Origin of the sequence: Streptomyces asiaticus (assembly GCF_018138715.1) — a bacterium.
Taxonomy (GTDB): Bacteria; Actinomycetota; Actinomycetes; order Streptomycetales; family Streptomycetaceae; genus Streptomyces; species Streptomyces asiaticus.
In genome coordinates this window covers 1-113,111 of the sequence record NZ_JAGSHX010000003.1, presented here as the reverse complement: position 1 = coordinate 113,111, position 113,111 = coordinate 1, and the positions used below count along the sequence as shown (strand labels likewise).

Below are 113,111 nucleotides of genomic sequence, written 5' to 3'. Positions count from 1 at the left end.
AACCGCCAGAACGTCTCCGTCCCACAACTATCTACAACATCACTGGCAAGCTCCTCGAACTACTCCACCGACGGCGCCCTCGACGCATGGCCCCCATACACCGAAATCTCCAGCGTCCGCGTCTACTTCATCCACGTCCGCGTCCTGCCACCCACCATCGCCTCAGGCCGAGTTGCGGGAAGCGGAGGCCGCATTGGAGCGGTTCGCGATCGCTCGTGCTGATTCTCCTCTACGAAGCCTCCCGCCGGCACGCACTCGACGCCGCGGAGTCCAAGGCCAAGGCCATCGCAGCCCGATTTGCCGCGTAAGCTCCTCACTTTCCGCAGCGGGAGCTGCCCTGTCCTCGGCCGGGCGGCTCCCGCCGTCAGAGCTACGGGAACAGTGAAGCGTCCCCGTATGTAGCCACCGCTTCAGCAACACACGCAGACCTGACACGGAAGACGCCTGCTCGCCGGATACGGCCCTGCGCTGCTGAGCCCCGGCAGCCTCGTCTGGCTGCCGTGCGGCCTTCCTCACTGCCTGCTCCACCCCGAACCTGTTCAGTCCGGCCGACTTGGCGTGTTCGGTCGCCGCCGCCTGCATGCGGCCACGCGCCACTGCTCCCAGTGGGCCCGGTGCTCTTCGGCGTCGTGGTGAGTGGCCGCTGAGGCCTGGCTGCTTGGGGAGACGGCGGTGGAACCGATACGTGCGTCAGGCGATCCCGTCCTCAGCGACCTTGACCTGCACTTCTTGGACGGCATACGGCATACGGCATACGGCGCCGGTGTGAGGCGTCGCGCGGCGTTGACCACGTCGGCGCTCGGATGTCTCTCCGGGAGGGGTCCCGGGCCCGGCGGGATAGGAAAGTCGAGCAAGATTCCCCCTTGAACACAGGAGGTCCAACAGATGAGTACCGGTATGCGCCGACGGGCCGCGACGACCGCCGTGACGCTGGCCATGGGGGGCACACTCGCGTTCGGCCTGATGACGCCGGCGGCGTCTGCTGCCAACGGGCCCTGCTACGACGGGCGGTGCAAGACCACCGTGTCGGCGCCCAAGACCATCACGGTCGACAGCCGCACATTCGGGTTCGGGAAGTTGAAGATCACGAGCGTAAGCTCCCGGTCCGTGAAGATGTCGGCCGCCGGCGGCAGCCTCAGCGGCAGCACCAGCCCGGGCGGCACCGTCAAGTTCAACAACCTGAAGATCTGGGTGAAGTCGGTCTCCGGCAATAGGGCCAGCCTCCAGCTGTTCCCCACGCGGTACTGAGCCTGTCGTTGAACCCCGGTGCGTTCGGCTCGCGCCGGGGTTCGCCATCCCCCGGACAGCAGGCACGGCCGCCCTTCGCGCCTCGAGATGTCTCGTAGTTGTCCGTGGCTCTTTGGCAGTTGTTGGTGGGTGCTCAGGGTGGTGCAGGCGGGGGTCTTTGGTGGGGTGACGGGTGGTGCCGCCGGAGAGCGACGACACTGGCTGTCCGGCCGGAGGAGCTTCCCGTCCGGCGGGCACATGGGAAGAGAATCGGGCCGCTGCTCCCGCCTGGCGGGAGGGAACGCTGATCGGTCCATTCGTGCAGGTCAGGTCCGTGTGGTGTGGCCTGCGTGATGGATATCGAGCTGACCACCGCTGGGCAGATGCACCGCTATCACCCGCGTCAGGTCGTCGTCGGCGACGGCCGCCGCCCGGCTCGCATGCGGCTCCGCAAGGCGCAGGAGGAAGCCGGTGTTCCGGCCGGGCGTTGGATGGGCCGGGGACTGCCCCGCCTTGGCCTGGCGCCCGGTCAGGAAGTCACCGAGGCGCAGCGGCGGGCCCCTGGAATGCCTGACCATGCAGGCGCAATTTCCCAGGCAGTGGCGAGCATCTCGGTACGCTCGCCAGCTGCCGATCAATGGTGGCGCCCCGGACACGCAGGGCAGGTCCGAGGACGCTTCGTACGGATCGAAGCGGCCGGTGAGCACACAACGGCACATACGTGGGATTGGACGAGGGCGAATCCGGACTCCGACCGTCTCTGCGGGCTAGATCCATATCAGCACGATCGAGGCCGCGATCGAGGCGACGAGCAGCCCGGCCAATAGCAGATTGACCGCGCCCCATTGCCGGTCGGTACGCAGCAGCCTCGCCAGCGGCAGACCTAGGCCGGGCGGCAGCCCCCGGACTGCCGGAGGCGCCCGCACGAGCGGTGCCCACTCTTCACCATCGTGCTGATACTCGACGGACTCCTACACCGCTGGGAGCTCTCACGCTCGCAGCGACCTTGCCGACGGCCGAGCCGCTGCTCGGCCGCGGCTGACCACGCGTGGGCTGTGGCCGAGGTCAAGGGCGGCGCCGTCGGCGCATGAGTCACCCGATCGGAGAGACACGCCCTGATACTCCAGTGTGACTTCGCGATCTTGTAGGGATTCAGGGAACGGGTACGGCCACCGCGTGATCATAGGAGGTTGTGCGGACTTCTGAAGATCGTGGGTGGCCGCGGGCTTTGGCGTAAAACCCTGTCCGTTGGCGGGCCATGTCAGACCAGGCCATGGCCCGGATCGCGGGCGGGTTCGGGCGGGTGGAACCGTGAGCGACTGCCCGCGCCTATCTGCTCGGACCGCTGTCGAACACTCTCGTCCGGCCAGGTCGGCAAGGCGATCACAGGACGAGTATGAGCTTGCCGCCGGATCGGCGGGACTGGCTGAGCTCGGCGGCCTCCTTGATCTGGTCGAGCGTGTAGGTGCGGGCGACCGATACGGCCAGGACGCCTTCGCCGGCCAGCCGGGCGAACTCATCCATCCGGTCGTAGCGCAGATCGATTTGGGTGATCCGGGTGCCCAGCTCGGCCGCGGCGGCGAAGTCCGAGACGGTGAGAACACGGTCGGGGTCCCCGGTCAGCCCGATCAGGGCCGGCAGCGAGCCGCCGGCCGGGCTGGCCTGGTCGGCGCGGTCGATCCGGCCGCCGGTCGGGGCTGTGTCCAGGGCGCGGTCGACGCGGCCTCCGGCCAGTGCGGCGACGCGTTCGGCCATGCCGTCGCCGTAGCCGGTCACGTGGGCGCCGATCTCTTCCAGGGCGGCGGCCCGGGTCGGCCCGGCGGTGGCGACCACCCGGACGCCCCGGTGCAGCGCGAGGCGCACCGCCGCCTCACCCACGGTGGTGCCCGCGCCGTGGACGAGCAACAGCTCGCCCGGCCGGACGCCGAGGTCGTCGAGGGCGTGCCACGCCGTCTCGGCCGCCACCGGCAGCGCGGCGGCCTGCTCGACGGTGACACCCTCGGGAATGCGCGCCCAGGCCGACATCAGCGCATACTCGGCGGCCCCGGCCGTCGGGCCGTCGAAGGTCGCCGGGCCGAACACACGGTCGCCGATCTCGACGCCGATGGCGCCCTCACCGAGCGCGTCGACGGTGCCCGCGACCTCGACGCCGAGCCCGCGCGGCAGCCGCGGCAGCTGGTCGGCCAAGAGGCCGTCGACCACCGCCCAGTCGGCCGGGGTCAGGCCGCACGCCCGCATAGCGATCCGGATCCGACCGGGCCCCGGCTCCGGCTTCGGGACGTCGCGGAGCACGATCACGTCCGGGGATCCGAATCGGTCGAACTGAAGAGCCTTCATGACGATCTCCTGCCGATGACAGCATCTGTTGTCATTGAAGGTAGCACCGTGACGACAGCGTCTGCTGTCATATCCTGGTCGGCATGCCACGATGGGAGTCCGACGCACAGGGCCGGCTCGAGCGCGCGGCGCTCGACCTGTTCGAGACACAGGGGTTCGAGCGCACCTCGGTCGCACAGATCGCGCGCACCGCCGGTCTGACCGAGCGCTCCTTCTACCGCTACTTCCCCGACAAACGGGAAGTGCTCTTCGCCGACAAAGAGCTCGAGGCCCACCTCGTCGCCCGGGTCGAGGCGGCCGACCCGAGCCTCACGCCGTTCGAGGCGCTGCTGACCGCGCTGGGGACCGCAGATGAGATCTTTCGCCCGCGTGAGTTTCTGCTGCGCCGTATCAAAGTGATCGCCGCCAACCCGGCATTGGCCGAGCGCGATCTGATCAAGCTCGCCGACATCGCCGACGCGCTGGCGCGGGCGCTCGAGCGCCGGGGCGTCGAGCCCGGCGCGGCACGCTTCATCATCGACGTGGCGATTGCGATTTCCCGGCGCGCCACGTCCCGCTGGCTGGCCGAGCCGGAGGCGACGCTCTCCGAGCTCGTCGCCCAGGCGGCCGCTGAGCTGTGCGAGGCGGTCGCGCCGCCAGCCCCGACGGTCCACTGAGTCCGCCGCGCGAAGAGGGCAGCGCCCGACTGGTGTTTCGGTGCGGTTTCGTGATGTTGCGGCCGGGCCGGACCAACTCGGGTGCGGACGGCATGGTCCCGAGGCCGCATGAATCGAGACGAGACATACCGGTTCGCAATCGGGGCTGTGTGTTGGCGGTCGCGGCTCCGATCCGTGCCGCACCAGCCCCTGCCGGCGCCTCCGCGCCGCCCATCGCCCGCGCCGGTCAGTGTCGGCGGCCGCTTGTCCTGCCGGTGTCACGCGGCAGTGCAGACGTGGCTATGCGATTGCCTCGCCGGGGCCGGGCCGTCGGGGGATCCGCGGCAGCCGGTGCCCTTCCTGTCCGGCCTCGATGCGGCCAGGGCTTCGTCGATCTCGCCTTGGGTCACTCTTGACATGTACGAAGCGGGGCAGCAAATTGAATTCACTTCGACTTCCTGTCGCCGCGGTGCCGCACGACGGGGTGGCGATCCGCTTCGCATGAGGAGAGGTCAATGACGACACTCAATCGAAGGCGTTTCTTCGGGGTTGCTTCGACGGCCGGAGTGGCCGTGACGACGTCGCAGGGTGTCGCTGTGGCGAGCGGCGGAGATGAGCGAAACCCGGACCTCATCGGAGTCCAGGCCGACAGCGGTGCGAGCGTGATCGCGCAGAACTTCCTTGACCCGCGCACGGTGGACATCACGATCGATTCGGTTGCGCTCGGCCACACCGCGTCGGTGCGCATCATCCTTCCGAATCGGTTCGGCTCGCGGGCCGGCGCCTCATGGCCGGTGCTCTACCTTCTCCATGGCGGTTACGGCGACTACACGGACTGGGCGCGGCACAGCGACGTCGCGCGCCTGGTCCGCAAGCGCGACGTGCTGGTCGTCATGCCGGATGGCGGAGCGCTCGGCTTCTACACGGACTGGTGGGCCCGCGGTGCGGGTAGCAAGCCGGGCTGGGAGACGTTCCACTTGGTGGAGCTCTCACAGATCCTCGCGCGGGGGCTCCACGCCGCAGACCGGCGCGCGATCGCGGGTCTGTCCATGGGGGGCTTCGGCGCGATGTCGTACGCGGCTCGCCATCCCGGTTTCTTCCGTGCCGCAGCGTCCTTCAGCGGCACGCTGGACACGCTCCACCCGACCGCCGAGCCAGTCTCCTCCGACCCGTTCGCGATGTGGCTATTGCAGACACATCTCGCGCCTAACGGGTACGACGCGCTCAGCCTCTTCGGCGATCCAACGGCACAGCACGCCATCTGGGCGGCGCACAACCCGGCAGATCTCGTAAAGGACCTGCGTGGCACGAAGTTGTTCGTGTCCTGCGGTAACGGGCGGATCGGACCGTTGGATCCGCCCGGAACCGATCCTTCTGACATCTCCGTCCGATACGAAGCTGTCCAATTGCGGCAAAACCAGGAGTTTGTCAAGCGGGCGACCCGCATTGGTCTCGACGTGACCTTCGAGACCTGCGCTGGCTCGCACACGTGGCCCTACTGGGCGCGTGAGCTCGAGAAGGCGTTTCCACTCCTGATGCGGGCGATCGAGGCGGGGTGAGTCCGCGACACATGTGGGCTGCCCCCGCAGGCCACCCGAATAGGGCGTTGCGCGCGAGCGTGACAGGGTGCTGACCATGGACTGCTGCCGACTGTGGCCGCTGCGTGAGGTTCGCGTGACCTGCGGCACGGCCTGTTCGCCTCCTTGAGGGCTGCTCATGACGGCGTTTTTGAAGGACGTCTGCTGGGCCCTCGGCCACGAACTGCTGCCGGAGAACGACGAAGGCACCCGGGCCAAGCGTGGCCGCACCAGGCATTCCGGTGGGGCTGCTCATAGGTGTATCGCGGGTCGCTCCTCGCGCTGCCTGCCCCATACCGGCGACCGGACCGAATATCCCTGTCTGGTCCCGCAGCACGGTCAGGTCCGCGATGGCCTCACCGCCGACCGAAAGGGCGAGGTTAGTTGCGGTGGACCAGTTGCAGGCGATGACGTTCATCGGCCGGTCGTTCTGGCTGTTCGATAGCTGGCACCTGCATGTCGAGGACGCCGAGACTCGTTCATCGCCTACGTTTGCTGAAACTCGGTGCTTCTGGTGCCTGACTTGGCCGGAGATCAGCCGCAGCAACTACCCGACCGTCTGGCCCGACCCTTGGATCACGTCAACGACACGCGTCGGCCAGCCCATCGGCCGCGGATCGTCGGCCCCGGCTGGCCCGGCGGGGAAGTCCCGTCGTGGCCTACGCCTGGAGGGTCTACGTGGGCGGAGAAACATCGTCGAGCGCACTGCGGCAGCGCATTCCTTGGCGCTCTGCAGGTCGAGTTGGGGCAGCCACCCGAGCGCGCAGTGGCCTGATGCTGCCGCACCATCGCATGGGTCACGAAGCGGCTGCCCGCGCGTCACCGGCCTCCAAATCGGCCATGAATGCGTCATGCGTCACTACCGGCCCGCGCCCTCGGCTTTGCGGTGGTCGGCTTCAGCAATGTCGGCTTCCTCCTGCAGGCGCCGCAGTTCCGCGAGTTCGCCGACGGGGATCAGGGCCGCCGCAGGAGCACCGCCGTGGTCGCTGATCACGATGGTCTCGTGGCCGAGGGCTGCGCAACGGGGCGCAGACCCCGGCAGGCGAACGCGACCTCGAGGAACTGATGCGCAGTGCCACGCGCCAATGAGCCACCCGCAGGCGTCGAAACCAGTGCACGTGGGCGAACGCGCGCTCCACGACCCAGCGTTGGGTTCCCAGCCCGGAGCCATGCTCAGTGTCGCGGCGGGCACTCAGGGGCGTACCACCGGCACCAGCGGCGCCGCCGTACCTGACGACCTATTCATGTGGGCGCAGAGAACTGTCCGGGCGCAGCGAACCCTGATCATCGAGGTCGTCCAGCACTGCGGGCAGGCCCTTCGTGAGCATCTTGGTGCGGACGCTGCCGAGAAACTTGGACATGAACAGGCCGCCGACACCGGTGAAGCCCGTGTGGTCGTAGATGAAGCGCGTGCCTTCGCCCCACGCCTGAATCCGGTAGGCGACCTCGGTCACCGCACCTCCGCTCTCATCCTGCCAAGAAAACCGCAATAGTTCCGGCTTGCGCACCTCCAGAACCTCACAGGAGACGACGCCGCTCCATCCGGGCCGAGGCTTGGCCACGAAGGCGAACTTGGTGCCAACGACGGGCGCGAAGCCCTCAGGGCGGGCGCCGGCGCCGGTCGCCGTCCACAGCGGGACCAGCTGAGGGTCGGTGACCGCGCGCCACACCATTTCCGGCCGGTGGGGGTAGTCGCGGACGATGTGGATCTCACTCATGAGGGACCCTTCCGGGTGGGCGACGGGAAACCCATCGCGTAGCGTACTGTACAGTCACTGAAAACTTACTGTAGCAGTATTTTTCCAGGGGCTGGATTACTATCTGAGGCATGAGCATGCGCACTGTGGACTGGTCGACGCTCCGCCCAAGGAGCCAGGAATCCGCGGACGAAGGCCTTCGGGAGCGCAAGAAGCGGCTGATGCGTCAGCAGCTGTCTGATACAGCGACCGCGATGTTCCTGGAGCGCGGCTTCGAGGCTGTGCGCGTGGCGGAGATCGCGCAGGCGTGCGGAGTCTCGGAGAAGACGGTGTTCAACTACTTCCCGACCAAGGAGTCCTTGGTCCTGGATTTGGGCGAGGCCACCATGAACTCGCTGCGCCAGACTCTCGCTGACCCGGGCCTGGCACCGGTCGAGGCGGCGCTGGCGATCCTCGACCAGGAGCTGAAGGACATCACCTCCTGGCTCGCCGCGCAGGCCGACGCTGTCGAGGCGAAGGTCGTGCTCATGCGCTTCGGGAGGCTGGTCAGGTCCACCCCGTCTTTGCGGGCCTATCAGCGGGACATGACTGACCGGCTGGTCGCCGAGGCCGCCGAGATTCTTGCCTCGCGCGCTGGCCTGAGCCAGGACGACCCCGAACCGCAGATCGCCGCGATCGCCCTCCTTGGCCTGTGGTCCGTCCAGTTCCAAGCCCTGCGCCGCCACCTCGGGCGCGACGTCGCTCCCGAGCGGCTTCACCAGGCCGTCACCGCAGATGTCATGCGTGCGGCTCGGCTCATCGACACCGGGCTGCATGTGCTCGGCACGGCCGGTGAAACCGACCGGTCCGAGCAGGCCGGGTGAGGCACCACCGTGCGCTCCGAGCCGTCGCGGGTCAGGCGGCGTTCTCTTGCGGATCGGGAGCCCCACTCGTGACTGTGTGCAGAGTGGGGGACGCCGACCACGTCGGTCAGGTCACCCGCCGTACCGCCAGTGGCAGGGCCTCGTAGCCGGCACAGCTCGCGGGACTGTCGGTCGACTACATCGCCCCCGGCCCGATCGAGCGCCAGGTGCCGGGCAGCATTGCCCGCCTCGCCGAGCGTTTGAGCGGGCTGCCCGTCGGGATCCACTCGGCCGACTGGTGGCAGCCGCGCTGGAACCCGCACGGACCCGAGCTGTTCGACGTACGATGCCGAGATGCACGCTGACAGCCCTCGGGGCGCTCACGCCCTCCTCCTCAATGGCACTGTCGGCGTGGGCAAGACAACCGTTGCCGAGGCCGTGGGCGACCTTCACCGGTCACTATCTCGATGCCGGAGCGACGCGCCCCGTCCTCGCTGGTGTGGTTCAGGACCAGCACGAGCGGAAGCTACTGGCTGATGCCGTAGGTGCTCAACCCACGGTCTGCCGACTCCAGGCTGAGCTGCCGATCAACCACCAGCGACTGGCCCAACGTCACAACAGCGAGCTCGAAGCACTGCGATGGCACCTGAACCGGTCCGGTGAACTGGACAGAACCCTCAGCCGGTCCGCAGTCGACGACTTCACCGTCGATGCCGGCACAGGCTTTGTCACTGACGTCGCCGTATCGGTACTCAGGGCAGCAGGCTGGCCGTGACCATCGGATTGCAGCCGTAGTCGTCGCGGAGGCTCGATCACACCCTCTTTCCGGAAACCCCCATCAACCACGCCAGCCGCACTCACAAGCTCACCCCCGGCCACAACTCGTCCTGACGAATCTCGAAGTCAACCGCTGAGACAACGTCCAGCCCCGCCCTGTACCTGGCCCGCGGGTAGTGGGAAGTCGGAGGGTCTGGGTCGCTCAGGCGGCAGGCCCTCCAACTACAGAGAGGATGGATCATGACCTCGGACCACGACACGCTGTGGCGTCGCTGCGCGTACCTGGGTCGCGTCCTGCTGCCACTGCTGGGCCAGGAGCCATGGCGCCATGGTCGTCGCCGAGAGCGGCTGCACTCCAGGGGCATTGACGTGGTGGTGGAGGAACGACATTGAGGTCTTCGCAGCCATAGCCGCCCATGCTGTCGCGGTGGACACTTCCTTGTCCGTAATCGACAATCCGAGCCGGGCGGCGGAGGCGGATTGCGCCTGGGTAAATTAGTCCTTAACGAGCTTGCACTTGATGTTAAGCGACGAGTTCTCTAGCTTTTCCATATGAATCTCACGATCCTTGCGGCTTCCGGCAGGACCGGAATCGCGCTTACTCGGCGGGCGCTACAGCGTGGTCACACCGTTACCGCGATTGCGCGCGACCCCGAGCGAATTCCGGTACCCAATTCCGACGCTCTGTATAAAGTGGCGGGTGATGTGCATGACCCCGCGAGTATTTCTGCGGCGATCGATGCGGATTCCGTAGTCCTTTCCGCTCTCGGCGCGGACAAGGCGGGAATTCTCCTGGCTGGCGCCAGGACAGTTGTCGCGGCCCGGTCACGGCGCATCATCTGGCTCGGTGCGTACGGCACGGGCAAGTCCGCCGAGGTGGCAGGGGAGGCGGCCGGCGTCATCGTGAAGCTGCTGGGGGGCGATCATCTTGCGGACAAGGTCGAGGCCGACAACACGGTCCTTACGGCCGGTGGCACGGTCTTTCATGCCGGGGTGCTGGCCGACGGACCGGAAAGCCCCACCCGGCGCACGGTCGGTCTGCGGGATGCGCCTCCGTTCGATCTCACCGCGAAGGTCACCCGTGACACCGTAGCGGCGGCCATGCTCGACGAGGCCGAGGAGCCACACTTCCCCGGAACCGTGGCCCTGCCGCTGGCCGGTTAGGCGGTGACGATCTCCGCGAGAGCCGCCCTTACCTGATCGCGGAGCCAGGCGTGCGCGATGTCCGAGTCGTTGCGCTGGTGCCAACTGCAATTGATCGGCGCCGCCGGGAACTCGACCGGTATCGGCCTCGTGATCAAGCTGAACGCTTCGATGAGCGGACGGCCGAGGATCGCCGTGGTGGTGAGCAGCAGGTTGCTGCGGCCGGCTATCTGGAGGGCCGCGGGGAGGGTCGCCACGGCCGCGACGACCCGACGGTGCAGGCCTTCTTGGGCCAGCACGTCGTCGATCGGTGCGGTCAGGCGGCCGCGCCGGGAGACGATCACGTGTGGCTGCGAGGCGTACGCGTGCAGATCGAGGCTGTCGGCGTACGGATGGTCGGGACGCATCGCCACAACGAGGGGGTCGTGGCCGAGGGTCTCGGACCGGAACTCGGGCAGGCTCGGCCGGCCTCCGCCGAGTTCTAGCTCGATGCGGCCGTGCCGCAGGTCGTCGGTGTCGGTGGAGGTCTCGGCCAGCACCCGCAACTGCACGCCGGGAGCCTGCTCCTGGACCTTGCTGACCAACACGGGCACCAGCGACGCGGCAAGCGCATCATGGCACTGGAGCGTGAAGGTGCGCTCCAGCGCCATGAGTTCCAGCTCGCGGCTCGGCGAGAGCACCTCCTCGGCCTGTCTTACCAGCCGACGGACGTCCTCCCGGATCGACACCGCATACGGCGTAGGGGTCATCGCATGGCCCGTACGCACCAGGAGGTCGTCGCCGGTCACCCTCCGGAGCCGACCGAGCGTGCGGCTGACCGCGGGCGACGACAACTGCAGCCGCCTGGCCGCACCCCTCACGCTGCCTTCCTCGAGCAGAGCGTCGAGCACAGTCAGCAGATTCAAATCCACTTGCACACCAGTAAACAATGTCAGATGAGTATTGTGCTCATGTAAATTAACGGAGACGTCATGATGGGTCAACTGTCCACGGCTGCCACAGCTGCTGCCCGCCACGCGGGCACCAGGATGCTGAGGCTCTACTCCACCGAGACGCGTCAAGCCGGGCTCACCGAGCTTCTGGCATCCATCCGCGACAACGAAGCAGCCGTTGTCGACACGCTACGGCCTGCGCTGGCCGAGATCCTGCCGAGCGCAGGCTGGCTGAACGACGAGCATGGATCGGGCCCGCTGGCCGCGGGCGAGTGGTGGCTCATCGACCCCATCGGCGGCAATATCAACGCCGTGCACGGCATGACCGACTGGAACATCGGCGTCAGCCTCGTGCGCGACGGGCGCCCGGTGCTGGCAGTGATCTACTTTCCGCTGCTCGATGAGATGTTCACGGCCACCGCGGGCGGCGGGACGTTCCTCAACGGCGTGCCCCTGCGGGTTTCTACCAAGAAGTCGCTGGACGGAGTGTTGGCCGGCACCGGTCAGGCCAAGCCCGGCCAGGGCGTCGACATCGCCGAGCGAATGGGGTCCTCCTTCGCCGCGATGATGGAGCAAGCCATCTACGTACGGATCTCCGTTCCGGTGACCCACCAGCTCGCCCAGGTTGCCGCGGGCCGGATGGACCTGCACTGGCAGTTCGACAATGTGCGCTCCCACGTGGCCGGTGTGCTGCTGGTCCAGGAGGCCGGCGGCATCGTCACCGACCTCGATGGAAGGCCGTGGGAGCTGACCAGCACCGGCTACGTCGCCGCCACACCTGGCGTGCACGCCGCCGCGCTCAAGATTCTCGCTGCCCGACCTTGACCCGGCTCCCGCACGGCCGGCACGGGGACCAGAACACCTTGGAGCGGGTATGAGAAGTGCGGCTGTGCCACGTCCGGCACGGAGACTGCCGAACCGACGACCACGACGCGAGCGCCGGTGTCGTCGGCGTACTCCGGCGTCAGTTCGGGCAGGGTCTCCAGGTTGCGCTTCTCGATGTTCTCCTCGGCGACTTCGGTCAGCATCGACGCGTCGTGTTCCGCTCCCTGGGCGAAGGGGGATTCCTCCCCATGGCGTAGCAGCAGCCGAGCGGGATCTCCAGACCCATCAGCACGAGCAGTGCCGGCGCCAGGTAGCTCAGCAGCAGGCGGCGGGTCATGACGCGGCCTTGGGAGGCGAGCCGCCGCCGGGCTGCCCGGCGGGAACGGTGAGGCGGAAGCCGACACCGCGTGCGGTGGCGATCCAGGCAGGATCACCAAGTTTGCGGCGCAGGGCGGCGACGTGCGCGTCCAGCGTCTTGGTGGGTCCGAGTGCGGGTCCCATACCGAGGCCATGATCTGCTGCCGGGAGTGCACCGCGCCGGGATCCTGGGCGAGATGGGCGAGCAGGTCGAACTCCCGTGGAGACAGGGCCACTTCACATCCGCCGAGGCGGACTTCCCGGGTGCGCCGGTCGATCTCCAGCCCCCCAGCCGCTGCGGACCGGCTCCGGCCATGGACGACGGAGGCACCTCGGCGGATACCGGGGCGTCCACCGCCAGGCCAGGTGGCCGACGGTGCGACGGGCCACGGCCCGGATGCGGGCGACCAGCTCCCGCACGCCGAACGGCTTGGCGACACAGTCGTCCGCCCCGAGCTCCAATCCGACGACCCGGTCGGCTTCCTCACCCCGGGCAGTGATCATGATGATAGGGATCGCGGACCGGGCGCGCAGACGGCGGCAGACAGCCAGACCGTCCATGTCGGGCAGCCCGAGGTCGAGCAGCACCAGATCGGGCTCCCCAGAGGCCCCCGCGAGCCCGGCGGCACCGTCGGCGCCCTGCGCCGACTGCTGCTGATCTGCGGTCTTCGAGCCACCGGAGTCGGAACCACCACCACAGGCCACCAGGGAGAACGTGAGAACAACAAGCAGGAGCGGCGGCCACGGCACGACGAGGCAATGCACGCATCAGGCGTCTCCAGAACAGTCGAAATACGGGGCCCGAAAGCCGGACTCCCGGGGGATGGCTCTGACGTCGTCATTCGGCCCCGCCCGGACGGCTAGCGCTGGCCCCGATTCGTGAAGATCCGTGACGGCTTCAAGCGGCTCCTCCTGGTGACCACCGCCTGGTCAAGACCAGGCCCCGAATGGGGCCGTTTCAAGCCGTCACCTCATATTTTGGGCACAACTCGGACGTCTTGGTGGGGCCGCTGAACAACGTCGAAGCCAGATGAGGTGATCGAGCCTGGTGCTGACAGCGGCCGCGGGTGGGTCACCGATGTCCGTCAGGACCGCAAGGGATCGCCGCAGGCGGGACTGCGCCGCGGTGGGCCGCAAGCCTCAAGCGTCAGGCGTACGTAGGCGCAGCGCTGCCACAAGGCCCAGCGTGCCCGATCGTGGTACGCACCGCCGACCACCGGAACAATCAAGATACGCCCCAGGTTCTCCCGCTCCCGTTCCAGCACGCTGCCACCACGGCAACCGGACCCACACGAAAGCAGGCACACATGCGCAAGACACGCACCGCCCTCACCGTCCTCGCCCTCTCGGCCGCTGCGCTGACAGGCACGACCACCGGCGCCGCCGCCACCGACAGCTTCTCAACCAGCCGTGCGGCCGCGGCTCCGTGCACCGTGCCCGACGCGTTCTGCGCCACCAGCGGCAGCTGGGCGCTGCGCACCTACTGCTGACACCTGTTCGACGCGCGGCGCGTGCGAGAGCACTGTGTGCCCTGATGTGTGGGCGGGAGAGTTGGACGAGGTGCCGTTGCGGGTCGGCCACCGGTTCGGCCGGGCTGATCTTCGCCGGCGGATGCGGGATTACGTGACCAGCTCGACCACGTCCGCGACACCACTTTCAGCGAGGACGCCTCCAAAATCCGCATCGACGGCCTGCCCGCGTCATGGCCACCCTGCGCAACCTCGCTATCAGCTTGTTCCGTCAGGACAACCACACCAACATCGCTGCCGCTTGCCGCTGCACCGCCCGCGACCCGCAACGGCCCCTGACAGCCCTCGGGATCATCTGACCAACCGGACGAATCAACGACACGCAAAGACCCTGGCCCCCGACCCAAGACGGGATCGCGCCCGCTCCTTCCTCCTTCGCAGCGCACGGCTCGAAACCGGTTACGTCAGTGGTATCGCGTTGTAACAGTCTCGGCGGAGGCTCATGGCGCACCTCCGGTCTCCTCAGTAACTCGCACCCCCCACGTGACCGGGTTGATCGAACGACCGCTCCCCGGCCGGCGCGCGCCCCGGGGTGCGGATGAGGAGGAATTGATGGCTGCAGAGCAGTCCCCAGGATCCCGCCGTGCCTTCCTTAGATCCGTCGGCGTCGCGGGGGGCGCCGGAGTGCTGTACTCGGCGATGGGCGCACTCGGGCTCGCCCCGGTGCCAGACGTGCGGGCGGATGAGTATCGGGCGCCCCAGCGAAGCGACTTCGCGCTCACCGGACGCGGCGGCAAGAAGGTACTCGTGCTCGGCGGCGGCATAGCCGGCCTGGCGACGGCGTACGAGCTGGGCAAAGCCGGTTACGACTGCCAGATCCTGGAGGCGAAGGACCGCCCCGGGGGCCGCAACTGGACGGTTCGCGGCGGCACGGCGCTGACCGACCTCGACGGGCGTACGCAGACGGCGTCGTTCACCAAGGGCCAGTACATGAACGCGGGCCCGGCCCGGCTGCCGCAGTCCCACGTCACCCTCGAGTACTGCCGCGAACTCGGCGTCGAACTCCAGGTGTTCACCAACCAGAACGCCAACGCGTACATCTACCACGAGAGCAGTGCCGCCCTCGCGGGAAAGCCCATGCGCTGGCGCACGGCGAAGGCCGACGTCTACGGCTACATCTCCGAGTTGCTCGCCAAGGCCACCGACCAGGGCGCCCTGGACGCACGGCTCACCGCGCAGGACAAGGAACGACTGATCGCGTTCCTGCAGAGCTTCGGCGCCATCAAGGGCAAAGCCGACGGCTACGCCTACACCGGCACCGACCGGCGAGGCTACTCCGCCGAGCCGGGCGCGGCCTTCGACGACGGCACGGTCCTTGGCCCGGTGCCGACACTGTCGGACGTCATCGCCAGCGGCGTGGGGCAGCGCTTCGCCTTCGAACTCGGCTACGACCAGGCCATGCTGATGTTCCAGCCGGTGGGCGGCATGGACGCGATCCCGTACGCCCTGGCCAAGGCGATCGGCCAGAACCGCATCACCTATGGCGCCAAGGCGCTGGAGGTCAAGGACCTGCCGGACGGTGCCGAGGTCACGTACGAGGACGCCGGCGGCCGTACCCGCACCCAGCGCGCCGACTTCGTTGTCGCGGCCATGCCGCCGATGGTCATGGCCCGCCTCAAGCACAACCTGGGCACCGACATCACCGCGGCGCTGAAGTACGCCGTCCCGACCCCCGTCGGCAAGATCGGGCTCGAGTACCGCAGCCGATGGTGGGAGACGGACGAGCACATCTACGGTGGCATCACGCCGACCGACACCGACCTGGCCACCATCTGGTACCCCTCCTACGGCCACCAGGGCCGCCGCGGCACACTCATCGGCTACTACAACTTCGGTGCCAACGCCGTCGCGTACAGCGATCTGCCGCACGCCCAGCGCCTTGCGCGGGCGGTGAGCCGGGGCGTGAAGATCCACGGCGACAAGTACCGCACCGAACTCGATCACTCCTTCAGCGTGGCCTGGCACCGCACGCCTCATATCGAGGCCGGCTGGGTGGACTGGCCCTCGCAGACCGGTCCCGAGTACAAGCTGCTCAACCAGCCCGCCGGGCACGTCTACTTCGCCGGCGACTGGCTCAGCCATGTCATCGCCTGGCAGCACGGCGCGTTCTCCTCGGCCCGCAAGGTCGTGACCGACATCCACGAAAGGGTGATGGCCGCATGAAGCGACGCACGAAGGTTGCGATCGGTACGGCTCTGACTGCCTCGCTCCTCACCGGCGGCACCGCGCTCGCTGAGGGCAGAGGCTGGTGGCCCGGCCCCAAAGAGGTCCGCGTCAGCCTGCCCGAAGGCCAGTCCAACCCGGCCATCGCCACCGGAGTGGCGACCGGCGGTGAGGTGGCGATCTACCAGAGCAGCGGTCTCGGCCCGACCGCGCTCAACCCGTCCGCTCCGGCCGGCTCACCCGAACTCTACACCGACCCGGCCCTCACTCAGGGCGCCACGGGAGTCACGGTCACCGAGGCCCAGGCACTGGTCGTCCTGCGCAACATCAAGACCAACCTCGAAGCGGCGGGCCTGACCCTGGCCGACGTCATCACCATGAAGTGCTACCTGATGAAACCGCCCGGCGTCGAGACCGCCGACTACGCGGGATGGAACCGCGCGTACCGCCAGTACTTCGCCAACATCGACCTCACCTCGAAGGAGGTCGTCCCGGTCCCGATGGGCACCTCCGCCCCCAAGGCACCGCTGGTCGCCAACAAGGCCCGGCCCGCGCGTGCCACGATGGAGGTGGCGTCGCTGGCCGTCAAGGGCTGGGTGGTGGAGGTCGAGGTCACCGCCGCGTACAAGGCGCGCTGACGGGCACAGACCCGCGGGGCAACCGCAGCGAGGGGCCGGGCCCGTAACCGGGCCCGGCCCCGAAGCGACGCTGCCCCAGCCGGGCGGCGCCCCCAGTCAGTCGTCGAGGGCGCTGCCGGCTGCGCGGGGGCGCCGACAACACCGACGAGGGCGCTATCGCGGCGGCGATCGAGGACCTGCTGATCCGGGCCGGGACAGGACGGGCCGGGGCGGTGTCCAGGACACGGCAGCCGGTAGTGGCGGCCGCGTACCGGGCACACATCTCCGCGATCCGTCACAGCCTTCCGGCACGGTCCGCGTACACCGTCAGGACCACCGGACCGCCACACCGCACCGCCTCCACCACCGGCCGGGCCCCACCCCGCCGTCCAGCGGCGGGGCCGGTGTCGGTGTCGGTGTCGGGGGTGTGCCACGCGCAGTCGGCGGCGCGGCAGGCGCACCACGCCTCGCCATGCGGTCCGTCGCCTGTGCGAATGCGGGTCAGGTGCATGTTGACGTGTTCGACCGTGGCCCTGCGTCCCGTGGCGGCGCCGGGAAAGCGCTGATCGGCGCAGGCCGGGCGGGAGCAGGAGAGCCGGACCGAGCCGGCGGAAGGGTGGCCGCAGGGGGCCAGCCGCACCGTCCATACGGGCCCGCCCAGCGACGCGGTCCTCCTGCCATGCGCCGGCCTCTACCGCCATGTACGTACTCCCAGCATTGCTTGATCCGTTGCCCCGGGGCGGTCCCCATCACCGGTCAAAAGCCGGGGCACGAGCGCCGGGTGAGCACGTCGACGCCATGGCCATCGAGACCCGACAGCGTGGTGAGGAGAGAACACCCCGTGGATTTCCCGGCATTCACCGAGGCCGCGCCGGTGACCGCGCTCGAGATCGAGGCGCTGCGCGCCCTGCACGTTACGCTGTAGGGCCTGCGGCACGAGTACGAATCCGCGCTCGCCGTGACCCACCGCTCCTACCGGCTGGAGGAGAACGCGGAGGTGTACACCCACGGGCGGGCCCTGACCCACCACCCTGATGCCTTGCACGAGCTCAGCCGTCTGGCCGACCACTACGAGCGCGGCGTCGGGCTGCTCACCTGGCGCTACGCGAGCGTGGCCGCGGTGCTCGGCACCAGCATCCTGGACCGTGTCACGGGCGTCCGGCCCGTGCTGACGGCAGCTGTCGTGACGGCACTGTGCGAGGAGCCGACCCTCGGCCAGCTGCGGGATGTCTTGTCGATCCCGTGTGCTGACCTGCTGATCGCGGGCGAGCCGGTGTTCCGGGACCGGCACGAAGAAGAGCGCCAAGCACTGCTTCATGCGGTGGAGGGCGTCATCGAGTGTGCTGCCGAGCTCGGCGACGGTGTGCCGGAGGACGCGGCTGGCTTGTGGGCCGGGCGGCTCACCGCGTTCGACCGCCTGGGCACGGACCCTTTGTACGAGGGCGTCCTGGCACGGCTCCTGCCCTTCGCCGAGCAGTTCCCCAACGAGATCAGCTGGTACCTGAAGCAGACCCGGGCGGGCACACTGCCCCGCCAGATCCGCACCTGACACAGCACAAGGTTGGGCGGCTGGCGCCCGGACGCGCAGGTTCCTGCCATCGCGTTCCGCAGAACCCATGATGGAACTCGCCGGTCAAGCGAACCGGACGGTAGCCCAGCGGCGTCTCAGGCGCATCAGTGACCCACTCAGGATCACCGACACAAAGGATGGTGCACCAGTGAGCGAACCTGGCGAAGGAGGAGTCCATGGGGTCCTCTTCGACTTCGCGGGCACACTGTTCGACGACACGGGCGTGCTCACGGCGCCACGGCTGGTGGCGAAGGCGAGCGACCGCGCTCAAGTATGGATGAAGAGCCGCCCGGTGATCGATCTGGCCCGGGGGCGCTAAGGGCCAGCTTCGGCTGCACTGCCGAGGACGCGTGGGAGATCCTGGTGGAGGTGTCCCAGAACAGCAACGTCAAGCTGCGGACGGTTGCCGAGCAGGTGATGACGGCGGTGACCGGGCAGGAGCCGGCCGAGGCCGTGCGGTGGAGGGACCGGCTGCCCGAGCTCGCCGCCGGCCCCTCGATGGCGACCCGGCCGGGGCAGTGTTCGCATGACCACCGAGCTGAGCGGCGTCAACCTCGCACGTCAGGCGCTGGTCGCCGCCCGCGAGCAGGCGAAGAAGAACGGCGCCACCCGTAAGAGGAAGCCGAAGCGGCGTACCGGCCAGGCCGTACGGCGGGACGGCCGCGAGCCGCTCGGACTCGGCACCGCGGTCACCTGGATGATGGCCGAGCGCGGCATGGTCTGGTCGCCCCGGCCGTAGGGAGAGCCCGCAGCCCGTCCACCAGCGAACCGCGCGACGGCCCGCGTAGCGGAGCCCTTGGTAGAGATACCGAACGTCCTCAGCTGACACGATTCGGCTGGCTGCCTGGCTGTGCTCCCCGCATGTTCACTGCGAGTCGGTGACGACTTGGTCGGTCAGGAAGAGGAAACCCAGCGCATCACCGAGACCGCACAGCTTGGGAGAAGGCCGGAGGCGATCTCAGGTCGCCCGCGTAACTCCTCTGACGACTCGCGATCTCGACTCATATTCGACCGGATCACGAGTTCAGTCATTTCCGGATATCAGCCGGAGATGTCGTCGTCACCCACCACGTGTGTATCCCGCGATCGGGACACTCCCGCCTCACAATGCCTGTGGCACTGGAGCCGACAAGCGTCTGCGTCAACCCCCCAAAGTTTGGGATTCCCGAGGGACCCGCGCCAGACGATTCTCGATTACGTGCCCGGCAGCGGACTGGCAGCCTTCAGCGGCTCGGGCCCTTGCCCAGCACGTCCAAGCACCGAAGCTATGCGAAGGAGATCGGCCCAGAAGAAAACGCGGACATCAAGCCCATTACTCGACACGAAAGGAACAATCATGCGACTCATCAAACCGATCACCGCTGTGACAGCGACCGCGGCCAGCGCCTTTTCTTTCGGGCTGTTCTCGCCCCAGCCGGCCAACGCGATGCCGACAGCGGACCAGTACTACGAGATCCGGGCCCAGCACAGTAACAAGTGCCTGGATGTGAAGGACGCAAGTGTCGCCCACGGCGCGGATGTCATTCAGGGAGATTGCTGGGGCGGAGCCAACCAGCACTGGCGGCTGGTCAATCTCGGTACCGGCTACTACGAGATCCGGGCCCAGCACAGTAACAAGTGCCTGGATGTGAAGGACGCAAGTGTCGCCCACGGCGCGGATGTCATTCAGGGAGATTGCTGGGGCGGAGCCAACCAGCACTGGCGGCTGGTCAATCTCGGTACCGGCTACTACGAGATCCGGGCCCAGCACAGTAACAAGTGCCTGGATGTGAAGGACGCAAGCGTCGCCCACGGCGCGGACGTCATTCAGGGAGATTGCTGGGGCGGAGCCAACCAGCACTGGAGCTTCCGCGCGGTGTGAACCGACCTACCGGAGGACTCCGCGGCCGCTCGTACCGCGCAGCGGCGAGCGGCCGCGGCCTCACCAACCCCGGTTCCTCCGGCCCGCTCCTACTGGAGGGCCAAGAAACTCCGCGGCAAGGCCGCCACCCTGGAGCGCCTGCGTGTCGACCGGCCATTCGAAGAGGCCTGTGCCGGGTGTTTCGGGGGCTCGCGTTCGTCCAGCCAGGTGTCGAGTGTCAGCGCCAGGCGCCGGAGGATCTCGCTGCGCGTTTCTCCGGTGGCGGAGTCGGCTCCGGGCACGTTATGGCGGCGATCCGCTCTGTCGGCCTCAACGCTCTCTCGAGCAGCAGGCGCGAAGGTATCCCCAGGTCTTGGGGGTTGTCACGGCTGCGAAGTCTGAGGCATGGCAGTGAGCAATGGCAGTATGTTTCCGCCGGACTGCGTTGCGTAGCTGATACTTGGTCGGGTGAGCACTGCAGAGAGGGCTTCCCGCGCCACGGCGATCGGGGCTGCGGCGGAGGTCGGCTCCACCACCGAGTTGGGCACGGTGATCTCGCGGTGGATCGGGCGTGTGATACCGCACGAGGGATACATGCTCGCTGCGGTGGACCCGGTCACCGGCGCTGGCTGCTTCCTGGCAAGACAGCACGGCTACAGCCCCGCGGCCGCCCGCCGACTGACCCTGGGCGACCACCTGGATGGCGATCACCCCTTTGCCTTCGAGCAGTTGGTCGAGGGTCCGTGCCGGGTGGGTGTCCTCAACACCGACGCTCCCGGCCCGCGCCGCAACGCCGCGATGCGCGCGGTGATGGCCGGCCAAGGTGTCGGTAGCGAGCTGCGTATCGCGCTGGTCGATGCGGGAAGAGCCTGGGGCGGGCTGGTCCTGCTTCGCCCCCAGGGAGCCCGGCCGTTCTCAGCGGCCGAGGCGGCCAGCGCCCAGCGGCTCGGCCGGGACGTCGTCGCCGCGATGAGACGCTACGCGACGGGCGCACCGCCGGAGCCCAGCAGGCTCGACCAGCCGCCGGGTGTGCTCATCGTCGGAGCCGATGAGACGGTCGTGACGGCCACACCATCGGCGCGCGAGTGGATCGGTGAGCTGGAGACTTTGCCCGCCCACGCACTCGCTGGGCCGCAAATGCCGATGGAAAGCACCGTCTGGAACCTCACCCAGGCCGCGCGCCGCCGGGATACGCCAGCGCTCACCCGCATCCCCACCCGGCGTGGCTGGATCCTCTTGCGCGCCCAGCCCATGACCGGCAAGGAAAACAGCGCGGTGGCTGTGACGATCCAACCAGCCACCGGCACCGAACTACTGCCAGCGATGGCGCTCTGGCACGGCCTGACCCCCAAGGAACGCGCGGTCATCAGGCAGGTCCTTGAGGGGCAGGCCACCAAACAAATCGCCCGGCGTCTGAGAATGTCGCCCCACACCGTCAATGACCACTTCAAATCGATCTACCGCAAGCTCGGTGTGTCCGCACGCGAGGAACTCATCGTCAGACTCCTCGACTAGGGCCCGCCTTCAAAGATCGTCGTATGGTGGATCACGGTCGCGTGATACGTCGCCATGAACTCAGCGATCAGGAGTGGGAGTTACTCGCTCCGCTGATACCGCGGGCCGCCTCCGGGCGGCCGCGCGTGGCGGACCGACAGGTCATCAACGGGATGGTCTACAAGATCCGTACCGGGATCTCGTGACGTGACCTGCCGGAACGCTACGGTCCGTGGAAGACGGTCAACGGCCGCAGTCGCTCCCACTCCGCATCCGTCAAATCACCCCGCCCCATGCCATATCAACGATCCAGACACCCGGGAACGAACCAAGATCAGCAGGTCAGTGATCGGCCGGCTCAAACACCAAGCTCAGCCATAGGTGTAGCTGATCAGGCCGTACTGCGGATGCCTGATCTCTGCCGTGTTGATCAGCTTCTCTGCCGTCATGGTCTTCCACGGCCCGAACAGGTCCCGGTATCCGAGGATGTCACCGGTTCCCTGCACCGGCAGATACGGGGCCGCGTCCGGGTGCTCGCGACGCTGTTTGGCCTGCCAGTCCGCCCAGACCTTGTCAACGAAGCTGTGCAGGAACCAGAACGCCGGGTCGTTGGGCGAGGCCATGCCGCCCAGGGCTCCGCCCAGCTCGGCGTGGACAGCGCCGTGTTGGTCGTCCTCGAAGCGCTGGGCGAACACGTCGTAAACCGACAGGTCCAGCATGTCCATCAGGCCGATTCCGTAGTCCCGGTAGAACTCGCCCTCATACTTTCGACGAGCCTGCTTCTCCGCGTCGGTCTCCCGGCGCCCGAACGGCAGTGTCTCCGACAGCGGTCGGTCGAAGTCACGTATCAGGAAGGCTCTGCTGTCCACGGTGCGATCGATCACCCAGCGACCCGCGAGTGAGTCCGGACGCTCGGCCAGGTTCTGCACGACCTCCCGCCAGACCGCCTCCTGCTCCTCCCATGTCACTTTCTTGATCCCGCCCGCGGCGCGCAGCAGGGAGAGCGTCGACTCCGAGAGCACCTTGGCCAGCTCGGCATCCGGGACGCCGAACCGGCTGCGCTGGACCTGCCCGAGCAGGCCGGAGCTGTTCTCGCCGAGCCAGGCATCGGTCCACGGAGAAGCATTCTCCTCCCGGTCGGTGGTCCAGTCCCAGTACGCCAGGGCAATGCGCGGTTTACCGCGGGCCGTCTCGGTCCGGTTCAGCGCTTGCTCGAACTCGATGAGGTACTGGCGGTGCCACGGCAGGAAGATAGGCGATCCGTGGCCGGGTCCTATCACCATGGCGTCGACATGGGTGGCCACGAAGTCCCCGTAAACAGTGCCGTTGGTGTTGCCCGGATGTGGTGCGGCCGAGGGGGTGGTGTTCAGTTCGACGATGGCGTCGAGAAGAAGCTGCCGCTCCTCGTCGCCGAGGGCACTGTGGTTCTTGCGGACATAGGGGGTCACCGGTCAGCTCCCGTGGTGGTGGCCGACGGGGATGAGTACGGCGCCCTGGAGCGCGTCCACCGAGTTGCGTGCGGCTTCGCGCAGTGAGCGCACCGGGCGGAAGTGCTCGACTGCGGTGGTGAAGCCGTTGCGTTTCTTGCTCACATGGAGGGACACACCGTCGATCAATACGGTCTCCATAGGCAGACGGCCGACGGGAGCGTCGGCTGAAGGCTCGGTGATGCGTATGTCGCGGCCCTTGTAGGTCTCCTGGAATTGCCCGGTGATACCGGCCGCCTGCCCTGGGCGGCCACTCGCGGCTTCCCGCCCGTTGCCGGCCCAGGCCACCCCAGCGGTGACCGAGACGGCTGTGCAGGCCGCTGCCAAGCTCAAAAACGCCGACGACTCGTCAGAGACACGCTCGTTCCTCCATCTGTAAGGGGAATGCGATGACCTGCCCAGCATCCTGAGACCATGTGAGGAAGTTGTCAGAAACTCTTTCGAGTCTCTCTCCTGCTGAGATGGTGGCGGTCAGGCCGGGTGGTCCTTGTGGCGGTAGAGGTCGCTGCGGACGTGCTCACCGTGGCCCATGCCAGGGAGGAGCCCGAGGGGCAGGAGCCGGCGACGGGGAGCTGAGTCCGCCGGTTCGGCGGGTGTGATCGTCTGCGGGTGGTGTGGGCCGGAGGCCGGGGCCGGGGGCCCCGGCCTTCGTGCTGCCGGCTTCTGATCGGCCTCGGGGTGACCCGGCCCGTCAATTCACCTCACCAAGAACACTCGATAGTGAGTGAGATTTCAAAAGAGTGACTTTTCTGATTGAGTGAGTGGATTCTGTTATGGCAGTGGGGAGTTGAGTGTTCTGGTACTCCAGCCGTAGATCGTGATCTTCATGTCTGATTCGCGGCTTGTCGGTGGTAATGACTGTCCTGGGCTCGGGCCTGGTGACGGCGTCGCCAGGCGGACCAGCATGGTCAGGGGCACCGGGGCGGGCGACCAGCAGCGGTAGTAGGCGAGTTCACCGGTGGTGCGGTTGCGGCGGATCTGCAGCCGGTGACAGTCGGGCCGGGGTTCGGCCAGGTCGATGACGGCCCAGTCGTAGAAGCGGTGACCCTTGGCACCGGCCCCGGCCGACAGCTTCTGCCAGGCTCGCTTCGCACCCTCGCGGCCAGGGCGTCCGCGCGGAACTTCCCGGCACCGGTGGTCACTTCGGCCGAGCAGGCGACGGCGAGCACGTAGCCCACCTGGCGTTCTTCCAGCGCGGACCCCAGCTTCGGGTTGCCGCCGTAGACCTCGTCTCCCGCGACCCAGCTCACGCGGTGCCCGGCGTCCAGGAACCGGCCGATCATGCGGGCGGCCAGCTCCGGCTTGGTAGCGAAGACGGTGTCATCGGCCAGTCCCGCGGCCCGGCAGCGGTCCGGGCCGCACGTCCACGAGCGCGGGATGTACAGCTCCCGGTCCACCGCCGCGTGCCCGCGGCGGCTGGCGTAGACGAGGTAGACGGCGACCTGCGCGTTTTCGATCCTCCCTGCGGTTCCGGTGTACTGGCGCTGGACCCCCACGGTGTGCGTGCCCTTCTTCACGTCCCCGGTCTCGTCGACAACCAGCACCGCATCCTCGTCGTGCAGATGCTCCAGCACGTACTCACGCACGTCATCACGCACGCGGTCGGCATCCCACTGGGCCCGGCCGAGCAGGTGCTGCATGCCCTCCGGACTCGCCTCCCCGGCCCACTCGGCGATCGACCAGCAGTTCTTGCGCGGCAGGTCCGACAGCAGCCCCGGCACCAAGTCCCTCACCCGGCGCCCTCAACCCGCGCGAACCGGCCCGCTATCCGGCCCAGCAGGGCCTCGAACGCCTCCTGCCAACGGGCAGGATCTACGCTGTGACCGGCGGCCACCTCATGATCTTCAGTCTTCACACACCGATGATCAGCGGTGGCCGCGACCTTCCCACAGTCGGTCCACCAGCAAGATCAATGTCTACGGCTGGAGTACTAAGAACGCGTCCGGCACAGTTCCTGACCCACGAGTGTGGTCATGGCCTGCTGGGTGTCCTGGCCGCCGTCACGGGTGACGTACACTACGGCGGTCCGGGTCCCGTCTCGGGTGGCGCCGCCCCAGGAGACATAGCCGAGGAGCTCGCCCCGGTGGCCGAAGTAGCTGCCGCCGCAGGGCAACGGGATCTCGGCCAGACCGAGTCCATACCTCACGCCCAGCTCGGACGCGGGCATGGTGGTCGTCATCTCGTCGAGCTGCGCCGGAGCCAGCAGACGGCCGCCGAGCAGCGCGGCGTAGAACCGGTTCAGGTCGTGCGCGGTGCTGATGATCGAGCCGGAGCCGACGGCCATACTCGAATTGAGCTCCGTGACGTCGATGTCGGTGTCGGTGCCGAACGCGGCGTAGCCCTGGGCGTGCGGGCCCAGGATGGACGGGAAGACGCCGGGCGTACTGGTGTCCCTCAGGTTCAGGGGGCGGATGATCAGGTCCTTCACCTCCCGTGCCCAACTCCGGCCGGTGACCTTGTGGATGATCATCGCGGCGAGAATGTAATTGGTGTTGGAGTAGGACCAGCCAGCGCCCGGGGAGAACCTGGGAGGGTGCCGCATCGCCAGACCCACCAGCTCCTCGGGGGTGTACGTGCGAAACCGCTCGGCCCGATAGCCGTCCGCGCTGTTCAACGCGGATATCTCCGGCCCGACATCAGGGATGCCGCTGGTGTGCTGCAGCAGCTGCCGCACGGTGATCTGGCCGCCGTCGTTGCCGTTACCCCGGACCACTCCAGGCAGCCACTGCTCGACGGTGTCCTCCAGGGACATTCGCCCCTCGCCGACGAGGTGCAGCACAACCGTGGCGGTGAAGGTCTTGGTGGCACTGCCGATCCGGAACCTGCCGTCCCGCGGCATCGGCCTCCTTGTGTTCATCGCGGCCGTCCCGGCGTACGCGCTGTCGCGTGCGTCTGGTGACGTCACCTCGGCGTGCACACCGACCGCCCCGGTGTCGTGGATCGCCTCCACCTGCCGTTGGAGCGGATAGGCCGGACGCGGCTTCACCGCCGCCGTGGGCGCGGTCGATGCGGCGAGGACGGCTGTAGCCAGGCTGGTCAGGACGAGCATGCCTCGCCGACGCCTTCTTAACCCATGCATGACGACCCCTTCTCTGTTCAGGTTGCACGCCTTCACAGACTGCTCAGGCTGTGGCCCGCGACTGTGTCGCCCCCGGAGCCAACGGTCGGCAACCATCCCACCAGCAGAGGGAGGATCGCCCCATCCGGCTTTCCCCCTGACGTACCGATGCGCTGTCCTCAGGGCGGTGCCGGGGGCTACCACCATGATCGCGCGACGCGCCGACGGCTACTCCGTTAGGGACAGGGCCCGGCTCGGGCAGATCTCGACGGCGCCCCGGGCCCGCTTCAGCGCCTCGTCGTCCGCCGGGGTGTCCTGGAGGACGACGACCGTGCCGTCCTCCTCGCTCTGATCGAACCCTTCGGGGTCGGTCAGGACGCACTGGCCCGCTCCGACGCACCGGTCGAGATCCGCCACGATTTTGGTCATGCCGACTCCTCCCACGTCACGGGTACCTCGTGGATGCCGTAGATGAGGGCGTCGTCCTTGTAGCGCAGCTTGTCGGCGGGCGTGGCCAGCCGCAGCGTCGGAATCCGGCGGAAGAGCGTGTCGAAGACGATCTGCAGCTCCATCCGGGCCAGGTTCTGGCCGAGGCACTGGTGGATGCCGAAGCCGAAGGCGACGTGGTTGCGGGCGCCCCGGTCGAGCTTGATCTCGTCCGCCTCGTCGAAGGCCGAGGGGTCGTGGTTCGCCGCGGTGCTCAGCGCCAGTACGGGGTCGCCGGCCCGGATGGTCACGCCGCCGATCTCCACGTCCGCGACGGCGACGCGGGCGTTGGCGAACTCGGCGATGGTGTAGACCCGCAGCAACTCCTCGATCGCGGGCAGAGTACGCGCCGGGTCCTCGCGCAGCGCCGCCAGTTCCTCCGGGCGCTCCAGCAGCGTCACCACGCCGAGCGAGATCATGTTGGCGGTGGTCTCGTGCCCGGCGAACAGCAGCAGGAAGGCCAGCGACAGGACGTCCTCGGGGTCGTTGCCCTGGGCGAGCTGACGGCCCAGCAGATCGTCGGTCGGCTCGGCGGCCTTCTTGGCGATCAGATCCCTGAGGTAGTCGCGCAGTCCCGTGAGCGCCTGCTGCCTGTCCTGGGCCGTGAGGGCGCGGCTGAGCAGGGTCGCACTGCGGGTCTGGAAGAAGTCGTGATCGTGGTAGGGCACGCCGAGTTGCTCGCAGATGACCAGGGACGGCACCGGCAGGGAGAGGGCCTGCACGAGGTCGGCGGGGCGCGGCCCGGCCAGCATCGCGTCGATCTGTTCGTCGACGATCTCCTGGATGCGCGGGCGCAGGCCGGCCATGCGGCGCACGGTGAACTCGCCGACCACGGCCTTGCGTGCGGGGCCGTGCTCGGGCGGGTCCAACTGGATCATCGTCTGGAGGAGTGGTTGACGGCCGGGTCGCTCGCGGGTGAACCGGGGGAAGTTCGGATTCCGGCGGTCGGAGCTGAACCGTGGGTCCGTGAGCATGGCTCGGATGTGCTCGAGTCGGCTCAGGGCCCAGGCGACCTGGCCGCCGGGCAGGGTGACTTGGGAGATCCCGGGATCGGTGTCCCGGATGCGGGTGTGCTGCTCCGGGGGCGCGTACGGGCAGCGGCGGGTGGTCTGCAGGGCGGGAGCGGTCATTGAGGAGCCTCCATCGTTCAAGATCGAATCCGAGCGGAACAGCGTCATCGGTCGTGAGTGGCGCTGCGTTACTCGTTCCTGGCTTCGGTGGGGTCTGCGGATGGGCTGGGCAGAGGGTGGCCTTGGGATTCGGGGATCGGTGCGGTGGCGAGGCGCTGGCCGTTGCGAGCGGCGGCGGCCTTGGCCCAGCTGCTGGTGGAGATGACGCCGAGCGCGAGCGCGACGAGTCCGCAGCCTCCGAGGACGGCCCAGGCGGCGTGGCTTGAGTTGATGAAGCCGGTGCCGGTGCTGGCCACGATCGAGCCGGTGACGGCGACGCCGATGGAGGCGCCGAACTGGCGTGCGCTGGCGGCGAGCGCGCCGGCGACACCGACCTGGTCGGGCGGCAGTCCGGAGACGGCGGTGTTGGTGATCGGCGGGGTGAACATGCCCGCTCCGAGGCCGAAGGTGGCGTAGGCGGCCAGCAGGTAGACGCTCTCGGTGTGCGCGGTCAGGGGGACGAGAAGGAAGGCGCCGATGGCGAGTAGCGCGCCGCCCAGCGTGAGGGGGAGGCGGGCGCCCTGGGAAGCGAGAAGCCGCCCGGAGAGGTTGGCGGCGACGGCTTGGCCCACGGCCAGCGGGATGATCATCAGTCCGGCGTGCCGGGGGCTGAAGTGGCGGATGTCCTGGAGGTAGAGGGTGTTGAGGAACAGGAACCCGCCGAGACCGGCCGACATCAGGACGGCGATCGTGTTCGCGCCGGAGAACGGAGGGCTGCGGAAGAATCGCAGGTCGATCAGTGGCTCGGATCGCCGGGGCTCGACGATGAGTATCCCGATGAGGGCCAGGACGGCGAGTACGATCAGCCCGACGATCCAGGGGTCTGCCCATCCGTGGCGGGGGCCCTCGATCGTCGCGGCGATGATCGACGCGAACAGGACGATGATCAGCGCCTGGCCGGGCGGGTCGAACGCGCGGCCCCGGGCGGCCTTGGACTCGGGGATGAATCTCCGGGTGAGCAGGATGGCGGCGATCCCGACCGGGACATTGACCCAGAACACCGATCGCCAGTCGATGCCGCTGACCAGAAGGCCTCCGAGCACGGGCCCGGCCGCGATGGTGATCCCGATCGCCGATCCCCACATGCCGAGCGCTCTTGCTCGTTCCCGGCGGTCGGTGAACACGCTGACGATGATCGACATCGCGACCGGGTTGAGCATCGAGCCGCCCACCGCTTGCAGGCCACGGAAGGCGATCAGCCACCCGACGCCGGGCGCCAGGCCGCAAAGGAGGGAACTGAGGGAGAACAGCGCCAGCCCGAGCTGGAAGATCCGCTTGCGGCCGAAGCGGTCGGCCATGGAGCCGGACAGCACGAGCAGGCAGGCCAAGACCAGGGAGTAGGCGTCGACCGTCCACTGCAGGCTGCCGACCGAGGCGTGCAGGTCCTTGGCTATCGACGGGAGCGCCACGTTGACGATGCTGAGGTCGATGCCGGTCACGCCGACGCTGAGACAGCAGATCGCCAGCACCATCCGGCGGTGAACGGGACGTGAGGGGCCGGTCATCACCGTCGGCCCGGGGGTGTTCACTGTGCTCATGGCGGATCCTTGAACAGATTCGATAGAGTCTCCGATGGAAACGGAGAGGGTGTCCAGATAATGCGGAGACCCTATCCACTTATGCAAGGACACTCGAATGACTGACCATCCGCCCTCCAAAAGGGCCGACGCGGCCCGCAACCGCCAGCGGATCCTCGAAGCGGCACGCATCGCGTTCGCCGCCACCGGAGCCGAGACGTCAATGGCCGAGATCGCCCGGAGATCCGGGGTCGGCCCGGCAACCCTGTACCGCAACTTCGCGACCCGCCACGCACTCCTGGAGGCGCTACTCGTCGATGAGGTCGATGAGGTCTGCGCCGCCGCCGCGACAGTCGAGGGTGACAGCCCGGGGGACCGGCTCACGACCTGGCTGCGCCGGTTCTTTCAGTACGTCACCACCAAGCGGCCGGTCGTCCTCGGGCTGCTTGAGCACACCAACACAACCGATCCCGTCTTCCAAACCCGGGGCCGGATGCTCGCAGCCGGCCAGCCACTGCTCTCCGCCGCCCAGGACGCACAACAGATCGCCGGCGACCTTGACCTCGACCAGATCCTCGATCTCGTGGTAGCCATCGCGAAGATCCCCGGTACCCCGGAATACCGACAGCCGATCCTTGACGCGGCACTCGCCGGACTGCACAGGCGCGGCACCTGATGTCCACTCCGTGCGGCGTACGGTGCCGAATTCGCTCCTTGCGCAGGTTCGCCGCACTGACCGAGGCCGGAGCCTCGGACTGGCTGCACGGGCGGGAGTGGCGGATCCGGGTCCTGCCGCAGTTAGCCGGCTTGCAGGTGCTGCCGGGTGGCATCGCCGCGATCCTCGTCGAGGACCCGGAATGGGCACCGTGGCGCGAGGTTGCCGTCCGAACCGGATACCTGCTCGACTCCGACGGCTACCCGGCATGGACGGTGTGGCGGAGGAGATCCGCAGCGAACAGCAGCTGCCGAACCTGTGGGCGGGTGTGCCCCGGATTCTCCGGAACCGCACCACTCGGCAGCCCCTGGATTCCGCGGTTGTCGCCGGGGTCCCTGCAGGCCCGGTTGCGCGTGCAGGACTTCAGTCCAATGGCTGCTCGTTACTGCCGGGCCTCCTTCGGGCCCGGCGTCCCGGCCTGCCTGGGCGGTTGCGGCGAGCCGCCGCGCGGCGCCTCCGCCTGCCCTTCGGCCTGCGCCTCGGCCTCCGTGGGCACCTCGGTCTGGGCGTGTGGCAGTCGGCGGACGGACGGATAGGCCAGGGGGAGCAGGGCCGCGGCTGCGTAGCAGAGGGCGGCGCTGGTCGCCACGTGGAAGCCACCGAAGGCGTGCGCGAGCGGGCCGACGGAGAGCTGGCCGATGGGATTGGAGATGGAGGAGAGCAGGGCGTCGTAGGCCGCGACGCGGGAGAGGACACGGGGTCGGATGTGCTCCTGCAGGGAGGTCTCCCAGGCGGTCCCCGTCAGCGAGGTGCCGAGCCCTGCCACGAAGGCGGCGGTGATCAGCCATGGCGTAGGCAACTGCGCGCCGATCGCGAGTAGCGGGAGAGCGCCGAGGGCGCAGGCGAGCTGGCCGGCGCGGAGCAGGTGCCGGACCGTGAGCCGGTAGATCAACGTGCTCATCAGCAGCATGCCGAGACCTCGGGCGCTGAGCAGGAAGCCCCACGTTGCCTCGCCGCTGAGCTGTTTGGTGAGTTCCGGGCCGAGGACCTGCCAGGTACCGGTCTGCACGAGGTTGATCGCGCAGAAGGAGAGAGTGACAGACCAGACCCAGGGGGTTCCTCGGAACTGCGCCCATCCCTCGCGCAGGTCGCGCCGGAGCGTGACTCGGCATGCCGCGGGGACGGTGGCCCCCACGGCGGCGGGGAGCCGGGCGAGGCAGCCGGCAGCCAGCAGGTACGTCAGCGCGTCGAAGCCGATGGCCGGTCCGCCGCCGACCGTGACAACCAGCAGCCCTGAGATGCTCGGCCCGAAGACCTTGGTGCCGTTGCGCACGGAGGCCAGCAGCGAGTTGGCCTGCCGCAGTTCGCCCTTGGCGACCAGCTCCGGGACCAGTCCGCGCAGCGCGGGCGTGGTGAATGCGGCGAGCACGCCGTTGAGGAACTCCAGCCCGGCCACCACGGGCCGTGAGTAGTGATCGGTCAGCAGGACTGCGGCGACACAGCCCTGGGTGAGCGCGGAGCCGAAGTTGGCGGTTACCAGGACGGTCCGCCGTGGCAGGCGGTCGGCGGTGGCGCCCCCGATAAGGAGGAAGACGAGCAGCGGCACCATGCGCGCGGCTACCACTACACCGAGGTCGTCAGCCCGGCCCGACGCGTTGAGCACCGCGAGGGACAGCGCGACGGGGGCCATGGAACTGCCGAGCAGCGACACAAGCTGTCCGGTGAAGAACCAGCGGAAGTCTGTCTGCCGAAGAAGAGGAGGAAGCACCGCTGGAGTCTGCGGGACCGGTGCAGGCGGGCACTATCGTTTCGGCAGAGGGCGAAAGATGAGCCATGGGGAAGGGGCCGACGGACCGATGGTGCTGCTGCGCTTGGACTCGGTGGCCCTGTCCCGATCTCGCTTCGCCCTGTCGCCGCTCGCGGAGACGCTGGGCTCGATGATCGTCCTCAGCCGGCCGGGTACGGACCCGTGGCTGTCCGCCTGGCACGGCCGCCACCAGGCGGTGTTCCGTGCCCGGCTGAACGCGGACCCCTTCGCCAAGGGCCTGGTCCGGCTCATCGGCTCGACGAAGTACCTCCCCGACCACCTCACGCTGCCGCCGATGGGTGGCATGGGCACCACACTGGAGTCCGAACTCGCCGGAGTCGTGCTGATACCGGACGAGACGGTACGACACGGCCTGGAGCAGGCGGTGGCTCACAGCTGGAAGGACCACGATCTGACCTGGCTCTCCGGGCGCGACTGGTCGACCCGCACGGCCGAACTGTTCCACGACGTCTGGCGTGACCACCTCGCCGCCGACTGGCCGCGGCGCCGGGCGCTGCTCGAACGCGACGTCACCTACCGCGCGGGCCTCCTCGCTGCCTACGGTTGGCCACGCGCCCTGCAGCAGATGAGCCGTCGTAGCGCCTGGGTGGGCACAGACGCGATCCGCTTCAGTGACCGCCCAGGGCCGGACCGCATCGTCGGCGCCGACGGCATGCTCTTCGTCCCGGTCACCAAACAACGCGGGAGCTGGCTGTGCAAAGGGCCGACAGGCCCACACGCCCTCGTCTATCCGGCACGCGGTGCCGGTGAGATGGCCAGCCGGGGCCGTACTGCCCGCGCGCTCGCCCGCTTGCTCGGCCCAGGCCGCGCCACGATTCTGCGGGAACTGGAACACCCGGCGACCAGCACCGAACTCGCCGCGCAACTGGATCAGTCGCTCGGCACGATCGGCGGTCACCTGGCCGTGCTGCGTGAGGCGGAACTGGTAGTCGGTACACGAGTCGGCCGCCGCGTGGTCTACCGTCGCACTGAACTCGGCGACCAACTGGCCGGGGGCGTGAACGGCGCAACACAGGCAGCCATAACCCTTAGTAAGGACCGTCACGCTTCGCGCTCGCAGAACTGAGGATGCGTGCGAACACGATCATCTCGCGGGTCACCTTCGAGAGGTGGTCGACCGATCCCGCCTTCAGCGTCGGCTGCGCCGGATACAGCTTGTCGCCATAGCGCAGACAGAACTTCGAAGAAGTTGACCGCCTCGTACCTGGTCAGCGCGATCTGCTGGCCTTGGTGCTGGTGGAGCCGGCTGTCGGCCAGAGGCACCAGGGCGTTGAACTGCTTCCGCCAGGCGCGGATGGTGCTGGTCTGGTTCCGCAAAGGCGAGGACAAGACCCTGCTCGGCACTGGCTTCGCCGTATCGAGGGCCGCCGCCTACCGCTACATCGCCGAAGCCATCGCAGTCCTCTCTGCCCAGGCCCCGGACCTACACACCGCGCTGCAGCGGGTGGCCGCCGACGGCTGGTCTCACGTGATCCTGGACGGAAAACTGTTCGCCATCGACCGCCTCGCGGAGGCGACCGGCAGCGTCAAAGGCGAGCAGATCGACGCCTGGTACTCCGGCAAGCACCGCGACTTCGGCGCGAACATCCAGGCGATCATGCGCCCCGACGGGCTATCCATCTGGACTTCCGATGCCGCTCCCGGGCATCTGCACGATTTCACCTGCGCCCAGCTGCACGACATCATCGGCGCGCTGTACTGGGCCGCCTCGCAACTGGACCTGCCGACCCTGGCCGACTCCATCGGGTGTGGGGGAGGATGCGGAGCAGGCACGGGTCCACGTGATCATGGAGTCTCTACGGTCAGTGATCACGAAGGACGGCCGTGCCCGCGCTGCCGTCTTGCTGCTCGAAACCGCTCAGCGTCGGAGGACGACGAACACGACCGCCGTGCTCCGGGTCGGCCTACCGTGCCGGGCGGAACGGCTGCAGGAAGCGGATCCCGTCCTCGACGCTGCCGTCCATCAGTTCCAGCAGTTGGGGCACCAGGTCCTGCATGCGGGGTGCCTGCAGGTGGCCTTCGAGGGCCTCGCGGCTCTGCCAGCGCTCGAAGATGACGAACGCGCCCGGTTCTCCCTCGACCTGGTGAGCCTCATAGTCGATGTTGCCCGCGTCGTAGCGCGACGCGGTGACGGCGGCTGTCATGAACGCCTTCATCGCGGCTTCCTTCCCGGGATTGGCCCGGGCTTCCCACAGCACGGTGACGTAGTGGTTCGACGTGGTGGTCACGCTTGCTCCTCCTGACTCCGAACAGCATCGTTGTGCGCCGTTCACGAATCGACACTGAGCCCCCGGGGAGCGTCGGCGGGAGCTACGGGACTTCGTGGTACAGCGCGTACCACCCAGCGGGGCGGGGTGTGCGGGAGGATGGTGTGCATGGATCAACTCGGTGCCGCGCTGCGGGCGTGGCGGGACCGGCTGGACCCCGCCACGGCGGGCTTCGCACACGGCTCACCCCGTCGGGTCCCCGGTCTGCGACGCGCGGAGCTGGCGACGCTGGCCGGCATCTCGGTCGAGTACGTGGTCCGGCTGGAGCAGGGACGGGTGGCGACACCCTCGGCGCAGGTCTGCTCGGCCCTGGCTCGCGCCCTGCACCTGTCCGACGACGAGCACGCTCACCTTTTGCGCATGGCCGGTCATGCAGCGGATCCGAGCCGGGTTCCACGGATGATCCCAGGGAGCCTGTACCGGATCGTGGACCAGCTCGCCGGCAACCCGTTGGCGATCTACGACGCCACCTGGCAGTTGCTGCACTGGAATCCGCTGTTCGCGGCCACGTTCGGCGATCCCACGGTCCGCGATGTGGGAGGCCGCAACGTCCTGGTCTGGCAGTTCCTGGGTGAGCTGCCCCGGGTCCGGCAGACGGCGGCCGAGCGGGTGGCGTTCGAGGAGTCCCTCGTCGCCGACCTGCGCGCGACGACGAGCCGGTACCCCGACGACCCCGACCTCGCGGCGTTGGTATTGAGGCTGAACCTCAGCCCACGGTTCTGCGAGTTGTGGAGCCGTCGAGCGGTGGGCGGTCATCAGAGTGCGCACAAACTCGTCCAGCACCCGGATGTCGGAGACATCGCCATGAACTCCGACATCCTCAATACCCAGGACACGAACCTTCGCCTCGTGGTGTACACGCCGCAGCCAGGCACCGACGCGCGCGGCAAACTCGAATTCCTTGCGGCCATTGGGGTCCAGAGGATGTCTCCTCAGGGATGAAGGCCCGCGTTCTGTCTCGTCCGGTGGACCGGGCTGCTGGGTGGTACGCGCGGTACCAGGAAGTCCCGTAGCTCCCGCCAGCCCTCCCGGGGACCAAGCATGGAGTGCGTGAACAGCGCACGACCGTGCTGTTCGGACCAGGAGGAGCCAGCATGACCACCACATTCATCACCGGGGCCAACAAGTCCCTCGGTTTTGAAACCGCTCGTCGCCTCGTCGAGGCGGGGCACACCGTCCTCCTCGGTGCCCGCCACCGTGAGCGCGGCCGGGCCGCGGCCGAGTCGCTCGGCGCCCGGTTCGTCTCGATCGACGTGACCGACGACGCCTCGGTCCAGGCCGCGGCCGCGGATGTCGCCGCGCATGAGGGAACGATCGACGTCCTGGTCAACAACGCCGGCGTCCTCGGCAAGGTCGGCCCTGTCGAGGAGTACACCGCGGCGGACGTGAGCGCCGTGCTCGACGTGAACGTCGTCGGGATCGTGCGCGTCACGCACGCCTTCCTCCCGCTGCTGCGCACGTCGCCGAACCCCGTCATCGTCAACGTGTCCAGCGGGATGGGCTCCTTCAGCATGACCCAGGACCCGGCGCGGATCGAGTCGCAGTATGCCCTGCCCCTCTACTGCGCCTCGAAGGCCGCGGTCACGATGCTCACGACGCAGTACGCCAAGGAACTGGAGGACGTGAAGGTCAATGCCGCAGACCCCGGGCAGACCGCGACCGACTTCACCGGCGGCCTCGGGCACAGCGTCGCCGACGGCGCGGAGTCCATCGTGACCCTCGCGACGATCGGCCCGGACGGGCCGACGGGACAGTTCATCGACCGATCCGGGAACCTCCCGTGGTGAACCTGCCCTGAGCTCAGGGTCGGTCGACCCGCCGCTCTGCGCGTACCTCATGCATCTCTATGGCGAGTGATCACGAAGGACGGCCGCGCCCGCGCTGCCGGCTTGCCTGCTCGAACCCGTGTGGGGCCAGTTCGCCGCGCTCCTCCCCGTCCGGGAGGAGTTCGTCGTCGGCCATCCGCTGGGCTGACACCGCCGCCGGATCCCCGACCGAACCGTCTTCGAGCATGTCGTGCTCGCGCTGGTCCATGGCTCCGGCTACGAGCGGAACTCCACGCCCGGGTGGTCGGACCGCACCATCCGCCGACGCCTCAAAGGGTGGTCCCGGCAAGGGATTTCCGAAGCGCTGTACGCTCTCGCCCTGGACGCCTACGACCGGATGATCGGCCTCGACCTTGGCGAGATCTCGGTGGACGGCTGCATCACCAAGGCCCCGTCCGGCGGGGAGAAGACCGGCCGTTCGCCGGTCGACCGGGGCAAGCAGGGGCTGAAGCGCTCCGCCGCCTGCGACGTCCGCGCCATCCCGCTGGGGCACGCAGCTGCTACCGCTGGGATGGCCGACCCACCAGCCGCCGCCTCAAGTGATCCATTTGCCGGTCGGTCTTAATCCCGACAGTAGAGGTCAATGCCGTGTCAGATGGTGACCGCGTTGGTCAGGGCTTGGGGCTCGGAGAGTGGGTCGTTGTCCGTCCAGGCTCGCCACCACCGGTTGAGGGTGATGGCGGGAGTGAGCCAGGAACGGGTGGCGCGTAAGGCCTTGGGCCAGCAGGGCAATTGGGGCTGGTGGGGTGCGGCTGGGCCCCTCTGTGGCCCCTCATCGGGGCATGGGCCAGCCGCGGCGGCATCCAGAGGTCCGGGGACGGACAACTGGTCCCAACACAAGGAGAAGGCGCAGCTGACCAGGATCTGGTGGCGGATGGCGCGGTCGGAGCGGACTTGGAAGTCGGCCCAGCCGAGTTCGTCCTTGACCTGCTTGCAGCTCTGCTCGATCCACGGCGGCAGGCCGTAGAGACGGACGATCTCGGCGAGGTCGGCCGGCGGATGCGGGCCGGTGAGGGCGTGGGGGGCGTCGGGATGGGGCAGGTTGGTGGCCAGGTACCAGGTGGCCTTCTCCGGCAGGGCGGCCGCCTCGGTGGTGGCCACGATCAGGCGGCAGGGCGAATCGGGGCCGTATCTGCCCAGGTGGGCATCAGCGGCCCACCAGGTCTCGGTGTGCCCATCGCGGAAGTAACGCTCCACGGCCGTCCACCCTCCTGGACGCTTGACATCCTTCCAGGCCTGGGCGACGTAGGCGTGGGCGACCACACCCTGAACCTCTCCGCGGCCGACAGGGCGAACATCGACCAGGTCTGCTCCGCCATCAAGACCTGCGTCGTCCTCGACGTGGCCGGCCGCCCCCAGATCGTCACTGCCCAACTGCCCAACTGCCCAACGTGGACACCTTCGTGATGTCCTGGCTCCCCGGCAGCGAAGGCGAAGGAGTCGCCGAGGTCCTCTTCGGTAAGCGCCCCTTTACCGGCAAACTCCCCGTCACCTGGTCCCACAGCCAGTCCCAGGAACCGATCAACATCGGCGACAAGAACTACAACCCCCTCTTGCTCTGCGGTACGGCCTGACGGCATGGCGCCAGAGGCGCGCCAGACCGTCGGGAGGGCCGGCGTCCAGCTCCGGAGCTGGACGCCGGCTGCCATCACGTGTGGTTTTGCCGCTCTGGAATGGAGATCCCGTGGCGAAACTGCGGACTCCCCAGGCCGCTTAAGCCGTTGGCCGAAAGTCGACCGATGCGCGCCCGCCTCTTTTCATTCCTTTATGTGTAAAGTATGGCATTAATGCACTTTTCGGACGCATATGAAGAGCTGTTGTTGCAACTCTTGACCCCAGAATTTTTCCCGGCTTAACGTACCCGCGGTGGTAGAGACCGGTGGAACGGAAGGGAGTCCGCGTTCATGCCGGGGGGGGCTGCCGCACCGAGGCCGTTATTGCACATGGCCCGAGTTCCGGCGCAGGGCATTGCCGCTCCCACGGCGCTGAAGACGTCGGCGGGCGTTTCCCCCGCCCAGGTCCCGGCATCGCCACCGACATGGTCTCGGTCATGAACGGCGCCGAGTGGCCATTCGTCAACTACGGACTGCTCGGCCATCGTTCTTTGCCGCAATCCGCGAGCCCACGGCCCTTGGTCCCACATGACAGCCGAGGGATACCGATCGCTCCCCAGGGAGAGACATGTGCAGCTCACCACTCCGCAGAAACTGGCCCATCGGCCCCCGACGAGCTGAGGCAGCGGCGAAATCCGCACTTTCGGCCGCCTTGGCAGTCGCCTTTGTGTTCACAACTCAGTCGTCCGCAGCAGCAATCCCGCGCTCCACTGGCGCGGCAGAGTGGGGAAAGGTCGCCACGGACGGCAGCGGCGGTTGGGTGCTCTCCACCGACGACGCACAGCGGGATTGCCACCCGACGTTCGTCGGCAACGGCTACCTCGGCGCGCGGATTCCAGCGGCCGGCCAGGGCTGGGCGGACAAGCCCATACCCACTCAGTTCGAGCTCGCGGGCCTTTACTCGACGCCGCCGGACACAACCGCCGTCAAGCCCAGCCTGCCCGCCTGGTCCAGTTTGGACATCAGTGAAGGGGAGAGCGGCGCCTCTGCCGCCCTCGGCGCGGGCAAGGTCTCGAAGTACCGGCAGAGTCTCGACCTTCGTACCGGCACCCTGACCACCACGGCGCGATGGACCTCTCCCTCTGGCCGCACCGCTGATCTTCGCTACCGTCTGGTCGCCGACCGCGCACGCAAGCATGTGGCCGTTGTCCACCTTGAGATGGTGCCTCGATGGACAGGCACCGCAACGGTGACCGACTTGATCGACGACCGTGCGGCTGAGCACCTGAAGAGTCCCGTACGCGGCAGCAGTGAGGACAAACACCAGGTATGGGAAACACGTCGTGCCGAGGGCAACAGCACTCAGGTCGCCATCGCTTCCCAACTCGACGCACCTGGGCGCATCACGCCTATGGGCGGTGACGTAACCGGACAGCGGGCAACTGTGCGGGTCACCGCAGGGGTCCCCGTGAACGTCACGAAGTTTGTCGGCATCGCCAGCACCCAGGACTCGACGGATGCGCTGGCTACCGCCCGGCAGCAGTCCGCCGACGCCACCAGGGTGGGCTGGGCCCGGCTCACCGCAGAGAACGCCGCCGCATGGCGGAAGCTCTGGAGGGCGCGAGTTGAGGTGCAAGGCGACAGTCGGCTCCGGCGCCAGGTGCTCGCCAGCCAGTTCTACCTGCTGGCCAGCGTCCGCGCCGGATCACCGTGGAGCCCCTCGCCCGCCGGGCTGTCCAGCGACGGCTACAACGGGCATGTCTTCTGGGACACCGAAACGTGGATGTACCCGAGCGTGCTCGCACAGCATCCGGACATCGCGAAATCCATGCTTCAGTACCGCATAAACAGAATCGACGCTGCCCGCAAGTACGCCAAGGACGGAGGCTACTCAGGAACGCGATTCCCCTGGGAGAGCGCACTATCGGGCTTGGAAGACACTCCTTCCTGGGCCTCGACCGGACGCTATGAACAACACATCAGTTCCGACATCTCCCTCGCGGTATGGCAGTACTGGCTTGCCACCGGTGACCGGACCTGGCTGCGAGACAAGGGTGCGGAGATACTCCGGGGAGTCGCAGACTTCTGGGTCAGCCGGGTCACGCGCAATGCCGATGGTTCCTCGAGCATCAACGGGGTGACACCTCCGGACGAGTACGTCGAGAACATCGACGACAGTGCCTATACCAATATGGCTGCCCGAGACTCGCTGCACTTCGCAGTACAGGCCGCCAAGATCTTCGGCCAACCCGCAAACCCCCAATGGTCGCGTGTGGCGGACAGCCTTCGAATCCCGTTCGACGCGAAGACCGGAACCCACCCGGAGTACGACGGCTACGCAGGTAAGAGGATCAAACAGGCCGACGTGGTACTGATGCGCTACCCGTGGGAAAACCCGCAGTCGGCGGAAGTCACCCGTGCCGACATGGCTCGCTACGTGCCACGCACCGATCCGGACGGGCCCAGCATGACCGACAGCGTGCATTCGATCATCTCCAGCGAGCTGGGCGACCCGGGCTGCGCGGCGATGACCTACACCAAGCGGAGCGTCGATCCTTTCATCCGGGCCCCGTTCGAGCAGTTCGCCGAAGCGCGCTCCGGCGGAGCGTTCACCTTCATGACCGGAACGGGCGGCTTCCTCCAGGAGTTCCTCTACGGCTATTCGGGAATGCGCTGGCGGGACGATCGCGTGTACCTCGACCCAACCCTACCGCCGCAGCTGACCGGCATATCGATGCGCGAACTCTCCTGGCAGGGAAGGAAGTTCACCATGGAGATCGGCCCGCACCAGACCACGGTGCGACTACTCAACGGTGCTGCCATGCCGGTTGAGGTACGCGGACACTCGAAGAACCTCCGACCCGGCCAGCAGCTCAAGGTGCCGACCCGCCGCCCGGATCTCGCGCCCACGATCGACCTTGCCCGATGCGCGGCCATCAGCGCCGACTCATCCGATCCGAGTTCCCCGGCAGTTGCGGCAGTCGACGGCGATGCACAGACGTTCTGGCAGGCCAAGACCCCTGACCCTGCCCTCACCGTGAACCTCGAACGTCCCCGCCGGCTCCGGACTCTGACCGCCGACTGGGGCGACGAACGTCCCAAGCAGTACACCGTTGAACTGTCCCGCGACGGCCACCACTGGACTCCGGCCGCCACAGTCGAAGGCGGGCAGACGAAGGACACAGTCGACCTCGAAGAACGCACCGCTGCCCTTGTGCGGCTGAAGATCGGCGGCGAAGGCGACGACGGACCCCAGTTGCATTCCCTCACACTTCGCTGAACTGCACCGTGCGGAATAGCATCGTCAGATCATAGACGGTCTTCCACGGCCGAGCCGTTCGGGCAGATCACACCACTGCACCCCGGTTCGCACGCGGTGCAGGATCCCGTCGATCACCTGCCTATGATCCCGCCACCTGCCACAACACCCATTGCTGACCGACAGGAGCGGCCGCGGCCGTTCCACTCCGCATCCGTCAGATCACCCCGCCCCATGCCACGTCAAAGACCCGGACACGAGGCAGTCACATGATCGGCCGGACAAGTCCTCACACTAGTCCGGGTTGGTGTGTGTGGGGGTGAAGGTGACGGGGAGGCTGGATGGGGCTCGGCACCACAGGGAGTCAATCCACTCGAGTTCTTCGGGCTCGACGGCCAGGGTGAGATCTGGAACTCGGTCGAGCAGTACTTCGATCGCTGTCTCGGCGATGATTCTGGCGAGTTCGGGTGCGCCGGCGGGGCATCCGTAGTCGCCGCCGGTGAAGGAGAGATACGCGTTGTTCCCGGCGAAGCCCGCGGTGGTGTCGGGCCACAGCAGTGGGTCCATGTTTGCGGCGGCGAGGCCGAGGACGAGGAGGTCACCGGTGCGGATGCGCTGGCCTGCGAGCATGGTGTCCCGAATGGCGAAGCGTCCGATGGCGTTGGGGACGGGGGAGTCCGCCCAGAGCACCTCGGTCATGGCTTCGCCGATACTCCTTCGGCCGCCTGCGAGGGTTACGGCGAACCGGGTGTCGGTGAGCATCAGCCGGATGGTGGAGCCGATCCAGTAGGAGGTGGCGGGAAAGCCTGCGACCATCATGACCATGATGTCTCCGACCAGCTGTTCGTCGGTGAGGTTCGGGGAGGTCTGGATGAACCGGGTGGTGATGTCCGGGCCCGGCGTGTCACGTTTGGCTGTTACCAGCCGTGTCACTATCTCGGCGGCCCGCTGCTGGGCCGGGATGGCGTCTCCGCTGGCGTCAAGGCTTGCAGTGAGGGCGTGTGCCATGTCCTGGAGCTGGTCCTGGGGGAGGCCGAACATCATGCCTATGGCGAGGGCGGGTACTGAGTAGACGTAGTCGAAGACCAGGTCGGCCTTGCCGCTGCCGGCGAACTGGTCGATCAGTCCGTCGGCGAAGCGCTCGCAGTGTGCACGCAGTTCGAAGGGGTCGACGGTGGAGAGGGCGTCGCTGACGGCGGCTGAGCGGTGCCGGTGTTCGTCTCCTTCTGTGAAGTGGATCATGGGGCTGTAGGCGACCCAGGGCATGAGGGACCAGTCGGGCGGTACCTCGTTCCAGCGGTTCCAGCGGCGGGGGTCGCGGCCGTAGGTCTGGGTGTCGCCGAGGACCTGGCGCATTTCGCGGTAGCCGAGGACGAGCCAGGCGGGGATGTCGGCTTCGAGCAGGACCGGGGCGACCTGGCCGTGGTCGTGCCTCATCCGCTGGTAGCTCTCGGTCGGATTCCGCAGGAACTGCCGTCCGTACAGTGGTGAGGCGCCGCGGTGGGCGGGGCAGGTGGGAGGCGGCACTACCGAGCCCGTGTCGTCGGGCGCGTTCTGAGGGTCCGGAATATCCTGTGGGTCCTGGAGATTGGTCACGAAGTCTTCCTTGGAGCGGTGGATCAGCGCGGCCGCTGGTACAGCGAGAGGCACAGGCTAACCGTGGGACCCGATCGGACCAACCGCCAGAACGTCTCCGTCCCACAACTATGCGAGATTGCCGCCTCAGCGCGCGGGCAAGCGCCGCCGCGCCGCCGCCACGCGACGGGCACTGTTTCCTGGGCGGCGGGGGTGGACGGTGCTCGCCACAAGTGCCAAACAGCGGCCCGAGGCGCGGTCGACCACCAGGCCGGTGCCCGTGAACCCGGTATGCCCCGCCGCTCCCCGCCCCGCCAACTCTCCCATGAGCCACGCCTGGTCGACATGTACAACATCACCGGCAAGCTCCGCGAACTACCCACGGCGGCGGAGCGCGCGCCTGCACGCGGAGAAGGCATACGATCGCCCGGACCCTTGCGGTTCCCGCGACCGGTGCCTTCACAGCGTAGGCAGGAGTCGACGCCTCGGCAGTCGGCGCACGTCAGTCCAGCATGGCGCGCAGTCGCTCGACGGCGTGGAGACGTTCCGCGTGAGTGGCGGCCAGCGGCCTCACGCACAGTGTCGTCACTCCGGCGGCAGCGAACGCATCGAGTTGTCCGGCGACCTCTTCCTTCGTCCCCACGAGGGAGATGGCCCTCAACAGGCTTTCGGGGACGGCGGCCTCGGCTTCCTGCTTCTTTCCTGCCAGATACAGGTCCTGGACGAGTGCCGCTTCCCGCTCGTATCCGTACCGGCCGGCAAGCTGGGCGTAGAAGTTCTTGGTCCTGGCTCCCATTCCCCCGATGTAGAGGGCCAGCTGAGGCCGGGCGCGGTCCAGCAGGTGTGCCACGTCGTCGCCGATGGCCAAAGGCGTGGTCACCGTGATGTCTAGCGAACCCAGTGCCGGATCACGTCGGGCCTGCCCTGCGGCCAGTGCAGCTCCCCACACGTCGGCCGCTTTCCCGGGGTGGAAGAACACGGGCAGCCAGCCCTCGGCGAGTTCGGCGGTCAGCTCGACGTTCTTCGGTCCGATCGCCGCCAGGACGATGGGAATGCGGGAGCGAACCGGCCGATCGATGAGTTTCAGGGGTTTACCGAGCCCGGTGCCCCGCTCGGCAGGAAGTGGGAGCGGGTACTTCGGGCCTGGATACACCACCTCTTCACGCCGCCACACCCGGCGGCAGATCTCCACCACCTCGCGGGTGCGGCCGAGCGGCGCGTCATACGGCACCCCGTGGAACCCTTCGATCACCTGTGGTCCCGACGCTCCGAGACCCAGCGTGAACCGGCCGTCGGAGAGGTGGTCCAGTCCGGCGGCGGTCATCGCCAGCAGTGATGGCGTACGGGTGAAGATCGGGAGGATCCCGGAGGCGATCTCCAGGCGTTCGGTCCGGGCTGCCAGGTATCCCAACTTGCTTACGGCGTCAAACGAGTAGGCCTCCGGCACGAAGGCGACCTCGACACCTGCCGCCTGGAAGTCCGGTATCGCACGAACGGACTCGATGAAGTCGTTGCCGTAACCCAGTGTCATGCCGATACGCATGCGCATGGCCCTCATTCTCAGGTCGTCTCCGATTTTATCGAACGATCGTTTAGCTACCGTAGCGCCGTTCATCCCCGAGTGGAACCGGCTACTTCGCCATAGTTTTCCGTTGCGAACGATCACGTGTACGCATCCCGACCGAGTGACGTGGGTCACTCTAAGCTCGTGCCGTCCTTAACGAACGATCGATGAGTGGCGTTGGCTTTGCCCCAGGGCGGTAAGGGAGGCCAAGGTGCTCGAAATCGAGGGACTCGTTGTCCGGTACGGTGCGCGCGCACCCGTTCTGCGGGGGTGTCCCTGGAGGTCGGCGACAGCGGCGTCGTGGCGCTCCTCGGCAGCAACTGCGTTGGCAAGACAACGCTCACGCGTGCTGTCTCCGGCACGCTCGGTCTGTACGGAGGCAGCGTCACCGAGGGTTCCGTGCGGTTCCAGGGCGAGAGGATCGAACGGTGCGGACACCGCCCGTACCGTGGCACGCGGGCTCGTGCAGGTACCGAAAGGACAGCACATTTTCGCGGGCCTGACGGTGGAGGAGAATCTGGACGCCGGTGCACTCACGGTGCGATCGCCGACGGTCCGCGAGCGCACACGCCGCCCGATGCACGAACTCTTCCCGCTGCTGGCTGAGCGGCGACGAGCCCGCGGCGGGACGCTGTCCGGCGGTGAGCAGCAGATGCTCGCCATCGCCCGGGCGCTGTTGGCGCAGCCGAAGCTCCTGCTCCTCGACGAGCCGTCATCATCTTCAAGGCGACCCGCACGGTGAACTTCGCGCATGCCTCGTTTCTGCTCTTCGGCGTGTGGGGGGTGGCTCTGACCAGCTCTCACGTCGGCTTCGCTGCTGCCATGGCGCTCGGTCTGGTCGCGGCCGGGGCGCTGGGACTGCTGGTGGAGCGCCCGCTGCTGTCGCGGATCGACGGCCGCAGGCATGATCCGCTGGCGATCCTGACCATCGGGGTCAATGTGGTACTCACCGCGGAACTCAGCTGGCGCATCGGGGAGAAGGTGCTGCCGTTCGGCGCTCCCCGGGACGGGCATGTGATCCACTTAGGCGGGGTCGTGCTGCCGCTGTCCGTGATTGTCACGATCATCACCGTGCCCGTGCTGATCACCGGGCTCGCCGCGGTCCTCCGCCACACCGGCCGGGGCCCGGCCATGCGTGCGTCGATCGAGGACCGGGGGAGGACCCCACCCGTCCGGGCCTGCTCATGGCCCCGCGGTGCTGTCACCGCCACCCGGCCTGCTCCCGCCCCAGGACTTCTCCGATCCCGCTGAGCCCAGCTCGCGCGAGGCGCAGGTGCCGGCCGTGGACAAGGGCGTCTTCGCCGGAGTCACAGCGCTCGGTGACTTCTTCGCATCGGACCTGGCGAAGGGGTACAAGGTTCATTCGGCCGGATGACACCGGGGACCGTGCCCGGCGGGCGGCGGTGGCGGTGCGCCGGCCCTCGGCTCCGGACGGCACGGGAGCTTTGTCGATCGTTCGTTCTGGGAAGCTGGGACCATGGATGCGATGAGCGGCAAAACAGCGGGCAAGAGCGGCAAGGCGGCGGACAACGGGCCCTCCGGCCCCCGGGGAAACGGCCGGGACGCCATCATGGACGCCGCACGAGACGTCTTCGCGGAGCGCGGCTACTTCGGCGCCTCCATCCGTGACATCGCCAAGCGGGCCGACATGAGTCTGTCCGCCCTGTATTACTACTACTCCGGCAAGGCAGAGCTCTTCCACGCCCTGATCGAGGACTCGCTCCACGACTACTTCCGTCACTGCGAGAAGGAACTGGCCCAGGCCGGAGACGACCCCGCCGCGCGGCTGGCCGCCCTGGTCAGGGTGACGGTCGACTACCGGGTCCGGCGGCGGGTCGAGAGCCTGCTGACTCTCCAGGAACTCCGTTACCTCGAACCCGAGTACCGCAATCCCATCATCGAGAAGCGGCACGCCGTATCGGGACTCTTCCAGAAGGCCATCGACGACGGCATGGCCGGCGGAGTCTTCCGGACCCCGCACCCGGATGACGCCCGCCGGGCGGTCATGGCCATGTGCAATGCCGTCGCCCAGTGGTACGACCCGTCCGGCGACCTCGGGATGACGGAGCTGTGTGACCGCTACGTGCGGCTGGCGTTCGCACTGGTCGGGCACGACGAGGCGCCGGCTCGGTAGGTCGTCCCGCTTTTCGTCGCGGTCATTGACAGTGGTGTGACAGGCAGCCTAACTTAACGATCGTTCGACAAGTTCTGGTTTCTCTCCATCGACCCCGGGTTCCGATTCCGACCGCAACGGCCGGAGCCCGTGGCTCGGCGTACGACGGCGGTCGCCGAGCCTTCGCGGCGCGGGCGGCGGCAGATCCGACACCGACTCGACCGACTGGAGCGTCCATGCAGACCAGCGGAATATCCGCGGTGGTGACCGGCGGCGCGTCGGGGCTCGGCCTGGCGACGGCACGGCGGCTGCTCAAGGCCGGCGCCCGCGTCACCATCGCGGACCTGCCCTCCTCGGACGCCGACCGAGCCGTCCGCGGCCTCGGCCCCGAGGCCGTCTTCGTCCCCGCTGATGTGACGAGCACCGAGGACATGACCGCCGTCCTCGACCTCGCCGAGCGGACAGGAGCGCTGCGCACGGTCGTCCACTGCGCGGGCCGCGGCGGTCCGCTCCGCGTGGTCGGCAAGGACGGCACCCCTGGCGATCTCGACCATTTCCGCGCCGTGGTCGACGTCAACCTGATCGGCACCTTCAACGTGCTCCGGCTCGCCGCCGCCCGCATGGCCGGCAACGAACCACTCGACGGCGACCGCGGGGTGGTTGTCATGACAGCGTCGGTCGCGGCGTTCGAGGGACAGATCGGACAGACTCCGTACGCGGCGTCGAAGGCCGGAGTGGTCGGCCTCACTGTGTGTGCGGCCCGAGATCTGGCGAGCAAGAGCATCCGGGTCGTCACCATCGCGCCCGGCTTGTTCGACACACCGATGCTCGGCAGAAGGCCGAAGGAGAAGCTCGACGCGCTCGCTGCCGCGGTGCCGCACCCGCCGCGCCTCGGCGCGGCGGACGAGTACGCACAACTCGCCCTGCACATCATCGAGAACCCGATGCTCAACGGGGAAACCATCCGCCTCGACGGCGCGATCCGCCTGGCCCCACGCTGAAGGCCGGCGCTCAACCGCTGCTGCCCAACCGCCACCCCCGCTTGGCCACCGAGCCGTATAAGGAGCTGCCGTGGCAGACGAAGTACTGGTCGAGTACGGCGACGGCATCGCCGTCATCACCATCAACCGGCCCGAGTCCCGCAACGCGGTCAACCGCGCGGTTGCCGGGGGGATCGCATCCGCGCTGGATGAGCTGGACGAGCGTGACGACCTCGCGGTCGGCATCATCACCGGCGCGGGCGGCACCTTCTGCGCGGGCATGGACCTCAAGGCGTTCCTGCGGGACGAGCGCCCCCACGTGCCGGGGCGCGGTTTCGCCGGGCTCACCGAGGCCCCGCCGCGCAAGCCGCTGATCGCCGCCGTCGAGGGCTACGCCGTGGCGGGCGGATGCGAGATCGCACTCGCGAGTGATCTGGTCGTCGCCGCCGAGGATGCGAAGTTCGGGCTGCCCGAGGTCAAACGCGGTCTGGTGGCGGTGGGCGGAGGGCTGCTGCGGCTGCCGGGCCGTATCCCGTACCAGATCGCGATGGAACTCGCCCTCACCGGTGATCTCCTCACCGCGGAGCGGGCGCACCACTACGGGCTGGTCAACCGGCTCACCCCGCCCGGCGGCGCGGTCAAGGAGGCGAGGCTGCTGGCCTCCGCCATCGCCGCCAACGGTCCGCTCGCCGTACGGACCACCAAACGTGTCCTCGTCGAGTCCCCCGGCTGGCCGCGCGACGAGATGTTCGACCGCCAGCGGCCGATCACCACACTGGTGTTCAACTCGCATGACGCCCGGGAAGGTGCGTCGGCCTTCGCCGAGAAGCGCGCTCCCATCTGGCGGGGACGGTGAGCGGCCGGTGAACGACGAACAGGACCGGGGCCGTGCGAACGACGGCGTCGCCACCGAGGCGGCCGCGGGGCCACTCGCCGGGCTGCGGGTCGTCGAGCTCGGGGGCATCGGGCCGGGGCCGTTTGGTGCGATGCTCCTGGCCGATGCCGGTGCGGACGTGATCCGTGTCGAGCGCCCGTCGGACGTGGGGGGCAGGCCCGATCCCGTCCTGCACCGGGGCCGGCGCTTGGCCGCCATCGATCTCAAGCACCCGGAAGGCGTCGGCGCCGTCCTGGACCTGGTGGCGGATGCCGATGTCCTCCTGGAGGGCTTCCGGCCGGGGGTGGCCGAACGGCTCGGCGTGGGCCCCGGGCCGTGCCTCGCCCGCAACCCGCGCCTGGTCTACGGGCGGATGACGGGATTCGGACAGGACGGGCCGCTCGCGCCGCGGGCCGGGCACGACATCAACTACATCGCCCTGTCCGGGGCCCTGGGGACCATCGGACCGGCCGACGGTCCACCGGTCCTGCCGCTCAACCTGCTCGGTGACTTCGGCGGCGGTGGCGCACTGCTCGCCTTCGGTGTGCTGTGCGTGGTCCTGCAGGCACGCGCCACGGGGAAGGGCCAGGTCGTGGACGCCGCCATGGTGGACGGATCGGCCCAGCTGCTGGCCATGATCTACAGCCGTCTGCACCAGGGGCGGTGGACCGACCGCCGGGGCGTCAACTACCTGGACGGCACAGCGCCGTTCTACGGCGTCTACCGCTGCCGCGACGGCCAGTACGTCGCGGTCGGCGCGATCGAGGCGCCCTTCTTCGCCGCACTCCTGGAGCGGCTGGGCCTGGCCGCGGATGCCGACTTCGTCCACCAGTGGGACCGTTCCCGCTGGCCGGTCATGCGGCGGCGCCTGGCGGAGGTCTTCGCCGCCCGGACCCGCGACGACTGGGCGGCCGTGTTCGCCGACGCCGACGCGTGCGTCACCCCCGTGCTGTCCCTGCGGGAGGCACCGCGCCATCCTCACAACGCTGCACGCGGCACCTTCCTCACCGACGACACGGGAGTCCTCCAGCCCGCCCCGGCCCCCCGGTTCGGCTCCTCCGTCCCTCGCCGGCCCGCCCGGCCCGCCCCCCTGCCAGGCGAGCACACAGCGCAGGTCCTCGCCGAGACGGGCCGTAACCCCGAGCAGATCAAGCAGCTTTTCGACGCGGAGGTCGTGCGATGAGCCGGCGCGCCGTGCGAAAGCCCCGCATGACCGGCCGCAGGCCGGGGCGGGAAGGGAGCGGCACATGACCGACTACTGGCCCGCGGGACTGCCTCGTCACCTCGACTACCCCGATGTCCCCATCGGCGCGGTACTCGCCGGCTCGGCCCGCCGCTACCGCGACCGGGCGGCCGTGCGCGACGGCGACCAGGTTCTCACCTTCACCGGCCTGTACGAACAGGCTGCCGCGTTCGCCGGCGGCCTCAGAGCGCGCGGCATACGGCAGGGTGACGTGGTCGCCCTTCACCTGCCGAACACCCTGTGGTTCGCCGTCGCCTACTACGGCATCACACTCGTCGGCGCGACAGCCTGCCCGGCCAACCCCGCCCAGCCGGCCAGGGCCCTGCGCGCCCAGCTGGCCGACTGCTCCGCGGCGGCCGTGGTGACCCATCCGCAGCCGGCGCCGGTGCTGGCCGAGGCGATCGAGGGGCTGCCGGTCCGGCTTGTCGTCATCGTGCCGCCCAGCGAGTCGGCCCCGGCCGACAGGCCGGATGACCGCGCAAAGCTCTTCGGGAGGGCAGGCACCACCCTGGAGGCCCTCGTCGCAGGCCAGAGCACCCACCCGCCAGATGTGCTGGTCCCCACCGACTCCGTCGCCCAGTACGGGTACACCGGCGGAACCACCGGAGCACCCAAGGGAGTGCGCATACTGCACCGCAACATCGTCGGCAACACCATCCAGGTCGCCTGCTGGCGCTCCGGGGCGCTCCCCGGACTCGACAGCGAAGGCGGTGTGGTGCTGAACCCCTTGGAGACCTCCGCGGACTACGCTCTGCCCTTGGGCAGCTGCACGGCGCTGTGCGTCTCGCCGTTGTTCCACGCCCTTGGCCTGATCAGCCTCAACTTCTTCCTCCTGTGCGGCGCCACCACCATCCTGAACGGCCGCTTCGATGCGCAGTCGTACCTGGAGCAGGTGGAACGGCACCGGATCACGTACATCCCAGGCGCCCCGGCTCTCTGGCACGCCCTGCTGGCGACGCCGGGCATCCGCACGCGGGACCTCGGCTCGGTCAAGGCCGTGGTGTCGGGCGGCGCCCCCATAGACACGTATTCGTTGGAGAAGCTGACAGAGGTCTTCCCCAACGCCGCCGTCATCGAGGGTTACGGCCTGACGGAGGCGACGGCAACCGTGTCCAGCGGCCCGAGCGCGAAGGCCGGACTGCACAAGCCGGGCAGCCAGGGAGTCCCCCTGTTCGACACCGAGTTGGAGATCCGGGATCCGCTGCGTCCCGGCCGGAAGGTGCCGCGGGGCGAGCGCGGCGAGATCTGGGCGCGGGGCCCTCAGGTGGCCTCGGGCTACCTCGGCCGCCCGGAGGAGACCGCCGCGCAGTTCGTCGACGGCTGGCTGTGCACCGGCGACATCGGCCACCTCGACGAGGACGGCTTTCTGTACGTCTCCGGCAGGTCGAAGGACATGCTCATCTACAAGGGCTACAACGTGTACCCGCGCGAGCTGGAGGACATCCTCGGCGGGCACCCGGCAGTGCTCCAGGCGTCGGTCGTCGGGAGGGAGGTGCCTGCCGTCGGCGAGATCCCCGTCGCCTTCGTGGTCCCCGCCTCCGAGCGGGGCACGAGTGCCGAGGAGCTGATGGAGTACGTCGCGGAGCGCGTGACGCCGTACAAGCGAATCAAAGAGATCCGGTTCGTCGCCGCACTTCCCCTGTCCCCGGCCGGAAAGGTGCTGAAGTCCGAGCTCCGCCGCCTGGCCCGGACGACTGGCGACCCGGGCACACCCCCTTCGGGCACACAGGAAACCGGCACGCCGGATGCGGCGGGAAAGCAGGTCCGGCATGCGTGACGCGGTGATCGTGGACGCCGTCCGTACCCCCATGGGCAAGCGGAACGGCTCGCTCAGCGACGTGCACCCGGTGGACCTGTCCGCCGTGGTGCTGCGCGCCCTGGCGACACGCAACGACCTTGACCCGGCGACGGTCGAGGACGTGTTGTGGGGCTGCGTCTCGCAGACCGGCGAACAGGGCGGCTGCGTCGGCCGCTTCGCCGTCCTGGCCGCCGGATGGCCGCAGGAGGTGCCGGGCGTCACCATCGACCGGCAGTGCGGATCCTCGCAGCAGGCGGCGCAGTTCGCGGCCGCGGGAGTGATGAGCGGCCAGTACGACATCGTGGTCGCGGGCGGCGTGGAGTCGATGAGCCGCGTTCCGCTGGGATCGGGCCGGGAACGGGGCCCCGGCGAGCCCTTCGGTCCGGCCGTACGGGCCCGGTACGGCGTGTCGCGGTTCAGCCAGGGACTGGGCGCGGAGGAACTCGCGCGGCGTTGGCGGCTGAGCCGGGAGCGGCTCGACGAGTACAGCCTCCGCTCGCATGCCAACGCGGCGGCCGCCATCGACGAGGGGCGGTTCACAGCCCAGATCGTGCCGGTGGACGTGGCCGGTGCCGAGGGCACCGTATGTAGCGTCGACACCGACGAGGGCGTACGGCGCGGCGGCACGCCCGCCACGATGGCGGGTCTCAGGCCCGCGTTCACCGACGACGGCGTGATCACGGCCGGCAATTCCTCGCAGATATCGGACGGCGCATCGGCCCTGCTGATCATGAGCGGTGACAAGGCCCGAGAACTCGGCCTCCGCCCGATCGCCCGCTTCCACTCCTTCGCAGTCGTCGGAGTCGACCCCGTGACGATGCTGACCGGCCCCATCCCGGCCACCGAGAAGGTGCTGGGGCGCGCCGGGCTGCGCCTGAAGGACATCGGGGCCTTCGAGATCAACGAGGCGTTCGCCAGCGTGACCTGCGCGTGGCTCGCCGAGACCGGCGCCGACCCGGACCGGCTCAATCCCGACGGCGGCGCGATCGCACTCGGTCACCCCCTGGGGGCTTCCGGCGCCCGGCTGACCACCACGCTGGTCCACCACATGCGAGCAGGCGGCATCCGCTACGGCCTGCAGTCGATGTGCGAGGGCGGTGGCATGGCCAACGCCACCGTCTTCGAACTCCTTTCCCGCTGAGCCGTCGAGGAGTCCCAAGAGGCCATGGAACCAGACGAGTTCGACGCTGTCGTAGCGGCGGTGCGCACCTTCGTGCGCGAGCAGGTCGTCCCGCGCGAAAACGAGATCGAGGAGAAGGACGAGATCCCGGCGGCCCTCCGTGACAAGGCCGCCGCCATGGGCCTGTTCGGCTACGCGTTGCCCCAAGAGTACGGGGGACTGGGCTTCTCCATGACCCAGGACGTACGCCTGTCCCTGGAAATCGGCTACACCACACCCTCGTTCCGGTCGATGTTCAGCATCAACAACGGGGTGGCCGGCCAGCTTCTGGCGAGTACCGGCACCGAGGAGCAGAAACGGCGCTATCTGCCGCGCATGGCCAGCGGGGAACTGATCGCGGCATTCACGCTCACGGAGGCAGAGGCCGGATCCGACCCCAGCGGAATCAGGACCCGCGCCGTACGCGACGGGGACGTCTACGTCCTGGGCGGCAGCAAGCGGTTCATCACCAACGCGCCGCTCGCCGGTGTCTTCATCGTGTTCGCCCGCACCGGGCCGCAGAGCACGGGCCCCGGAGGCATCTCCGTATTCGCCGTGGACGCGGACACCCCGGGCGTCACCGTGGGTCCCCCGGACCACAAGATGGGCCAGTCGGGGGCCCTGAGCGCCGAGGTCTTCTTCGACGGTGTGCGCGTTCCCGCCAGTGCCCTGGTCGGCGAGCGCGAGGAAGAGGGCTTCCGCGTCGCCATGCAGTCGTTGGCGAGGGGACGTCTGAGCGTCGCGGCGATGTGCGTCGGGCTGGCCCGCCGCATGCTGGACGAAAGCGTCGCGCATGCCTCGATCACCCGGCAGGGCGGGCGTCCCATCGGTGAGTACCAGCTCGTCCAGGCCATGCTCGCCGAGTCGCACGCCGAGATGTACGCGGCCCGAGCCATGGTGCTGGAGGCGGCCCGAGCCTATGACTCGGGCGAGGACCGCAGGCTGGCGCCGTCCTCCACGAAGCTGTTCTGCAGCGAAATGGCGGGCCGGGTGGCCGACCGGGCCGTCCAGATACACGGCGGCATGGGATACATGCGCCATGTACCCGTCGAGCGTTTCTACCGGGACGTGCGGCTGTTCCGCATCTACGAAGGGACGAGCGAGATCCAAAAGCTCATCATCGGCCGGCACTTGCTGCGGGAGCACACGTGAAAGACACCGCCGTGCGCGACCGGCCGCAGGAGCGGGCGTGCTCATGGAGGACCACGGGCCGGTGCGTGCTCTGGACCCCACGGGCCGGCGGGAACTCCTCGCCGCCCGTCGGCCACGCGGCTGGCAGTGGTCGCGAACATCGTGCGGAGCGGTCCGGTGACCCAGGCGCGTGCTCGCGGCGGTCGAGGGCGTGACCTTCGGGCTTGGCATGTCGCTCGGGGCGGCCTGCGACTACGTGGTGGCCGCCCGTGAACGCCCGGTTCGGCTGCGCCTTCGGCAGGATAGGACTTCGCGGACGCCGGACTGCTCTGGACACTGCCGGCGAGGGTCGGGCCGGCCACAGCGAAGCGCCTGTTGCTGTTCGGCGACGTGCTGGATGGGGACAGACGGCCGCTCTCGGTCTCGCCGAGGCCTTCTGCGAGCCCGGATCCGCCCGGCAGAAAGCGGTACGGCTGGCTGGGCTGCTCACCGAAGGCGCTCCGTCGGCGATGGAGGAGACCACGCGGATCCTCGCCCCCTGGCCCACAGGCCTCGAAGCGGTTCTCACCGAGGAAGCACGGACACAGCCGCGGCTGCCGCCCGGCGCGGATTTCGCGAAGAAGCAGATACGACAAGGGCGGAGAAGAAACCATGGTGACGCGCGGCTTTCCGCACCGGATCCCGGCAGGTGATGGGGGGAACATGGCGCCCACCGAACCGGCGAAGCCCTCCGAACCGGCATCTATCGGTCGTGATGCCGGCCCGCCGACCGGACCGCTGGCGGGAATCACGGTCGTGTCCCTGGAACAGGCGGTCGCGGCTCCCATCTGCACCCGCACCCTCGGCGACTTCGGGGCTCGAGTGATCAAGGTGGAGCACCCGGAAGGCGGTGACTTCGCCCGGTACATCGACGACGTGGTGGGCGGCTTGGCAGCGCACTTCGTATGGGTCAACCGGGGCAAGGAGTCGGTGACGCTCAACCTCAAGGAACCGGCCGGCATGGCGGTGCTCCACCGGCTGCTCGACCGCGCCGACGTGATGGTCTCCAATCTCGCGCCGGGGGCCACATCACAGCTCGGCATCGCGCCCGCCGACCTGGCGGTCAGCCACCCCGACCTCATCGCGGTCGAGATCGACGGCTACGGGGCAGGCGGTCCGCTTTCCCACAAGCGTGCCTACGATCTCCTCGCCCAGGCGGAGGCCGGAGCATGCTCGATCACGGGCCTTCCCGGGGCACCCGCCAAGCCTGGCCCGCCGATGGCCGACGTATGCACCGGCCTGTATGCCGCGTTGTCGATCCTGGCGCTGCTCTGCGGCAACGAGCGTGGCCGCAGTGGTGGCCACACCGCGGTCGCGGTGAGTCTCTTCGACACCATGACCGAGCTGATGGGGTATTCGCTGAACCACGCTCAGCACACGGGAGTGGATCAGCAACCGGCCGGCATGGGCTCGCCCGCGGTGGCCCCGTACGGCGCGTACCGCACAGCAGACGGCCAGACCGTCGTACTCGGCACAACGAACGACCGCGAATGGCAGCGATTCGCACGCGACCTTCTCGGCCGGCCCGACCTTGCCGACGACGAACGCTTCCTGACCAACTCCGGCCGGACCAAGCACCGTGAATTCCTGGACACGCAGATCACCCAGTGGGCCGCACGCCATGACCTGGAACAGGTGCAGCGCAGCGCCGACGCCGCCGGAATCGGGAACGCCCGGTTCAACAAGCCGAGCGAAGTCATAGCCCACCCGCATCTGACCGCCCGCGACCGGTGGCGACAGATCGACACACCTCACGGTCCCGTACCTGCTCTGCTCCCGCCCCCGGTCATCTCCGGCTACGACCCGCCGATGGGCGCAATCCCCGCGCTCGGGCAACACACCGAATCCGTACTCACCGAACTCGGTATCCGCAAGGACGAGATCACCGCGCTGCGCGCACAAGGCGCCGTGGCTCCCGCTCATCGCTGATGGGGTCTGTCCAGCCAGCGGCCCCGTCTCACATTCGGTGGTGACGGAGAGAGGTGAGGGTCGTTGACATTCGTGTTTGGGATGTCAAGGAGCTTGTGCAGACGGTGTTGTGGGGTCTGTCCCCGTTGGTCATAGAGGATGTGGTCGACGAGGGCGAGCGGATCGTGGTGCAGGCACGGACCCCGCAGGGCACCGTGGTCTGCCCGGTGTGCGGGGCGTCGTCGGGGCGGGTGCACGGATATCACTCGCGGACGGTGGCCGACGTGCCGGTCGACGGACGGCGGGTGGTGGTCCGTGTGTGGGCGCGGCACTTGGCGTGTCCCACACGCGGCCGTCGGCAGACCTTCCGCGGGCAGATGCCCGGGGTGCTGGAGCGCTACCAGCGGCGCACGGCCCGCCTGACCCAAGCAAGTCAAGGCTGTGGTCAAGGAGTTAGCGGACCGGGCGGGATCACGTTTGCCGGCGGTACTCGCGGCGGGCCTCTCTCGCCACACAGCCCGCGCGCCCTGCCGCGCATCCCGTTGCCCACCGGGCGGACGCCCCGCGTGATCGGCGTCGACGACTTCGCTCCGCGCCGACGGCACCGCTATGCCACCGTGGTGATCGACGCCGAGCCCCATGAGCGGGCCGACGCGCTGCCCGATCGCACCGTCGACACCCTGGAAGCTCGGCCGCGCGAGCATCCAGGCGTCGAGGCCGCGGGACCCGCGTGATTCGCGTTCCTGCCCGAGGGGCGAGCAGCGGGCGTATCCGATGCGGATGTCCGCGCTCGGCAGGTGCAAGTCGATCGGCGCCGGTGGCCGGGTGCCGGGCAGCCACGGCCGGCCCGGGCCGCGGTCGGCCGGGGTCGGCACTGCCCGAAGTGGCCCCCTCAGCCAGTGGCCGGCGGACGCGGGTTTCCTTTCATGGGCCGGGCGGCAGAACGCGAAGGCGAGCGAGCCCACCGGCCCACCTGCGCAGGCTGGTGTGCGTTGGTCACTCAGGGTGTATCGCGGTGCCGGGCCGGTCGGCCTGAGACGCGCCGCCGCTGCGCACGGCGGCAGGGGCATCGACGGGGCGAGCTTCCCGGGTGCCCCTAGCAGAACCCGGCACAGCACCCAACTACCCGGAATTCGGCACACCGAGCCGAACCGCCACAACCACCGCAAGGAGTACCACGTGACCTTCACCCCCACAGCCGGCACCCGCGCGGCCGAGATACTCGACCGCCCGGTCACCGTCAACGGCCTGACCGTCCCCAACCGGATCGCGATGGCGCCGATGACCCGCCAGTTCTCACCCGACGGCATCCCGGGCGAGGACGTGGCGTCGTACTACGCGCGACGGGCCGCAGCCGGCGTCGGCCTGATCATCACCGAGGGCACCTCCCCCGGCCACCCCTCCGCAGGGGACAACGACCGCGTCCCGCGCTTCCACGGCAAGGAGCAGCCGGCGGGCTGGGCGAAGGTGCCGTCGATGCGCAGGCCGGACGGGCCCACGGCGGGGGGCGTCGGGGAACGGGGGCAGTCCCTGCTCGCGGGCCATGCCGATGTGCCACAGCTGCGGCACGATCGTGCCGCCCGCCGCGTGCACGGCGTCGGCGGGGCCTCAACGTCGGCGGTCTCCTCCGCCCGGCGGCTCAGCTTCGACTTAACGCTGATCAGCCCACTCTTGACGCGCGGCGCGGCCTTCACCGCAGCAGCCCCCACCACGACGCCCGCGCCGAGGATCCCCAGGACCGCCTTGTTCCCGGCGAGCAGGACGACCTGCGTGACGAGCGTGTTGTCGTCGTCCCGCGCCAGCGGGCTCTTTCCCCCCCGGAGTACTCGACTGCGAGAGGCGTGTGGGGGAGGGGCGCTGCACCAGCATCAGTTCCCGGATCGAGTCGCCCCAGTTGAAATCCATGACGCAACTGTGGCCAGCACCGACACCCGTCCAACGATCTTTCCGCGAACCTCAGCGGAGCCCCCGGCTGGTGTGCTACCCGACCATGATCGTTCTCACCGATAACCGCGTGGTCGGCACAAGCATGGCTTCAGCCGCAGGCACCTTTAGCGCAGTGGCCGCTGTGAGGCCGTTGCACCGGCCGACAGCAGTCTCTCCGCCAGCGCGCGACAGCGCCTTCCGAGCTCCGGAGGGTCGAGTACCTCGAAGTCGTGCCCCAGCAGGAGTACGTGCATGAGCACGAAGTCGAGGCTGGCGGCGCCACTGAGCACCTCGCAGAGCTCGCTCCCTCGCCGTCGCACGACGGCCGCCGACGCTGGAATCTGCGCGCGCACCGTGTCGGCCGACGCGTGCACGAGGAAGCGCGCCTGGTGCGGGTAGACCCGGCTCGCCACACCCTCCTGCACGTACGTCGCTGCGTCGGGCGCCTCGCGCGGGCAAAAGCGCCAGGTACGTGCGGACGCGTCGGTCATCCGGTCGACACGGAAGCTGCGCCAGTCGTCGCGATCGAGGTCGTAGGCGAAGAGGTACCAGCGCCGGTCGGAGGCGACCAGGCGGTAGGGCTCGACCCGCCGCCGTCGCACCTCGCTCCCGGACGGGTAGTCGAAGCCGACCTCGACCTCGTCGCGGCAGGCTCTGGCCAGCGTCATGAGCACCTCGGGGTCGACCGGTGTGCGGCCTCCGCCGAAGGACTCCACCGAGCCGGAGAGCGCGCGCACCTCGTGCCGAAGCCGGGTGGGCAGTACCTGGTCGAGCTTGGTCAGTGCCCGGAGCGCGGCGTCGCCGGCGCCGGCAACCGCACCACCCGCGCCGGCGAGCAGCGAGACCGCGGTGGCGATCGCCTCCTGGTCGTCGAGAAGCAGCGGCGGCAGGTCCTGCCCCGGGCCGAGTCGGTAGCCGCCGCCGACACCTTGGCTGGCGTACACCGGATAGCCGAGCGTGCGCAGCCGCTCGACATCACGCCGTACCGTGCGCGGCGTGACCCCGAGCCGGTCGGCGAGCTCGGGGCCGGTCCAGACCTGGCGCTGCTGCAGCAGCCCGAGCAGGGTGAGCACCCGCTCCGTCGTACCCCGCTCATCCCCGCTCGCCACGTCCATGCCGCCCACCCTGCCAGAGATAGCGGACCGATCCTGTCCGCCAGAGGTGTCACGGTGGCTCCATGGACGCAGACGAACTCGACTGGAACCGGACGCTGCGCGAGCAGTGGGAGGTCCATTGGAAACATCAGCTCCGAGCCCGGCTCGAGGGCCTCACCGACGACGAGTACTTCTGGTCGCCGGTGCCGGACGCCTGGACCGTGCGGCCGCGCGGCAGCTCGACGGCGCCCATACAGGCCGGCGCAGGGGACTTCACGATCGACTTCGCCTTCCCGCAGCCGGTCCCGGCGGCCTTCACCACGATCGCCTGGCGACTCGGTCACGTCATCGTCGGCGTGCTCGCCGCGCGCAACGCGGCGCACTTCGGCGCGCCGGCGGCGTCGTACGAGACCTGGGAGTACGCCGGCAGTGCGGCCACCGCGCTCGACCAGCTCGAGACCCAGCTCGACATCTGGCTGGCCGGGGTGCGCGGCGTCGGCGACGCCGGGCTCCGGGTACCGGTCGGTGCGAAGGAGCCCTTCCCCGAGGTGCCCATGGCCGATCTGGTGCTGCACATTCACCGCGAGCTGATCCACCACCTGTCCGAGGTCTGCCTGCTGCGCGACCTCTACCTGCACACGAAACCCGCTACGAACGGAGCAACCCGATGAGCCGCCACATCCAGGTCACCTTCGACGCCCACGACCCGCGGGCGCTGTCGTCCTTCTGGCGCGACGTACTGGGCTACGTCCACCCCGGCCCGCCCGGAGTCGACCTGCCCGAGGGCGCCGAACCGCTGGCCGCGTGGGATGACTTCCTCGCGCGGGTCGGCGTACCGGAGGAGCAGCGCAACACGAGATCGGCCATCGAGGACCCGGACGGGCACGGCCCACGGCTGTTCTTCCAGCAGGTGCCGGAGGACAAGGTCGCCAAGAACCGCGTCCACCTCGACGTCCGTGCGGCTCCCGGACTGCAGGGAGAGGAGCGGATGGCGGCACTGGAGGCCGAGTGCGACCGGCTCGTCGCGCTGGGAGCGACGCGGGTACGTCGCCACGAGCCCGCTCCCCCGATGAGCGCCGGCTTCATCGTGATGACCGACCCCGAGGGCAACGAGTTCTGCCTGGACTGACGCAGCTCAGCTGTAGTCGCCGAGCCGCGGCCGGTCTTGACCGCTGCACCGATGTTTCCCGAGGCCGATCGAGGCCGCAGTCGTGCTGGCCGACGACCCCGGCGGACCCCGGCAGGCCGCCAGCCCTGAGCCTGCGGCGACATCAGCGCCGAGGCAGGGGGATGACGCCCATGGCGTTGTACCCCTGCCCTTGATCAGGGCCCGGAGCGCCCCGGTTCTTACGTAGCCACGTCACCGCGTGGTTGAACAGCGCCACCGGCCCCTCGGCGTGCGTCCACGCCCGCCCGTACAGGAAGCCACGGAACTCCCGTCCCCCGCTTCCGGTCGGTGAAGTCTCGGTACCTGAACCGCTGCTGGATCTCCGGTGCGTGCTCGTACGGTGTCCCGCGGCGCTCCGGGTACTGCTTCACGCACGAGGCGTCCTCAATGTCGAGTTGCTCGGCCAGGTACTCCACGACCTCCCACGCCACCGCGAGCGGCTCCTCACCGAGGAAGCGGCCGATATAGCGGACCGTGCAGATCTGCACGGCCATGCCCAGCCGGTGCACGTCCGTACGACGCAGCGCGATCAGATCCCGGTCGTGATCGTCGGACTCTTCGCGGATGTACTCGCGCTCGGACTCGGCCATGTCGGCGAAGAACGCGAAGAGGGCGGCGCCGTGCCCGGACGGGTCGTACACCCCTTGGAGGGGCCGGTGAGGAGTTCGAGCTGGATGTCGTGGTGGCGCAGGTCCTCGGCGATGGTCAGCAGTGCGGCGGCGCCGCGGCCGAGACGCTTCATCTCGTGCACGGTGAAGACCACCCGCTGGTGGGGGACGGCCTTCTTGATGGTGCGGGCGAAGTCCATCGCCTTGACGAACTCGGGCCGGATCTTGACCCGGGCGCTGATCTTCTCCCGAGAACACCGGGTCACATCCCGCCGGGGTGTGGTACTTCGGGGCGACCTTGCCGCCGCGGGTGCGGCAGGTGCTTCCGGCGGGCACCTCACAGGGCGGGGCAATCGAACTGTTCGACGGCGGTGGCCGGACCGGCGGACTCTGGCAAGTCGCAGAACCTATCGCGAAGGGCTTTGTGCGAAAGCTGTTGTGCGAGAGGTTATGAGAACGAAGATCGGGGATAAAACGGACACGGTTCGCCGGGGTCCGCGATCTCTCAGAGCTCATTTCTGCGAACGCGAAGCGTGATGGTTTCCGTGTGGGCCGGGTCAGTCGCGCCGATCACAGGGGCCTGTCATCGCTCGGTTTCCGCAGTCGCCGGCAAGGGTTGCGATCGCCGCCTGAGACCCGCCTGATTCCTCCAACTTGACGTATACCGATATCGGCATACGATGAGTCCATGGCACGAGCGGCGACGACGTCGGACGTCTTCAACGCGATCGCCGAACCGCAGCGCCGGGAGATTCTGGTGCTGCTGCGGGCGGGTGAGCGGTCGGTGACCGAGTTGGCCCAGGAGTTGGGGATGACCCAGCCGGGGGCGTCCAAACACCTGCGGGTGCTCCGGGAGGTCGGGCTGGTGCGGGACCGCAAGGCAGGCAAGCAGCGCCTGTACGGCCTTGACGCCAGCGGGCTGCGACCGGTCCACGAGTGGACCGGCGGGTTCGAGCGGTTCTGGAACGAGAGCTTCGACCGGCTGGACGAGTACGTGCAGGAACTCAAGCAGGCAAAACAGGAGGAGTGACCGATGGCAGCGACAGGACGGGACGAGTCGGCGCAGTCAGCGACGGCCGACCGCGAAATCGTGATCTCCCGGACCATCAGCGCCCCACGGGAGCTGGTGTTCGAAGCGTTCACCGAGGTGCGGCACCTGTCGCGGTGGTGGGGACCGGAGGGGTTCACCACCACCACGCGGTCCTTCGAGTTCCGCGTCGGCGGAGAGTGGGACTTCGTGATGCACGGACCGGACGGGACGGACTACCAAGAGTGGATCACCTGGACCGAGCTCGCCCCGCCGGAACGGATCGCGATGCTCCACGGTGAGACCCGCGACGACCCGAACGCCTTCGAGTCGGTCCTCACGTTCGAGCCCGACGGTGCGGCGACCCGGATCGAGATGCGCACGCTGTTCCCCACCAAGGAGCTGCGCGACGAGGCGGTCGAGAAGTACCACGCGATCGAGGGCGGCCAGCAGACCCTGAGCAACCTGGCTGCGTACGTCACCGAGATCGTTCGGAAGGGAGCGGAGAGCTGATGGCCGGGAAGGTGTTCTTCAGCGTGTCGATGTCGCTGGACGGTTTCATCGCGCCCGAGTCCCCCGAGGAATTGATGGGGCAGCTATGGATGGAACTGCAGCAGTGGATCTTCCCGCAGCGGTTCTTCCGGGAGAACCTGAAGCTCGGCGAGGGCGGCGAGGAAGGGCGCGACAACGACATCGTGCGGGAGACGTTCGAGCGCACCGGCGCGAGCGTGATGGGTAAGCGCATGTTCGACGCCGGCGAGCAGATGTGGCCGGAGGAGGCGCCGTTTCACACGCCGGTGTTCGTCGTCACGCACGAGAAGCGTGACCCCTGGGAGCGGCCGGGCGGGACCACCTTCCACTTCGTCAACGACGGCATCGAGTCCGCCCTCGACCAGGCCCGCGAGGCCGCCGGCGACCGCGACGTCCGCATCGCGGGCGGCGGCGCGACGATCCTGGAGTACGTGAACGCGGGCCTGATCGACGAGTTCTCGATCGCGCTGTCACCCGTGCTGTTCGGCTCCGGAATCCGCCTGTTCGAGGGCGTGGACGCGGGCCGCGTGGCCCTGGAGCCGGTCCACGCGGAGCCCTCCCCAAGGGTGACGCACCTGACCTACACCGTCCGGGAGCGGTAACTGTCCCGAGCTCAGCGCTCTCCAGCCGAGGTCAGCTGCCCGCGGACGGCCCGGCCCGCCCTGGCGGCGACGGCGGATGGCGATACGTACTCACCTATGGGGACGGGGAGCTGGCCATGCACGCCGACACGGTGTCCGAACCGCTGTCCGCAGTGATCCCCGGCCACGACGAACCTCCCAGCAACGAGGACGGCGACGAAGCAGCGTTCGTGGCTTGCTACGAGGCGGCGATCGAGCTGGCCACACCTGGTGCAGACCGGGCTGGTGATCGACGCCACCGAGAACGACGGCTGGTCACCGGAGCAGGTCACCGCCAGGCCCTGGCGGGGAGAGTGACGGCCTTCGTCCGGGTGTGACTACCAGGTCCGCCGCCCGGCCGGACTGTTTCGCGGATATCTGCCCGCGCGGTACACCGGCGCCTCTACCGTCCAGCCCGAACGCTGATCATGGGGGTGGCGGAAGGGGCTGGTGTGGGGCGGAGTCCAGACAGGCTCTCGCCCACCAACTGGGTCTCAGTGAGACCGTGTTCATCGACCGGCGTTGCCGGGATCGTCCGGCCGTCCTGCCCCGGCTGCCACAGAGTCGTACGCATCGACAAACCCCTGGCCGGACAGCGGGTCTGCCGCACCTGCATCGCCCACTCCCGCATCGAGGAGTGCTCAGACTGCGGAGCCCGCCGAGAGCCGGCCACCCGCGACCACCATGGTCGGCCGCTGTGTCCCAATTGCCTGGTTCAACGACCCGGCGAACCTGGAGACCTGCATCAACTGCGGCCGACGCAAGGTCGTGAACACCCGCACGCCCGACGGCCCGCTCTGCTCCAGCTGCCCCTCCCTGCCCACCGTGACTTGCAGCATCTGCGGCGAGGAGAAGCCCTGCGGCACCGCCCGCACCACGGGTCGGCCGTGGTGCCCGGACTGCCAGCGGCGCTCAGCACCGTGCTCGGTCTGCGGATGTGTCGCGGCGGTCGCGTCCGGCACCCTTGACCAGCCCCTTTGCACGGACTGCACTGCCCCGGAGGTCTGGCACACCTGTCCCACCTGCAGCGATCCTGACTACCCGCCCCCGGCCAGTGCGCCCGTTGTCTCATCAACAGGCGCCTCAACGAGCTGCTGGGGTCCCCCGTCCGATGCCCTCCACCCCGGCCTCGAAGCCCTCCGGCACAACATCGCCACCGCCGAGCACCCCATCACCGCCAGGCGGTGGCTGAACAAGCCGTCCGTCTCCCCGGTCCTGTCCGACCTCGCGGCTGGCCGACGAGCACTGACCCACGAAGCCCTCGACGAACTGCCCGACAGCCCGCCCCTCGCTCACCTGCGCCAAGTCCTCGTCGGCGTCGGTGCCCTGTCCGAGCGGGACGAGTACATGGTCCGCCTCGAACTCTTCCTCACCGACCTCCTCACATCCCAGCCAGACCCCGAACAACGCAAAGTTCTGCACCGGTACGCGATCTGGCACCTGATCCGGCGGCTTCGCCGACGCAACAACGGCCGCCCCCTTACCCCGCAGCAGTTCAACTCCGCACGTCAACGCACCCACGCGGCCAACGCCTTCCTGAACTGGCTGACAGCCCACGACCTCACCCTGGCCACCTGCCGGCAAACCGACCTCGACCGCTGGCTCACCGACGACTCCGCCACCTATCGCCACACGGCCGGGCACTTCATCCGCTGGGCCCGCACCAACAAGCTCACCACCATCCACGTCCCCGCCGTCCGCTGGAACGGCCCCACTCAGCCACTCGACGACGAGCAGCGCTGGCACGTCGCCCGCCGGCTCCTGCACGACGACACCCTCAAGCCCGAAGACCGCCTCGCCGGGCCGCATCCACACCGGCGTCGCCGTCGCCTGGCAACGTCTCTCCGCGGGCGACTGGGCCAACTACGCCGCGGAAGTCAGCCACCGCTACTCACCCGGGAGGCAACACGATGCACAGTGACAACCAGCCAGCGAGTCAGCGACCTGTGATCTCACCGGAACGGGCTGCCGAAACGAAAGAGATCATCGACTGCGTCACGCGGTGGGCCGCAGGCCGCCCCGACGTCGTCGGTCTCCTACTTGTCGGATCGTGCGCTCGCAATGCCGCACGGCCTGACTCCGACATCGACCTCGTCCTTCTCACGACTGACGAGTCCCAGTACTCCGACAACGCATGGGCCGTCGAGCTCGCCCTCGGCAAGCTGGTCAGAACCCAGTCGTGGGGACCGATCAGCGAACGACGCTTTGCCACAGCGTCAGGGCTGGAGGCCGAGATCAACATCGGGTCTCCCGACTGGGCACAGACGGACCCGGTGGATCCTGGCACCCGCCGAGTTGTCACCGACGGCGCCCGTCCCCTGCACGACCCGGGCACTGTCCTTGCGTCTCTGATCCGGGCCTGCCAATCGTGACGACCCCGGCGGCAACGGCCGGCTCAAGGGGCATTCGGACAATTCCAATACCCGACGTCACCATTAGCCCCGGTCGCGGACCTGCAGCTGCGCTCGCTGCTGGCCGACTACGTGCCGGCAGGTGGTCCGGTGTCGGAGCAGGAGCTGACCGCGCTCTTCGCTCGGCTGACCCGGGAGAGCGAGGGCATCCAGGACCTCGACGAGCAGTTGGTGACCCGGTGACCCGCCGCGGCCGCGCGGCTGCCCTTCCCAGAGGGCCGCACCAGCGGCCGACGGTGTTGGAGGAGGGCGGCCTGGTGGTGACCCACCGGGACGTGCAGGGAAGGGTGCGGGTCTACGACTTCGGGACGTTCCCGGTGCCGGAGCCGTTGCAGCACTCGCTGGCCACGCTGTTCGCCGCCAAGTGTGCCCCGGGCGGCGGCTGGGACAGTGTCGAATCCAGCGAGGGCAGCTGGTACCTGGTGCGCCCGTTCGCGGAGTTCCTCAGCCAGCTGGACGACGTGCCCGTGGACGTGGATCGGCTCACGCCCGGGCACTGGCAGGCGTGGCGCCTGAGCCTGCCACCATCCTCGAACGGGTACTCCAAATACGGCACGGTGGCCTTACTGCTGCTGCTTTGGACGGCTATTGAAAGGCTGGGTGTTGGTGTGGAGATGCGGGCCTTACATGGCGACGACGGCGGACTTGCCGCCATCGACGGTGAGGGAGACCCCGTAAATGTAGGACGCGCGCGGCGAGACCAAAAAGCGGATGGCTTCGGCGATCTCCTCGGGCGCTGCGCCACGACCTGCGGGCAGTGAGGCAACGAAACCGCCGTAACCTTCTCGGTAGGCTTCATTAGCCGGGGTGATCACGAAGCCGGGATCGACGGAGTTGACCCGTACACCGCGCGGGCCGTACTCCGCGGTCCAGGACTTCGTCAGCATGCTGATAGCGCCCTTCGAGGCCTGGAAGGCGCTGGTGCCGTTGGGCGCCATGTTGGTGCTCATGCTGCCGATGTTGATGATCACGCCGCGGCCTCGTGTGGCCATCGCCGGCGCGAACGCCCCGACCAGCATGTAGGGCGCCTTCACGTGGGTGTTGAACGCCGCGTCGAACATTGCCTCGCTTGTGGCCTCAGTGGGCGCGAACCCGCCTCCACCAGCGTTGTTGACCAGTACCTCAAGAGCCGCGTCACCGATGGTGTCACCGACCTGTGCGATGAGTGTGCGGACCGCGCTCGGGTCGCTCAGGTCGGCGAGGAGATCGACCGCATGCCCGCCCCTGGCCTCGATCGACTCACGGACCTCGGCCGCGCGCTCCTTGCTACGGCCGGTCACGATCACCGAGTAGCCATCCTGGGCGAGGCCGATAGCGGTCTCGCGGCCGATGCCGCTGGTGGAGCCCGTGATCAGGGCCCACTCACTTCTCGCGGCCGGGTTCTGGGACATGGCACTCATGCAGATGCCTCCTGCTCGTAGTCGACGTCAACTCCGAAGAACATCTTGACTGTAGGTCATCAGCTCGCGGTGCTGCGACGGCAGATCAACCATCCTGCCCTCCAGCCGGCTGACCGGTTCCTGCTGGCCGCGTTGTCGCGGATGCTGCCCCAGACGCGCTGGAACACCTTCATGGTGACGCCCGCGACGTTGCTGTGTGTGCTCACCTGCGGTGAGCCGCTTCTCGCCCGCTCGCGAACACCATGAGACTCACGCGCCGCCGCCGCGCCGGATACCACGCGATCAGAGCAGCCAGCACCAGAGGCAGAGGTTGATTCCATCAGGACCCTAAGCACCCGCCCCAGACCAGAACGCCGACCCATTCAGACACTTCCAATATCCGACGGTGCCGTTAGACAGGACAAGAACTACGCGGCCTACGTCGCCGAGTACGGCGAGCCCCGCCGATAGCGTCACGGATAGGCGTCACCGCGTGACGCCCACTGAACGCGAACGTTTTGCTCATCCGTCAGAAAAAGGACGGATCTTCCGCCTCGGAGACCGCGTCCTGCAGATCCGCAACCAGCCCCACCGCGGAACAGGCGGCGTCTTCAACGGATCCACCGGCACCATCACCGCCATCGACACCCACTTCCACCAACTCGCCGTCACCTTCACCGACGGCGAATCCATCCCCTACCTCTTCACCGGCCTCGACGAACTCATCCACGCCTACGCCCTGACCGTCCACCGCTCCCAAGGCAGCGAATACCCCTACGTCGTCATCCCCCTGACCACCTCCGCTGGCCAACTCCTCCAACACAACCTGCTCTACACCGCCGTCACCCGAGCCAGACGCGGCATGGCACTCGTCGGTCAAGCCACCGCTGTGCACCACGCCCCGGCCAACACTCACACCCGACGCCGCTTCACCGCACTCGAGCATCGCATCCACCAAAGAACCGCAGTCACGCCCCAGTTGCCCGTCATTCACACCGTTGGACAACTCGCCTTGAGCTCGTGCCTTGGCCGGCAGGAAGGCGGAGACCGTACTGGACCGTTCCCTGATCGACGACGGGACCATATGCCGCGCGTCGTGCCCGGCGAAGGGGGAGTGTCAGGGCTGTGCGCTGGCGCTTTACCAGATGACGGGCAGTGCCATCAGGCCGCGCCGGTGGAATGACGGCGCCCAAGCCAGGTTGCCCGGAGGTACTGCCAGTTGCAGATCGGGGAAGCGTTTCAGGAGGCTGGTCAGGGCGATCTCGCTCTCCAGACGCGCGAGGGGTGCACCGAGGCAGTAGTGGATGCCGTGGCCGAAGCCGAGGTGGGCGGGAGTGCGCTCGGGACGGAAGCGGTCCGGCTCTTCGAACTGGCCGTCGCGGTTGGCTGAGATGAGAGAGACCCAGACCCGTCCGCCCGCCGGAATGTCGACTCCGCCGATCGTGAGGTTCTCAAGGGCAAAGCGTCGCACGCCCAGTGTGGAAGGCGGATTCCAGCGCAATGTCTCTTCCAGGACGGCGCGGACAGGTGTGTGCCCGTCGCGGACCGCAGCCATCACTTCCGGGTGGAGCAGCAACGCCAGGGTGGCGTTGCCGATGAGGTTAACCGTGTTGTCGTAGCCCGCGAACAGGATCAGGAACGCCATCGCAACCAGCTCGGATTCGCTGAGGCTGTCGCGCTCGTCGTGCGCCTCGATCATGGCGGTGAGCAGGTCGTCGGTCGGGCGGGCCCGTTTAGCGGCGATGATTCCGAGGAGGTAGTGGTGCATTTCCCGCATCGCGGTTCGGGACTCCACGGCTGCGTCGGGGGCAGGACCGAGCAGGCTGTTGGTCCACGTGCGGAAGTCTCGGCGGTCCTGGGCTGGGATGCCGAGCAGTTCGCAGATGACAACCATGGGCAGTGGATTCGCCAGGGCCTGCATCAGGTCCGCCGGCTGGTCGGTGGTGGCGTTGAGGAGTTCGTCGGTGCTGGCCTGAATGCGCAGCCGGCGGTTTTCGACGTGGCGGGCGGTGAACGCCTTGGCGACCAGGCGGCGCAGCCGTGTGTGGTCGGGCGGGTCCATGTTGAGCAGATGTGCGTCCAACTCTGGCGGCATGGACGACTGGTAGCGGCCGACGGTGCGGGCGTTGGCCTTGTCCAGCGAGAGGCGCGGGTCGGTGAGAGCAGCGCGCACGTCCTGGTACCGGGTGATGACCCACACCGGAGCGCCGTCGGGGGTGGTGGTGCAGTGCACAGGGCTGGCTTGACGCAGACGGTCGTATACGCCATGAGGGTCGGACATGAGGTCGCTGTCGAACAGGGTTGTTGGTGGCGATGTGGGGCTCATGCTTCGTTCACTCCCGCAGCTACGGTCCTCGGGCCTACAGCGGCTTCCTCGGCCAGGTTTGAGCGCTGGTACGCCTTTGCCACACGGATGAGCCCATCCCGCTCAACGCGCATGTCGCCAGCTGCTGGGCCGTGTGGCACGTCAGCGGTGTCTCTTTGGCTGTCTCCGGCTTCCCGCGCTTGAAGCGCGGCCTTGATCTGTGCTGCCTCCGCGACCGCCGAAGATGGCACCAGTAGCCACAACCTTCAAGCCCCGCGCTCCCAGAAGCAAGCACGCCGTATCGCTGAACTGGAGCAGGAACAGGAATCTCTCCACGCGAGCACCGACGCTTCCCGGCACAGCAACCCTGCTGTCCAAGAACGATCGCGGAAACTCGACGCAGCTGTCCAGGAACGGTCTTTCTGATCGGTGGTGGGTGGTCTGGCCTGCGTTGATCAGTTTGTGGTGTGTTGAGCTGCCCCGAGTTTCGTAGAGTCCGGTGATCTTGTTTCAGGCGGACTGCGGGGTGGCTTCCTGTTGTCGCCACCACTCGCGTTCGTACTCGGCGGGCGGTGCGTAGTCGAGGGCGGAGTGGAGCCGTTCCTCGTTGTACCACGTGACCCACTGGAAGATCGCCCGCTCGACCTGGTCAACGTCCCGCCACGGTCCTTGCATCTCGATCAGCTCGGCCTTGAAGGTGCCGTTCAGCGCCTCGGCCATCGCGTTGTCGTAGCTGTCCGCGACCGAGCCGACCGAGGCTGAAGCCCCGATCTCGGACAGCCTCTCGGTATACCGAATTGATACGTATTGCGACCTGCGGTCGCTGTGATGAATGAGGCCGGAGTCCTTCTTGATCCGGCGTCTCCACAACGCCATCTCCAGTGCGTCCAACGGCAGTTCGGTCCGCATGTGGCTCGCGACCTGCCAGCCGACAATCATCCGCGAGTACACGTCCAGGACGAACGCCACGTACGCCCAGCCGGACCAGGTGCGCACCTACGTCATGTCCGCCACCCACAGCTGATCCGGCCGCGAGGCCGTGAAGTCGCGGTCGACCAGGTCCGGCGGCCTGGGTGCCGACGGCTCCGGCACCGTGGTGCGGCGACGCTGCCCGCGGATCACGCCCTCCAGGCCCAGCTCACGCATCAGCCGCTCGACGGTGCAGCGTGCCACAAGAACGCCCTTGCGTCGCAGCGCGCGGGTGATCCGGCGGACACCATAGGTGCCGCCGGACTCAGCATGGACCTGCAGCATGGACCTGTTCGATCAGCGGCATCAGCTGCTCGTCGCGCAGTCGGCGGGTCGACTTCGGCCGCTTCTTGCGCGCGTAGTACGCCGACTCCGACAGCCCCAGCACCCGGCAGGCGAACCCGACCCCGAGACCCTTGTCCTTGAGGTGCTCGATCACCTGGTCGGCCTCGTCCGGGGACGGTCGAGTTCGGCCGCAAAAATGCGCTCGCGGCTTTGAGGATCTCATTCGCCCGCCTCAACTCCGCTACTTCTTCGCGGAGTTGCTTCAGTTCCTCGTGCTCGGCGGTGGTCAGCCGGTCGTCGCGTTCGTCGGCGTCCGCCTCGGCCTGGCGACCCCAGCCACGCAGGGCTTCCTTGTGGATGCCCAGGTCTTTGGCGACATGCGCGATCGGCCGGCCCGTGGTGCGGACCTCGCGGACGGCCCGCTCGCGGAGCTCGTCCGGGTATTTACGTGGTGCTGGCACTGCTCGTGGTTCTCCCTCGGCCCAGGATCATAAGCCTGGCTTCAGGGACTCCACGAATCCGAGGTCGGCTCACACACAACACCAAGATCAAGACAGACCTAACGGAGTCCTACTAGCGAGTTGCCATCTGGCGGCAGTCGGCCTGGCTACTTTGCGCCACTTTCTTTGTTTGGGCCTAGTAGATTGTCGCAGCTAATTTTTGGGATAGAGGTGGCGCAGTTTGATGCGTGCGTCGTGGGTGGTGAACTGCCAGTTCACTTGACGTTGGTCGGTGTTGGTGGCGTTCTGCCAGGCTGAGAGTTCGGTGTTGAGGATGCCGAGGTCGCTGATCCGGCGGTCGAGGCATTGCCGGGTCAGCGCGGAGAGTTCGATCTCGGCGATGTTGAGCCATGACCCGTGCCTGGGCGTGTGGTGGATCTCGAGGCGTTGGGCCAGGGCGAATGCCTCTTGTGGTTCGAATGCCTCGTACAGCGAGGCGATGCTGTGGGTGTTGAGGTTGTCCATCACCAGCACCACGGTCTCGGTGTCGGGGTAGTCCACGCTCAGTAACTGCTTGACCTGGCCGGCCCAGTCGGTCCGGGTCCGCTGGGACAGTGCCTGAACACGGCGCCACCCGCGCAGGGGTTCGGTCCACACGAAGATGGAGCACGTGCCGCAGCGGATGTACTCGCTGTCCTGGCGGGCGTCGTGACCGGGGTGTGCCGGGAGCGGGTCGCGGACATGATCGAGGAGCTGGTAGGGCTTCTCGTCCATGCACACCACCGGACGTGCCGGGTCGTAGGGCCGGGCATAGACGGCCAGCACGTCTTCCATCCGGGCCGCGAACTCCGCGTTCGCTCGTGGCGGGATGGTCCAGCACTTTCTCAGGTGAGGGCGCAGTTCCGTTTTTTTAAGACCCGCCCGATGGTGGAGTGGTCCAGATCGGGGATGTCCTCGGCCAGCGCGACGTGCTTCTCCAGCAGCCGCAGCGACCACCGGGTATGGCCCTGGGGTGGCTGTGAGCACGCCATCGCGATCAGCCTGGCTTCGACCTCGCCGGTCACCGGCGAGGGCACCGGTGGCAGGTCGCGCTTCTTCCGCGCGATCGTGGCGTGCACATCGCCACCGGTCTCGGCGAAACGCTTGGCGACCAGCCGTAACGTCTCACCGGAAACGCCGAGCCGGGCCGCGATTACCTCCTTGGAATCCACCTCACCCACCGAGGTGTCCAGCGCGAGCAGCACCCGGGCCCGCATGATCATCGAGGCCCCACGAACGCCCGTCGTGGTCACCCGGACCAGCTCCTCGCGATCCTGCGGTGTCAACCTGACCGGTCGCTTCTTCTGTGAACCCATGACAACAGTCCTGTCCGGCAAAAGAGAAGGCGGAACCCACCAGACGCCAGCCTCCCACCAGACACACCACAATTAAGCAGCGACGCGCTACTAGCGGTGGTTTGTTGACATCGGGTCGGGACCGCAGTAGAAGGACGAGGAGGGGTGTGTGATGACCGCTCGTCGTCCGTGTCCGCCGGCTCCGGGACCGCTGGAGCAGTACGCCGTCGGCTTCGATGATCTGTTTGACTCCCTGGCTCAGCGTCGGGGTTTTCGTCAGTACCTCACGGGGTTGCTGGCGCCGCGCGAACGGAACAAAACGCTGACATGCCTGGCCGGGGCCGAGCCGGTAGCGGGAGCCCAGCACCCCGCAGTGCAGCGGCTGCAGTTCTTCCTCTCCGAATCCCCCTGGGAGCACGAGCGGATCAACGCCCGTCGTCTTGAGCGGTTACTGGATGATCCGCGCACCGCTCCGCATGCCGGTGGAGTGCTGGTCATCGACGACTCCGGCGACCGGAAGGACGGGACCGCGACCGCGAACGTGGGCCGGCAGTGGCTGGGCCGATACGGCAAGACCGACAACGGTGTCGTCACCGTCACCACATTGTGGGCGGACGAGCGACTGTACTACCCGCTGCACGCCGTGCCCTACACCCCCGCCCGCCACTTCCCCAAGGGCCGCAGCGATCCGGGCTTCGCCACGAAACTGCAGATCGCTGCCGCTCTCGCCCGCCGGGCCACGGAGGCCGGAGTGGACTTCCGCGCGGTGGCGGCCGACTGCGCCTACGGCGACCAGGACGGCTTCCGCGGCGAACTGGCCACCGCCGGGCTGCCGTTCGTGATGGCCCTCAAACGGCGCCGCGGCACCTGGGCCTACGGCCCCGATGCCCACACCCCGGTCGACGCCGCCCGGGAACTGGCCTGGCACGGCCCCGACCGGCCGGGCGACTGGACGACGGTGACCCGCACCTTCCGTGACGGCCACACCACCACCTGGTGGGCCGCCGACGCCTCCCTGGGCTGGTGGGGACCGGACGGCACCACCCGGCTGGTGGTGGCCACTACCCACCCGGACACCCTGCCGGAGAAATCCACCTGGTACCTGGCCACCAACCTGCCCCGCCCCAACTCGACACGCCAGGCCGACAGCCCCCACCCGGCCGCCGACCTCGCCGAGATCGTGCGGATCTACGGCATCCGCAACTGGATCGAGCAGAGCTACAAACAGGTCAAGGACGAACTGGGCTGGGCCGACTTCCAGGTCCGCACCGACCGCGCCATCCGCCGCCACCAGACCCTGGTCAACTGCGCGTTCTCCTTCTGCTGGGAAGCCGGACTGCCACCGACTCCCGCCAACCGGCTGGCCCGGCCAGAGAGGGGGCACCCGATCGCACCACCCGGCACGCTGGCCCCAGGCCCTACGTGCCGTCCGCAGCTGGCTGACCCCCACCATCATGCTGCAACGCTGGTGGAAAGCCTGGTCCAGCACGCCCCCACCAGCAGAGTTACAAAACCTGATCAACGCAGTCAGCACCGGCCGACCACTCAGCCACCACCTCCCACTCCCGCCTTAACAAACCACCGATAGTCTCCCGGGTGATCTCCAAACGGGACAGCACCGCCTCCTGCTCGGCGAGGCGTCCGGTCAACTCCTCAAGCTGAGCGCGCAGTTCCCCGATCTTCTCCCGCGCGGCAGCCTCCCGCCGCTCGATCTCCTCCAGCCACGACACCATCGCCGCCACCCCCGGAACCCGGCCACCCGAGACCACGACGATCGAGCAACCAACCCCCGGTCAGCAACCACACAGGTCAAAGCTCCCTACAGAAGAGCCGCACCCATCTCACTTTCCCCTCCCGTATCCGCACCGGTCCCCGCAAGGGCGAACTGGTCTGGGGCCCGCTCAAGCACTGGCAGGTCCTCAACGTCCTCCACAACCCGCTCTATGCAGGGGCGTTCTGTTACGGACGGCGCAAAGTCGAGCGCAGTGCCGACGGCAGGACCCACATCCGGCTGCTGCCCCGCGAGCAGTGGGACACCCTCATCCAAGATCACCACGAGGGCTATGTGACCTTCGCCCGGTGGGAGTCGAACCAGACCGCGCTCGCCGCGCAGGCCGCCTCCCGCGGCCTGGAGCGGACCGCGACCGCACCGCGCGAGGGGCCCGCGCTGCTGCAGGGCCTGGTGATCTGGGGACGCTGCGGGAGGCGCATGACCATCGCCTATCACCTGCGGCAAGGCCGCGAGGTCTCCGACTACCGGTGCATGACCCACGCCATCCAAAACGGCGGCACAGTCTGCCAGCGCATCCCCGGCCCCGGCATCGAACAGGCCATCGCCACCCTGCTCCTGAAAGAACTGACCCCGCTCGCCGTCGAAGCCGCCCTGAAAGTCACCGACCGCCTCGCCGCCCAGGCCGCCGAGGCCGACCGGCTGCGTTCCACCCATCTCCAACGCGCCCAGCACCGCGCCGACTTGGCCAAACGCCGCAATCTCGCGGTCGATCCGGACAACCGTCTGGTCGCCGACAGCCTGGAAGCGGACTGGAACACGGCCCTGCGCGAGGTCGCCGCAGCCTGCAAAGACATCGAACGCGCCCGCACCGAGGCCGAACCCGTCAACGAGGCCCTGCGGGAGAAACTTGCCCACCTCGCCGGCGACGTGCACCGCCTCTGGCACGATCCGGGCACCCCGATGCGGGAACGCAAACGCATCGCCCGCCTGCTGATCACGGACGTCACCCTCACCAAGGCCGAACGGATCACCGCCCAGGTCCGGTTGTCCGGCGGCCGGCACCACACCCTCGACCTGCCTCTCCCGCTGGGCGGCGGGAAACTGTGGCAGACCCCGAAGCCCATCGTCGCCGCCATCGACACCCTCCTCGAGGACCACACCGACGCGGAGATCGCCGACATCCTCAACCAGCGCGGCCTGACCAGCGGCAAGGGGCTGCCCTTCCATCGCCTCCTGGTCCGCGACATCCGCCAGGACTACCAGCTCACCAGCCGTTTCGACCGGCTGCGGGACCGTGGCCTGCTGACCGCCCACGAACTGGCCGAACTCCTCGGCGTCAGCGTCCCCACCGTCTGGAAATGGCACCGAGCCGGACTGCTCGAGGGCGAGAAGTACAACGACAAGAACGCCTGTCTCTACCCCCACCCGGGACCCAACCCGCCCCGCGTCCAGCAAGGCGTACGCCTCAACCACCGCCGACCAGCAACAACGACCTCAAAGTGAACCCGATAGGAGAAGAGGAGCAGTGTGATGACAAGTGCTTGTCCACGCAGTCCCCGACCGAGCCCATGGAGGGCAGCAGCCCAGAGGCGCGGGCCCGTTCCGTGAAGGCCCAGGAGCCGAACTGTGGACGCCGTGATCGGAATGGATGATGGTGCTGCCCGGCTGCGGGCGGCGGTTGCTGATGGCCATGCTCAGCGCGTTGGTGACCAAGGCCGCGTTCGGTGACGCGTCGATGGACCAGCCGACTACCCGGCGGGAGGTGTCCAGGACGACGGCGCAGTACACCTCGCCCTCCAGCGTGGCGTGTTCGGTGATGTCGGTGACCCACAACTGATCCCGGGCCTGACGGGTGAAGTTGCGGTTGACCGGGTCGGCCACCGAGGGGGTTTCGGGCCGGGGTCGGCGGGTGCGGTTTCCGGGCAGGCCGTGCAGTCCGGCCCGTCGCATGAGCATCGGTACGGCGCCATGGTGCACGTGAATGCCTGATCCCAGCGCGAGTTCGGCGTGCACGCGGCGGAAGCCGTAGGTGCCGCGGGAGGCGGCGTGGATGCCGAGGATGGCCTCGGTCAGCCAGGCGTGCCGCACCGTGCGGGCCGAGGGCGCTCGCTCTCTCCAAGCGTAATAGCCCGACTCCGCCACGTGCAGCACCCGACAGGCCCGCTCCACCGAATGTCCCTCGCCGGCCATCACCCGGATGGCTTCGAACCGCCTTTTGGAGAGGTCGCCTCGCCAAGCAGCTCCGTGGCCCGGCGGTTGATGGCCAACTCCGCCCTGAATGTGAGACAGGGCCGGTCGGTTTACAGTCCCGACGGAGGGAGTTCCGGGGCGCGGCGTTCGACGGCGCGCGAGCACCCCGCCCCGGCTCGCTCACGACGCCGACGGCTCGGTCACACGGGTCACCCAGCGTCGGTTCTCGTCGAGGGCCAGGGGCCTGCCCTCGATGGCCCGGTCGAGCACAAGGGTGTCGACGTACTGATGCACCGCTGCCAGTCGGCCGTCACGGACCCGGTTGACGTGGGCAAAGGGCGACGAGAACTCGGTGTTGCTGGCACGAGTGGTACCGACGTAACGACCGAGCGAGATCACGGTATCGCCGAACTCAAGGAACTCGTCGACCTCGACCTCGATGTGGGACCACGCCTCGAATGAGGCCGGGTAAAAACCTTCGAAGAGGTCGACATGTCCGTGGTAGCGGCCTCCGGCCGGAAAACCGGGAGCGATGTTGAAGTCGATCTCCGGGTCGGTGAGGGTGCGTGCGGCCTCGAAGTCACCGGTGGCGAGGGCGGCGTAGTAAGCACGTACGACGTCGGCGTTGGACATGGTGCGCTCCTTATTCGTTCGGATCGGACGGATGGCGATAAAGGGTCTGGGCGGGTCCTGGCGTCACCAGGAGCGAGGGGCAGCGTGTCGTGATGAACGGTTCCGGCCCCGATCCCGCCGTCGAGCTGCCCCATGAGGGGTTCAAATTTTGTACCGCTCGGTTGCGTCGTCACGCTAGCAGACCGCATACCGATCGGTAAAGAATTGTCGTACCGGGCGGTAAGGTGGAGTTCATGAGTGTTGACGAGCGGCGCGGCAGGGGACGGCCGCGGAGCTTCGACGAGGGCGACGCCCTAGACCGGGCGATCCATGTCTTCTGGGCGCACGGCTATGAGGGCGCCTCTCTGAGCGAGCTCACCGGCGCCATGGGCATCAACAAGCCGAGTCTCTACGCCGTCTTCGGCAGCAAGGAAGAACTGTTCCGGCGCGCCGTCGCCCGCTACGGGGAGACCTACGCGGCGCGCGCACTGGCCACTCTGGAGCAGCCCACCGCGTACGCCGTCATCGAGAGCTACTTGCGCGTCGCCGTCGACGCCTCCACCAGCGGCGGCCACCCGCCCGGTTGCCTCTCCATCCAGGGCGGCCTGTCCAACTCACCGGCGAACAGCGACATCTCCGAGATTCTGACCGACTACCGGGCGGCCATAGAGGGCGCGCTCGCGAAGCGCCTGGCCCGGGCGGCAGAGGAGGACGACCTCGCGCCCGGCACCGACATCGCGGCCCTGGCCCGCTTCGCCGCGACCCTCAGCCAGGGCCTGGCCGTCCACGCCGCGGCCAGCGCCGACCGCGAGGATTTGCACGCCTCGGTGGACATCGCAATGCAGGCCGTCGCCGCGTACACATCCCGCAGGCGTTCAACATCTGGCAGGTGCGCAGAGCCCCATAGTTGGTGACGTTGCGTGAGCATAGGTACTCGGGCAGGGCATGACTGTGCTGGGTGGCAGCGCAGCAGGTCGTGGATGTTCTGGTCGGTGCCGTCATCGCGCCACTTGGTGAAGTAGTACATCACCGCACCGCGCGGCGGCAGGTCGTGCGGAAGCAGGTCCCACTGGCAGCCGGTACGGCCCTGGTAGAGGAGCGCGTTGACGATCTCCCGCATCTCGTACCGGCCCTGGTGAACGCTGACCGAGCGGTGTGCGGCCTTCCATGCGGCGATCATCGGCTCGACAAGCGCCCACTGCTCGTCCGACAGGTCGGTCTTGTAGGGCTTGCGCTCGCTCACGGTGTCCAGCACGGCACACCCGAGCCCGCCGACCGGCCGGGATACCGTGCTGCCACACATGCAGGTGACGGCAAATCAGCTATGCACTTACATACCGCCCTCTCAGGTGTATTGCCCTTTGAGGTTGGGGACGCGGTTGGCGGGTGGTTGGCTGTTCAGTGCCGTGTGGCGGCGGTGGTGATTGTAGGTGTGCGGCCATTCGCTGAACGCCTGGCGTCGTTCGTCTGCCTGGAGGCGGCTGCGGCGGGGTGGGTGGTCTGTCAACGCACTGAGCGGAGCGAGTAACTCTCATCGCTGGCGGGTGAGTTCATGGTGGTGCCTCACCCACCATGTTCCACCATCCCGCGATCTCCGAGGAGTGGTCGGTCGGGCGGCCGCTCCTCGGCGTCCGGTCAGACGGCGGCTTCGGGCGGCAGGTGATCGAGCGGTCGCTGGTAGATGGACCGGATCTCGTCCTGGGAGAGATCGTCCTGGCCGGTCAGGTCCACCTCGGGGTACTGGTAGCGGAAGGCGTAGCCGCCGGGCGGCAGATGGCAGATCTCCCACCAGTTGCCGTCCAGGTCCTGCAGGTAGAACGAGAACGTGCCGTGCTGGTTGACCGGCTTGGTGAGTTTCTTGATCCCGTACTCCGCCTTGACCTTCAGGAGTGCCGCGTGCGCCTGGCGCACTTCTTCCTCGCTGGCCAGGTCGATGCCGTTGTGGTTCATCAAGGGCATCTCCTGGTCGCTGCCCGGGGTCTCGACCACGGCGTAGCAGTGGTCGCTGCCCAGGCGCGCGAACAGTGCCATGGGCGCCTGCTGTGCGACGTCGAGGCCGAGCACCTCCTCGTAGAAGCGGCGGGTAGCCGCGATGTCACGGCATTCGAGGGTGCCGTGCGACAGGAAGCGCGTGTTCAACAGGGGCGGCTTGGTGGATCGGTGGGTTATGCCGGGCATGAGGTGTCACTCCTCGATTCGGAGGGGTAGTGGGAGGGGGTCGTCAGAACGCGTTGGGCAGAGCGGGGTCCGGTGACGGGCGAGGGCCGGCCACGGGGGTGGCGGCCGTGACGGCTTCCCGGTAGGCCCGCAGCCGGTGCGGACTGTTGACCAGCAGTGCGGCGGTCATCCGGCCCGCCCGGCTGTAGACCACGACGCATCGCCGTCGGGTCAGATCGCCCTCGGTCACGCTCACCAGGTCGCCGGGGCGCGGGTGACCGACCAGCTGGAGCTTGCAGTCGTACTGGTCGGACCAGAACATGGTGGTCTGGGTGAAGGCCGGTGGCGTGCCGTTCTCGGCGAGTAGCGTGGCGGCGGAGGTGTCCCCCTGGCGCATGGCGTTGTCCCAGTGCTCCAGGCGGACCCGGGCGCCGTCATGGTGATGCGGCCAGCGCGCCACGTCCCCGGCGGCCACGATCCGGTCGGCTACGGCCAGGTCTGGCCCGCACAGCACGCCGTCCCGCAGCGCCAGCCCGCTGCCGAGCAGCCAGTCGGTGGCCGGCCGGGCACCGACACCGACCACCACGACATCTGCCGGCACCACCTCACCGTCGGCCAGGCGCACGCCGGTGACCCGGTCGCGCCCGGTGAACCCGGCCACCTGGGTACGCAGGCGCAGCAGAGTGCCGTGATCGCGGTGCAGGCCGACCAGGGCCGTGCCCACCTCCGGACCGAGAACCGGTTCCATCGGCGCGGCGGAGGCCTCGATCAGCGTGACGTCCAACCCCAGGGTCCGGCAGGAGGAGGCGACCTCGCTGCCCACGAAACCGGCCCCCACGATCACCACGCGCGGCTTGTGGGCCAGATCCGCGCGAAGGGCGATGGCATCGGCGACCGTTCGCAGGACGTGGACCCCGGGCGGCGTGCGCATCGGCAGTGTTCGGGGGATCGCTCCCGTGGCGATGACCAGACCGTCCACCGCATGGGTGCGGTCGCGACCGCCGTCGCTCAGACGCAGCCGCCGCGAAGCGAGATCGAGGCCGGTCGCCCGCACCCCGAGCTCGACGCGAACATCCTCGGCTGTCGCGGCCAGGCGGATGTCGTCCGGCTGGAGGGCGGCAGAGGTCAGGAAGCTTTTGGACAGGGCGGGTCGTTGGTAGGCCGCCTCCGGCTCGGCACCGAAGACCGTGATCGGCCCTTCGAAGCCGCGCCTGCGCAGCGCGCGAGCGGCGCTCAGGCCGGCCGCTGAGGCGCCGACGACCGAGACGTGACGCAGTCGTTGCCTGGCCATGGAGTTCAGTCGTCCGTGACGGACAAGGCCTGCAACGGGCAGCTGTGTACTGCCTGCAGGACGTCGTCGAGCTGATCGGGCGACGGTGTCTCGACGAGCACGACCAGCCGGCCTTGTTCGTTGAGTTCGAAGACCTCGGGGGCGAGCCCTGTACACAACGCGGTGTCCCGGCAGGCCTCGCGATTGACACTAACTTTCATCCCTTTTCTCCCTTTGTGCTCTCACGGGCGATGACCGGGTTGTGGAGCCGGCCCAGGCCGCCGACGGTGATCTCCACCAGGTCGCCCGGTCGTAGAAACCTGCCGCGGGGCAGGCCCACCCCCGCGGGAGTACCAGTGGCGACCAGGTCGCCCGGCTGAAGCGTGACCAGGGCGCTCGCTGCCGCGACGAGTTCCTGCACCCTCTGGATCATCTCTTTGGTATTGCTCGTCTGTTCCCGACGGCCGTTCACCGTCAGGACGATGGGAAGGTCGTGCGGGTCGGGTACCAGCCACTCCGGTGTGACACCGGGGCCGGTCGGACAGAAAGTGTCCTGCCCTTTGGACGCCAGCCAGTCCCAGGCGAACGCATCGTGGAAGGCATCGGTCCGGCGGTGCGGTCCACGGGCCGAGACGTCGTTGACGATGGTGTAGCCGGCGATGTGGGCGTCCGCCCGCTCCGGCGGGATGTCGCGCCCGGCCCGGCCGATCACCACACCGAGTTCGGCTTCCCAGTCCACCTGCTGGGACTCGTCGGCCGGGATGACGATGGCGTCGCCGGGGCCGATCACTGTGGTGGTGGGGGGCTTGAGGAAGAAGAACGGGGTGACTTCGCCCGACGCGTCGCCCGCCATTTCCTCCAAATGATCACGGTAGTTGGAGCCGGAGCACAGGACGGCCCGCGGGTAACGGACCGGCGCGAGGATGCGTGCGCCGAAGATCGGGGTGGCCTTGCCGGGCTCGTAGGAACGCAACTTCGGCGCCAGTACGTTCCAGTCCTGCAGGACCTCGAACAGCCCGGGGTAGCCCCACAGTGCGGGAACCTCCCACAGGCTGTCCCCGCTCAGTGCGGCGCAGAAGGTGTTCCGTCCAGCGGTGTCGGCGGTGACCAGCGACCATGCCGCTGGACCGTGGTGCTCGTGTGCGGCCATGGCTCCATTCGAAGCCGGACGCCGAGTCGGCGTCCAACACCCTTGAGCGGCCGGTAACAGTCATCTACTGTTACCGGATGGTGGACCTCGATCTACGATTGGTGCGCTACGCGGTCGTACTTGCCGACGAGCTGCACTTCACCCGCGCCGCCGATCGCCTGATGATCGCCCAGCAGACGCTGTCGGCGCAGATCAGCAGCTTGGAGAACCGGCTGGGTGTCACGCTGTTCGTCCGGGATCGGCGGCATGTGGAACTCACCCCGCAGGGGGAGCTGTTCGTCCGCCGGGGACGGGAGTTGCTGGCTGAGTCCCACGATCTGCTGGCGGAGGTACGCGAGAGCGCCCCGCCGCTGCGCCTCGATGTGATTACGGAAGGTCTCACCTCGGGCATCGTCGCCCGGGAACTGCTCCCGCGACTCACCGGTGTCACGTTGCAGGTCGTTCAGGGACAGGGGTTCGCCGCGACGGTGACGGCCGTGTCCGAGGGCCGGGTGGATCTGGCGTTCGGGCGGGTGCATGGGATGGGCAAGCCACTTCCCGCGAACTTGCGGTCCCAGCTGGTGCGGTGGGAGCCCGTGGGCATCGTTCTGCCCGCCGACCATCCACTGGCCGAACGGGCGCAGGTACCGATGGGCGAACTGGCCGGGCATCGCCTCGTGCTGCACACGGCTGAGGAGGCGACCGAATGGCAGAACTGGAATGAGGAACTGGCCGCCGAATTCGGTCTGACCTTCGGCTGGCGCCTGCACGGCCACGGGCGGGGGGCGGCCAACGCAGCGGTCCTGACCTACCAGGCGCCGTCCTTCGGGCCGTTGGAGGCGCCGGTCCCCGAAGGCGTTGTGGTCCGACCTGTGGTCGAGCCCGTGCCCTTGTACCGCCTGTCGGTCTTCTGGCGATCGGGCCGCACGTCCGTCGCGCTGCGCAGGGCCGTCACGGTGATCCAGGAGATCGCCGGCGGGCACGGCTGGCTGAACCCGCCGCAGACGGACTGGTGGCTACCGGCCGTCGACCGGCCCTGACCTCGTCGCACGGCCCAGTCCCGCCATCTGGCCTGATTCCGCGCGCGGACGGCCCGGGCCCCTATGACAGTCCTCGGCTGTCAGCCCGCACCCGACGCCTGTTGGACGCGCGCAGACGCCAGACCGGACACTGCTGGGGACGAACGGATCCTCCACGAGGGACGATCCCGGTCGGTCGTGGCATGTCGATCGCGCGCGGCCCCAGGCAGAGGCAGGTGGCCGAACCCAGGGCCTTGAGGAGGGTCGGCAACTCGCCGAGGAGGCCGGGTGTGCCTCGCCGCCGGAGTGAACGCCGACGTGCTCGCCCTGCTCGATTCCGGCGACCGGCGGTTGCATGCCTTGCTCCTGTACCTGGCCGCCGGCCTCGATGCCCGGTGGAACGCGAGCGTAACAAGAGGAGAACATGACTGACAGGGGAGTTACGTCCGGCAAGCGGGCGGTGGTCACCGATGCCATCCGTGGTCTCGGCAGTGCCGAGGCCGTCGTCAGCTTCAGCCGTGGTGAGGACGCCATGCTCGATGTCGTTGACGTGCTGAGGACGCGGGGCGGGCGTGCATGGGCGATCGACGCCGACATGGCGGATGCGGTGGGGAAGCCGGTGATGGTCAGTTGCCTGGCGCCGGATCGTGCCGCACTGGAGATGACCATCAACGCGTTCGCGCCCGGTGGCACGGTCTCCGACAGGCCCGCCGCCCACCAGCACCACAACCAGACCGATCCGGCGACCTACCGGCTGCCGTTCGGCCGGACGGGCCGGCCTGACGATATCGCGAAGGTCGTGCGGTTCCCGGTGTACGAGGACAGCGCCTGGATCACCGGCCGGACGATTCGTGTGCCGGGAGAACAGTGATGTCGTCGTCGAACACCGGGCCTTTTCTCCGCCCGGAAACTCCGGGCGTCGAGGTCACCCGGGACGTGGAGATCGTCGCCCGGGACGGGGTGCGCCTGAGCGTGGACATCTACCACCCGGCCGACTGGGCACAGACGAACTACCCGGCGCTGTTGGCCGTTTCCGGGTACCAGAAGGCGCTCGCCGGGCTGCCCGTGACCGCGAGCTTCCCGTTCCGGGAGACCGGACCGATCGAGTGGTACGTGCGGCGCGGCTACGTCTACGTGCTGGCCGACGCGCGGGGAACCGGCCATTCGGGCGGAGAGTGGGACTTTCTCGGTCCCGAGGAGCAGACCGACCTGTACGACATGATCGAGTGGATCGCCGCACAGAGCTGGTGCACCGGCAAGGTCGGGATGATCGGGCAGTCCTACTTCGGCATGATCCAGTGGCTGGCCGCGTTGCAGAAGCCGCCGCACCTCACCTGCATTGCTCCTTACGACGCGCTCGTCGACAACTACCGTGACAACGTGTTCCACGGCGGCATCCCCTGCACCTTCGCCGCGTCGTGGGACCTCGTGCTGCGCGCGAACCACGTGTGGGGACCCGATTCCGACCGCGGGCTGCGCTTCCGGACCTCGCCGCTCGAGGCGATGCTGCGGCACCCGACCGATGACGACTTCTGGCGGGCGCGGGCGGCGTACCCCCGTCTTGGGGAGATCGACATTCCCGTCCTGTCAGTGGGCAACTGGGGCAAGAACTCCTTGCACACCAGGGGAAACGTCGTCGGTTACGAGCAGGTGCGCGGCGTCAGGCGGCTGCGGATGGAAGCCGGTGCGCGGCCGCCTTCGCTCAACGTGGCCAAGGCATTGCTCGACTTCGACTCCGTCGAGTTCCACGAGGAGATCCTCGCGCCCTGGTACGACTACTGGTTGCGCGGTGTCGACAACGGCGTACTCGACACGGCGCCGGTGTCGGTCCACGTGTCCGGCGCCGACGAGCACCAGGAGTTCGAACAGTGGCCGCCAGCGGCGGCGCGCGACCGGTCGCTTTACCTTGCGGCAGGCACGGGAAGCCCAGCCTATTCGCTCAACGACGGCGCCCTCGTGCCGGTGGCCTCCGAAACGGGCAGCACCAGCTACAGCTATCCTGATCCGGGCTGGCATCTGGGGACCGCGACCGTCACGTCGCTCGGCGTGCCCAACCCGGTCGCCCGGATCCTCACGTTCAGCACACCGCCGCTGCCCGAAGACGTCACCAGTATCGGAGCTGGTCGGCTGGAGATCTACCTGTCGTCCGACCAGCTCGACACCAACGTGATCGTGCGCGTGTGTGACGAGTCCTCGCGGCCGCAAGACCTGCACCCCGAGCTGGCTACGCCCTTCACGATCGTGTCGCGCGGCTGGCTGCGCGCCTCTCACCGCGCGCTCGATCCGGTGCGGAGCACGGAAGAGCGGCCGTATCACACGCACAGTGACCCGCGGCCGCTCGAACCGGGCCGGGTGTACAGGCTGGACGTCGAACTGATGCCGATGGCGCACCTCTTCAAGGCCGGCCACCGGATCCGCCTCGACATAGCCAACGGTGACTCACCGGTCACCGAGGCCATCTTCGCGCACTACTACGCGCCGCAGGCAGGCACCGACACGATTCACCACGACCACGAGCACCAGTCGCGGCTGGTCCTGCCCGTTCTGGGCGACACCGACGACTGACGCGTATTGAAGGCCGGTGCGGAGATCACGAGATCTCCGCAGCGGCCCTTTTCACCACCACCACCACAACCGGCACGCCCTCATCCGCTGCGCCTGCACACGACTGCTTCCGGAGCATGAATTGACGCCTGATCTACGACATCCCGCCAAGGAGCGGTCCGACGCGGCCCGAAACCGGATCCGGCTGCTGGAAGCGGCTGCTCGACTGGTCGCTGTCTTGGAGATGATGTGGTTGGTGTTCTTGACGTGCCGCTGTTCGCGACGGGAGCGCTCCTTGAGCCGGCGCTTGGCGGACTTGGTGCGCTTCTTCTGGAGCTTGGCCCGCAGGGCAAGCTGCCTCTTGCGATACCGGTTCAGGGCACGTCCGCCGGCCTGGTAGCCGGTGGATGTGGTGGCGATGTTGACGATGCCCAGGTCCACGCCGATGAAGCCGTCCGGCTCGTACGTCTCGGCCTCGGGAACCTCGCACGTGGCGATCAGACAGAAGGCGCCGTCACGCTCCGGCGCCGCAGACGCCAGGCGCGCAGCAGCCCAAGGGGAAGCAGACCCAGCGGTGCTCGCCGGCCCATGTCCGCCTGGTCCTCGCGGTCGAACGCCCGTGCGTAATGCTCGGCGTCCTGGGCCGTCAGATATCGCTCTCAGAGGCTACGAGATCTTCCGGTTCGACCACGACGAACTCAGGGCTGCGGAACATCGCCAGAACCCTCCTACAGGAGTTCCTGCCGGCCCTGTTCCAACGCTTCGAAGTGAACGGCCACGCCAGCTAACACCGGAGGGTCCGGAGCACCGCTCGGATGAACGCGGGTACCCCTCTGGCGTCAGGCACGAAGGCTGAACCCGCACGACCGCCCCCGGATACAGGGAACTGGCGTCCGGGTTCGACGTACTTCGGATCCGGGATTCCGGGAACCCGCGCGCTTCCGACCGGGCCATGGCAAAGGTCCGCGCCGATGAAGCGGGCCATTGTGGGGTCGAGCGCCGCCTCATGGCGTTCGGCGCCCGGCCCCGCGACCCGGGCGAGCCCGGCCGGGCATGGCTGGAGGAAGCGCTGCGCGCGAGCGTCCTGTGCCATCTGGAAGGCGGCATTGTTACGAGGACGTCGATCGAGCCGAAGGCAGATAAGATAAACCGAATGCCCTGGGTGCCCGATGGCGGCACGCACAAACCATCCGCCATGGAGCCAAAGGCTTCCCTTCCGGCCCAGCGGGGCTTGACGATCTCCGGTCCGGATCGGTAGCCGACCAGTTCGCGCGTACCGTAGCGAAGCTGCGGCCCAGAAACTTCGACACCAGATCCCTGAATCGGGTGTCGCCATAGCGCGTCAGCGGCTCTGTTCGAAACGCCCGGCGAGACACAGTTTCCTCACCTGATGATCGGGAACGCGCTTGTTGAGCGGCCATACCGCGGCAGTTGCCACCAGGGCTTCGCTGCGGCGGCCCAATGGAGGTTCGTACTTATGTTCAGGGCGATTGCAGATGTCATCCGGGCCATAGGTGGGGCCATTGCCACCGTCGTCACGCTGCCCTTCCGGGCTGTGGCTCGGCTCTTCGGCGGGGCATCGGACACCGCGCACGGCCGTCACTGAACCCGCACGCAATTGTCGCCAGCCGTACCTGGCCGTGAGGAGGTCATCGACGTTGCCGGTAAAGGCCGGGCGGCGGCGCGGTGGGCGGAAAACGCGGCCTTTTGGGCGGTCGGCATCGTCACGATTACTCCGCTGGGGAGCGTGGTGCCTCCGGGGCCCGTGAGACGCATCAGCGAGTAGTGCCAGACGATTTCTTGGATGCCGGGACCCTCGGAAATTCGACGCAGTGGGGGAGTTTCCGTCAGGGATTTTCTGTCAGGGAGTGGGGCCCGGCCCGTTGGCCATGAGGCTGCTCGGGGGCAATAGTGGAAGTGAGGCATCCCTGAAGGAGCGGAGGGCTCCATGATCACCTTGGGGATCATTCTCCTCGTCGTCGGATTTGTGACCGGCATCAGCGTTCTCTGGACCATTGGGATCGTCCTCCTCGTCATCGGAGCGATCCTGTGGGCCTTGGGTGCCCTCGGCCACGCGATCGGCGGTCGTCGACACTACTGGTAGAGCCGTCGCTGAAGGCTGGGCTGTACGTGTGGACTGGCCTTCGTAGGCTCGTCGAACGGGACTGGGAAAGCCCGATACGACCGGCGGTCACCGATGCTGGTCGCCGGTCGGGGTGGCCGACGGCTTCTCGGTCCGAGCGGACGCGGACCGCGTGGCCGACGGCTCTTCTGCCCACGTGGAGCGCCGCCCTGGCCTCTGGTCGCCCGGTCCGGCCGCGCGCTGTGGTCTTATCTCGCCGCGATGAGCCTGCGATGCCAGGTGAACAGTGTGGCGGCGTGACCGGGAAGACCTCACGCCACCGGCAGCGGGGTATCAGGCCCGACAGCGCAGCCAGCCAGAACCGGTCAACGGGCTCATACCGACCCTGCCGTTCATCTGACGACGCAGCACTGCGGTCTGCGGACCTGTGCCGTGCCGGGTCAGACGGTGAACTGGCCGGGGTTGGCGGCGGCCCAGTCCTCGGCCCACGTCGCCGGGGGCTCGGTGAGCAGCTGCCCCGGAGCCAGCCACTCGTACAGCTCCGCGTGGGAGCGGACGGTGAAGGGGGCGACCCGCGTCCGCAGCATGTGCGGACGCAGCTCGGTGGGGTCATGGACGCCCATGGACGCCATGATCTGCATCGCCCCGTACACCGTGGCCCGCTGGAACCGCTCCACGCGCGCCGACTTGTCACCCACGTCCAGTGCGCGGGCGCGCCGGGGTCCTGCGTGGCCACCCCGACGGGGCAGGTGTTGATGTGGCAGCGCTGGGCCTGGATGCACCCGGTGGCGAACATCATCGCCCGCGCCGCGTTGGTGTAATCCGCCCCCTGTGCCATCCGCTTGACCATGTCGCTCCCGGTGGCCACCTTGCCGCTGGCGCCGACCCTGACCCGGTCCCGCAACCCCGTGCCGACCAGCGCGTTGTGCACCGTGATCAGGCCCTCGGCCAGCGGCGTGCCAACATGGTCGGCGAACTCCAGCGGGGCCGCGCCGGTGCCCCCTTCGGCGCCGTCCACCACGATGAAGTCCGGAGTGACGCCTTCGCTCAGCATGGCCTTGCACACGGCCAGAAACTGCCGCCGCGAGGTGAGGCACAGCTTGAAGCCGGTGGGCTTGCCACCCGCCAGCTCCCGCATCCGGCCGATGAACCGCACCAGCTCGCGGGGTGTGGAGAACACCCGATGGTACGGCGGCGACACCACCGTCTGCCCCTGCGGCACCTCGCGCACCTTCGCGATCTCCGCGTTGACCTTGCTGCCCGGAAGCACTCCGCCCATGCCCGGCTTCGCGCCCTGCGACAGCTTCAGGGAAACACACTTCACCTGGTCATGGGCCGCCTTCTCGGCGAACATGGCCGCATCGAAGTCACCGTCGTCCGTCCGGCACCCGAAATACCCGGTTCCGATCTCCCAGATCAGATCGCCACCGTGGCGCAGATGGTATTCGAAAGACCGCCCTCACCCGTGTCCTGCGCGAACCCGCCCTGGGCCGCACCACGGTTGAGCGCGAGGATCGCGTTGGCCGACAGAGATCCGAAGCTCATCGCCGAGATGTTCAACAGCGCCATGTCGTACGGCTTGGCACAGTCCGGCCCGCCCATCCGGACCCTGGGCGGCTGGTCCGGCGTGGCCTTGGGCGCCAGCGAAGGGACCAGGAACTCGTACCCCGCCGCTCCGACGTCCCGCTCCGTCCCGAACGGCTCCTCGGCGTCCACACCCTTCGCCGGTTCGTACACGATGCTGCGCACATCACGGTCGTACGGGCGACCGTCGTAGTCGCGCTCGATGAAGTACTGCTGTAGCTCCGGCCGTAGCGCCTCCAGCAGGAACCGCAGACGGCCCAGTAGCGGATAGTTGCGCAGGACGGAGTGCTCGCGCTGCACCCCATCCCGGACCGCCACGGCCGTCAGTCATGGCCGCCGCCACCACGACCAGAAGCCACCACCACGGCGATACCCACCACGCGAGCGCCGCGTCGAGCGCCACCGTCAGGGCAGGACCAGGCATCAATACGAGTTTCAGCACGTCGCACGGCTACCCCACTCGCACCAGTCGATGCGGTTACCTCCGCCGGGTCGAACCGGACCGTGTGCGAAGTGTGCGCACGGCTTGCCGGATGACCGCCACGGCGGACACCCCATGGGGACCTCGGCCGAGCCGGGACGGGGTGCCGGTCGGGCGCTTCCTCCGGGACAACCCGATGAGGCGCAGTCCCCGGTCCAGGCGGTGCAGTGCGGAAGTCATGGCAAATATCCCATCGTCAGAATGGCGGAAATGGCGGGGCACCCAACTATCGGCTTCCCTTCAGCTGACGCGCTATGCGCGGTGGATATGTCGGCCCGCCACACCGCTGATCTTGCAGCGGGTGTGGAGGGGGCGTACCGGGGCAGTCGGCAGTGACGATCTTGATGTCACCACACGAGGGGACCGCCATCCATGGCCACTTCCGGCCGTCGGCCGCGTATCGGGCGTCAGTACGCCTTCAGCCTGCGGAATCTCTCAGTCTGCTTCGGGCTGATCGCCATCGTTGTCTTCGGGGTGGGGGTCACCGTAAGAGCCGCCGGCGGCGCGACCGATGCCCAACCTGTCGCCGCCGTGGCCGTGGGACTGCTCACTCTTCTGGCCGCCGTCGTGATGCGCCACCGCCGTACGGCCCTCGCTTCTCCCGAGGAGGATTCCCTCGGAGCAGCCGACTTCGAGGCGATGACGGCCAGTGAGTTTGAGCAGGCGGTGGCGGACCTGTGTGAACGGGGCGGCTGCCGGGTCAGCCAGGTGGAGGGCGGCGGGGGTGACCTGGGCGCGGACGTCCTCGCCACCGCCCCCGACGGCCGGCGCATTGTCATCCAGTGCAAGCGATACGGCTCGGCTCACAAGGTCGGCTCGCAGGATGTTCAGCGCTTCGGCGGAACGTGCTTCGCCGTCCACGACGCCCAGATCGCCGCGGTGGTCACGACCAGCGAGTTCACCGAGCCCGCCGCCGAGTACGCCATGCAGTGCGGAATCCTGTGCGTCGACGGGCAGGAGCTCGCCATGTGGGCAAGCACGGGCTCGGCTCCGTGGGCGGAGTAACGCAACGGCGCCACCCCGTGAGCCTCTGTAGTCGATGTCGCCTCGCTCGCAGATCTGCCGGGCGATGTCCCGCAGCTCGATGTTGCGTTCCTGGGACACGCACCGCAGTAGGGCAACGCGGCTCGCGGACTCGGGCCAGACCTCCTGGCGGCTCGGCGAAGTCCTGGATCCGGTAGACCGGAGCCGTGCTTCTTGGGTGCCACCGGGCGGGGCGCGGTCACTGCTGAGCTATGAGATCCACATCGCGGCCGACGCCCGGTGCCGACCACTCGCGTTCGTCCTCACCGCCGGACAGGCCGGCGACGCACCCGCCTTCACCGACGTCATGGCCCGCCTACGCGTACCCCGCCGCCGTGGACGCCCCCGCACCAGGCCGGACATGGTCCTGGCCGACAGGGCGTACTCCTCCGCGAGATCCGCGACCACCTACGCAGACGCGGTATCCGCGCGGTGATCCCGGAACGGGCCGACCAGCGAGCCAGCCGGTCCCGGCGCGGACAAGGCGGCGGCAGACCACCTGCCTTCGCCCGGGCGGCATACAAACAGCGCGACACGGTCGAGCGGTGCATGTGCGCCACGAGGCGCCTTGTTGTATCCCCGGCTCAGCCGGGAGGAATTTGGAGGGATATTTCTGGGCCCAATGGCTTACCTGGAGCCGAAAGGCGAAGGGGACAGCAGCATGCCAGGAAAGCAGCGGTCACATTCAGGCGTATGAAGTGACGCGCTGCGGGGCCCGTGCGATATGACGAAGCCTGGATTGGTTGAATCCCAATCTCCAGAAGGTGAAAGGACGCACCCACCGGAAAGACGCCTGAAACCGGTGCCAGCCCTGTGACGGCATGGTAGTACGGCCGGCACAACCTCCAGGTGCGCCGATTCGAGAGCGGCACAGACACAGCGGGGGAGCGAGAGTGGCTGGTGGTGTACGCCTCCATGGCCGGAGTGCGTCACCCGGACTTCAAGTTCGCGATCAACCGGTGGCTCGCCGAGTGGGGGGAAGCCCGGCGTCCGTGGTGATGACGTACATCGAGTGCGGCTCGAGGCACTCGAAAATGGCCTGGCGCCGATGAGTATCTGGCGCTGGCGCATCCTGCACAGCCCGCCCGAAGCCCCGCGCTTCACACTCAACGACCGCGCCTGGAGCTACCTCCCGCAGCTGCGCCGTCAGGCACGCGGGCGGCGTGCCCTGTATTTGCCGCTCAACTCCCGGGTCGCCACGGTGGCCTGGCTGGGTGAGAGCACCGGAGGGTTCGACCACCAGGTGCTGCGCCCGAACTGGGTCCGCTGGCTGAACACCGTGACGTGGACCATCGCGCCGACGTTCGTCGTCGGGCACCGGGACGAAGCCGCGGCCCTGAGTGCTGAGCGGACCATGGGCGAGGTGGAGAAGGCGATCACGCTGCGCGACGGTTCCTTCCAAGGCGCCACCGGCAAGTATCTCTTCGATGAGGTCTGAACAGGTGAGAGGCTTTGTCACGCGGATCCATGGGGCTCTTCCGTGCGCTCTCCGCAGACCGGGCGGGTTCTAGACGTTGTGGAACGGCTCCGGCTGCTGTCGACCAGATGGAGGGCCGGACCGGTGCCGGACGGAAAATCCTGCCCGGATGTCAGTGGCGGTGGCGACACTTGATCCATGACGCTTGACCGTGCTGTTTCGGCACCGCCACTGCTGGTCCCTTCCGGATCGGCGTTCAACCCGATGGTGCTGGACCGGCGGATGCTGCTGCCGGTCCTGGACACCAACGCGCTGCTGACACATGCCTGCTGGCTGGTCCAGAACGGGTACCAGCACGACAAGGTGATGGCGCTGGCCGGTACCGGTCGCGCGACTCCGTACATCGCGGCACACGTTCCCGGCGAGATCGAGGAGCACCTGCCCCGGCTGGCAGCTGACTACCAGGTGGCAGAACGCGACGTACGCCGTCTCCTCGGGGCACAGATCCTCCCTGCCCTGCGTGTGGTCGATCTGGAGATTCGCGATCACCTGTCCCCGCAGACCCGGCGCATCCTGCACGTCGACCCGGAGTTGCCGAAGAAGTACCAGGGCGACCCGGACGACGCACCCACCATGGCACTCGCGGAGTTCCTGGGGCCGTGTGTCATCGTCACCGAGGACAGCGTCTTCTCCCGCTTCGGGTTCGCCGTCATCGAGTGGATCCCTGTCGTCCAGAGCGTGATGCGCATGGCTGGCCTGGAGGCCACCGCCGCGAACGCGCTGGTGGTCCTCGACTGGACCCTGCGGCTGTTCGGCGGGGGTGTTCACCGCCTGGCGGTCCTCGCGCGACGCAACCCGCTGGCCGCGACGGTCGTGGTGGGCGGGCTGCTGTGGTGGTGCTACACGAACGGCTGGCTGGCCCGGGACAACTGGCGGCGGCGCCTGTCGCGGCTGGGGGACGTGGCGAAGCCGCTGCTGGAGTTGGCCGAAGCCGGGATGACCGAGCATCAGACGCTCAGCGACTCGCTTGTGGTGGTGGAGCCCCCGGCCTGTCCCACCACCGAGCAGGTCGCGGCCCGCTACCTCGCGCGGTGCGGCCAGCCCCTGACACCCGGCGAACTGCGTGACGCGCTCGCCCGGCGTGGGCACATGGTCTCCGCCGCGCAGCTGAGGCGGAACATGACGGCGCACGCCGCGTTCGGCCGTGCCCCGGGTGACCTGTGGACGGTCGGCCGCCCCGTACAGAGGTAGCCGGTCCGCGTCAGGTGGCGGCGCCTGGAAGGCCTGCCCGCTGTAATGGTTGGGGACAGGCATGTGCGGCAGCGCTCCAACTGGCTGTGCGCGCCGGGCAACCGCAGTGAACCCGTGCGGACCAGGCGTGGTCGGGCTCCATGGCTGCGTTCCACGGTGTCGCCCGGACGATCGCATCATGTCAACACGCCGTCCGGTGCGAGGTCTTGCCCGGGCGGGGCCGGCGACCGTCTTGGCCGGACGACCTGCGCTGGTGGAGGCAGCGGAAACCGCCGGTGCACCGCACGTCAGAACAGGTCGCGGACGGGGTCGTGTGTGCCGAAGGCGCGGGCACTGGCGTCCTCGATGAAGCTGCAGAAGGCTTCTTCGTGGTCGTGCAGGGTGCCGGGGGGACGGTTGTTGTCTCTGTTCCAGCGGGGCAGGCCTGAGCCGTCGATGGCGGGCCGGGGGATCGGGGTGAGCCAGTATTCGCTGGTGATGACGCGGGCGGTGCCGTCATCGCGGTCATGCGCGAGGGCCTGAGGGCAGTCGTCGCTGCTGTCTCCCGCCCCAAGAAGCACGGTGGGTGACTGCAGCGCGTCGGCGATCGAGCGGACCTTACCCACCTCGCCCTCGGTCAGCTGGCGGCCGTGCCGTTTCACCTCGGCGGGAATGACGGTGCCGTCTGCCAGAAGCAGGACGATGTCGGCCTCGCCGATCTGCTGCTTCCCGCGGTAGAACTCGACTCCGGGGTGCGCGCCCACCAGGAAGCCTGGCCGGTTCGCCAACGCCGCGATCAGCCAGCGCATGATCAAGGCATGGTAGACGGAATCGTCGTCGATGGACCGTCGCAGGGGCTCGGCCAGACGGTAACGGAACGTCAGCGACGTCAGGGCGAACGGGTCCACCATGGTGCGGCCGCATCGTGGACAGCCGGCGTTGCCGGTCTGCTCCACCGGGCGCAGGACTTTGAAGCCGCAGTGATCACAGATGAGCTGGACGACACGCAGGACGAGGCGCCGCTGCAGTGCCCACCGCAGCCAGGCTTCCGCGACCGAGCGTTTCCCGCCCAGCGCTTTGCTGAGGGAGCTGAGATCGAATGCGCCCGAGGTCTCGGCATCATGGCTGACGTTGATGTCCGCGAGCAGTTCGGAGAACTGCGCCATCGCGGCGTCGGGATCTTCCTGAGCTGCGGCTACTTCCCTGGCCAGACGATCCGCCCGCGCCTTGAACCAGCTCATGGATGTGCTTGCCGCAGTGGAGTACAGCAGTGAGAGCAGGCCGCGATGAGCCAGCCAGCGAACCCCGTGCGCACCGCCGGCGAGTTCGGCCAGCGCGACGGCATGCTGGCCGGGAACGGACTCTCGCACCGTCAGACCGTGTTCACGCGCGGCCGCCTCCAGCAGGGTCCACGTCTGCGGCCACTGCACTTCGGCAACGCCCGCCCCTGACGCACTGACGATCGCGCCGCCCCCGCCGTACGCCGGGTACACCGACCAGCGCCCACCGCGTAGCGGTACCAACGAAGGCAGCGGCTGCCGGTCGACCTCGACCGTGACACGGACCGACTGGTCCGTGTTCACCAGAGCCAGTACCTCCCGGTCGTCCTCGGTCAGTGTCGGCGCCAGCGCGCGGCCGGCGGCGAAGGTCAGCGGCATGCTGGAACTCCGGGCCAGGGGCGCGGGAGTGGGGACCAGTACATCGGAAGGGCTGAGGGCGTAAACCGGACGGTGGGGCAGACGACGCCCTACAGCCTCAAGGTCCTCGTGCGGCAGTGTGGTCGAGGTGAGCACCATCATGGGCGCGGCGCCGGTCACCCAGAACGGCTGACGAGCGACGGTTTCGATCCTTGCTTCCGCTTCGGCGATGTCCAGTTCCCCAGCCGGGGTACGCGACACCGGCAGGCCGATCGGCACGATGTGGGACCAGCCGTGCAGGGCCCGCAGGTTCCACAACAGGGCGGCGTCCGCGACGCTCTTGTGCTCGCAGAGGACGTAGACGTTGCGGCCCAGGTCGCGGGCTGCCGCACCGGCTTCCTGCAGCCAGTCGTCGACACCGTTGGTGCCCACCCACACGGGACGGGGTGTCAGGGACATCCGGCTCAGTCCCACGGGCGTGACCTGCCGGCACCGCGTCAGCAGGTCATCCACCCCCAAGCTCTCGGGTGTCTGCCGCTCGAGGGTCAAGACATCGGAGAACTGCAGATCATCGCGGGCTCTTGAGTACGCCAGCAGGTCCTTGTGGCGTAGCTGTTGAGCCTGCTTATTGATCTTTGTTGTGACCTGCTGTTGCTCAGTTGTACTGGGCGGTATTTCTGTTCCGGCGGGGAGCACTGTGCGGCGTCGGGGCGTGGGCGACCGGTGGTGCGTGGGCTGAGCTGGCTGTTTGTGTTGCGCAGTCAGCTGAGTGTGGTGCCGATCTTTGCGCAGTGTGGTTGGCGCGCCTATAGGTACGGGAGTCGTTGGCCGTTGTGCTGGGGCCGGGGCGGCGACGGAGCGTGCGATTCAGCGGGCGTGCAGGCGTTGCCAGAGCAGGTCGTGGTCGGCGGGTGCGAAGCGGGGCAGTTGGAGGCGGCCCGCGAGGTGGTGGAGGAAGGCGGTCTGCTGCGCGCGTGTCAGGGGGTGCGGGGGTAGGCGGTCAAGGGCCGCGGCGAGGGTGAGGGTTTCGGGGTAGGTGATCAGGTTCCGGCAGGTCAGAGCTGGGGAGGCCGGGCCTTGGGGGATGTGGGGGTTGGCATCGGTGAGGCGGTTCAGGCGTGTGTGCCAACGCGCGTGCAGGTGCTGATGGTGGTCGTACCAGCGCGTCGTGATCGTCGATGCCCAGCTCAGGGAGGCCGTGGTCGCACGGTGGCGGGCGCCTGGGCGGGTTCGGGTGAGCTCGGGGAGGGGGTGGATGTTGAGGGGGGCGGGGTGCCGGGGATCGCTGGAGGCCTGCTGGTGGCGGGTGCAGATGATGGCCCGGGGCAGGTCGGGCGCCGGGTGGATCCACGCGGGGACGGCCTTGTGCGGGCTGCGGTGCGCGGTGCAGGCGGTGCACGCCGCCAGCGGCTGGACCGCGGGCTGGAGGGGCTGCCAGCGGGCGAGGGCGGCGTGGGCCATGCCGATACTGGCGGGCGGGGGCTGGCGGGGCAGTGCGCGGTTGAGGTGTGCGGGCGGGATACGGGTGAAGGCGGACAGGCGGCGGGTGGCTTCGGCGCTGAGGTGGATGTCGGTGGCGGGCGGGGCCGCAAAGGTGCCGGTGGCGGCGATGTGCAGGCCGTCGAGGAGCTGGTCGACGGTCAGCTGATAGGTGGCTGCGAGGCGGGTGAGGTATGAGGCTGTTGACTCGCGGGGCAGCGGCTGTACGCGCAGCGCGCCGGGCGGGGACGGCCACATCGTGCGGGCTCGCACCGCAGGGCTGCTCGGGGCGTGGGCGGTCACCGGCTGCTGGGCCGGGTACGGCGGCTCGCTGGGGCGCGGGGCCGGTAGTGCTCCTCGGCCAGGTGGTCCAGCGCGATGGTGTCCAGCAGCGGTTTGGTGATGCGCTCGCTGCCGTCCAGGATGGCCTCGATCGCGGCCTGGCGGAGCAGGCGGGACAGGCTGCCGATCCGTCCGGCGGTCCGCTCGTGCAGGTACGGCGCCAGTTTCGGCAGGCTGCCCGCCCGGTGTGCGTGCAGGTCGAGGGCCTGTTCCAGAGCGGCGATCAGCTCGCGGAAGGGCTCACGGCCGCCGGCGCGGGCGGGCAGCGCCCCGCAGTCGATCAGAGAGGCCCGCCCGGCCAGCTGCGCCCCGCGCACCCCGGTGAACACCGTGCTGGCGGTGACGTCGATGCCCGCGTACACGAACGTCGCGGCGACGCGTTCGGTGAGGTCCTTGAGCCAGTCGGCCGCCTCCGCGCCGGTGGACGTGCGGGGGTTGAGCCGGTGGATCTCGTCGATCAGCACCAGCTTTACCCCGGCCGCGGTGTAGGTGTGGCAGACGGCGGTCGTGATCTGCGCGGTGGTCATGCGGGTGGTGACGGGGATGCCGAGGTAGCGGGCGAACTCGCCGGCCAGGGTCTTGGCCGTGGCGCCCGGCGGAACCAGTACGTAGGCGACGGGCACGCTGTGGTCGCGGGGGTGGGCGCGGCGGGTGTGGGCCAGGTGGCAGGTCCGGCCGACCTCGAGCAGGGCGGTGGTTTTGCCGGTGGTGGCCGGGCCGGTGACGATCAGGGACGGGCGGGCGGTGACGTGCTGGTGGCGGCCGAGGATCATCAGGGTGCGCACGCTGCGCGAGAGGTTCTCGATGGCGGGGGTGCGCACGGTGACGAACTGGGAGTGGTAGGCCAGGCGTTCCTCCAGCGAGCATGGTGGCTGGCCCGGCTGCGGGGGTGCGGGCGGGGCGGCGTGGGCGAAGTGGGCGAAGGCGTCGAAGGTGGTGACCGTTGCCGGGGATGTCTGTTCGGCGGCGGGTGTGGTGGTGTCGGGGCTGGTCACCAGTGTTCGGCCTCCTTGAAGGCGTCGTACAGCGCGAATCGGCCTGTCGGCAAGGAGAGTTCATCGCTGTCGGCGGGCCTGCCGTCAGCGTCAGGGGCGTGCGCTTCGATGGCGTCGAGACTGTCCTGGGCCTGCGCGTGGTCATCCGCCGTCTGCGGTCCCGTCGCTCCCGCCGCTGCTGCTGCGACGGGAGCGGCGGGAGCGGGCTGGGGGCGAGCATGGCGCAGGACCTGGTCGGCGGCTTCGGCCAGGTCGGCTTCGTGCCGCTCGCGGCCTGCGCGCCGGTTGACGGCTGCGCGGATGTGGCGCCAGGCGGTCTCGCCCATCGGGGCGTGGACGTGGTCGCGGTGGATCCACGGGACCTCGTGCAGGCAGCCGTCGGGCAGACGGATGTAGATCTGCCGCACATCGTGCGGGTTGAGGTGGACCTCCCACCTGCCGCCGGGCCCGGTGGGGGAGGGGCGGCCGCGGTGCTCATTCAGGCAGGCGTGGTCGTAGGTGCGGTAGTTGATGCGGATGCCGCGGCCGGTGACGGGGTGGAAGCGCACGGGCAGCAGTTCCAGGTAGTCGGCGCCGGTCAGCGGCAGCGGCACGTACCCGGACGCGCCCAGCAGCGCGCCCCACATCTCGTTCGGGGCCAGCGCCTTCTTCGGCAGGACCGGGTGGCGCAGCCCGTCGTGGGGGCGGTGCTGCCAGCACGCGGTGACCCACTCGTCCAGCAGCTCCTGCAACTGGGCCACGGTGAAGCGTGCTTCGTCCTCCACCGACCCGCCGCGCTGCAGGACGTGGGAGCCGGTGTAGCCGGCGACGTGCTGTGCGAACAGCGTGTTGATACTTCCGAACGTCCGCTCGACGGCGCCCTTGGCGGCCGGGGAACGCGGCGGGGCGGGCTGCACGCTCACCCCGAGGGTTTCGCAGGCGGCCAGGAACGCGGCGGAGACGAAGACCCTGCCGCGGTCGATGACGATCGTCTCGGGCACCACCACAGGGCGTGCCGCCGCCTGCTCAAGCCGCGAGTCCAGGGCCAGCAGCCGGGTGTAGGGGACGGCGGCGTGGGCCAGGCGCAGCTGGCCGGGCCAGCCGGGCCTTGCGGGGTGGGGCACGGCCATCTCGGCGAGCAGCAGGGCCGCGTCCACGGCCCTCGTGCTCTCCTCGCGCAGCACGGCCGCCACCACCGACCGCGTGGCCACATCCAGGGCGATGGTCAGCTCCGGGCGTACCGGGCGGCCGTCCTCGCCGACAGCCATCACGTCCAGGCGGGTGGTGTCGACCTGGACCAGCTCGCCCGGCCGCAGCGCCACCGTCGGCCTGAGGGGCCGCGTCGGCGTAGTGGTGGCGGTGCGGGCCGGGCGGCCGGGATGCTCCAGCGGGTCGGCCAGTACCCGCGCCAGCCGGTTGAACGTCGACGGCGTCGGCAGCGCCACCGCGCCCGGCCCGTGGGTGTCGGCCAGGATCTGTCCGGTCAGCTCCCTAAGCCCCTTCAGCGTGCCCCTGGAGCGGCCGCGCTGGCGGCGCAGCGCCTCCAGCACGGCGGCCACCACCCGCTCATCGGCCCGGCCCGTCGCGCGGGTCGGTTTGCGGCGGGGGACCAGTCCCATGAGGCCGCCCGCGTGGTAGCGGGCGCGCATGCGGCGCACGGTGGCGCGGCTGACCCGCGGCCAGCCCAACGCCGCGAGTTCGTCGGCCTTGGCCTGCTCCCGCTCGGCCATCGACCGCCGTTCAGGGTCGTATTCGGGCCGGGGTATCCCGCCGCTGCCCGGGCCGCCGGGCAGCCCGGTCTCGATCTCGCGGATGTGCCGCTGCCAGGCCAGAGCCCGCTCCCGCTCACGGTCGGGCACCGCCTCCAGCAGCCCCCACGGCGGTACCCCGGCGGTAGGGGAGTCGACTACCGCGAACGTGGGGTCGGCGAACAGGAACGAGGCGAGCACCGAGGCGGTCTGCCCGTGCTCGTCGACCAGCCGCACCGACGCCCCGGCCACGGCGGTCACCTGCCAGGCGCGGCCCTCGAACGTCACATACGCACCCAGCTTCACCTGCCGGACTGCGGGGGCGGCCACGGCCCGTGCCGTACGGCCGGGTGTGCTCACCACTGCTCGGCCTCCGCCCCGGCGTCATACACCCCGAACCCGCTGGACTTTGGGGTCACTTGGCCACGGGCGTCGTCCCCCCCGGCATCGTGCACCACGTCACCGACGATCCCGTGCACAGCCATGAAGTCTCCAACGCGCCCTGCCTCACCGAAACAGCTGGCCCTCTCGCTGCCCGGCTGCGCGCCCGCGCCGCGGCGCGCGAGGACGCTGCCGGTTCGGCGCCGGACCGTCTCGTCGAACGGGCGCAGGGTGTGCTCGCCCTGCGTCCACGGGACCGCATGGAGCAGGCCGTCGGGCAGCCGGATGAAGACCTGCCGCAGATCGTAGGGGTGGTGGTGGACCTCCCACCGCTGGCCGCGGCCGCGGTGTTCGTCCAGGCACGCATCGTCGTAGCGGCGCCCGCCCAGCCGGATGCCCGATTCGGTGAGCGCGCACCGGCGTGCCGGGAGCAGTTCGCCGTAGTGCTGTCCGCCCAGCGGCAGCGGCACGTTCCCGGCCGCGCCCAGCAGCACCTCCCACATCTCCTGCGGGGCCAGTGACGCCCGGGGCAGCAGCGGATGGCGCAGCTGCTCCTGGGGGCGGTGGTGCCAGCAGGCGGTGATCCATTCGTCCAGCAGGTCCTGCAGCTGCAGGAGGCTCCAGTACGCCCCGTCCTCTTCGGTGTCTTCGTTCTCTTCTGTTACGGCGGCAGGCGGCCGGGCCGCGGCGGCGTGCCGTGCGAACAGTCCGGCGAGAACCCCCAGCGTGCGCGCCGCGCCGCCCCGGGCGTCCGCCGCCCGGGGCGGCACCGTCTCCAGGCTGACGCCCAGGCTCTCGCACACGGCCAGCACAGCGGAGGTGACGGCGGCCGGGGACCGGTCGACGACGAGCGTCTCGGGCACGGCCGCCGGATGCGCCGCGGCGGCTTCGATCCGTGCGGGCAGGGACATCAGCCGCCCGGGCGGCCCGCCCGCATAGGCCTGCTCCAGCAGGGCCGGCCAGCCCGGGCGCAGCGGCCTGGGCACGGCCATCTCGGCCAGCAGCACCGACAACTGAACCGGCTGGGCCTGTAACGGGTGTAGCACGGCGGCCAGCACACAGCCGCTCGCCCCGTCCAGCGCGGCCGTCACCGCCACCTCCACCACACCCCCGTCCTCGCCCACCGCCTCAAGACCCAGGCGGGCGGTGGCGATGTGGACCCGCTCGGCGGGCCGCAACACAGCAGGCGGGCCACCGCAACGGGCCGGGCCGGTGGCGGTGCGCGCCGCACTGCCCGGCGGCTCGGCCGGATCCGCCAGCGCTTTCACCAGCCGGTACAGCGACGAGCGGGCGGGCAGCTTCACCCGGTGCGGCCCGTAGGTGTCCGCCACGATCTGCTCAGCCAACTCGATGACCTGCCGGGTGGTGGTCTTCCTGCGGCCGCGGCGTCGGCGCAGGGCCTCCAGCACAGCGGCCACCACCCGCTCGTCAGTACGCCCGGTAGTGGACGGGGCGCGCAGGTGGCGCTTGTCGACCAGCCCCCACAGCCCCTGCCGCCGGTAGACCAGCCGCATCCGCTGCACCGTGGTCCGGCTGACCCGGGCCCAGCCCAGCGCCGTGAGCTCACGCGCCTTGGCCCCTTCCCGCTCGGCAAGCGTGAAGCGCTGCGGGTCGTACTCCGGCCGGGGCACACCGCACTTTTCCGGGGCGTCAGGCAGTCCGGTTTCGACCTCGCGGATGTGCCGCTGCCAGGCCAGGGCACGCTCCTGAGCGGCCAGCGGCACCGCTTCCCACAGGGCCGGGGCAGGAGGCGCCACGGCGGCCATGCCGATCACCGAGAAGCCAGGCGCGGCCACCAGATAGGCAGCCACGACGCAGGCGGTGGCCCCGTCGTCGGCAACCAGGTGCACCCGGCCGCCGACCAGGGCGGCCACCTGCCAGGTGCGGTCTTCGAACGTGACCTGTGCGCCCACCTCAAGATGCCGCCCACCGGGGGCGGTTGCACCGTTCCTGCTCACCTCGCGTGCTGCTCCTGCCGCTTGTCGCCTGCGGCCGGGGCGGGGGAGACACGGGTGTGCTCGCCCAACGGCCGCATCAGGTCTGCGGTCAGCCGCCCACTCCACAGCGCGTGGTAGACCACCGGCAGCGCCGTGAGGACCTCGCCCGCCGCCGCGGCCCCGGCCATCAGCGGCCGCGGGGCGGCGAACGCCTCGAGCACCGCCTGCTCCAGACCGCCTGCGTCACGGTGGCGGGGGTGGCGGTAGCCGGCCAGCCACCGCACATTCGCCGCCACCACCTTCTCCGGCGGCACCAGGCGCCGGTAGGTGAACCCCACCGCCTCACACGCCGCAGCAAGCACCGCGGCCGCCCGCGCGGCACGCTCCCCGGCGGGCTCGGACGTGGCGGGACAGTCGGCGAGCAGGGCGCGCCCGTCGGCGTAACGGGCGAACAGCTGGGGCACCCACGTCAAAACCCGCCCGCTGTCCGGATCACGCCAGATCAGCCGCACCGGCCGCGCCGACAGCCCCACCACCTGCGGATCGCGGTCCAGGACCATCAGCTGCGTGCACATCGCCTGCGAGCCGTGCATCACATGCCCGGCCGTGGTGGCCGACCACCACCAGCCCGGCCCCCACCTGCGCCCGGGCACCACTGGGAAGGCCGTCACCGGCTGGAGCTGCTCGAACCGGACGGCCACGGCGGCTTCGACCCAGCGGCGTTGTACGAGTGTGCCGTCCGCCCCGGCGAACTCCGCCTCCACCGCCCCTGATTCCGGCACTCGGCACGCCCTGCCCGCGACGGCAGATAAGCCGTCCTGGCTGCTGTCGATGATCACGCACTCCACACAACGCCATACCGGCCATGGCGCGCAGGCGAACCGACCGGTAACCGCAACTGCCATTCCACACAGGCCGGTTGCTTTGCGCGGGGGACAGGATGCCGCCTGGGGCGTCCCGGTGTCAGTGCAGATCTCTGCACTTTCCCACCCAATCGCCCGCCGTGTCGCGGCGGGCGGACCGTGGCGCGGGTCCACCCGGGCCGCAGGAGTGGGCGGGCGCCCGGACCGGTTCCGCCGCTACCCCAGAGACGACAGTACCCATCCCGAGTCGTCCTCGCCGGAACCGAACCTGATCAAGGCGCCGGACGGCATCGCCGCACCGCGCGCGAGCGTGTCGACGAAGGCATCCGCGAGCGCGTTGACCTGCTCGCGCCCAGCACCCTGGCCGTCGTCGCAGACACCGGAGTCGAGCCACAGATGGTCGCGGTGTCCCGTGACCTTCAGCATGATCTTGAACGTCTCCCAGTCGTAGGGCGGATCGCTCACGGCGACGCCCACGATGGTGTCGCCGCGCACCAGGTCGTCCCCGACGCGTACCCACACATCGCGTTTGGCCACTGCCCCCACCTCCCCCGCCCGGCCACATCAGCAGCCGAGCGTAGCCGTCTTGAACCCCCTCCGGCTCGAGCCGGAGAGCCGGACTTGCGAGAAGGGCTCAGCCTGCGGCCTTCCTGCCGGCCCTCTGCGGCCCGGGGCCTGGCGGCGGCGGCCGGGGTCAGGGATGGCGGAAGCCGCGGTCGGGGTCGCGGGCCTGGCCCGGGCGGAAGGGATCGAACCAGTCCGCGGCGGCCAGGTTGGCGAGTCCGAGGGCCTGGTTGATCTCGTTGCCGCTGTCCTCGATCCCGTCCAGGGAGGCGTCGAAGAGCATCAGTACGTCGTGGTCCTCGAACAGGACGGTCGAGCACCAGTCCCAGTCGAAGTCGCGGCGGTCCTCACCCAGACCCTCCACTGCTTCCGCCACCAGGCGCGGCCGGTTCCGCGTCAGCGCTCTGGCCCGGTCGATGCCCAGGTGCAGGGCCATCTCCTCGCCGGTGCAGCCCGGGCGGACGGTGCCATTCTTGGCGAGGTCGGCGGCCAGGTCGTCGAAACAGCGGGCCATCTGCCGCCGCCACTGCTGGTCCTGGTGAAAGGTGATCGGCGGCAGCGAGCCAAGGACACGGCCCTCGCCGCGCCCAAGAGGCGCATCGCCCACGGCGGCGATGTCCAGCCAGATCTGCTCAGACAGCTCCTCGAGCGCCACCCGCAGCACCGCAGCCGTCCGCGCGGTGAGTTCCTCGTCCTCCTCGCCGTCCTCGTCCCAGCCGTCACCCTCGCTGTCTTCTTCGTCCCACGCCGTCGGCTGGCCGTGGCGGGCGAGGGAAAGCAGACGGCTGCGCACGCGCTGCGCGGCCTCTTCGGGAGCAGCCGGGGCGTTGTCGATGATCTGAAGTTCGTCGGAGAACTCCTGGGCGCTCAGCAGCGCGCCGGCCTCGGCAAGCAGGGCGGAACCCGCACCCAGGCAGGCGTTCTGGGCGGGCAGGACCACGGCGAAGTAGTTGTCCGTCAGCCGGTCGATGACGGCGGCCACCACCCCGGCGACGATCAGCGGGTCAGCGAAGGCCTCCTCCAGCTGCAGCCCGTCGACGACGAGGACGCTGGAGGCCGACTCGATGAACTCCTCGAACTCGTAGGTGAACCGGCCCTCCTCGTCCAGGAGCTGGGTGGCCACCAGAGCCGGGAAGGACTGTTCGTCGGCCATCCGCTCGCGCAGGTTGTCGGACTTCCAGTACAGGCCGCGTACGGCCGTGAGGCTGCCCACCTGCGTGTCGGCCACGGTGATGCGCACCTCCCAGGTCTGCACCCCCTGCGCGGCAGGGTCCAGCAGCTGGTGAGTGTGGTGGAAGGTGAGCGCCAGCCGGGCAAGGTCCGCCCCCGCTGACGCCGGGCCCGGTCGACTGCTCAACGTGCTCCCTCGGTGCCTGTCCTCGCCCCGCCGCCTGCCGAGGCTCCGCAACAGCGTAGTGGCCAGGCGCCGCCGGTCTTCCCGAAACGGCGCCGTACGCGCATCCGGGCCCGGGAGGCGAAAAACAGCCCGAGCCCCTGCGGGCCGGGCTGCGCCGTGCAGTGGGCAGAGCCCGCCACACCTGCCGCCGAGCACGTCAGCCGTGGTCCTTGCCCACGGCCACGATCTCCGCCAGCTCGTGGGCGGACAGGCGGGCCCATCCGGCGACCTCCTCCAGCGCCACCCCGGCGGTGACGGCCGCGGTGGCGGTGTGCACAAGGGCCTTCTCGATCAGGGCGGCACTTTCACTGAGGTGCTCCAGCAGGGTGCGGGCCACTTCGGCGGTGGTGCCGCTGTGCACGCCGCGCAGCTCCACCAGCTGCTCGCCGGCCTCCTTGACCAACTGGGTGATGTGGAGACGGTGTTCGGCGGACACGGCGGCCCGCCACCGGGTCGCCGAGCCACCCGAATGCGCCTCGGCGGTCATGACGCGCAAGCCTCCGGCCATGGTGGCGGGCTGCTGTTCGCGCCGCAGCCGCCACGGATCGTCCCTCCACCCGGGCGGCCCGCCTTCACCGCGCCGCCGGCGGATGACAGCGCCCATCCAGGCGAGTAGAGGCCCGCCGTAGTCCACTGCCGACAGCGGCCCCAGCCAGTTGCGTCCCACCCGCTCGCCCAGCCGGCGGCAGAACGCCCCGTCAGCGGACAGCGGCCGCGGCCGCCCGGCACCGCTGTCCCTCCACACCAGCTCGGCCATGGCCGGATCCAGCAGAGCGTCGGCCACGGCCACCACCTCCGGGAAGACGACCGCGTCCCGGCCCACGATCCGCCACCGCTTAAGATCCGTTCCCGCGTTGCCGCCCGCTACCCGGTGCAGGCGCTGCGGCCAGATCTCCTCCTGATGCCAGTGCAGGGCTTCCTCCCACCACCGGGCCACGACCGCGTGCGCTAGGGCGAAGACCTCCCCGGGGTCCGCCGCGGCCCGCACCGCACGCCGCGCCACGCCCGTCCACCGCCGCTGTGCGGCCACCACCTCGGGGACACCGCGCAGGTCGAGGTGTTCCAGCGGCTGGTCGGCGTCCGCGTCCAGCAGCCACCGCCCGTGCCGCCCGCACACCCGCTGCCGGCGCGGCACATACCGCACCGCCCGCAGCGCCTGCCCGGTGCGCCGCGCGGTGCACGACCGGCAGGCGAACGCCGCTTCTCCCGCCACCGCGCTCGCCGCCTGCCAGCGCCCCTGCGCCAGGCCGGCCTCCCGGCCCTTGCTGATCTTGGGGTCGTCCACGGTGAAGGCGGGCAGAGCCCGCGCCAGCACCGCCGGTTCCACCCCGCACAGCTCGGCGAGCACAGCCCGCCCGGCCTCGTTGAGGACGACCTCCGCGTCGGCCCGCATGCCGCCGCCGTCCATCCGGGCGGGGGAGTTGCGGCAGGTCCACAGCCGCAGCACACCGGCGGCAGGCAGACCGTAGCGGGCTGCGGCCCGGTTGATCAGTGACGAGGTCAGCTCCCCGGCCAGTGGCGCTGTCCGTAACACCCCTGCTGCCACAGCTCTCCCCGGCATCTGTTCCTGGTCTCCTGCTACTCCCGGCGCCTCTGACCGGGTTACAGCTCGAACTCGAGGGCGACGAGGTCTTTGAGTTCGACTTCGAGGCCGTGGGCGCGGCGGCCGTTGTCGCGGAAGTAGACCTCGCCCAGTGCCTCGGCCGCGACCTGACGGAGGTCATCCTCGTCGAGACCGGCTTCCTGTGCTTCGAGGAGGCGGGCGGCGTGGCGGGGCGGCAGGGCGAGGGTGAGGTGGCGCACGCGGGCCTGGTCGGTGCTGCCGGGGGCGGCGGTGTAGCCGAACCGGGCCTGGACATCGATCATGATGCCGTTCGTGGTGGCCGCGGCCTGCTTCGCCCTGGCCCTGATCTGCGGCTGCCAGCGGGCGCGGACCTCGCGTTCGAGGCGGTCGGCGAGCTCCGGCCGGGGGGTTTTGATCTGGTTCTTCACGTACCGCTCGACGGTGCGCTGACTGATACCGAGCAGTTCGGCGACGCGCCGGGTGCTGCGCTGGTGCTGCTTGACCAGGTACCGCATCCGCGCCCCGGCGGACTTGGGAACGGGACGCGTGAACGCGCCCTGCACCGCCTTGTCGAGTTCTTCTGCGACCGTGACCATCGACCCGTGTCCTCTTATTCCCCGGTGTCCTTGGCGGTGACCTCGCCGGTCTTGATGTAGCGGGCGAGGTTGGCGGTCTTGCCGTCGGTGCCGAGCTGCTCGAGCACGTCCGCGCCCCACAGGACGCTCTGGGTGCCCTCGTGCTTGACCATCCCGGGCGAGACCCCCAGCCGGAACGAGCCCGGCACGGTCTTGCCGTCGGCTCCGTAGGGCAGGACGTCCAGCGGGCTGGGCCCGTTGGCGGCGTACACGGCGCAGTCCGACAGGACCGCGACCGGGTAGCGGCCGGTGGCCGCCGCCAGGTTGAGCATCTTGCGGTGCATGTTGATCCGGGCCCGGGAGATGACGGTCGCGCGGATGTCCGGGCGCCAGGTGGGGCGGGCGAGGGCGGGCCAGGGCTGCCCTGGCTTCCAGCCGCCGCCGCGGGCCTTCTCCTGCAGCTTGCCGATGCTGCCCTTGACGGTCATCTTGATGGCGTCCACCACGATGGCCAGCTCCGCATCCCGCTGCCTGTAGCCGTCCATCGCTTCCAGGAACTGGTGCGGGGCGAGCTTCTCGCCCACGGCGAGGTCCGCCATGGTGTCCACGTAGGCGTTGCGCAGCCGCTTGTACCAGCCGTCCAGGAACCGGCCGCACTCCGGGCGCACCCATGCCTCAAGCGGGGCGACGTCGTAACCGAGCTCGACGGCGTACGCCACGGTGGGGGTGGCGTACCAGGCCGGACCCTCCGGGCGTTCGCCGGTCGGCGTGAAGGGGCTGGGCAGCAGATCGCCGTCGAGCTGGTGCCACTGCTTGCCGACCTTCACCCGGGACAGGTCGACGTGGGAGAGGTCGACCAGCCAGGAACCGGGCACCGCTGGGTCGAAGACCGGGCTGGCGGTGTGCGCGGGGGGCGATGCCAGGCCGACGACCGCGCCGTTGGCGGCAGCACCGAACGCCAGGTTCACGTCGATGCCGACCAGGTAGCGCTGCATGCACTCGGCGTCGGTCAGATCCCGCGCCCAGTCGTAGGCCTCCTCGAACAGCCTCTCGCCGGGGCCGCGCACGTGGAACCGGGGCAGGTCGGCCAGGACGGGGTGTCCGTCGGTCGCCTCGCACGGCGCCGGGTCCATCGGCTGCGTGCCCAGCGAGCCGGACCGGTGCTCGGAATGCCGCCTGCCCTCCTCGTCCGGCTCGCTCGCGCGGGTCGGCGGGTTGAGCGCGGTCATCAGCTCCAGCCCTGTCACGGCCGTGGAACCGACCGGCGTCATCACCCGCATCGCGTACACGCCCAGCACCCGGGCCAGCTCCGCGGGCTCGAGCTGAGCTGCGTGGCCCCAGGCGCGGTCGTCGAGGGCGTGCCAGGAAGGGATGCACAGCTGCACGCACTGCCGACGGCCGTCCTGGGCAGGGCGGTAGATCCGCGCCCACGGCCCCAGCCCCCGCTTGGTCAGCTGCCAGTCGGCGCGCTGGAGCTGCTTGAGGACCTTGTGCCCCTCCGGGAGCCGCCCGGCGAGCCGCTCGGACTCCGACAGCGCGGCGGGCAGGCTGTAGCGCTCGCACGCCGCCTTGGTGAGCACCAGCAGCGGGTCGGCGTCCTTTCCCGAGCCGTGCAGCTTCTCCGCCCCCAGCCGTGCCTCCGCCAGCGTCCACTCCACCAGCGCGGGGAGTGACTTGGCGGGCACGTCCAGGATCAGGCCGCCGATGCCGTAGCCGGTCACCTGCCGGTCGGCGTCGGCGTCGAGGACGAGCAGCGGACCGTGCGCGTACGGGCTGCCGGGCGCGGGCGTGCGGGCCGCAGCGGTCTTCGGCGCGCCCGGGCGGGGTGATCCTTGCGGCGGCCGGGCGGCCCGCGCTGGACGCGGCGCGGCGGCTGGTGCGTGAGCGGCGGCGGGCACAGCGGATGGGGCGGTGCCGGGCGTGGGGGCGGCCGCGGCCTCAACAGCCCCGGCCGCGGGCCTGGTTCGCGCCGTGGACGCCGGGCCGCTGGACGTCTTCGGTGTCGGGGCGTCCTTCTGCGGGGCGGCGGTGCTCTCGGCGGCGGGGTAGAGCTGTGCGAGCTGCCGCAGCAGGCGCGCGTACGGCTCCCGCTGCGGCGGCCGCGGCTCGGTCTTGCCCGACTCCCAGCCGCTGACCGTCGCCCGCCGCACGTTAAGGGCGGCGGCCACCTCGTCCAGGGTGAGCGCGTGCGTCTGGCGCAGGCGCTTGCGCTCGGCCGGCGGCGGCAGCGGGGACCGGGACGCGACCAGCGCGTCGACCGCATCGAACAGCTCGGACATGGAACACCTCCACCCCCACCCTACCCCATGAATCGTACATAGCCCGTACGAAATCCGTACATTGCGCGTACGATTCGCGTACGTTGGTGGTAGGGTGCCGGATTGAAGGTGTTCTCTTCAGCGGCCTTGCCGCCCTTCCGGCCCGGCCGCCGCTCGCTTTGGACCGATCGAGGAAGAGCTTCATGACTGTGGTCGAACTGCCGCGGCCCGGCCGTCCCGAGAAGGCGCGGCTCTTCCCCGATCAGGTCAAGGCCGTCAAGCGGCTGGTACGGCACCTGCGCCGCGCCGGGACGCGGGGACTGTTCGTGTCGGCGACGGGGACCGGCAAGACACTGGTCTCGATCCGGGTGGCGGACGCACTCGGCGCGCGGCTGGTGCTGTTCGTGGTGCCCTCTCTGGACCTGGCGGCACAGACGGCACTGGCCTGGCGCCGGGACGGCCACGGCGAGCACATGGTGATCGTCTCCTCCCTGGACGCCAGAGGCCGGGACGACCTGGTCGGGGCGCGCGTCACGTCGACCACTGACCCGCACGCACTGGGCGGGCTGATGTCGGCGGTGGGGGAGGGCGAGGACCAGATTCCGGCGCTGACGGTGATCTGCACCTACGACTCCCTGAACAAGATCGAACAAACCCAGAACACGAAGTACGCGGTCCCGCCGTTCGACCTCGCGGTCATGGACGAGGCGCACCGGATCGCAGGCCGCGCGGACAAGAAGTGGGCCATCGTCAACGACGCGAAGCGCATCCACGCGGACCGCCGCCTCTACATGACCGCCACTCCGAGGATTTTCGCTGCGCCGGAGCTGGCCGAGTCCGCCGACACCACCCGCCCGCGCCGCCGCCACCGCGGCGGCGCGGAGGCGGACGCGTTCGCCAACTCCATGGACAACGAGGCCGTGTACGGCAAGAAGGTCTTCGAGTACCCGCTCGCGCAGGCAGTCGCTGACGGCCGGGCTGCGGACTACCGCATCGTGATCCCCACCCTCACCGACGCCGACCTGCGCCGCCGCCTGAACCTGCCCGCCCCCGGCACAACCCGGCCCGGCGAGGATCAGGACACCGCGCTGCGCACCACCGCCCTGCACCTCGCAGTCCTGCGCGCCATGACCGAACACCGTCTGAAGAAGGTGCTGGTCTACTTCAACCTCGTCTCCGACGCCCGCCGCTTCGCCCGCGAACTCCCCCACACCTTGCGCCAACTGGCCCGGACCGACCCCGGCCTGTGCCCGGACATCACCCCCGAGCTGTTCTTCGCCCACGGCGAGCACACCCCCGCCCAGCGCGCCGACACCTTCGCCGCCTTCGCCGCCGCCGACTGCGCGATCCTCGCCAACTCCCGCCTCATCGCCGAAGGCGTCGACATCCCCAGCGTGGACGCCATCGTCTTCGCCGACCCCACCCGCAGCGTCATCCGCTGCGTCCAGGCCCTCGGCCGCGCCCTGCGCCTGGACGTCTCCGGCAAGACCGCCAGCCTCATCGTCCCCGTCTACGTCCCGCCCGGCGCCGACGCCAAGAACATCCTCGGCACCGCCTACGAACCCGTCTGGGCGATCGCCTGCGCACTGGCCAGCCACGACCACCGCATCCTCGAACGCCTCCCCGACAAGGCCAACCGCCTCCCACGCGAGACCAGCGACGTCATCGAACGCCGCTGGCACTTCGACTTCACCGTCCACCCCGAGCGCATCGCCCAAGCGATGGACCTGGCCTCCTTCGACCCCCGCGACCCGGCCGTCTCCCGCTCCCGCCGCCTCGGACTAGCCGCCGCCCAGGCCTACCACGACGAATATGGTCACCTCGACGTCCCCGCCGACCACGTGGACCCCACCGGCTACACCCTGGGCACCTTCATCACCACCATGCGCGACGCCCGGAGGGCCGGCCGCCTGGAAGCCGCCTGGATCGCCGAACTCGACGCGCTCGGCATGATCTGGGACAAGCACGACGCCGCCTGGCGCTCCCGCCTCGCCGCCGCATCCGACTACCACCGCACCCACGGCCACCTCGCCGCCCCCGCCACCACCCCCGTCGGCGCCTGGCTCGCCGAACAACGCCACCTCGCCGCCAAGAACCAGCTCGACCCCGCCCGCGACGACGCCCTGACCGCCCTCGCCCCCGACTGGCGCCTGCCCCACGGCGCGGACTGGCACCGCAAATACCACCTGCTGCGCACCCATCTCGCCGACGGCGCCGACCCAGCCACGCTCACCCCCGACACCCAGCTCGGCAGCGTGAAGATCGGCTCCTGGCTGCACCGCCAGCTCACCACCTGGCACACCCTCCACCCCGGCCAGCAGCACCTGATGACCTCCCTCGGTCTGACCCCCGACAGCAAACCCGCTCACCCCCGCCCGCCGCACCCGCCGCACCTTCACACAGACCGTCCAGCTCCTGGAACTCTTTCTCCACCGCGAAGGCCGCGCCCCTGCCGCCCGCGAGACGATCCGCGTTGACGGCGACACGGTCAGGATCGGCGCCTGGCTCGCCAAGGCCCGCACCAAGCACCGCGCCGGCCAGCTCCCCGACGACGAGGCACGCCTGGTCGCCGCCCTTTTCGACGGTGACTGGACAACCGAAAACGCCATCCCGGCCGCCCTGGCGTAGATGCCGCTCCAGAACCACACACCTGGGCCCCACGCTGCGCCCGTCGCCGCCGTCGGGCCGCCTGTTCCCCCTCAACCCGGCCACCGTGGACCTGTAGGCGGTCGGCGTGCACTGGGCCCTCGGCGACGCCGGCGCCGCGTTGGAGGCCGGGAAGGACCTGCGGCCCGCTCAGTTCCCGACCGTTGAGTCTGAGCGCAGGGCGCGGCTGGGCACGGACATGGCGCGGGCCTGGTGGGTCTGGAGGCGGCCCGAGCAGACCGCCCGCGCCCTGCTGGGCGCATACCGGGCCCGTCCCGGCGAGGTCCGAGACCCGCAGCGTCGTCACCGAACTGGCCGACCGGCGTCCGCTCACCACCGCGTTTATCCAGGGGTAGAGGGTACTGTGCGCAGGTCAGACCGAGTGCACCGACGTCAGGCAAGTTAGGTAAGTACGGCTTCGGGAAGGCTGTTCGAGGCGGCCGAAGCCACCCGGCCTTGATCTGTCGCGCGAGAGCGACGGTCGCTTGGTATCGACTGCCTCCACCGACTCCGGCGCGGCCCCGTGTCTCTCCCCGGCGGTCGTCACTCGGCGACCTCCGCCTCAGTCTCGGTCTTGGCGATCCAGATGAGGCTGCCGATCAGCACCACGTCGGCGGCGATGCTGCCCAGGTGCACGGGCCCGTGGTGGCACGCGTAGACGGCCGTGCCGACCTCGCAGCCGAGCGGTACGGCCCGGCCTTCGTGCTCTTGGTGGACGGCGCACGCCAGGGCGACCAGGGAGCCGGTAACCCCGGGGACCGTGAGTGCTTCGATCGCCGCTTCATCGGTCTCCGGGTGGTCGACCGCGAGGAGTTGCAAGGCGCGCACTGCGGTGGTGTCGGTCAGGGCCTCCCGGGCGCCGCTCGGCAGCGATTCCTTGCCGGGCTGGACATTCCGCGAGGCGCCGAACAGGCACCAGCCCACGGTCAGCGTCGGGAGGCGGCTGACCCCGGTGTAGAGCACCAGGCGGGGGTCCTCGAACCCGCCCGTCTGGTACAGGTCGACATCGCCGTAGACGTCGAACGGCCCGGCCGGCATCGCCGTCGGCCACCCGGCGAACGCCTGCTCCATCGACGGGAGCTGTCGCTTGACGGCGTCGATGGCAGCGTCGTGATTGCCGCTCACTGGGCTGATCCCTCCTTCTCGATGGCGGCCCGCGTCCAGCTTCGCCGCCACCCACTTGGCCGCCGAGGCGACGGTCCCGAAACGGCTTCGGGCCCCCAAGCATCCACCCCTGAACGAACCGCCGTTTTCGTTGACTCCGGGGTTTGTTCAGGGTCGCACAGATGGTCTGAACGAACCGCCGGTTCCTGGCATCATGCGGTTCGTTCAGAGCGGCGGCTGGAGGTTCACCGTGTCCGAGGCTCCGTACGGGTTCAACTGCCTGCGCCTGCGAGCCGCGCGGAAGGAGGGTGGCCTGACGGTGGCTGAGATCGCCAGGGCGGCCAGCGCGAGCGACAGGACGGTGAGCTTCTACCTGAGCGGGCAGCGGCACCCGCGAGCCGAGGTGTTGCCTCGCCTGGCCCGTGCGGTCGGGGTGGCCGATCCGCTCGACCTATGCGACCTCCTGAAGGACGGTGAGCGGATCGTCCACCTGCGGGTGCGGGTCGGGAAGAGCCGGGCAACGGTGGCTGCTGACCTCGGCTGGCACCCGGATACCTACCGGGAGTGGGAGACCCGCGGGCACGCGCCGGACAAGATGACCGGTCCACGCGGCGGCTGGGAAGACGACCCCGGCGGCCCGGCTGGGGCTGGCGGGTGAACACCCCGTTCTTCATCAGGCCCGTGGTCGAGAAGGGCGTGAGCATCGACGGCACGTGGCGGCCACCGGTGTACGGGCCGCACGAGTACAGAAAGCCCGAGCACGAAGGCGTCTTCGAGATACCGGCCGAACGCCTACACCAGGCGCTCCAGCGGACCCGGGCCGACTGGGAGGTCGCGTGCCGGTGCTGGAACCGAGGGAACCCGGACTTCGCGGCAGACCTCGCCCAGGCCGCCGAGCACGGCCGCCGCTGACGTGCCGTACGTGCATGACGAATGCCCGAACTATCTGTAAGGCACGAGCGATGAGGCCCACTTACCTCACGTGGCTTACGGCTCCTGAGCACCCCAGATAACGGGCGTGCGCGAGCTGCATGCCGTCGTGGGGTGACGCGTCCGCTCTGATCGCTCCGCTCGGCGTGATGTCATGTAGTGCAGCCGGTGAAGCAGCTCACTGGGCGATCAGGCGGGGCAGGGGCGGGCCCATGTCCCATGCGCGGTGACAGCCGGTCCGGTCATTCGGGTTTGGCGGTGTCTGCCATGTCGCAGGGATGGGAGGGGAGCGCATCCGGGCTTAGGCGTTCGGGGCGCTGGGAGGCCGCATCGGAGGGGCGCTATGAGTTGGATTCGTCCGGTCGCCAATGGGCTGCGTACCGATCATCCGGTTCCGGGGCTGCCGTTCATCAACGACGAGCGGCTGCCCTTGGACAATCCCGACGCGATTGAGCGGACCGGCCGCAACCAGGGTGAAGGGCTGTGGGGGCGCACGGATTCCTTACGTGGTGGGGGATGGGTGGCCTTCACGACCGAACCGAAGAACCGCGCCTACGCGTGGGCTGTCCACCAGCACCCCACGTACGGCCGCACCGTTTTGCTGATCCGCGACCAGGACATGAGCGATCTGCACCACGACTGGATGTTCGGGCGCAACGGGTTCCTCTACCGGCACGGCGGCTACTGGTGGGACGGAGCCGCATGGCACCGGCCCGGTCAGGTCGTGGACCGCGCCTATGAGGGGTATGACGCCCGCCCGGTGGAGGACGCCGTCACCGTCACCGCAGCGGACCTCCTGGCCCGCCCGGGAGAGCCGGGTAACGCCCGGATCATGAAGATCGCGGACTTCACCGCGCCGGAGGAACCGCTGCCCCACTGGCACGACCACCTCGCCTTGTGGGCCGCGTCCCGCCGGCCCGGCTCCCTGCCACTCGACCGATGCGTCATCGACCTGCGGGCACCAGAACTCGAACCCGCCCGCCTCGTCGACCGGACGGGACTGGCACAGATCGCGGGACTGGCACCTGACGACCTGCCCCACCCGAAATACGGGCGCCGCAATCTCCCCGTCCCCCAGACCGAAACCGCCGAGG

At 69.0% G+C, this 113,111-nt stretch carries 105 protein-coding genes and 17 pseudogenes; 68 read left to right on the top strand and 54 right to left on the bottom strand.

All coding sequences use genetic code 11. The features are described 5' to 3' along the window. The first annotated feature begins 897 nt into the window (after nt 1-897). The gene (locus KHP12_RS07320) at nt 898-1,248 is read left to right on the top strand and encodes a hypothetical protein (RefSeq protein ID WP_244203109.1); all 351 of its coding nucleotides are present in this window, start codon (nt 898-900) and stop codon (nt 1,246-1,248) included. A gap of 305 nt (nt 1,249-1,553) precedes the next feature. On the opposite strand, the gene KHP12_RS07315 is transcribed toward KHP12_RS07320, so the two are convergent. Both KHP12_RS07315 and KHP12_RS07310 read right to left on the bottom strand, forming a co-directional pair. After that, nucleotides 1,554-1,805 carry a hypothetical protein gene (locus KHP12_RS07315; RefSeq protein WP_086883972.1) on the bottom strand — a complete coding sequence of 84 codons (252 nt, stop codon included), beginning with the start codon at nt 1,803-1,805 and terminating at the stop codon, nt 1,554-1,556. A gap of 805 nt (nt 1,806-2,610) precedes the next feature. Beyond that, nucleotides 2,611-3,564 (bottom strand): NADP-dependent oxidoreductase, encoded by a 954-nt coding sequence (locus KHP12_RS07310; RefSeq protein ID WP_211832011.1) that lies wholly within the window; start codon nt 3,562-3,564, stop codon nt 2,611-2,613. An 83-nt stretch (nt 3,565-3,647) separates the two neighbouring features. Between KHP12_RS07310 and KHP12_RS07305 the strand changes: the two genes are divergently transcribed. After that, nucleotides 3,648-4,220, top strand: a complete 573-nt coding sequence (locus KHP12_RS07305; RefSeq protein WP_086883974.1) for a TetR/AcrR family transcriptional regulator — start codon at nt 3,648-3,650, stop codon at nt 4,218-4,220. Between the two features lie 494 nt (nt 4,221-4,714). Next, nucleotides 4,715-5,758 (top strand): alpha/beta hydrolase, encoded by a 1,044-nt coding sequence (locus KHP12_RS07300; protein WP_086883975.1) that lies wholly within the window; start codon nt 4,715-4,717, stop codon nt 5,756-5,758. Between the two features lie 877 nt (nt 5,759-6,635). On the opposite strand, the gene KHP12_RS52300 is transcribed toward KHP12_RS07300, so the two are convergent. From KHP12_RS52300 to KHP12_RS07295, 3 genes and pseudogenes are all read right to left on the bottom strand, one after another. Continuing rightward, nucleotides 6,636-6,770, bottom strand: a complete 135-nt coding sequence (locus KHP12_RS52300; RefSeq protein WP_276328659.1) for a hypothetical protein — start codon at nt 6,768-6,770, stop codon at nt 6,636-6,638. Between the two features lie 79 nt (nt 6,771-6,849). Beyond that, nucleotides 6,850-6,984, bottom strand: a pseudogene (locus KHP12_RS50770) (IS5/IS1182 family transposase); the annotation flags it as partial. A gap of 30 nt (nt 6,985-7,014) precedes the next feature. Next, nucleotides 7,015-7,494, bottom strand: coding sequence for an SRPBCC family protein (locus KHP12_RS07295; RefSeq protein WP_037964215.1), 480 nt, complete (start codon nt 7,492-7,494; stop codon nt 7,015-7,017). Between the two features lie 116 nt (nt 7,495-7,610). Between KHP12_RS07295 and KHP12_RS07290 the strand changes: the two genes are divergently transcribed. The 4 genes from KHP12_RS07290 (at nt 7,611) to KHP12_RS07275 (ending at nt 10,256) form a co-directional block, all read left to right on the top strand. Then, nucleotides 7,611-8,336: a TetR/AcrR family transcriptional regulator gene (locus KHP12_RS07290; RefSeq protein ID WP_086884003.1), complete on the top strand. Its 726-nt coding sequence runs from the start codon at nt 7,611-7,613 to the stop codon at nt 8,334-8,336. Between the two features lie 376 nt (nt 8,337-8,712). Next, complete coding sequence (locus KHP12_RS07285) at nt 8,713-9,090, top strand: hypothetical protein (protein WP_143678242.1); 378 nt, start codon at nt 8,713-8,715, stop codon at nt 9,088-9,090. 242 nt (nt 9,091-9,332) lie between these two features. Further along, entirely contained in the window at nt 9,333-9,485 is a 153-nt protein-coding gene (locus KHP12_RS07280; protein WP_167442648.1) for a hypothetical protein, read from the top strand. 159 nt (nt 9,486-9,644) lie between these two features. Continuing rightward, entirely contained in the window at nt 9,645-10,256 is a 612-nt protein-coding gene (locus tag KHP12_RS07275; RefSeq protein ID WP_086883977.1) for an NAD(P)-dependent oxidoreductase, read from the top strand. On the opposite strand, the gene KHP12_RS07270 is transcribed toward KHP12_RS07275, so the two are convergent. Further along, a complete protein-coding gene (locus tag KHP12_RS07270; protein WP_086883978.1) occupies nt 10,253-11,152 on the bottom strand; it encodes a LysR family transcriptional regulator in 900 nt (299 codons plus the stop codon). The two genes, KHP12_RS07275 and KHP12_RS07270, sit on opposite strands and share 4 nt — an antisense overlap. Before the next feature lie 54 nt (nt 11,153-11,206). Between KHP12_RS07270 and KHP12_RS07265 the strand changes: the two genes are divergently transcribed. After that, on the top strand, nt 11,207-11,992 hold the full coding sequence (locus tag KHP12_RS07265) for an inositol monophosphatase family protein (RefSeq protein ID WP_211832010.1): 786 nt from the start codon (nt 11,207-11,209) through the stop codon (nt 11,990-11,992). A gap of 333 nt (nt 11,993-12,325) precedes the next feature. On the opposite strand, the pseudogene KHP12_RS50765 reads toward KHP12_RS07265, so the two are convergent. Further along, nucleotides 12,326-12,979, bottom strand: a pseudogene (locus KHP12_RS50765) (response regulator transcription factor); the annotation flags it as partial. Nucleotides 12,980-13,656: 677 nt separating this feature from the next. Here KHP12_RS50765 and KHP12_RS07250 point away from each other — a divergent pair. The 3 genes from KHP12_RS07250 to KHP12_RS07240 all read left to right on the top strand — a co-directional run bounded on the left by KHP12_RS07250 (nt 13,657) and on the right by KHP12_RS07240 (nt 16,679). Continuing rightward, on the top strand, nt 13,657-13,839 hold the full coding sequence (locus KHP12_RS07250) for a hypothetical protein (RefSeq protein WP_086883981.1): 183 nt from the start codon (nt 13,657-13,659) through the stop codon (nt 13,837-13,839). A 591-nt stretch (nt 13,840-14,430) separates the two neighbouring features. Next, nucleotides 14,431-16,041: a flavin monoamine oxidase family protein gene (locus KHP12_RS07245; protein WP_086883982.1), complete on the top strand. Its 1,611-nt coding sequence runs from the start codon at nt 14,431-14,433 to the stop codon at nt 16,039-16,041. Further along, nucleotides 16,038-16,679, top strand: coding sequence for a Rid family hydrolase (locus KHP12_RS07240; protein WP_086883983.1), 642 nt, complete (start codon nt 16,038-16,040; stop codon nt 16,677-16,679). Before KHP12_RS07245 ends, KHP12_RS07240 begins: the two co-directional genes overlap by 4 nt. Before the next feature lie 274 nt (nt 16,680-16,953). Here KHP12_RS07240 and KHP12_RS07235 read toward each other — a convergent pair whose 3' ends face one another. Further along, on the bottom strand, nt 16,954-17,298 hold the full coding sequence (locus tag KHP12_RS07235) for a hypothetical protein (RefSeq protein WP_246643319.1): 345 nt from the start codon (nt 17,296-17,298) through the stop codon (nt 16,954-16,956). Between the two features lie 141 nt (nt 17,299-17,439). Here KHP12_RS07235 and KHP12_RS07230 point away from each other — a divergent pair, with 141 nt between their 5' ends. The 8 genes from KHP12_RS07230 to KHP12_RS07195 all read left to right on the top strand — a co-directional run bounded on the left by KHP12_RS07230 (nt 17,440) and on the right by KHP12_RS07195 (nt 21,768). Then, nucleotides 17,440-17,583, top strand: a complete 144-nt coding sequence (locus KHP12_RS07230; protein WP_211832009.1) for a hypothetical protein — start codon at nt 17,440-17,442, stop codon at nt 17,581-17,583. 33 nt (nt 17,584-17,616) lie between these two features. After that, nucleotides 17,617-18,207 carry a hypothetical protein gene (locus KHP12_RS07225; RefSeq protein ID WP_086883984.1) on the top strand — a complete coding sequence of 197 codons (591 nt, stop codon included), beginning with the start codon at nt 17,617-17,619 and terminating at the stop codon, nt 18,205-18,207. A gap of 169 nt (nt 18,208-18,376) precedes the next feature. Then, nucleotides 18,377-18,547, top strand: a complete 171-nt coding sequence (locus KHP12_RS07220; protein ID WP_167442649.1) for a hypothetical protein — start codon at nt 18,377-18,379, stop codon at nt 18,545-18,547. Next, a complete protein-coding gene (locus tag KHP12_RS53310; RefSeq protein WP_086883985.1) occupies nt 18,502-18,843 on the top strand; it encodes an ANTAR domain-containing protein in 342 nt (113 codons plus the stop codon). Before KHP12_RS07220 ends, KHP12_RS53310 begins: the two co-directional genes overlap by 46 nt. Further along, the gene (locus tag KHP12_RS07210) at nt 18,755-18,967 is read left to right on the top strand and encodes a DciA family protein (protein ID WP_244203113.1); all 213 of its coding nucleotides are present in this window, start codon (nt 18,755-18,757) and stop codon (nt 18,965-18,967) included. Before KHP12_RS53310 ends, KHP12_RS07210 begins: the two co-directional genes overlap by 89 nt. 597 nt (nt 18,968-19,564) lie before the next feature. Then, nucleotides 19,565-20,089, top strand: a complete 525-nt coding sequence (locus KHP12_RS07205; protein ID WP_210608850.1) for an RICIN domain-containing protein — start codon at nt 19,565-19,567, stop codon at nt 20,087-20,089. Nucleotides 20,090-20,536: 447 nt separating this feature from the next. After that, entirely contained in the window at nt 20,537-21,583 is a 1,047-nt protein-coding gene (locus KHP12_RS52820) for a helix-turn-helix transcriptional regulator (protein WP_086883987.1), read from the top strand. 23 nt (nt 21,584-21,606) lie between these two features. Next, nucleotides 21,607-21,768, top strand: coding sequence for a transposase (locus tag KHP12_RS07195; protein ID WP_086883988.1), 162 nt, complete (start codon nt 21,607-21,609; stop codon nt 21,766-21,768). 165 nt (nt 21,769-21,933) lie between these two features. Here the strand turns inward: KHP12_RS07195 and KHP12_RS07190 are convergent, their stop codons facing one another. The 7 genes and pseudogenes from KHP12_RS07190 to KHP12_RS07160 all read right to left on the bottom strand — a co-directional run bounded on the left by KHP12_RS07190 (nt 21,934) and on the right by KHP12_RS07160 (nt 29,300). After that, nucleotides 21,934-23,010, bottom strand: coding sequence for a tyrosinase family protein (locus KHP12_RS07190; protein ID WP_086883989.1), 1,077 nt, complete (start codon nt 23,008-23,010; stop codon nt 21,934-21,936). A gap of 3 nt (nt 23,011-23,013) precedes the next feature. Further along, nucleotides 23,014-23,454 (bottom strand): tyrosinase family oxidase copper chaperone, encoded by a 441-nt coding sequence (locus tag KHP12_RS07185; protein ID WP_086883990.1) that lies wholly within the window; start codon nt 23,452-23,454, stop codon nt 23,014-23,016. 483 nt (nt 23,455-23,937) lie between these two features. Beyond that, nucleotides 23,938-24,826: pseudogene (locus tag KHP12_RS07180) on the bottom strand (IS701 family transposase); the annotation flags it as partial. A 153-nt stretch (nt 24,827-24,979) separates the two neighbouring features. Further along, nucleotides 24,980-26,098 (bottom strand): serine hydrolase domain-containing protein, encoded by a 1,119-nt coding sequence (locus KHP12_RS07175; protein ID WP_244203115.1) that lies wholly within the window; start codon nt 26,096-26,098, stop codon nt 24,980-24,982. 237 nt (nt 26,099-26,335) lie between these two features. After that, entirely contained in the window at nt 26,336-26,536 is a 201-nt protein-coding gene (locus KHP12_RS07170; protein WP_086883991.1) for a ferredoxin, read from the bottom strand. Further along, on the bottom strand, nt 26,533-27,723 hold the full coding sequence (locus tag KHP12_RS07165) for a cytochrome P450 (RefSeq protein ID WP_086883992.1): 1,191 nt from the start codon (nt 27,721-27,723) through the stop codon (nt 26,533-26,535). Before KHP12_RS07165 ends, KHP12_RS07170 begins: the two co-directional genes overlap by 4 nt. 68 nt (nt 27,724-27,791) lie before the next feature. Continuing rightward, nucleotides 27,792-29,300 (bottom strand): MFS transporter, encoded by a 1,509-nt coding sequence (locus KHP12_RS07160; protein WP_244203116.1) that lies wholly within the window; start codon nt 29,298-29,300, stop codon nt 27,792-27,794. A 97-nt stretch (nt 29,301-29,397) separates the two neighbouring features. Here KHP12_RS07160 and KHP12_RS07155 point away from each other — a divergent pair, with 97 nt between their 5' ends. Then, a complete protein-coding gene (locus tag KHP12_RS07155) occupies nt 29,398-29,955 on the top strand; it encodes a TetR/AcrR family transcriptional regulator (RefSeq protein ID WP_086883993.1) in 558 nt (185 codons plus the stop codon). Between the two features lie 421 nt (nt 29,956-30,376). Here the strand turns inward: KHP12_RS07155 and KHP12_RS07150 are convergent, their stop codons facing one another. Then, nucleotides 30,377-31,702, bottom strand: a complete 1,326-nt coding sequence (locus KHP12_RS07150; RefSeq protein ID WP_086883994.1) for an MFS transporter — start codon at nt 31,700-31,702, stop codon at nt 30,377-30,379. A gap of 88 nt (nt 31,703-31,790) precedes the next feature. Here KHP12_RS07150 and KHP12_RS07145 point away from each other — a divergent pair, with 88 nt between their 5' ends. Together KHP12_RS07145 and KHP12_RS53305 are read left to right on the top strand one after the other, a co-directional pair. Then, nucleotides 31,791-32,828, top strand: coding sequence for an ArsR/SmtB family transcription factor (locus KHP12_RS07145; RefSeq protein WP_086883995.1), 1,038 nt, complete (start codon nt 31,791-31,793; stop codon nt 32,826-32,828). Nucleotides 32,829-33,056: 228 nt separating this feature from the next. Next, nucleotides 33,057-33,449 (top strand): annotated as a pseudogene (locus KHP12_RS53305) (transposase family protein); the annotation flags it as partial. 217 nt (nt 33,450-33,666) lie between these two features. On the opposite strand, the gene KHP12_RS07140 reads toward KHP12_RS53305, so the two are convergent. Next, the gene (locus KHP12_RS07140; RefSeq protein ID WP_086883997.1) at nt 33,667-33,990 is read right to left on the bottom strand and encodes a putative quinol monooxygenase; all 324 of its coding nucleotides are present in this window, start codon (nt 33,988-33,990) and stop codon (nt 33,667-33,669) included. A gap of 147 nt (nt 33,991-34,137) precedes the next feature. Here KHP12_RS07140 and KHP12_RS07135 point away from each other — a divergent pair, with 147 nt between their 5' ends. From KHP12_RS07135 to KHP12_RS07120, 3 genes and pseudogenes are all read left to right on the top strand, one after another. Next, nucleotides 34,138-34,971 carry a helix-turn-helix transcriptional regulator gene (locus tag KHP12_RS07135; RefSeq protein ID WP_086883998.1) on the top strand — a complete coding sequence of 278 codons (834 nt, stop codon included), beginning with the start codon at nt 34,138-34,140 and terminating at the stop codon, nt 34,969-34,971. Nucleotides 34,972-35,123: 152 nt separating this feature from the next. Continuing rightward, nucleotides 35,124-35,816, top strand: a complete 693-nt coding sequence (locus KHP12_RS07130) for an SDR family NAD(P)-dependent oxidoreductase (RefSeq protein WP_086883999.1) — start codon at nt 35,124-35,126, stop codon at nt 35,814-35,816. Nucleotides 35,817-35,910: 94 nt separating this feature from the next. Continuing rightward, nucleotides 35,911-36,381 (top strand): annotated as a pseudogene (locus KHP12_RS07120) (IS5/IS1182 family transposase); the annotation flags it as partial. 54 nt (nt 36,382-36,435) lie between these two features. Here KHP12_RS07120 and KHP12_RS50755 read toward each other — a convergent pair. Then, a pseudogene (locus tag KHP12_RS50755) lies at nt 36,436-37,097 on the bottom strand (IS701 family transposase); the annotation flags it as partial. A gap of 9 nt (nt 37,098-37,106) precedes the next feature. On the opposite strand from KHP12_RS50755, the gene KHP12_RS53300 reads away from it, so the two are divergent. The 3 genes from KHP12_RS53300 to KHP12_RS07110 all read left to right on the top strand — a co-directional run bounded on the left by KHP12_RS53300 (nt 37,107) and on the right by KHP12_RS07110 (nt 40,688). Then, the gene (locus tag KHP12_RS53300; protein ID WP_344379045.1) at nt 37,107-37,262 is read left to right on the top strand and encodes a hypothetical protein; all 156 of its coding nucleotides are present in this window, start codon (nt 37,107-37,109) and stop codon (nt 37,260-37,262) included. Beyond that, on the top strand, nt 37,247-37,429 hold the full coding sequence (locus KHP12_RS53295) for a glycoside hydrolase family 3 C-terminal domain-containing protein (RefSeq protein WP_344340097.1): 183 nt from the start codon (nt 37,247-37,249) through the stop codon (nt 37,427-37,429). Before KHP12_RS53300 ends, KHP12_RS53295 begins: the two co-directional genes overlap by 16 nt. A gap of 691 nt (nt 37,430-38,120) precedes the next feature. Beyond that, nucleotides 38,121-40,688, top strand: coding sequence for a discoidin domain-containing protein (locus KHP12_RS07110; RefSeq protein WP_211832008.1), 2,568 nt, complete (start codon nt 38,121-38,123; stop codon nt 40,686-40,688). Between the two features lie 28 nt (nt 40,689-40,716). Here the strand turns inward: KHP12_RS07110 and KHP12_RS07105 are convergent. The 4 genes and pseudogenes from KHP12_RS07105 to KHP12_RS07095 all read right to left on the bottom strand — a co-directional run. After that, a pseudogene (locus KHP12_RS07105) lies at nt 40,717-40,903 on the bottom strand (transposase); the annotation flags it as partial. Nucleotides 40,904-40,961: 58 nt separating this feature from the next. Beyond that, on the bottom strand, nt 40,962-42,263 hold the full coding sequence (locus KHP12_RS07100) for a cytochrome P450 (protein ID WP_211832007.1): 1,302 nt from the start codon (nt 42,261-42,263) through the stop codon (nt 40,962-40,964). A gap of 150 nt (nt 42,264-42,413) precedes the next feature. Then, a pseudogene (locus tag KHP12_RS50745) lies at nt 42,414-42,587 on the bottom strand (esterase); the annotation flags it as partial. 157 nt (nt 42,588-42,744) lie between these two features. Continuing rightward, nucleotides 42,745-43,785, bottom strand: a complete 1,041-nt coding sequence (locus KHP12_RS07095) for an LLM class F420-dependent oxidoreductase (protein WP_086880989.1) — start codon at nt 43,783-43,785, stop codon at nt 42,745-42,747. Nucleotides 43,786-43,977: 192 nt separating this feature from the next. Between KHP12_RS07095 and KHP12_RS53290 the strand changes: the two are divergent. The 12 genes and pseudogenes from KHP12_RS53290 to KHP12_RS07035 form a co-directional block, all read left to right on the top strand. Further along, a pseudogene (locus KHP12_RS53290) lies at nt 43,978-44,548 on the top strand (ATP-binding cassette domain-containing protein). Then, nucleotides 44,545-45,057 carry an ABC transporter permease subunit gene (locus tag KHP12_RS07085; protein ID WP_086880987.1) on the top strand — a complete coding sequence of 171 codons (513 nt, stop codon included), beginning with the start codon at nt 44,545-44,547 and terminating at the stop codon, nt 45,055-45,057. Before KHP12_RS53290 ends, KHP12_RS07085 begins: the two are co-directional and overlap by 4 nt. Before the next feature lie 235 nt (nt 45,058-45,292). Then, a complete protein-coding gene (locus KHP12_RS07080; protein WP_244202676.1) occupies nt 45,293-45,940 on the top strand; it encodes a TetR/AcrR family transcriptional regulator in 648 nt (215 codons plus the stop codon). A gap of 215 nt (nt 45,941-46,155) precedes the next feature. Continuing rightward, the gene (locus KHP12_RS07075) at nt 46,156-46,920 is read left to right on the top strand and encodes an SDR family NAD(P)-dependent oxidoreductase (protein ID WP_086880985.1); all 765 of its coding nucleotides are present in this window, start codon (nt 46,156-46,158) and stop codon (nt 46,918-46,920) included. A gap of 70 nt (nt 46,921-46,990) precedes the next feature. Further along, nucleotides 46,991-47,755: a crotonase/enoyl-CoA hydratase family protein gene (locus KHP12_RS07070; protein WP_086880984.1), complete on the top strand. Its 765-nt coding sequence runs from the start codon at nt 46,991-46,993 to the stop codon at nt 47,753-47,755. A gap of 7 nt (nt 47,756-47,762) precedes the next feature. Further along, a complete protein-coding gene (locus KHP12_RS07065) occupies nt 47,763-48,956 on the top strand; it encodes a CaiB/BaiF CoA transferase family protein (protein ID WP_210608848.1) in 1,194 nt (397 codons plus the stop codon). A 64-nt stretch (nt 48,957-49,020) separates the two neighbouring features. Continuing rightward, the gene (locus KHP12_RS07060) at nt 49,021-50,793 is read left to right on the top strand and encodes a class I adenylate-forming enzyme family protein (protein ID WP_086885546.1); all 1,773 of its coding nucleotides are present in this window, start codon (nt 49,021-49,023) and stop codon (nt 50,791-50,793) included. Beyond that, on the top strand, nt 50,786-51,955 hold the full coding sequence (locus KHP12_RS07055; protein ID WP_211832006.1) for a thiolase family protein: 1,170 nt from the start codon (nt 50,786-50,788) through the stop codon (nt 51,953-51,955). Before KHP12_RS07060 ends, KHP12_RS07055 begins: the two co-directional genes overlap by 8 nt. A 24-nt stretch (nt 51,956-51,979) precedes the next feature. Beyond that, complete coding sequence (locus KHP12_RS07050; RefSeq protein WP_211832005.1) at nt 51,980-53,125, top strand: acyl-CoA dehydrogenase family protein; 1,146 nt, start codon at nt 51,980-51,982, stop codon at nt 53,123-53,125. A 681-nt stretch (nt 53,126-53,806) separates the two neighbouring features. Next, complete coding sequence (locus tag KHP12_RS07045; RefSeq protein WP_244203347.1) at nt 53,807-55,072, top strand: CaiB/BaiF CoA transferase family protein; 1,266 nt, start codon at nt 53,807-53,809, stop codon at nt 55,070-55,072. A 68-nt stretch (nt 55,073-55,140) separates the two neighbouring features. Continuing rightward, nucleotides 55,141-55,767 (top strand): annotated as a pseudogene (locus KHP12_RS07040) (transposase family protein); the annotation flags it as partial. Between the two features lie 463 nt (nt 55,768-56,230). After that, nucleotides 56,231-56,525 (top strand): annotated as a pseudogene (locus KHP12_RS07035) (oxidoreductase); the annotation flags it as partial. Here the strand turns inward: KHP12_RS07035 and KHP12_RS50735 are convergent. Both KHP12_RS50735 and KHP12_RS07030 read right to left on the bottom strand, forming a co-directional pair. Then, a pseudogene (locus KHP12_RS50735) lies at nt 56,518-56,653 on the bottom strand (12-oxophytodienoate reductase); the annotation flags it as partial. The pseudogenes KHP12_RS07035 and KHP12_RS50735 overlap by 8 nt on opposite strands. Before the next feature lie 449 nt (nt 56,654-57,102). Then, nucleotides 57,103-58,092 carry a helix-turn-helix transcriptional regulator gene (locus KHP12_RS07030; protein WP_086885548.1) on the bottom strand — a complete coding sequence of 330 codons (990 nt, stop codon included), beginning with the start codon at nt 58,090-58,092 and terminating at the stop codon, nt 57,103-57,105. 62 nt (nt 58,093-58,154) lie between these two features. Between KHP12_RS07030 and KHP12_RS07025 the strand changes: the two genes are divergently transcribed. Together KHP12_RS07025 and KHP12_RS07020 are read left to right on the top strand one after the other, a co-directional pair. After that, nucleotides 58,155-58,742, top strand: coding sequence for a DinB family protein (locus tag KHP12_RS07025; RefSeq protein WP_086885549.1), 588 nt, complete (start codon nt 58,155-58,157; stop codon nt 58,740-58,742). Further along, nucleotides 58,739-59,200, top strand: coding sequence for a VOC family protein (locus KHP12_RS07020; RefSeq protein WP_086885550.1), 462 nt, complete (start codon nt 58,739-58,741; stop codon nt 59,198-59,200). Before KHP12_RS07025 ends, KHP12_RS07020 begins: the two co-directional genes overlap by 4 nt. Nucleotides 59,201-59,418: 218 nt before the next feature. Here the strand turns inward: KHP12_RS07020 and KHP12_RS07015 are convergent, their stop codons facing one another. Then, entirely contained in the window at nt 59,419-59,829 is a 411-nt protein-coding gene (locus KHP12_RS07015) for a DUF4158 domain-containing protein (RefSeq protein ID WP_210608846.1), read from the bottom strand. Then, entirely contained in the window at nt 59,769-60,113 is a 345-nt protein-coding gene (locus tag KHP12_RS07010; RefSeq protein WP_208653241.1) for a recombinase family protein, read from the bottom strand. Before KHP12_RS07010 ends, KHP12_RS07015 begins: the two co-directional genes overlap by 61 nt. Before the next feature lie 422 nt (nt 60,114-60,535). Here KHP12_RS07010 and KHP12_RS07005 point away from each other — a divergent pair, with 422 nt between their 5' ends. From KHP12_RS07005 to KHP12_RS06990, 4 genes are all read left to right on the top strand, one after another. Beyond that, complete coding sequence (locus KHP12_RS07005) at nt 60,536-60,877, top strand: ArsR/SmtB family transcription factor (RefSeq protein ID WP_086885551.1); 342 nt, start codon at nt 60,536-60,538, stop codon at nt 60,875-60,877. A gap of 3 nt (nt 60,878-60,880) precedes the next feature. Next, nucleotides 60,881-61,387: an SRPBCC family protein gene (locus tag KHP12_RS07000; protein ID WP_086885552.1), complete on the top strand. Its 507-nt coding sequence runs from the start codon at nt 60,881-60,883 to the stop codon at nt 61,385-61,387. Next, nucleotides 61,387-62,007, top strand: a complete 621-nt coding sequence (locus tag KHP12_RS06995) for a dihydrofolate reductase family protein (RefSeq protein WP_086885553.1) — start codon at nt 61,387-61,389, stop codon at nt 62,005-62,007. Before KHP12_RS07000 ends, KHP12_RS06995 begins: the two co-directional genes overlap by 1 nt. Before the next feature lie 116 nt (nt 62,008-62,123). Continuing rightward, entirely contained in the window at nt 62,124-62,363 is a 240-nt protein-coding gene (locus tag KHP12_RS06990; protein ID WP_143678419.1) for a hypothetical protein, read from the top strand. 303 nt (nt 62,364-62,666) lie between these two features. On the opposite strand, the gene KHP12_RS06985 is transcribed toward KHP12_RS06990, so the two are convergent. Further along, on the bottom strand, nt 62,667-62,987 hold the full coding sequence (locus KHP12_RS06985) for a hypothetical protein (RefSeq protein WP_211832003.1): 321 nt from the start codon (nt 62,985-62,987) through the stop codon (nt 62,667-62,669). A 385-nt stretch (nt 62,988-63,372) separates the two neighbouring features. Here KHP12_RS06985 and KHP12_RS06980 point away from each other — a divergent pair, with 385 nt between their 5' ends. Beyond that, nucleotides 63,373-63,975, top strand: a complete 603-nt coding sequence (locus tag KHP12_RS06980; RefSeq protein WP_210608866.1) for a hypothetical protein — start codon at nt 63,373-63,375, stop codon at nt 63,973-63,975. After that, on the top strand, nt 63,936-64,397 hold the full coding sequence (locus tag KHP12_RS06975; protein ID WP_086885556.1) for a nucleotidyltransferase domain-containing protein: 462 nt from the start codon (nt 63,936-63,938) through the stop codon (nt 64,395-64,397). The genes KHP12_RS06980 and KHP12_RS06975 overlap by 40 nt, the downstream gene beginning before the upstream one ends. 662 nt (nt 64,398-65,059) lie before the next feature. On the opposite strand, the gene KHP12_RS06970 is transcribed toward KHP12_RS06975, so the two are convergent. Beyond that, on the bottom strand, nt 65,060-65,836 hold the full coding sequence (locus tag KHP12_RS06970) for an SDR family NAD(P)-dependent oxidoreductase (protein WP_086885557.1): 777 nt from the start codon (nt 65,834-65,836) through the stop codon (nt 65,060-65,062). Nucleotides 65,837-65,881: 45 nt separating this feature from the next. Between KHP12_RS06970 and KHP12_RS06965 the strand changes: the two genes are divergently transcribed. Then, nucleotides 65,882-66,082 (top strand): hypothetical protein, encoded by a 201-nt coding sequence (locus KHP12_RS06965; RefSeq protein ID WP_143678421.1) that lies wholly within the window; start codon nt 65,882-65,884, stop codon nt 66,080-66,082. A gap of 226 nt (nt 66,083-66,308) precedes the next feature. After that, nucleotides 66,309-66,998 (top strand): ATP-dependent DNA helicase, encoded by a 690-nt coding sequence (locus KHP12_RS52815; RefSeq protein WP_244203348.1) that lies wholly within the window; start codon nt 66,309-66,311, stop codon nt 66,996-66,998. Here the strand turns inward: KHP12_RS52815 and KHP12_RS06955 are convergent. The 5 genes and pseudogenes from KHP12_RS06955 to KHP12_RS06940 all read right to left on the bottom strand — a co-directional run bounded on the left by KHP12_RS06955 (nt 66,954) and on the right by KHP12_RS06940 (nt 71,139). Continuing rightward, nucleotides 66,954-68,141: a cytochrome P450 family protein gene (locus tag KHP12_RS06955; protein ID WP_086885559.1), complete on the bottom strand. Its 1,188-nt coding sequence runs from the start codon at nt 68,139-68,141 to the stop codon at nt 66,954-66,956. The two genes, KHP12_RS52815 and KHP12_RS06955, sit on opposite strands and share 45 nt — an antisense overlap. Continuing rightward, nucleotides 68,138-68,371: a DUF6545 domain-containing protein gene (locus tag KHP12_RS53285; RefSeq protein WP_372455178.1), complete on the bottom strand. Its 234-nt coding sequence runs from the start codon at nt 68,369-68,371 to the stop codon at nt 68,138-68,140. The genes KHP12_RS06955 and KHP12_RS53285 overlap by 4 nt, the downstream gene beginning before the upstream one ends. 259 nt (nt 68,372-68,630) lie before the next feature. Continuing rightward, nucleotides 68,631-69,835 (bottom strand): annotated as a pseudogene (locus tag KHP12_RS06950) (IS3 family transposase). Between the two features lie 192 nt (nt 69,836-70,027). Further along, on the bottom strand, nt 70,028-70,810 hold the full coding sequence (locus tag KHP12_RS06945) for an IS630 family transposase (RefSeq protein WP_211831999.1): 783 nt from the start codon (nt 70,808-70,810) through the stop codon (nt 70,028-70,030). Further along, the gene (locus KHP12_RS06940) at nt 70,699-71,139 is read right to left on the bottom strand and encodes a helix-turn-helix domain-containing protein (protein WP_211831998.1); all 441 of its coding nucleotides are present in this window, start codon (nt 71,137-71,139) and stop codon (nt 70,699-70,701) included. The genes KHP12_RS06945 and KHP12_RS06940 overlap by 112 nt, the downstream gene beginning before the upstream one ends. A 181-nt stretch (nt 71,140-71,320) precedes the next feature. Here KHP12_RS06940 and KHP12_RS06935 point away from each other — a divergent pair, with 181 nt between their 5' ends. Both KHP12_RS06935 and KHP12_RS06930 read left to right on the top strand, forming a co-directional pair. After that, nucleotides 71,321-72,736, top strand: a complete 1,416-nt coding sequence (locus tag KHP12_RS06935) for an IS701 family transposase (protein WP_210608843.1) — start codon at nt 71,321-71,323, stop codon at nt 72,734-72,736. Between the two features lie 270 nt (nt 72,737-73,006). Then, nucleotides 73,007-74,383, top strand: coding sequence for a recombinase family protein (locus tag KHP12_RS06930; protein ID WP_308016676.1), 1,377 nt, complete (start codon nt 73,007-73,009; stop codon nt 74,381-74,383). Here the strand turns inward: KHP12_RS06930 and KHP12_RS53280 are convergent. Beyond that, a complete protein-coding gene (locus tag KHP12_RS53280) occupies nt 74,375-75,070 on the bottom strand; it encodes an IS3 family transposase (RefSeq protein ID WP_211831997.1) in 696 nt (231 codons plus the stop codon). The genes KHP12_RS06930 and KHP12_RS53280 overlap by 9 nt on opposite strands. 180 nt (nt 75,071-75,250) lie before the next feature. Further along, nucleotides 75,251-75,703: a nuclear transport factor 2 family protein gene (locus tag KHP12_RS06920; RefSeq protein WP_086883761.1), complete on the bottom strand. Its 453-nt coding sequence runs from the start codon at nt 75,701-75,703 to the stop codon at nt 75,251-75,253. 233 nt (nt 75,704-75,936) lie between these two features. Here KHP12_RS06920 and KHP12_RS06915 point away from each other — a divergent pair, with 233 nt between their 5' ends. Further along, nucleotides 75,937-76,596: a TetR/AcrR family transcriptional regulator gene (locus KHP12_RS06915; RefSeq protein ID WP_086883763.1), complete on the top strand. Its 660-nt coding sequence runs from the start codon at nt 75,937-75,939 to the stop codon at nt 76,594-76,596. A gap of 47 nt (nt 76,597-76,643) precedes the next feature. Here KHP12_RS06915 and KHP12_RS52290 read toward each other — a convergent pair. The 5 genes and pseudogenes from KHP12_RS52290 to KHP12_RS06890 all read right to left on the bottom strand — a co-directional run. Continuing rightward, nucleotides 76,644-76,925: pseudogene (locus tag KHP12_RS52290) on the bottom strand (transposase); the annotation flags it as partial. 392 nt (nt 76,926-77,317) lie between these two features. Continuing rightward, nucleotides 77,318-77,860 (bottom strand): VOC family protein, encoded by a 543-nt coding sequence (locus KHP12_RS06905; RefSeq protein ID WP_086883760.1) that lies wholly within the window; start codon nt 77,858-77,860, stop codon nt 77,318-77,320. 43 nt (nt 77,861-77,903) lie between these two features. Next, on the bottom strand, nt 77,904-79,130 hold the full coding sequence (locus tag KHP12_RS06900) for an NAD(P)/FAD-dependent oxidoreductase (RefSeq protein ID WP_211831995.1): 1,227 nt from the start codon (nt 79,128-79,130) through the stop codon (nt 77,904-77,906). 5 nt (nt 79,131-79,135) lie between these two features. Further along, nucleotides 79,136-79,330, bottom strand: a complete 195-nt coding sequence (locus KHP12_RS06895; RefSeq protein WP_086883758.1) for a ferredoxin — start codon at nt 79,328-79,330, stop codon at nt 79,136-79,138. Next, nucleotides 79,327-80,259 (bottom strand): fumarylacetoacetate hydrolase family protein, encoded by a 933-nt coding sequence (locus KHP12_RS06890; RefSeq protein ID WP_086883757.1) that lies wholly within the window; start codon nt 80,257-80,259, stop codon nt 79,327-79,329. The genes KHP12_RS06895 and KHP12_RS06890 overlap by 4 nt, the downstream gene beginning before the upstream one ends. 77 nt (nt 80,260-80,336) lie before the next feature. Between KHP12_RS06890 and KHP12_RS06885 the strand changes: the two genes are divergently transcribed. From KHP12_RS06885 to KHP12_RS06870, 4 genes are all read left to right on the top strand, one after another. Further along, nucleotides 80,337-81,278 (top strand): LysR family transcriptional regulator, encoded by a 942-nt coding sequence (locus KHP12_RS06885; RefSeq protein WP_167442632.1) that lies wholly within the window; start codon nt 80,337-80,339, stop codon nt 81,276-81,278. A gap of 267 nt (nt 81,279-81,545) precedes the next feature. After that, entirely contained in the window at nt 81,546-81,689 is a 144-nt protein-coding gene (locus KHP12_RS06880; RefSeq protein ID WP_167442631.1) for a hypothetical protein, read from the top strand. Between the two features lie 28 nt (nt 81,690-81,717). Next, nucleotides 81,718-82,128, top strand: a complete 411-nt coding sequence (locus KHP12_RS52810) for a Rossmann-fold NAD(P)-binding domain-containing protein (RefSeq protein WP_086883755.1) — start codon at nt 81,718-81,720, stop codon at nt 82,126-82,128. Next, on the top strand, nt 82,128-83,822 hold the full coding sequence (locus tag KHP12_RS06870) for a CocE/NonD family hydrolase (protein ID WP_086883754.1): 1,695 nt from the start codon (nt 82,128-82,130) through the stop codon (nt 83,820-83,822). The genes KHP12_RS52810 and KHP12_RS06870 overlap by 1 nt, the downstream gene beginning before the upstream one ends. A 51-nt stretch (nt 83,823-83,873) precedes the next feature. Here KHP12_RS06870 and KHP12_RS53275 read toward each other — a convergent pair whose 3' ends face one another. After that, on the bottom strand, nt 83,874-84,242 hold the full coding sequence (locus tag KHP12_RS53275; protein ID WP_372455177.1) for a hypothetical protein: 369 nt from the start codon (nt 84,240-84,242) through the stop codon (nt 83,874-83,876). 511 nt (nt 84,243-84,753) lie between these two features. Between KHP12_RS53275 and KHP12_RS06860 the strand changes: the two genes are divergently transcribed. From KHP12_RS06860 to KHP12_RS06855, 3 genes are all read left to right on the top strand, one after another. Beyond that, entirely contained in the window at nt 84,754-85,059 is a 306-nt protein-coding gene (locus KHP12_RS06860) for a hypothetical protein (protein WP_211831994.1), read from the top strand. 219 nt (nt 85,060-85,278) lie between these two features. Then, nucleotides 85,279-85,407: an LPFR motif small protein gene (locus tag KHP12_RS52285; protein WP_014057601.1), complete on the top strand. Its 129-nt coding sequence runs from the start codon at nt 85,279-85,281 to the stop codon at nt 85,405-85,407. Nucleotides 85,408-85,749: 342 nt separating this feature from the next. Then, complete coding sequence (locus KHP12_RS06855; protein WP_086883752.1) at nt 85,750-85,905, top strand: DUF6131 family protein; 156 nt, start codon at nt 85,750-85,752, stop codon at nt 85,903-85,905. A 419-nt stretch (nt 85,906-86,324) separates the two neighbouring features. Here KHP12_RS06855 and KHP12_RS06850 read toward each other — a convergent pair. Continuing rightward, nucleotides 86,325-87,892: pseudogene (locus KHP12_RS06850) on the bottom strand (FMN-binding glutamate synthase family protein). A gap of 429 nt (nt 87,893-88,321) precedes the next feature. Between KHP12_RS06850 and KHP12_RS06845 the strand changes: the two are divergent. The 4 genes and pseudogenes from KHP12_RS06845 to KHP12_RS06830 all read left to right on the top strand — a co-directional run bounded on the left by KHP12_RS06845 (nt 88,322) and on the right by KHP12_RS06830 (nt 91,640). Further along, on the top strand, nt 88,322-88,954 hold the full coding sequence (locus tag KHP12_RS06845) for a restriction endonuclease (protein WP_086883751.1): 633 nt from the start codon (nt 88,322-88,324) through the stop codon (nt 88,952-88,954). Nucleotides 88,955-89,159: 205 nt separating this feature from the next. Beyond that, a pseudogene (locus tag KHP12_RS06840) lies at nt 89,160-89,521 on the top strand (transposase); the annotation flags it as partial. A 499-nt stretch (nt 89,522-90,020) separates the two neighbouring features. Beyond that, nucleotides 90,021-90,410, top strand: a complete 390-nt coding sequence (locus KHP12_RS06835; RefSeq protein WP_211831993.1) for a hypothetical protein — start codon at nt 90,021-90,023, stop codon at nt 90,408-90,410. A 177-nt stretch (nt 90,411-90,587) separates the two neighbouring features. Then, nucleotides 90,588-91,640 (top strand): PIN domain-containing protein, encoded by a 1,053-nt coding sequence (locus KHP12_RS06830; protein WP_086883748.1) that lies wholly within the window; start codon nt 90,588-90,590, stop codon nt 91,638-91,640. 287 nt (nt 91,641-91,927) lie between these two features. Here KHP12_RS06830 and KHP12_RS06825 read toward each other — a convergent pair whose 3' ends face one another. From KHP12_RS06825 to tap, 11 genes are all read right to left on the bottom strand, one after another. Next, nucleotides 91,928-93,769 (bottom strand): hypothetical protein, encoded by a 1,842-nt coding sequence (locus KHP12_RS06825; protein ID WP_211831992.1) that lies wholly within the window; start codon nt 93,767-93,769, stop codon nt 91,928-91,930. Between the two features lie 354 nt (nt 93,770-94,123). Beyond that, nucleotides 94,124-95,008: a TniQ family protein gene (locus KHP12_RS06820; RefSeq protein WP_308016583.1), complete on the bottom strand. Its 885-nt coding sequence runs from the start codon at nt 95,006-95,008 to the stop codon at nt 94,124-94,126. 26 nt (nt 95,009-95,034) lie between these two features. Next, entirely contained in the window at nt 95,035-96,072 is a 1,038-nt protein-coding gene (locus KHP12_RS06815; RefSeq protein ID WP_211831591.1) for a TniB family NTP-binding protein, read from the bottom strand. Next, nucleotides 96,069-98,162, bottom strand: coding sequence for a TnsB C-terminal domain-containing protein (locus KHP12_RS06810; protein ID WP_211831592.1), 2,094 nt, complete (start codon nt 98,160-98,162; stop codon nt 96,069-96,071). The genes KHP12_RS06815 and KHP12_RS06810 overlap by 4 nt, the downstream gene beginning before the upstream one ends. Then, nucleotides 98,156-100,138, bottom strand: coding sequence for a Mu transposase C-terminal domain-containing protein (locus KHP12_RS52805; protein ID WP_211831593.1), 1,983 nt, complete (start codon nt 100,136-100,138; stop codon nt 98,156-98,158). Before KHP12_RS52805 ends, KHP12_RS06810 begins: the two co-directional genes overlap by 7 nt. After that, entirely contained in the window at nt 100,135-100,956 is an 822-nt protein-coding gene (locus tag KHP12_RS06800) for a TnsA-like heteromeric transposase endonuclease subunit (RefSeq protein ID WP_308016582.1), read from the bottom strand. Before KHP12_RS06800 ends, KHP12_RS52805 begins: the two co-directional genes overlap by 4 nt. Before the next feature lie 240 nt (nt 100,957-101,196). Then, entirely contained in the window at nt 101,197-101,517 is a 321-nt protein-coding gene (locus KHP12_RS06795; RefSeq protein WP_211831596.1) for a hypothetical protein, read from the bottom strand. A gap of 157 nt (nt 101,518-101,674) precedes the next feature. Next, nucleotides 101,675-102,901 carry a hypothetical protein gene (locus tag KHP12_RS06790; protein ID WP_211831598.1) on the bottom strand — a complete coding sequence of 409 codons (1,227 nt, stop codon included), beginning with the start codon at nt 102,899-102,901 and terminating at the stop codon, nt 101,675-101,677. A gap of 196 nt (nt 102,902-103,097) precedes the next feature. Further along, on the bottom strand, nt 103,098-104,486 hold the full coding sequence (locus KHP12_RS06785; RefSeq protein ID WP_308016634.1) for a DNA-binding protein: 1,389 nt from the start codon (nt 104,484-104,486) through the stop codon (nt 103,098-103,100). Between the two features lie 56 nt (nt 104,487-104,542). After that, nucleotides 104,543-105,100: a telomere-protecting terminal protein Tpg gene (tpg, locus tag KHP12_RS06780; RefSeq protein ID WP_211831990.1), complete on the bottom strand. Its 558-nt coding sequence runs from the start codon at nt 105,098-105,100 to the stop codon at nt 104,543-104,545. A 14-nt stretch (nt 105,101-105,114) separates the two neighbouring features. Next, nucleotides 105,115-107,358, bottom strand: coding sequence for a telomere-associated protein Tap (gene tap / locus KHP12_RS06775; RefSeq protein WP_211831988.1), 2,244 nt, complete (start codon nt 107,356-107,358; stop codon nt 105,115-105,117). A gap of 182 nt (nt 107,359-107,540) precedes the next feature. Here tap and KHP12_RS06770 point away from each other — a divergent pair, with 182 nt between their 5' ends. Beyond that, nucleotides 107,541-109,814, top strand: a complete 2,274-nt coding sequence (locus KHP12_RS06770; protein WP_308289308.1) for a DEAD/DEAH box helicase — start codon at nt 107,541-107,543, stop codon at nt 109,812-109,814. 712 nt (nt 109,815-110,526) lie between these two features. Here KHP12_RS06770 and KHP12_RS06765 read toward each other — a convergent pair. After that, the gene (locus tag KHP12_RS06765) at nt 110,527-111,108 is read right to left on the bottom strand and encodes a hypothetical protein (protein WP_211831600.1); all 582 of its coding nucleotides are present in this window, start codon (nt 111,106-111,108) and stop codon (nt 110,527-110,529) included. 193 nt (nt 111,109-111,301) lie between these two features. Here KHP12_RS06765 and KHP12_RS06760 point away from each other — a divergent pair, with 193 nt between their 5' ends. The 3 genes and pseudogenes from KHP12_RS06760 to KHP12_RS06750 all read left to right on the top strand — a co-directional run. Further along, a complete protein-coding gene (locus tag KHP12_RS06760) occupies nt 111,302-111,745 on the top strand; it encodes a helix-turn-helix transcriptional regulator (RefSeq protein ID WP_211831984.1) in 444 nt (147 codons plus the stop codon). Continuing rightward, nucleotides 111,742-111,999: a hypothetical protein gene (locus KHP12_RS06755; RefSeq protein ID WP_211831983.1), complete on the top strand. Its 258-nt coding sequence runs from the start codon at nt 111,742-111,744 to the stop codon at nt 111,997-111,999. Before KHP12_RS06760 ends, KHP12_RS06755 begins: the two co-directional genes overlap by 4 nt. Nucleotides 112,000-112,360: 361 nt before the next feature. After that, nucleotides 112,361-113,111: pseudogene (locus tag KHP12_RS06750) on the top strand (hypothetical protein); the annotation flags it as partial.

Excerpts from the sequence above, each read along its gene's own strand:
- KHP12_RS07320 (WP_244203109.1), top strand. The coding sequence starts at position 898 with ATGCGCCGACGGGCCGCGACGACCGCCGTGACGCTGGCCATGGGGGGC.
- KHP12_RS07315 (WP_086883972.1), bottom strand. The coding sequence starts at position 1,805 with ATGGTCAGGCATTCCAGGGGCCCGCCGCTGCGCCTCGGTGACTTCCTG.
- KHP12_RS07310 (WP_211832011.1), bottom strand. The coding sequence starts at position 3,564 with ATGAAGGCTCTTCAGTTCGACCGATTCGGATCCCCGGACGTGATCGTG.
- KHP12_RS07305 (WP_086883974.1), top strand. The coding sequence starts at position 3,648 with ATGCCACGATGGGAGTCCGACGCACAGGGCCGGCTCGAGCGCGCGGCG.
- KHP12_RS07300 (WP_086883975.1), top strand. The coding sequence starts at position 4,715 with ATGACGACACTCAATCGAAGGCGTTTCTTCGGGGTTGCTTCGACGGCC.
- KHP12_RS07295 (WP_037964215.1), bottom strand. The coding sequence starts at position 7,494 with ATGAGTGAGATCCACATCGTCCGCGACTACCCCCACCGGCCGGAAATG.
- KHP12_RS07290 (WP_086884003.1), top strand. The coding sequence starts at position 7,611 with ATGCGCACTGTGGACTGGTCGACGCTCCGCCCAAGGAGCCAGGAATCC.
- KHP12_RS07285 (WP_143678242.1), top strand. The coding sequence starts at position 8,713 with ATGGCACTGTCGGCGTGGGCAAGACAACCGTTGCCGAGGCCGTGGGCG.
- KHP12_RS07280 (WP_167442648.1), top strand. The coding sequence starts at position 9,333 with ATGACCTCGGACCACGACACGCTGTGGCGTCGCTGCGCGTACCTGGGT.
- KHP12_RS07275 (WP_086883977.1), top strand. The coding sequence starts at position 9,645 with ATGAATCTCACGATCCTTGCGGCTTCCGGCAGGACCGGAATCGCGCTT.
- KHP12_RS07265 (WP_211832010.1), top strand. The coding sequence starts at position 11,207 with ATGATGGGTCAACTGTCCACGGCTGCCACAGCTGCTGCCCGCCACGCG.
- KHP12_RS07250 (WP_086883981.1), top strand. The coding sequence starts at position 13,657 with ATGCGCAAGACACGCACCGCCCTCACCGTCCTCGCCCTCTCGGCCGCT.
- KHP12_RS07245 (WP_086883982.1), top strand. The coding sequence starts at position 14,431 with ATGGCTGCAGAGCAGTCCCCAGGATCCCGCCGTGCCTTCCTTAGATCC.
- KHP12_RS07240 (WP_086883983.1), top strand. The coding sequence starts at position 16,038 with ATGAAGCGACGCACGAAGGTTGCGATCGGTACGGCTCTGACTGCCTCG.
- KHP12_RS53310 (WP_086883985.1), top strand. The coding sequence starts at position 18,502 with ATGGATGAAGAGCCGCCCGGTGATCGATCTGGCCCGGGGGCGCTAAGG.
- KHP12_RS07210 (WP_244203113.1), top strand. The coding sequence starts at position 18,755 with ATGACCACCGAGCTGAGCGGCGTCAACCTCGCACGTCAGGCGCTGGTC.
- KHP12_RS07205 (WP_210608850.1), top strand. The coding sequence starts at position 19,565 with ATGCGACTCATCAAACCGATCACCGCTGTGACAGCGACCGCGGCCAGC.
- KHP12_RS07195 (WP_086883988.1), top strand. The coding sequence starts at position 21,607 with ATGGTGGATCACGGTCGCGTGATACGTCGCCATGAACTCAGCGATCAG.
- KHP12_RS07185 (WP_086883990.1), bottom strand. The coding sequence starts at position 23,454 with ATGCTGGGCAGGTCATCGCATTCCCCTTACAGATGGAGGAACGAGCGT.
- KHP12_RS07175 (WP_244203115.1), bottom strand. The coding sequence starts at position 26,098 with ATGCTCGTCCTGACCAGCCTGGCTACAGCCGTCCTCGCCGCATCGACC.
- KHP12_RS07170 (WP_086883991.1), bottom strand. The coding sequence starts at position 26,536 with ATGACCAAAATCGTGGCGGATCTCGACCGGTGCGTCGGAGCGGGCCAG.
- KHP12_RS07165 (WP_086883992.1), bottom strand. The coding sequence starts at position 27,723 with ATGACCGCTCCCGCCCTGCAGACCACCCGCCGCTGCCCGTACGCGCCC.
- KHP12_RS07160 (WP_244203116.1), bottom strand. The coding sequence starts at position 29,300 with ATGAGCACAGTGAACACCCCCGGGCCGACGGTGATGACCGGCCCCTCA.
- KHP12_RS07155 (WP_086883993.1), top strand. The coding sequence starts at position 29,398 with ATGACTGACCATCCGCCCTCCAAAAGGGCCGACGCGGCCCGCAACCGC.
- KHP12_RS07145 (WP_086883995.1), top strand. The coding sequence starts at position 31,791 with ATGGTGCTGCTGCGCTTGGACTCGGTGGCCCTGTCCCGATCTCGCTTC.
- KHP12_RS07135 (WP_086883998.1), top strand. The coding sequence starts at position 34,138 with ATGGATCAACTCGGTGCCGCGCTGCGGGCGTGGCGGGACCGGCTGGAC.
- KHP12_RS07130 (WP_086883999.1), top strand. The coding sequence starts at position 35,124 with ATGACCACCACATTCATCACCGGGGCCAACAAGTCCCTCGGTTTTGAA.
- KHP12_RS07095 (WP_086880989.1), bottom strand. The coding sequence starts at position 43,785 with ATGCGTATCGGCATGACACTGGGTTACGGCAACGACTTCATCGAGTCC.
- KHP12_RS07080 (WP_244202676.1), top strand. The coding sequence starts at position 45,293 with ATGAGCGGCAAAACAGCGGGCAAGAGCGGCAAGGCGGCGGACAACGGG.
- KHP12_RS07075 (WP_086880985.1), top strand. The coding sequence starts at position 46,156 with ATGCAGACCAGCGGAATATCCGCGGTGGTGACCGGCGGCGCGTCGGGG.
- KHP12_RS07060 (WP_086885546.1), top strand. The coding sequence starts at position 49,021 with ATGACCGACTACTGGCCCGCGGGACTGCCTCGTCACCTCGACTACCCC.
- KHP12_RS07055 (WP_211832006.1), top strand. The coding sequence starts at position 50,786 with ATGCGTGACGCGGTGATCGTGGACGCCGTCCGTACCCCCATGGGCAAG.
- KHP12_RS07050 (WP_211832005.1), top strand. The coding sequence starts at position 51,980 with ATGGAACCAGACGAGTTCGACGCTGTCGTAGCGGCGGTGCGCACCTTC.
- KHP12_RS07045 (WP_244203347.1), top strand. The coding sequence starts at position 53,807 with ATGGCGCCCACCGAACCGGCGAAGCCCTCCGAACCGGCATCTATCGGT.
- KHP12_RS07030 (WP_086885548.1), bottom strand. The coding sequence starts at position 58,092 with ATGGACGTGGCGAGCGGGGATGAGCGGGGTACGACGGAGCGGGTGCTC.
- KHP12_RS07025 (WP_086885549.1), top strand. The coding sequence starts at position 58,155 with ATGGACGCAGACGAACTCGACTGGAACCGGACGCTGCGCGAGCAGTGG.
- KHP12_RS07020 (WP_086885550.1), top strand. The coding sequence starts at position 58,739 with ATGAGCCGCCACATCCAGGTCACCTTCGACGCCCACGACCCGCGGGCG.
- KHP12_RS07015 (WP_210608846.1), bottom strand. The coding sequence starts at position 59,829 with ATGGCCGAGTCCGAGCGCGAGTACATCCGCGAAGAGTCCGACGATCAC.
- KHP12_RS07005 (WP_086885551.1), top strand. The coding sequence starts at position 60,536 with ATGGCACGAGCGGCGACGACGTCGGACGTCTTCAACGCGATCGCCGAA.
- KHP12_RS07000 (WP_086885552.1), top strand. The coding sequence starts at position 60,881 with ATGGCAGCGACAGGACGGGACGAGTCGGCGCAGTCAGCGACGGCCGAC.
- KHP12_RS06995 (WP_086885553.1), top strand. The coding sequence starts at position 61,387 with ATGGCCGGGAAGGTGTTCTTCAGCGTGTCGATGTCGCTGGACGGTTTC.
- KHP12_RS06990 (WP_143678419.1), top strand. The coding sequence starts at position 62,124 with ATGCACGCCGACACGGTGTCCGAACCGCTGTCCGCAGTGATCCCCGGC.
- KHP12_RS06980 (WP_210608866.1), top strand. The coding sequence starts at position 63,373 with ATGGTCCGCCTCGAACTCTTCCTCACCGACCTCCTCACATCCCAGCCA.
- KHP12_RS06975 (WP_086885556.1), top strand. The coding sequence starts at position 63,936 with ATGCACAGTGACAACCAGCCAGCGAGTCAGCGACCTGTGATCTCACCG.
- KHP12_RS06970 (WP_086885557.1), bottom strand. The coding sequence starts at position 65,836 with ATGAGTGCCATGTCCCAGAACCCGGCCGCGAGAAGTGAGTGGGCCCTG.
- KHP12_RS06955 (WP_086885559.1), bottom strand. The coding sequence starts at position 68,141 with ATGAGCCCCACATCGCCACCAACAACCCTGTTCGACAGCGACCTCATG.
- KHP12_RS06935 (WP_210608843.1), top strand. The coding sequence starts at position 71,321 with ATGACCGCTCGTCGTCCGTGTCCGCCGGCTCCGGGACCGCTGGAGCAG.
- KHP12_RS53280 (WP_211831997.1), bottom strand. The coding sequence starts at position 75,070 with ATGGCCGGCGAGGGACATTCGGTGGAGCGGGCCTGTCGGGTGCTGCAC.
- KHP12_RS06920 (WP_086883761.1), bottom strand. The coding sequence starts at position 75,703 with ATGTCCAACGCCGACGTCGTACGTGCTTACTACGCCGCCCTCGCCACC.
- KHP12_RS06915 (WP_086883763.1), top strand. The coding sequence starts at position 75,937 with ATGAGTGTTGACGAGCGGCGCGGCAGGGGACGGCCGCGGAGCTTCGAC.
- KHP12_RS06905 (WP_086883760.1), bottom strand. The coding sequence starts at position 77,860 with ATGCCCGGCATAACCCACCGATCCACCAAGCCGCCCCTGTTGAACACG.
- KHP12_RS06900 (WP_211831995.1), bottom strand. The coding sequence starts at position 79,130 with ATGGCCAGGCAACGACTGCGTCACGTCTCGGTCGTCGGCGCCTCAGCG.
- KHP12_RS06895 (WP_086883758.1), bottom strand. The coding sequence starts at position 79,330 with ATGAAAGTTAGTGTCAATCGCGAGGCCTGCCGGGACACCGCGTTGTGT.
- KHP12_RS06890 (WP_086883757.1), bottom strand. The coding sequence starts at position 80,259 with ATGGCCGCACACGAGCACCACGGTCCAGCGGCATGGTCGCTGGTCACC.
- KHP12_RS06885 (WP_167442632.1), top strand. The coding sequence starts at position 80,337 with ATGGTGGACCTCGATCTACGATTGGTGCGCTACGCGGTCGTACTTGCC.
- KHP12_RS06870 (WP_086883754.1), top strand. The coding sequence starts at position 82,128 with ATGTCGTCGTCGAACACCGGGCCTTTTCTCCGCCCGGAAACTCCGGGC.
- KHP12_RS06860 (WP_211831994.1), top strand. The coding sequence starts at position 84,754 with ATGGCAAAGGTCCGCGCCGATGAAGCGGGCCATTGTGGGGTCGAGCGC.
- KHP12_RS52285 (WP_014057601.1), top strand. The coding sequence starts at position 85,279 with ATGTTCAGGGCGATTGCAGATGTCATCCGGGCCATAGGTGGGGCCATT.
- KHP12_RS06855 (WP_086883752.1), top strand. The coding sequence starts at position 85,750 with ATGATCACCTTGGGGATCATTCTCCTCGTCGTCGGATTTGTGACCGGC.
- KHP12_RS06845 (WP_086883751.1), top strand. The coding sequence starts at position 88,322 with ATGGCCACTTCCGGCCGTCGGCCGCGTATCGGGCGTCAGTACGCCTTC.
- KHP12_RS06835 (WP_211831993.1), top strand. The coding sequence starts at position 90,021 with ATGAGTATCTGGCGCTGGCGCATCCTGCACAGCCCGCCCGAAGCCCCG.
- KHP12_RS06830 (WP_086883748.1), top strand. The coding sequence starts at position 90,588 with ATGACGCTTGACCGTGCTGTTTCGGCACCGCCACTGCTGGTCCCTTCC.
- tpg (WP_211831990.1), bottom strand. The coding sequence starts at position 105,100 with ATGGTCACGGTCGCAGAAGAACTCGACAAGGCGGTGCAGGGCGCGTTC.
- tap (WP_211831988.1), bottom strand. The coding sequence starts at position 107,358 with ATGTCCGAGCTGTTCGATGCGGTCGACGCGCTGGTCGCGTCCCGGTCC.
- KHP12_RS06770 (WP_308289308.1), top strand. The coding sequence starts at position 107,541 with ATGACTGTGGTCGAACTGCCGCGGCCCGGCCGTCCCGAGAAGGCGCGG.
- KHP12_RS06760 (WP_211831984.1), top strand. The coding sequence starts at position 111,302 with ATGCGGTTCGTTCAGAGCGGCGGCTGGAGGTTCACCGTGTCCGAGGCT.